100 protein-coding genes, 1 tRNA gene and 3 pseudogenes are annotated in these 106222 nt (G+C 70.7%); 44 read left to right on the top strand and 60 right to left on the bottom strand.

Annotated elements, in window-relative coordinates; translation table 11 throughout:
* The 6 genes from E1267_RS45465 to E1267_RS01810 form a co-directional block, all read right to left on the bottom strand.
* A partial coding sequence (locus tag E1267_RS45465) for a conjugal transfer protein (RefSeq protein WP_246063337.1) occupies nt 1-1085 on the bottom strand: 1085 nt, incomplete at its 3' end.
* A 53-nt stretch (nt 1086-1138) separates the two neighbouring features.
* Nucleotides 1139-1384: a hypothetical protein gene (locus E1267_RS01830; protein WP_132512273.1), complete on the bottom strand. Its 246-nt coding sequence runs from the start codon at nt 1382-1384 to the stop codon at nt 1139-1141.
* Between the two features lie 80 nt (nt 1385-1464).
* Nucleotides 1465-2241: a conjugal transfer protein gene (locus tag E1267_RS01825; RefSeq protein ID WP_246063335.1), complete on the bottom strand. Its 777-nt coding sequence runs from the start codon at nt 2239-2241 to the stop codon at nt 1465-1467.
* A 568-nt stretch (nt 2242-2809) separates the two neighbouring features.
* Entirely contained in the window at nt 2810-3109 is a 300-nt protein-coding gene (locus tag E1267_RS01820; protein WP_132328973.1) for a hypothetical protein, read from the bottom strand.
* Between the two features lie 139 nt (nt 3110-3248).
* Complete coding sequence (gene ychF, locus E1267_RS01815; protein ID WP_132328971.1) at nt 3249-4325, bottom strand: redox-regulated ATPase YchF; 1077 nt, start codon at nt 4323-4325, stop codon at nt 3249-3251.
* Nucleotides 4326-4336: 11 nt separating this feature from the next.
* Nucleotides 4337-5068 carry a hypothetical protein gene (locus E1267_RS01810; protein WP_132328969.1) on the bottom strand — a complete coding sequence of 244 codons (732 nt, stop codon included), beginning with the start codon at nt 5066-5068 and terminating at the stop codon, nt 4337-4339.
* Between the two features lie 96 nt (nt 5069-5164).
* On the opposite strand from E1267_RS01810, the gene E1267_RS01805 reads away from it, so the two are divergent.
* A complete protein-coding gene (locus E1267_RS01805; protein WP_132328967.1) occupies nt 5165-6436 on the top strand; it encodes a DNA recombination protein RmuC in 1272 nt (423 codons plus the stop codon).
* A gap of 14 nt (nt 6437-6450) precedes the next feature.
* Nucleotides 6451-6960, top strand: a complete 510-nt coding sequence (locus E1267_RS01800; protein ID WP_132328965.1) for a DUF6542 domain-containing protein — start codon at nt 6451-6453, stop codon at nt 6958-6960.
* Between the two features lie 95 nt (nt 6961-7055).
* On the opposite strand, the gene E1267_RS01795 is transcribed toward E1267_RS01800, so the two are convergent.
* Nucleotides 7056-8021 carry a 4-hydroxy-3-methylbut-2-enyl diphosphate reductase gene (locus E1267_RS01795; RefSeq protein WP_132328963.1) on the bottom strand — a complete coding sequence of 322 codons (966 nt, stop codon included), beginning with the start codon at nt 8019-8021 and terminating at the stop codon, nt 7056-7058.
* A 101-nt stretch (nt 8022-8122) separates the two neighbouring features.
* Here E1267_RS01795 and E1267_RS01790 point away from each other — a divergent pair, with 101 nt between their 5' ends.
* Nucleotides 8123-9037 (top strand): DUF8129 domain-containing protein, encoded by a 915-nt coding sequence (locus E1267_RS01790; RefSeq protein ID WP_132328961.1) that lies wholly within the window; start codon nt 8123-8125, stop codon nt 9035-9037.
* A gap of 57 nt (nt 9038-9094) precedes the next feature.
* Nucleotides 9095-10318, top strand: coding sequence for an exodeoxyribonuclease VII large subunit (xseA, locus tag E1267_RS01785; RefSeq protein WP_132328959.1), 1224 nt, complete (start codon nt 9095-9097; stop codon nt 10316-10318).
* 18 nt (nt 10319-10336) lie between these two features.
* Here xseA and E1267_RS01780 read toward each other — a convergent pair whose 3' ends face one another.
* Complete coding sequence (locus E1267_RS01780; RefSeq protein WP_220449298.1) at nt 10337-10966, bottom strand: TetR/AcrR family transcriptional regulator; 630 nt, start codon at nt 10964-10966, stop codon at nt 10337-10339.
* Between the two features lie 85 nt (nt 10967-11051).
* Between E1267_RS01780 and E1267_RS01775 the strand changes: the two genes are divergently transcribed.
* On the top strand, nt 11052-11462 hold the full coding sequence (locus E1267_RS01775; RefSeq protein ID WP_132328955.1) for a nitroreductase family deazaflavin-dependent oxidoreductase: 411 nt from the start codon (nt 11052-11054) through the stop codon (nt 11460-11462).
* 86 nt (nt 11463-11548) lie between these two features.
* On the opposite strand, the gene E1267_RS01770 is transcribed toward E1267_RS01775, so the two are convergent.
* From E1267_RS01770 to E1267_RS01755, 4 genes are all read right to left on the bottom strand, one after another.
* The gene (locus tag E1267_RS01770; RefSeq protein ID WP_132328953.1) at nt 11549-11785 is read right to left on the bottom strand and encodes an exodeoxyribonuclease VII small subunit; all 237 of its coding nucleotides are present in this window, start codon (nt 11783-11785) and stop codon (nt 11549-11551) included.
* A gap of 6 nt (nt 11786-11791) precedes the next feature.
* The gene (locus E1267_RS01765) at nt 11792-12766 is read right to left on the bottom strand and encodes a reverse transcriptase domain-containing protein (protein ID WP_132328951.1); all 975 of its coding nucleotides are present in this window, start codon (nt 12764-12766) and stop codon (nt 11792-11794) included.
* Nucleotides 12767-13341: 575 nt separating this feature from the next.
* Complete coding sequence (locus E1267_RS01760) at nt 13342-13872, bottom strand: DUF4245 domain-containing protein (protein WP_132328949.1); 531 nt, start codon at nt 13870-13872, stop codon at nt 13342-13344.
* A gap of 11 nt (nt 13873-13883) precedes the next feature.
* Nucleotides 13884-14492 carry a TetR/AcrR family transcriptional regulator gene (locus tag E1267_RS01755; protein ID WP_132328947.1) on the bottom strand — a complete coding sequence of 203 codons (609 nt, stop codon included), beginning with the start codon at nt 14490-14492 and terminating at the stop codon, nt 13884-13886.
* Between the two features lie 231 nt (nt 14493-14723).
* On the opposite strand from E1267_RS01755, the gene glpX reads away from it, so the two are divergent.
* Entirely contained in the window at nt 14724-15758 is a 1035-nt protein-coding gene (gene glpX, locus E1267_RS01750; protein WP_132328945.1) for a class II fructose-bisphosphatase, read from the top strand.
* Between the two features lie 73 nt (nt 15759-15831).
* Here glpX and E1267_RS01745 read toward each other — a convergent pair whose 3' ends face one another.
* Nucleotides 15832-16482 (bottom strand): DUF1707 SHOCT-like domain-containing protein, encoded by a 651-nt coding sequence (locus E1267_RS01745; RefSeq protein WP_161714976.1) that lies wholly within the window; start codon nt 16480-16482, stop codon nt 15832-15834.
* Nucleotides 16483-16653: 171 nt separating this feature from the next.
* Here E1267_RS01745 and E1267_RS01740 point away from each other — a divergent pair, with 171 nt between their 5' ends.
* The gene (locus E1267_RS01740) at nt 16654-17343 is read left to right on the top strand and encodes a DUF998 domain-containing protein (RefSeq protein WP_165959420.1); all 690 of its coding nucleotides are present in this window, start codon (nt 16654-16656) and stop codon (nt 17341-17343) included.
* A 114-nt stretch (nt 17344-17457) separates the two neighbouring features.
* Here E1267_RS01740 and E1267_RS01735 read toward each other — a convergent pair whose 3' ends face one another.
* Genes E1267_RS01735 through pdxR form a run of 3 tightly spaced genes read right to left on the bottom strand, consistent with a single transcriptional unit; the run spans nt 17458 to nt 20642 of the window.
* The gene (locus E1267_RS01735) at nt 17458-18264 is read right to left on the bottom strand and encodes a TIM barrel protein (protein WP_132328940.1); all 807 of its coding nucleotides are present in this window, start codon (nt 18262-18264) and stop codon (nt 17458-17460) included.
* Nucleotides 18261-19199, bottom strand: a complete 939-nt coding sequence (locus E1267_RS01730) for a Gfo/Idh/MocA family protein (RefSeq protein ID WP_132328938.1) — start codon at nt 19197-19199, stop codon at nt 18261-18263. Before E1267_RS01730 ends, E1267_RS01735 begins: the two co-directional genes overlap by 4 nt.
* 51 nt (nt 19200-19250) lie before the next feature.
* Nucleotides 19251-20642: a MocR-like pyridoxine biosynthesis transcription factor PdxR gene (gene pdxR / locus E1267_RS01725; RefSeq protein WP_132328936.1), complete on the bottom strand. Its 1392-nt coding sequence runs from the start codon at nt 20640-20642 to the stop codon at nt 19251-19253.
* A 68-nt stretch (nt 20643-20710) separates the two neighbouring features.
* On the opposite strand from pdxR, the gene E1267_RS01720 reads away from it, so the two are divergent.
* Complete coding sequence (locus tag E1267_RS01720; RefSeq protein ID WP_132328934.1) at nt 20711-21586, top strand: DMT family transporter; 876 nt, start codon at nt 20711-20713, stop codon at nt 21584-21586.
* A 45-nt stretch (nt 21587-21631) separates the two neighbouring features.
* Nucleotides 21632-23284, top strand: a complete 1653-nt coding sequence (locus E1267_RS01715) for a fumarate hydratase (protein WP_132328932.1) — start codon at nt 21632-21634, stop codon at nt 23282-23284.
* A gap of 141 nt (nt 23285-23425) precedes the next feature.
* Here the strand turns inward: E1267_RS01715 and E1267_RS01710 are convergent, their stop codons facing one another.
* Nucleotides 23426-23614: a DUF5999 family protein gene (locus E1267_RS01710; protein WP_132328930.1), complete on the bottom strand. Its 189-nt coding sequence runs from the start codon at nt 23612-23614 to the stop codon at nt 23426-23428.
* Nucleotides 23615-24194: 580 nt separating this feature from the next.
* Between E1267_RS01710 and E1267_RS01705 the strand changes: the two genes are divergently transcribed.
* The 4 genes from E1267_RS01705 to E1267_RS01690 all read left to right on the top strand — a co-directional run bounded on the left by E1267_RS01705 (nt 24195) and on the right by E1267_RS01690 (nt 29786).
* Nucleotides 24195-24803, top strand: coding sequence for a superoxide dismutase (locus E1267_RS01705; RefSeq protein WP_132328928.1), 609 nt, complete (start codon nt 24195-24197; stop codon nt 24801-24803).
* A 70-nt stretch (nt 24804-24873) separates the two neighbouring features.
* The gene (locus E1267_RS01700; protein WP_132328926.1) at nt 24874-25983 is read left to right on the top strand and encodes a serine/threonine-protein kinase; all 1110 of its coding nucleotides are present in this window, start codon (nt 24874-24876) and stop codon (nt 25981-25983) included.
* 35 nt (nt 25984-26018) lie between these two features.
* Nucleotides 26019-28352, top strand: coding sequence for a serine/threonine-protein kinase (locus E1267_RS47075; protein WP_132328924.1), 2334 nt, complete (start codon nt 26019-26021; stop codon nt 28350-28352).
* A gap of 48 nt (nt 28353-28400) precedes the next feature.
* Nucleotides 28401-29786, top strand: coding sequence for a class II fumarate hydratase (locus E1267_RS01690; protein WP_132328922.1), 1386 nt, complete (start codon nt 28401-28403; stop codon nt 29784-29786).
* On the opposite strand, the pseudogene trpD reads toward E1267_RS01690, so the two are convergent.
* Nucleotides 29783-30836: pseudogene (gene trpD, locus E1267_RS01685) on the bottom strand (anthranilate phosphoribosyltransferase). The gene E1267_RS01690 and the pseudogene trpD sit on opposite strands and share 4 nt — an antisense overlap.
* A 253-nt stretch (nt 30837-31089) precedes the next feature.
* Between trpD and E1267_RS01680 the strand changes: the two are divergent.
* The 3 genes and pseudogenes from E1267_RS01680 to E1267_RS47765 form a co-directional block, all read left to right on the top strand.
* Nucleotides 31090-31842 carry a 3-hydroxybutyrate dehydrogenase gene (locus tag E1267_RS01680; RefSeq protein ID WP_132328920.1) on the top strand — a complete coding sequence of 251 codons (753 nt, stop codon included), beginning with the start codon at nt 31090-31092 and terminating at the stop codon, nt 31840-31842.
* A complete protein-coding gene (locus tag E1267_RS01675; RefSeq protein ID WP_246063333.1) occupies nt 31839-33731 on the top strand; it encodes a helix-turn-helix domain-containing protein in 1893 nt (630 codons plus the stop codon). Before E1267_RS01680 ends, E1267_RS01675 begins: the two co-directional genes overlap by 4 nt.
* A 53-nt stretch (nt 33732-33784) precedes the next feature.
* A pseudogene (locus E1267_RS47765) lies at nt 33785-34176 on the top strand (MFS transporter); the annotation flags it as partial.
* On the opposite strand, the gene E1267_RS01665 reads toward E1267_RS47765, so the two are convergent.
* Together E1267_RS01665 and E1267_RS01660 are read right to left on the bottom strand one after the other, a co-directional pair.
* A complete protein-coding gene (locus E1267_RS01665; RefSeq protein ID WP_132328918.1) occupies nt 34150-36147 on the bottom strand; it encodes a glycosyltransferase family A protein in 1998 nt (665 codons plus the stop codon). The pseudogene E1267_RS47765 and the gene E1267_RS01665 overlap by 27 nt on opposite strands.
* Before the next feature lie 70 nt (nt 36148-36217).
* Nucleotides 36218-36823, bottom strand: a complete 606-nt coding sequence (locus tag E1267_RS01660) for an aggregation-promoting factor C-terminal-like domain-containing protein (protein ID WP_484213935.1) — start codon at nt 36821-36823, stop codon at nt 36218-36220.
* Between the two features lie 389 nt (nt 36824-37212).
* Between E1267_RS01660 and E1267_RS01655 the strand changes: the two genes are divergently transcribed.
* From E1267_RS01655 to E1267_RS01645, 3 genes are read left to right on the top strand one after another with little or no spacing between them, the layout of a single operon-like run.
* Nucleotides 37213-37887, top strand: a complete 675-nt coding sequence (locus E1267_RS01655; protein WP_132328916.1) for a response regulator transcription factor — start codon at nt 37213-37215, stop codon at nt 37885-37887.
* On the top strand, nt 37884-39296 hold the full coding sequence (locus E1267_RS01650) for a sensor histidine kinase (protein ID WP_132328914.1): 1413 nt from the start codon (nt 37884-37886) through the stop codon (nt 39294-39296). Before E1267_RS01655 ends, E1267_RS01650 begins: the two co-directional genes overlap by 4 nt.
* Nucleotides 39293-39796: a hypothetical protein gene (locus tag E1267_RS01645; protein ID WP_132328912.1), complete on the top strand. Its 504-nt coding sequence runs from the start codon at nt 39293-39295 to the stop codon at nt 39794-39796. The genes E1267_RS01650 and E1267_RS01645 overlap by 4 nt, the downstream gene beginning before the upstream one ends.
* Here E1267_RS01645 and phoH2 read toward each other — a convergent pair whose 3' ends face one another.
* From phoH2 to E1267_RS01595, 10 genes are all read right to left on the bottom strand, one after another.
* The gene (gene phoH2 / locus E1267_RS01640) at nt 39797-41116 is read right to left on the bottom strand and encodes an RNA 5'-3' helicase PhoH2 (protein WP_281283577.1); all 1320 of its coding nucleotides are present in this window, start codon (nt 41114-41116) and stop codon (nt 39797-39799) included.
* A gap of 206 nt (nt 41117-41322) precedes the next feature.
* Complete coding sequence (locus E1267_RS01635; RefSeq protein WP_132328910.1) at nt 41323-42084, bottom strand: isoprenyl transferase; 762 nt, start codon at nt 42082-42084, stop codon at nt 41323-41325.
* Nucleotides 42085-42217: 133 nt separating this feature from the next.
* Nucleotides 42218-42643, bottom strand: a complete 426-nt coding sequence (locus tag E1267_RS01630; protein WP_132328908.1) for an SCO6045 C-terminal-like domain-containing protein — start codon at nt 42641-42643, stop codon at nt 42218-42220.
* Complete coding sequence (locus E1267_RS01625) at nt 42640-43455, bottom strand: MbnB/TglH/ChrH family RiPP precursor modification enzyme (protein ID WP_132328906.1); 816 nt, start codon at nt 43453-43455, stop codon at nt 42640-42642. The genes E1267_RS01630 and E1267_RS01625 overlap by 4 nt, the downstream gene beginning before the upstream one ends.
* 1 nt (nt 43456) lies before the next feature.
* Nucleotides 43457-44398: a TIGR04222 domain-containing membrane protein gene (locus tag E1267_RS01620; RefSeq protein ID WP_165959418.1), complete on the bottom strand. Its 942-nt coding sequence runs from the start codon at nt 44396-44398 to the stop codon at nt 43457-43459.
* Between the two features lie 72 nt (nt 44399-44470).
* Nucleotides 44471-46264 (bottom strand): phosphoenolpyruvate carboxykinase (GTP), encoded by a 1794-nt coding sequence (locus E1267_RS01615; RefSeq protein ID WP_132328902.1) that lies wholly within the window; start codon nt 46262-46264, stop codon nt 44471-44473.
* A gap of 248 nt (nt 46265-46512) precedes the next feature.
* Nucleotides 46513-47037 (bottom strand): hypothetical protein, encoded by a 525-nt coding sequence (locus tag E1267_RS01610; protein ID WP_132328900.1) that lies wholly within the window; start codon nt 47035-47037, stop codon nt 46513-46515.
* 71 nt (nt 47038-47108) lie between these two features.
* Nucleotides 47109-48380, bottom strand: a complete 1272-nt coding sequence (locus E1267_RS01605; protein WP_132328898.1) for a C40 family peptidase — start codon at nt 48378-48380, stop codon at nt 47109-47111.
* Between the two features lie 5 nt (nt 48381-48385).
* Complete coding sequence (greA, locus tag E1267_RS01600; protein WP_132328896.1) at nt 48386-48886, bottom strand: transcription elongation factor GreA; 501 nt, start codon at nt 48884-48886, stop codon at nt 48386-48388.
* A 108-nt stretch (nt 48887-48994) separates the two neighbouring features.
* The gene (locus E1267_RS01595) at nt 48995-49414 is read right to left on the bottom strand and encodes a DUF4307 domain-containing protein (RefSeq protein WP_132328894.1); all 420 of its coding nucleotides are present in this window, start codon (nt 49412-49414) and stop codon (nt 48995-48997) included.
* Between the two features lie 130 nt (nt 49415-49544).
* Here E1267_RS01595 and mca point away from each other — a divergent pair, with 130 nt between their 5' ends.
* The 3 genes from mca to E1267_RS01585 are packed head-to-tail and all read left to right on the top strand — an operon-like array spanning nt 49545 to nt 50914.
* The gene (gene mca, locus E1267_RS01590; protein WP_132328892.1) at nt 49545-50429 is read left to right on the top strand and encodes a mycothiol conjugate amidase Mca; all 885 of its coding nucleotides are present in this window, start codon (nt 49545-49547) and stop codon (nt 50427-50429) included.
* A gap of 35 nt (nt 50430-50464) precedes the next feature.
* The gene (locus tag E1267_RS43990) at nt 50465-50629 is read left to right on the top strand and encodes a hypothetical protein (RefSeq protein WP_165959416.1); all 165 of its coding nucleotides are present in this window, start codon (nt 50465-50467) and stop codon (nt 50627-50629) included.
* Entirely contained in the window at nt 50630-50914 is a 285-nt protein-coding gene (locus E1267_RS01585; protein WP_132328891.1) for a GNAT family N-acetyltransferase, read from the top strand.
* Nucleotides 50915-50917: 3 nt separating this feature from the next.
* On the opposite strand, the gene E1267_RS01580 is transcribed toward E1267_RS01585, so the two are convergent.
* Nucleotides 50918-52063: a hypothetical protein gene (locus E1267_RS01580; RefSeq protein WP_132328889.1), complete on the bottom strand. Its 1146-nt coding sequence runs from the start codon at nt 52061-52063 to the stop codon at nt 50918-50920.
* A gap of 116 nt (nt 52064-52179) precedes the next feature.
* Here E1267_RS01580 and E1267_RS01575 point away from each other — a divergent pair, with 116 nt between their 5' ends.
* The gene (locus E1267_RS01575; RefSeq protein ID WP_220449296.1) at nt 52180-54168 is read left to right on the top strand and encodes a thioredoxin domain-containing protein; all 1989 of its coding nucleotides are present in this window, start codon (nt 52180-52182) and stop codon (nt 54166-54168) included.
* A 13-nt stretch (nt 54169-54181) separates the two neighbouring features.
* Here E1267_RS01575 and E1267_RS01570 read toward each other — a convergent pair whose 3' ends face one another.
* A complete protein-coding gene (locus tag E1267_RS01570) occupies nt 54182-56230 on the bottom strand; it encodes a transglycosylase domain-containing protein (protein ID WP_246063331.1) in 2049 nt (682 codons plus the stop codon).
* Between the two features lie 215 nt (nt 56231-56445).
* Entirely contained in the window at nt 56446-56925 is a 480-nt protein-coding gene (locus E1267_RS01565) for an Lrp/AsnC family transcriptional regulator (RefSeq protein WP_132328885.1), read from the bottom strand.
* Nucleotides 56926-57028: 103 nt separating this feature from the next.
* Between E1267_RS01565 and hppD the strand changes: the two genes are divergently transcribed.
* The 3 genes from hppD to E1267_RS01550 are packed head-to-tail and all read left to right on the top strand — an operon-like array spanning nt 57029 to nt 60048.
* The gene (gene hppD, locus E1267_RS01560) at nt 57029-58138 is read left to right on the top strand and encodes a 4-hydroxyphenylpyruvate dioxygenase (protein WP_132328883.1); all 1110 of its coding nucleotides are present in this window, start codon (nt 57029-57031) and stop codon (nt 58136-58138) included.
* Between the two features lie 34 nt (nt 58139-58172).
* Nucleotides 58173-58610 (top strand): RDD family protein, encoded by a 438-nt coding sequence (locus E1267_RS01555; RefSeq protein ID WP_132328881.1) that lies wholly within the window; start codon nt 58173-58175, stop codon nt 58608-58610.
* A gap of 46 nt (nt 58611-58656) precedes the next feature.
* Nucleotides 58657-60048, top strand: a complete 1392-nt coding sequence (locus E1267_RS01550; RefSeq protein WP_132328879.1) for a M1 family metallopeptidase — start codon at nt 58657-58659, stop codon at nt 60046-60048.
* A gap of 66 nt (nt 60049-60114) precedes the next feature.
* On the opposite strand, the gene E1267_RS01545 is transcribed toward E1267_RS01550, so the two are convergent.
* Nucleotides 60115-61215, bottom strand: coding sequence for an ROK family protein (locus E1267_RS01545; RefSeq protein WP_132328877.1), 1101 nt, complete (start codon nt 61213-61215; stop codon nt 60115-60117).
* A 19-nt stretch (nt 61216-61234) separates the two neighbouring features.
* Nucleotides 61235-62410 (bottom strand): FIST signal transduction protein, encoded by a 1176-nt coding sequence (locus tag E1267_RS01540; RefSeq protein ID WP_132328977.1) that lies wholly within the window; start codon nt 62408-62410, stop codon nt 61235-61237.
* 171 nt (nt 62411-62581) lie between these two features.
* Here E1267_RS01540 and E1267_RS01535 point away from each other — a divergent pair, with 171 nt between their 5' ends.
* The 4 genes from E1267_RS01535 to E1267_RS01520 all read left to right on the top strand — a co-directional run bounded on the left by E1267_RS01535 (nt 62582) and on the right by E1267_RS01520 (nt 67303).
* Complete coding sequence (locus tag E1267_RS01535) at nt 62582-63973, top strand: sigma 54-interacting transcriptional regulator (protein ID WP_220449295.1); 1392 nt, start codon at nt 62582-62584, stop codon at nt 63971-63973.
* A 62-nt stretch (nt 63974-64035) separates the two neighbouring features.
* Complete coding sequence (locus tag E1267_RS01530; protein ID WP_132328873.1) at nt 64036-64788, top strand: hypothetical protein; 753 nt, start codon at nt 64036-64038, stop codon at nt 64786-64788.
* 30 nt (nt 64789-64818) lie between these two features.
* On the top strand, nt 64819-66801 hold the full coding sequence (locus E1267_RS01525; protein WP_132328871.1) for a vWA domain-containing protein: 1983 nt from the start codon (nt 64819-64821) through the stop codon (nt 66799-66801).
* Nucleotides 66802-66832: 31 nt separating this feature from the next.
* Nucleotides 66833-67303 (top strand): GNAT family N-acetyltransferase, encoded by a 471-nt coding sequence (locus E1267_RS01520; protein WP_132328869.1) that lies wholly within the window; start codon nt 66833-66835, stop codon nt 67301-67303.
* Between the two features lie 53 nt (nt 67304-67356).
* Here the strand turns inward: E1267_RS01520 and E1267_RS01515 are convergent, their stop codons facing one another.
* On the bottom strand, nt 67357-67779 hold the full coding sequence (locus E1267_RS01515) for a DUF6292 family protein (RefSeq protein ID WP_246063329.1): 423 nt from the start codon (nt 67777-67779) through the stop codon (nt 67357-67359).
* 139 nt (nt 67780-67918) lie between these two features.
* Here E1267_RS01515 and E1267_RS47070 point away from each other — a divergent pair, with 139 nt between their 5' ends.
* Both E1267_RS47070 and E1267_RS01510 read left to right on the top strand, forming a co-directional pair.
* Nucleotides 67919-68044 carry a hypothetical protein gene (locus E1267_RS47070; RefSeq protein ID WP_269128751.1) on the top strand — a complete coding sequence of 42 codons (126 nt, stop codon included), beginning with the start codon at nt 67919-67921 and terminating at the stop codon, nt 68042-68044.
* Between the two features lie 10 nt (nt 68045-68054).
* Nucleotides 68055-68486, top strand: coding sequence for a hypothetical protein (locus tag E1267_RS01510; RefSeq protein WP_132328865.1), 432 nt, complete (start codon nt 68055-68057; stop codon nt 68484-68486).
* Here E1267_RS01510 and E1267_RS01505 read toward each other — a convergent pair.
* Together E1267_RS01505 and E1267_RS01500 are read right to left on the bottom strand one after the other, a co-directional pair.
* Nucleotides 68483-69622, bottom strand: a complete 1140-nt coding sequence (locus E1267_RS01505) for a cystathionine gamma-synthase (protein WP_132328863.1) — start codon at nt 69620-69622, stop codon at nt 68483-68485. The two genes, E1267_RS01510 and E1267_RS01505, sit on opposite strands and share 4 nt — an antisense overlap.
* Before the next feature lie 153 nt (nt 69623-69775).
* Nucleotides 69776-69970, bottom strand: a complete 195-nt coding sequence (locus tag E1267_RS01500; RefSeq protein WP_132328861.1) for a hypothetical protein — start codon at nt 69968-69970, stop codon at nt 69776-69778.
* A 189-nt stretch (nt 69971-70159) separates the two neighbouring features.
* Here E1267_RS01500 and E1267_RS47595 point away from each other — a divergent pair.
* Nucleotides 70160-70822 (top strand): annotated as a pseudogene (locus E1267_RS47595) (histidine kinase dimerization/phosphoacceptor domain-containing protein); the annotation flags it as partial.
* Nucleotides 70823-71104: 282 nt separating this feature from the next.
* Here E1267_RS47595 and E1267_RS01490 read toward each other — a convergent pair.
* The gene (locus tag E1267_RS01490; protein WP_342774760.1) at nt 71105-74311 is read right to left on the bottom strand and encodes an AfsR/SARP family transcriptional regulator; all 3207 of its coding nucleotides are present in this window, start codon (nt 74309-74311) and stop codon (nt 71105-71107) included.
* A 63-nt stretch (nt 74312-74374) separates the two neighbouring features.
* Here E1267_RS01490 and E1267_RS01485 point away from each other — a divergent pair, with 63 nt between their 5' ends.
* A complete protein-coding gene (locus tag E1267_RS01485) occupies nt 74375-75232 on the top strand; it encodes an NAD(P)-dependent oxidoreductase (protein ID WP_132328857.1) in 858 nt (285 codons plus the stop codon).
* A 46-nt stretch (nt 75233-75278) separates the two neighbouring features.
* On the opposite strand, the gene E1267_RS01480 is transcribed toward E1267_RS01485, so the two are convergent.
* The gene (locus E1267_RS01480) at nt 75279-76649 is read right to left on the bottom strand and encodes a cystathionine beta-synthase (RefSeq protein WP_132328855.1); all 1371 of its coding nucleotides are present in this window, start codon (nt 76647-76649) and stop codon (nt 75279-75281) included.
* A gap of 128 nt (nt 76650-76777) precedes the next feature.
* Between E1267_RS01480 and E1267_RS01475 the strand changes: the two genes are divergently transcribed.
* From E1267_RS01475 to E1267_RS01465, 3 genes are all read left to right on the top strand, one after another.
* Nucleotides 76778-77761, top strand: a complete 984-nt coding sequence (locus E1267_RS01475; RefSeq protein WP_246063327.1) for an SGNH/GDSL hydrolase family protein — start codon at nt 76778-76780, stop codon at nt 77759-77761.
* A 60-nt stretch (nt 77762-77821) separates the two neighbouring features.
* The gene (locus E1267_RS01470) at nt 77822-79165 is read left to right on the top strand and encodes a PQQ-binding-like beta-propeller repeat protein (protein ID WP_132328851.1); all 1344 of its coding nucleotides are present in this window, start codon (nt 77822-77824) and stop codon (nt 79163-79165) included.
* A gap of 70 nt (nt 79166-79235) precedes the next feature.
* Nucleotides 79236-80453 carry an acetyl-CoA C-acetyltransferase gene (locus E1267_RS01465; protein ID WP_132328849.1) on the top strand — a complete coding sequence of 406 codons (1218 nt, stop codon included), beginning with the start codon at nt 79236-79238 and terminating at the stop codon, nt 80451-80453.
* Nucleotides 80454-80577: 124 nt separating this feature from the next.
* Here the strand turns inward: E1267_RS01465 and E1267_RS01460 are convergent, their stop codons facing one another.
* The 19 genes from E1267_RS01460 to E1267_RS01365 all read right to left on the bottom strand — a co-directional run bounded on the left by E1267_RS01460 (nt 80578) and on the right by E1267_RS01365 (nt 97488).
* A complete protein-coding gene (locus tag E1267_RS01460) occupies nt 80578-80985 on the bottom strand; it encodes a PPOX class F420-dependent oxidoreductase (RefSeq protein WP_132328847.1) in 408 nt (135 codons plus the stop codon).
* A 53-nt stretch (nt 80986-81038) separates the two neighbouring features.
* Entirely contained in the window at nt 81039-81272 is a 234-nt protein-coding gene (locus E1267_RS01455; RefSeq protein WP_132328845.1) for a DUF4287 domain-containing protein, read from the bottom strand.
* A gap of 166 nt (nt 81273-81438) precedes the next feature.
* On the bottom strand, nt 81439-82230 hold the full coding sequence (locus tag E1267_RS01450; protein WP_132328843.1) for a Bax inhibitor-1/YccA family protein: 792 nt from the start codon (nt 82228-82230) through the stop codon (nt 81439-81441).
* A gap of 553 nt (nt 82231-82783) precedes the next feature.
* A tRNA-Leu gene (locus tag E1267_RS01445) sits at nt 82784-82856 on the bottom strand.
* Nucleotides 82857-82905: 49 nt separating this feature from the next.
* Complete coding sequence (locus E1267_RS01440; protein WP_132328841.1) at nt 82906-83400, bottom strand: peptide deformylase; 495 nt, start codon at nt 83398-83400, stop codon at nt 82906-82908.
* A 29-nt stretch (nt 83401-83429) separates the two neighbouring features.
* Nucleotides 83430-83942, bottom strand: coding sequence for a glycine cleavage system transcriptional repressor (locus E1267_RS01435; protein ID WP_132328839.1), 513 nt, complete (start codon nt 83940-83942; stop codon nt 83430-83432).
* A gap of 81 nt (nt 83943-84023) precedes the next feature.
* On the bottom strand, nt 84024-85340 hold the full coding sequence (locus E1267_RS01430) for an NAD(P)/FAD-dependent oxidoreductase (protein WP_132328837.1): 1317 nt from the start codon (nt 85338-85340) through the stop codon (nt 84024-84026).
* A 93-nt stretch (nt 85341-85433) separates the two neighbouring features.
* Nucleotides 85434-86228: a uracil-DNA glycosylase gene (locus tag E1267_RS01425; protein WP_132328835.1), complete on the bottom strand. Its 795-nt coding sequence runs from the start codon at nt 86226-86228 to the stop codon at nt 85434-85436.
* A gap of 112 nt (nt 86229-86340) precedes the next feature.
* Complete coding sequence (locus tag E1267_RS01415; protein ID WP_132328833.1) at nt 86341-86799, bottom strand: hypothetical protein; 459 nt, start codon at nt 86797-86799, stop codon at nt 86341-86343.
* Nucleotides 86796-87122 carry a PadR family transcriptional regulator gene (locus E1267_RS01410; RefSeq protein WP_132328831.1) on the bottom strand — a complete coding sequence of 109 codons (327 nt, stop codon included), beginning with the start codon at nt 87120-87122 and terminating at the stop codon, nt 86796-86798. Before E1267_RS01410 ends, E1267_RS01415 begins: the two co-directional genes overlap by 4 nt.
* Nucleotides 87123-87218: 96 nt before the next feature.
* A complete protein-coding gene (locus E1267_RS01405; protein ID WP_132328829.1) occupies nt 87219-88397 on the bottom strand; it encodes a hypothetical protein in 1179 nt (392 codons plus the stop codon).
* Nucleotides 88398-88581: 184 nt separating this feature from the next.
* Entirely contained in the window at nt 88582-89526 is a 945-nt protein-coding gene (locus E1267_RS01400; RefSeq protein ID WP_132328828.1) for a Ppx/GppA phosphatase family protein, read from the bottom strand.
* The gene (locus E1267_RS01395) at nt 89517-90005 is read right to left on the bottom strand and encodes a DUF501 domain-containing protein (RefSeq protein ID WP_132328826.1); all 489 of its coding nucleotides are present in this window, start codon (nt 90003-90005) and stop codon (nt 89517-89519) included. The genes E1267_RS01400 and E1267_RS01395 overlap by 10 nt, the downstream gene beginning before the upstream one ends.
* Complete coding sequence (locus E1267_RS01390) at nt 89995-90411, bottom strand: FtsB family cell division protein (RefSeq protein WP_132328824.1); 417 nt, start codon at nt 90409-90411, stop codon at nt 89995-89997. Before E1267_RS01390 ends, E1267_RS01395 begins: the two co-directional genes overlap by 11 nt.
* A gap of 152 nt (nt 90412-90563) precedes the next feature.
* A complete protein-coding gene (eno, locus tag E1267_RS01385) occupies nt 90564-91841 on the bottom strand; it encodes a phosphopyruvate hydratase (RefSeq protein ID WP_132328822.1) in 1278 nt (425 codons plus the stop codon).
* 57 nt (nt 91842-91898) lie between these two features.
* Nucleotides 91899-92828 (bottom strand): nucleoside triphosphate pyrophosphohydrolase, encoded by a 930-nt coding sequence (locus E1267_RS01380; protein ID WP_132328820.1) that lies wholly within the window; start codon nt 92826-92828, stop codon nt 91899-91901.
* 3 nt (nt 92829-92831) lie between these two features.
* Nucleotides 92832-93488: a hypothetical protein gene (locus E1267_RS01375; protein ID WP_132328818.1), complete on the bottom strand. Its 657-nt coding sequence runs from the start codon at nt 93486-93488 to the stop codon at nt 92832-92834.
* A gap of 30 nt (nt 93489-93518) precedes the next feature.
* Nucleotides 93519-97016, bottom strand: a complete 3498-nt coding sequence (gene mfd, locus E1267_RS01370; RefSeq protein WP_132328816.1) for a transcription-repair coupling factor — start codon at nt 97014-97016, stop codon at nt 93519-93521.
* Between the two features lie 94 nt (nt 97017-97110).
* Entirely contained in the window at nt 97111-97488 is a 378-nt protein-coding gene (locus tag E1267_RS01365) for a cupin domain-containing protein (RefSeq protein WP_132328814.1), read from the bottom strand.
* Nucleotides 97489-97550: 62 nt separating this feature from the next.
* On the opposite strand from E1267_RS01365, the gene E1267_RS01360 reads away from it, so the two are divergent.
* The 3 genes from E1267_RS01360 to E1267_RS01350 all read left to right on the top strand — a co-directional run bounded on the left by E1267_RS01360 (nt 97551) and on the right by E1267_RS01350 (nt 100462).
* Nucleotides 97551-98270 (top strand): methyltransferase domain-containing protein, encoded by a 720-nt coding sequence (locus E1267_RS01360; RefSeq protein WP_132328812.1) that lies wholly within the window; start codon nt 97551-97553, stop codon nt 98268-98270.
* A gap of 70 nt (nt 98271-98340) precedes the next feature.
* Nucleotides 98341-99555: an adenylyl-sulfate kinase gene (cysC, locus tag E1267_RS01355; RefSeq protein WP_132328810.1), complete on the top strand. Its 1215-nt coding sequence runs from the start codon at nt 98341-98343 to the stop codon at nt 99553-99555.
* Nucleotides 99556-99586: 31 nt separating this feature from the next.
* Complete coding sequence (locus tag E1267_RS01350) at nt 99587-100462, top strand: sulfite exporter TauE/SafE family protein (protein WP_132328808.1); 876 nt, start codon at nt 99587-99589, stop codon at nt 100460-100462.
* Here the strand turns inward: E1267_RS01350 and E1267_RS01345 are convergent.
* Entirely contained in the window at nt 100459-101517 is a 1059-nt protein-coding gene (locus E1267_RS01345; protein WP_132328806.1) for a glycoside hydrolase family 26 protein, read from the bottom strand. The two genes, E1267_RS01350 and E1267_RS01345, sit on opposite strands and share 4 nt — an antisense overlap.
* Nucleotides 101518-101845: 328 nt before the next feature.
* Between E1267_RS01345 and E1267_RS01340 the strand changes: the two genes are divergently transcribed.
* From E1267_RS01340 to E1267_RS01325, 4 genes are read left to right on the top strand one after another with little or no spacing between them, the layout of a single operon-like run.
* Nucleotides 101846-103201 carry a YveK family protein gene (locus E1267_RS01340; RefSeq protein ID WP_132328804.1) on the top strand — a complete coding sequence of 452 codons (1356 nt, stop codon included), beginning with the start codon at nt 101846-101848 and terminating at the stop codon, nt 103199-103201.
* Nucleotides 103198-104463, top strand: a complete 1266-nt coding sequence (locus E1267_RS01335; RefSeq protein WP_132328802.1) for a hypothetical protein — start codon at nt 103198-103200, stop codon at nt 104461-104463. The genes E1267_RS01340 and E1267_RS01335 overlap by 4 nt, the downstream gene beginning before the upstream one ends.
* Entirely contained in the window at nt 104460-105356 is an 897-nt protein-coding gene (locus E1267_RS01330; protein ID WP_132328800.1) for a hypothetical protein, read from the top strand. Before E1267_RS01335 ends, E1267_RS01330 begins: the two co-directional genes overlap by 4 nt.
* Nucleotides 105353-106207: a sulfotransferase domain-containing protein gene (locus E1267_RS01325; protein ID WP_132328798.1), complete on the top strand. Its 855-nt coding sequence runs from the start codon at nt 105353-105355 to the stop codon at nt 106205-106207. The genes E1267_RS01330 and E1267_RS01325 overlap by 4 nt, the downstream gene beginning before the upstream one ends.
* Nucleotides 106208-106222: the final 15 nt, after the last annotated feature.

The raw sequence follows: 106222 nt of genomic DNA, 5'->3' as shown, positions 1-106222 counted from the left end.
GGTTTGGCGTCGGGGTTGAGCGGGGGCCAGATGCGTTGGGTGCCCGTCAACACCAGGGCAGGCCCGAGCCGGGGCGGCTGGCCCTTCCTGTGCTGGTCGCGGGCGACCTCGTCCTCCCGACGTCCGTCGTCCTCACGCGGCCCCCCGTGGTGGCGCGCGTCGTCGCGGGAGCGCCCGGCCGGGGCGGGCTCCGGCGTGCCGGCGGGCGCGTCGGCGCTCGCCGCGAGTTGTCTCAGCCTGCGCAGCGCCTCGGTGTCGATGGGCTTGCCGGCGGCGGGCTTGCGGCTCTCCGCCGTCTTGATCGGCACGACCGCGTCCCGCGCGGCGCGTACCTCGGCGTCCCTGTCCGCGGATGTGGTGCGCCGGTCACCGGGCTCCGGCGCGGGGCCGTGCGCGGCGTGCGGCACGGGCGAGCGGTCCTGACGGTGTCCGGCGCCGTCTGAGAGGCCCTTCTCGCGCCGGACCACGCCTCCCGGCGTGGCGCGTACCGGGGACGGGGTCGCCTGCTGCGCCTGAGCCTTGAGCGCCGGCGCGGTGCCGCGGCGCGTGCCCCAGCCGGAACGCCCGCCGGGCTGCTCGGCCACCGGGGCCTGCGCTGCGGCGGCAGCGGCGGCGGCCACGGCGGGCCGCACCTGGCGGGGCCCGGTGATCCGCTGGCCCGCGCGCCTGCGCTGCGCCTGGCGGGCCTTGCCGGCCTTCTTCGCCTTGACCCTGGCGGGGGTGGCACGCCAGACCCGGCCGGAGAACGTGATGGTCTCGGGCTCGGCGCCGGGTGCGAGGCGGTACCAGGCCCTGGGCTGGCCGAGGTAGCGGAGATGGGACTCGAGCAACTCGGTGAGCCGCTTGCCCTCGATGACGGGACGGGTGGACAACCACGTGACGATCCCGGGTGGTACGAGGAACAGCACGTGCCACGGCATCTCCACCGGCACGCCCACCAGGACGAGCAGAAGCGACCACGGAACGAACACCCCGACGAAGACGCCGATCCAGACGATCGGCAGCGGCATCGGCAGGCGCAGGTCGTACAGCTTGTACAGCCGCTTCTCTATCCGCCAGATGTTCGTGTACGTGGGCAGGTCCACACGGCCCTCCTCTCGCCCGCTCGTTCATGACCGCCGGGGAGCGGTCTCAACCCTTACGTGATGCCCAGTGCGCCCGCGATCGCCTTCGCCGTCACCTCGATGATGTTGGGAACGTAGAAGATCACTCCGATGGCCACGGCCAGGATGAGGAACTGCACGAACCGCGTGATCTCACGGGTGAAGAGGAAGAACAGCGCGACCACGGAGACGACGACCAGGAACAACGGCGCGAAGAACGCGCGCAGGAAGTCGGCGAGCCCTCCGGTGTCGATGCCGGTCGGCACCGGAGTCGGCGTCATCTCGATCAAGGTGAACAGTACGGTCTTCAAGGTCACTTCTTGTCCTCCCGGGGGGTACCGATCAGCAGCGTGGCCGTGCCCTAATCAGCGACCCGGCCGGCGCCGCGGATGTCGGCGACGAACCACTTGTCGCCCTGCTTCTCGACGGTCAGGCGGTAGGCCTGCTCCAGATGCCCGCCGGCCGTCGCGGGATCGGTGGAGTCGGGAGTGGGCGGGACGTCGCCGTTGGGCACCGTCCACACCACGACCGCCTGGATCTCTCTGGTGGCACCCCCCACAGGCACCACGATTTCCTTGAGCTCTGCGAAGGTGAGGGCGCCGCCGAAGCTCGGCAGGCTCTTGCCCGCGGCGACGTAGCGCTGCAGCCCGGCGGTGTCGCCGTCGGCGTAGTCCTTGAAGAAGCCCTCCAGTTGCGGCTTGAGCTCCGCCGCCGCCGCGTCGTCGGTTTCCGGCTTGGCCACCTGGGGCAGGTCGGCCGGGGCCGGGGCGGGCAGGATGGCCGGACGCCCGGAGACGACGAACCTCTCTCCGGCGTCGTCGCCGGAGTAGTAGATCGGTACGGACAGCAACATCCTGCGCGGGCCGGACTGGAAGGCGACGCTCACCACGGCGTTGTTGGCGTCGCTCGCCTTGAGGTCGTAGGCCTGGACGGCGACGGCCGCCAGCTTGCCGAACCCGTCCCAGCCCATTTGCGGGTCCATGCCCTGGGCCAGGAACGCGGCGAGTTTGCTGGACCTGCTCGTCGCGTCGTCGGGATTGAAATTCAGGTAGACGCCCGCGAACTGGGCGGCGAATGCCATGCCGCGTTCGACGGGGAATCCGTGCTGCTCCTGCACCGCGCCATTGGGCGCGGCCACCTCTTGCCGGGTAAACCTCTCAAATGGGGCACGAATCCCATTCACCACGACAACCACAATAAGTGCCCAGAGAATGATGCGGCCGGTCCATACCAGCCACCGTCCGCCGCCGCCCGACCAGCCACCGCGCCGCGGCCGGCGAGGCGGCGGCGCGTCGAAGTCGGCTGTGTCGAGGCGCGCGGAAAGCTCGGGCTCGCCAGCGATCCGAGGATCGTGCTGGACGGTAGACCTACGCGCCATCACGCCTCCGCTCGCGCCGATCCCCCCGGCTGGCGCGGTGTCGTCCGTTGCCGATCCCCATCATCCGCGGTGAAGTAGTCACCCTATCCGGTCTCCGCGATTGTTCCAGGAAAGCCACGCCCATGCTGCGGCATGACCGTCCTGACGGCAAACCGGGCCCTCATGACAGGCCCCGGACCCGATTCCAGTGAGTTCCCGGGGGAAACGGCTATTGACCAGGCCAAACGCCTGAAATCGCATAGCGCGGCAGCCACGGATTGCTGTCCAAATCGCGCAAGGACTCTCGCGACCTGCGGATTCGGCATAGGTCACGAACGGAGGCTGAGCGTCAGGCAGGCTCAGGCCCCTGGGACGAGCGCGACCGCCGCCTGCTCTCCAGATCGACGACCGCCGGCTGCACGGCCCGCTCCAGGGAGCCCCGGAGCTCCGCCAGCATGCCCGCGGGGTCCTGCTCGCGCATGCGGGTCGCCATCTCGTTGCGCTCGTCCACCTTCCTGCGGAGGTAGGCCTCGCGGTTGACCCGCAGACCGTACATGAGCTCGACCCTGATCAGGGCCAGCTCCTCCTCAAGGCTGATGCCCGTGAGCGCGGGCGCGGGGCGTCGTTTCCGGATGATGCGACGGATCATGAGGGTCTCCCGAGTCAGCGTGAACGCCGTGACGATTCGACGCGCGGGAGCCCGCAGAGGTTGACGCGGCAGTCGTGCCGGGATCAGACGTCCATTCCTTTCCTGTGTCCCTTCCCGGGTCCTTTCCGGGCCCGCCCGGTCAGACGTTGAAGCGGAACTCCACCACGTCGCCGTCGCGCATGACGTAGTCCTTGCCCTCGATGCGGGCCTTGCCCGCGGCCCTGGCGTTGGCGATGGAGCCCGCCTCGACCAGATCGTCGAAGGAGACGACCTCCGCCTTGATGAAGCCGCGCTGGAAGTCGGTGTGGATCACGCCGGCCGCCTCGGGAGCCGTGGCGCCCTTACGGATCGTCCAGGCCCGCGACTCCTTCGGGCCGGCCGTCAGGTAGGTCTGCAGGCCGAGCGTCTGGAAGCCGACCCTGGCCAGCTGGCGCAGCCCCGACTCCTCCTGCCCGACCGACTGCAGCAGCTCCAGCGCCTCCTCCTCGTCGAGCTCGACCAGCTCGGACTCGATCTTGGCGTCGAGGAAGACGGCCTCGGCCGGCGCGACCAGCGTGGACAGCTGCTCCCTGAGCGCGGAGTCGGTCAGCTCGTCGGAGTCGAGGTTGAACACGTAGAGGAAGGGCTTGGCCGTCAGCAGGTGCAGCTCGCGCAGCTCGTCGCGGTCGAGACCGCTCTCGAAGATGGTCTTGCCGGTCTCCAGCGCCCTCAGGGCGCCCTCGGCGGCCTCCAGCGCGACCTTCTTGTCCTTGTTGTTGCGCGCCTCCTTCTGCAGGCGCGGGACGGCCTTCTCGACCGTCTGGAGGTCGGCCATGATCAACTCAGTGTTGATCGTCTCGATGTCGCGCTTGGGAGAGATCTCGCCGTCGACGTGCGTGACGTCGGGGTCGTTGAAGACCCTGATCACCTGGCAGATCGCGTCGGTGTCGCGGATGTTGGCGAGGAACTGGTTGCCCCTGCCCTGCCCCTCGGAAGCGCCCTTGACCAGCCCCGCGATGTCGACGAACTCGACCTTGGCGGGCAGGATGCGGGCCGAGCCGAAGATCTCGGCCAGCTTGGGCAGGCGGTCGTCGGGCACGCCCACGATGCCCACGTTGGGCTCGATGGTGGCGAACGGGTAGTTCGCCGCGAGCGCGTTGCCGGACTTGGTCAGCGCGTTGAACAGCGTGGACTTACCGACGTTGGGCAGGCCGACGATACCGATGGAGAGGCTCACGGACGTCGAGTTTACTGGCTCAGCACGTCCAGACAGGTCACCGGGCGGGGGGCGGAGTCCGAACGCAGATAGCGCTCCGAGCGCGCGGGACACCGCTTCGCGGCCGTCTCGAACGACACCACCCTGGCCCACGCCCGTGCCGAGCCGCAGGGCACGCGGGTGACGCCGGAGCGGTCGACCACCCGGCCCGCCGGCCGCGCCACGCACGCGCCCCGGTCGAGCACCTGACCGCCCCGGCCCAGGCAGATCGTCCGCGCGTCGCCGGGGACGGTGTCCAGGGTGTTCTCGGGGCAGGCGGCGGCGTCCCGCGTGATCGCGACGGCCTTGCCGTACCAGCCGGGCCGGGCGCACGGCTGCTCGCGGCCGTCAAGCGCCACGCAGTCACCCGGCCTGAGCAGGCCTCCGCCACCGCCTGGGGCTCCGGGGTGGGGGTCGAGGAAGTTGCGTACGCACGCCGTACGGCCCGGCCCCACGCGCAGGACGTCGTCGGTGTCCTCAGGGCAGTCGCCGGGGCCCGGCGGGTCGGGAGCGACGGCCACCACCTCGGAGACGCCGCCGTTGCACGGGATCAGCGCGAAGTCGCCGGTGACGCATGCGCCCGGCGACCAGCGCAGCGGGTAGGGCCCCGGCGCGCTCTCGGGCCCGGAGCCCGCGCCCGCGCCGGCGATGACCGCTCCGGCCAGCGCGACCAACGCGACCGCGACCGATACGCCGACCACCGCCTGCTTCCCGAGCGCGTCCATTCCACTACTCTCGGCGATTCCGGATGTGGCGCACAAGCGGAACGCCCAAGCGTGTCGGGAGGAACCGCGCCCCGCGGTCCTGCAATCATCGCTGAAGTGGATGTCATCTCGCTTCTCACAGGTCTCGCGGTCGGGCTGCTCATCGGTTTCCTCGTCGCCAGGACACGAGCGGCGGTGCGGGTGGCGGAGGCCGACGCGCGCGCCAGGTCCGCCGCGGAGAAGCTGGTCTACGTCGAGGAGCAGCTCGCCGAGCGTTTCCAGGCGCTGTCCACGCGGGCGCTCGACGTCAACAACGTACGTTTCCTGGAGCTGGCCGAGACCAGGCTGGCCGCCAGCCGCGCCGAGGCCACCGGTGACCTGGAGCAGCGCAGGCAGGCCGTGGAGCACCTGGTCGAGCCGCTGAAGGACGCCCTGTCACGGGTCGAGTCGCAGCTGCGCGACACCGAGTCGGGCCAGCGCGCCGCCCGTGCGGAGCTGGCCAAGCAGATGGAGTTCGTACGCCAGAGCCACGAGCAGCTGCGCACCCAGACCACCGCCCTGGTCAGGGCCCTGCAGCGGCCCGAGGCGCGCGGCCGGTGGGGGGAGCTCCAACTGCGCAGGGTCGCCGAGATCGCCGGGATGCAGCGCTACTGCGACTTCGACGAACAGGTCGCCGAGGGCTCCATGCGGCCCGACATGGTCGTCAGGCTGGCCGGCGGCAAGAACGTCGTGGTCGACTCCAAGGTGTCGCTGGCGGCCTATCTGGAGGCCGCTGAGGCGTCCGACGAGTCGCTCGCGACGGTCCGGCTCGACGCGCACGCCCGGCACGTACGCGAGCACGTCGACCGGCTGGCCGCCAAGTCCTACTGGCAGGGGTTCAACCCGTCGCCCGAGTTCGTCGTGCTGTTCATCCCCGGCGAGGCGTTCCTGGCGCCCGCGCTCGAACGCGACCCCGGGCTGCTGGAATACGCCATGGCGCGGCGGGTGCACATCGCCACGCCGACGACGCTGATCACGATGCTGCGCACCGCGCACTACGCCTGGCAGCAGGCGGCGCTCAGCCAGAACGCGCGGGCGGTGTTCGAGCTGGGCAAGGAGCTGTACGAACGGCTCTCGACCCTGGGCAGGAACGTGGACTCGCTCGGCAGGGCGCTGACGCGGGCCGTGGAGGCGTACAACAAGTCGGTCGGATCGCTCGAAAGCCGCGTGCTGGTCACGGCGCGCAAGCTGCACGACCTGGGCGTCGTCGACGGCGACCTCGACTCACCTGAGATGCTCGAAGGCCTGCCCAGGCCCCTCGCCTCCCCCGAACTGCTCGAAACCGCTTCTCAGCCAACCTCGTCACTGATTTCGCACCCGAACGGTAAGTTGGCCAACGGGTCGCAGTAGACGGGGGTGGGCCAGTGGCTGGGAAAGGCAGGCGTTCGGCGGTCAGGCTGACCGCGCGCGGCGCCATCGCGCTCTCCCTGGTCGCCACCCTCGCGGGCTATGTGCTGACCGCCCTGCTCGACGTCCCCCACGTGGTGGGCGCCGCGTTCGTGCTGTCCAGCCTGCTGGGCGTGCTGCTGGTCAACCGGCGCGAACTGCTGTCGCTGGTGGTGACGCCCCCGCTGGTGTTCTTCTGCGCCACACTCTTCGTCGAGCTCGGGCGGGCGTTCGGCTCGTTGTCGATCGTGCAGTCGCTGGCGCTCGGGCTCTACACCTCGCTGACGCGGGGAGCGCCGTGGTTGTTCGCCGGCTCGGCCGCCGTGCTCGGCGTCGCGTGGCGGCGCGGGCTGCGCGACAACGTACGCGACCTGCGCGAGGAGCTGAAGGCGGGCGCCGAGGTGCAGCGCCCGCGCCAGCCGTTCGTGCCCGAGCCCGAAGGTTATTTCGAGCCGAAGGTGTACGGCACGCCGCGCGGCGACGACTGAGACAGGTCACCGTGCGCTCCGGGCGGCCGTCATGACGCGTCGGACGTCACGGCACGGCCGCCGGCTCGGGGCGGACGATCACCCGATCGCCCGCGTCAGGAGGCGCGCAGGTCCTTGCGCAGCTCGTGGGGCAGGGCGAAGCGCATGCGCTCGTCGACCGGCTGCACCTCCGTCACGTCGCCGAAGCCGTGCTCGGCCAGCCGCTTCAGCACTCCGTCCACGAGCTCTTCGGGAACGGACGCGCCGCTGGTCACGCCGACCGTGGTGACGCCCTCGAGCCACTCGTCGCGGATGAACGTGGCGTCGTCGACGAGGTAGGAGGCCTCGGCGCCGTAGTCTTTCGCCACCTCGACCAGCCGCTTGGAGTTGGAGGAGTTCTCCGAGCCGACCACGATGACCAGCTGCGAGTCGGCGGCGATCTCCTTGACCGCGACCTGGCGGTTCTGGGTGGCGTAGCAGATGTCGTCGCTCGGCGGGTCGATCAGCGTGGGGAAGCGCTCCTTGAGCCGGGCGACCGTCTCGGTGGTCTCGTCGACCGACAGCGTGGTCTGCGACAACCACACGAGCTTGCTCGGGTCCTTTACCTGCACCTTGTCGACCGCGTCGAGCCCGTCGACCAGCTGGATGTTGTCGGGCGCCTCGCCGGAGGTGCCCTCGACCTCCTCGTGGCCCTCGTGCCCGATCAGCAGGATGTCATATTCCTGCCCGGCGAACCGCTTCGCCTCGTTGTGCACCTTGGTGACCAGCGGGCAGGTCGCGTCGATCGTGCGCAGCCGGCGGCTTCTGGCCTGCTCGTGCACGGCGGGCGCGACGCCGTGGGCGGAGAACACGACGATCTCCCCCTCCGGCACCTCCTCGGTCTCCTCGACGAAGATGGCGCCCCTGGCCTCGAGCGTCTTGACGACGTGGGTGTTGTGGACGATCTGCTTGCGCACGTAGATCGGCGCGCCGTACTGCTCCAAAGCCTTCTCGACCGCTACCACGGCTCGATCGACTCCGGCGCAGTAGCCCCGCGGTTTGGCTACGAGGACTCGGCGGGAAGTGGGGGTCTGGGGCTCCATACTTCTTATGCTACGTGGAGCGGCCGGTTGGCCCGCGCGTGCGTGGCCGTCCGCGGTTTGCCACACTGGCCGTCCAATACTGACCTCCCAGGGAGACGTACATGTCCCTCAGCGACGTGATACGCAACATCGCCAAAACCGTGACCAACAAAGACGAACTCAAGGAGAAGGCCAAAGACCTGCCTCTTCTCGTCGCCCAGACCGCGCTCAGCGCCGCCGGGCAGGCGATGCTGCTCGTCGACCGGGTGAAGAACTCCATCAGGGGCCAGGGCGAGAAGGAGGAGCAGGACTCCCGCCCCGCCGCCGACCAGCTCGCCGCGCCCGCCGAGCAGGACGAGGACAAGCCCGCCCGCAAGGAGCCGGTCATCTTCGCCCCGCGCCCCGGATCCGCCGAGCCCAACGGCACCGGCAAGCCCGACCCGGTCATCTTCGCCCCGGCCGGCAAGACGGAGCCCGCCACGCCCACAGGAGAGACCGCGGAAGCCAAGCCCGCGCAGGCACCGGTCGCGCCCGCGAAGCCGGAGACAGCCGAGCCCGCCACCGCCGGCAAGCCGGACGCCGCGGCAGAGCCGAGCACCGCAGGCGAGAAGGACGTCGTGGAGGAGCCGGCCACCGCCGACGAGCCGGGGCCCGCTGAGAAGCCGGCCGCCGCCGCGAAGCCGAGGGCGACGCGGGTTGAGCCCAAGGCCGACGACAAGCCCGCCGCAAGGAAGCCCGCCACCAGGAAGTCCACCGCCAGGAAGTCCACCGCCAAGGAGCCCGCCGCGTCGACCGAGCCGCCCGCCGCAGCCGCGCCGGCCGCCGCTTCCGAGCCCGGTGCGGCCGCCGCGACGGACCTGCCCGAACCGCTGCCCGGATACGCGGAGCTGACCGTGGCCTCCCTTCGCGCGCGGATGCGCGGCAAGACCGCCGAGCAGATCGGCGACTTCCTGGCCTACGAGCGGGCGACGAAGGGCCGGGCCGAGGTCATCCGCATGTTCGAGAACCGCCTCGCCAAGCTGCAGGCCGGAGAATAGAGGAAGAAACGTTCGACCCGCGGGGAAGCGAGCTTCCCCGCCCCGTAGTCTTCCGCCATGACCTCGAAGACCTCACCCGAGTCGCCCTTGCCGATCCGCACCGTCCTGCAGATGGTGGGCGGCTGGATCGGCAGGCTCGGCACCGTCTGGGTCGAGGGCCAGATCACCGACCTGAGCGCCCGCGGCGGCACGGTGTTCATGACCTTGCGCGATCCGGTCGCCAACGTGTCGGCCAGAGTGACCGCCCCTCGCGGGGTCTATGAGGCGGCCATGCCGCGGCCGGCCGACGGCGCCAGGGTGGTCGTGCACGTCAAGCCCGACTTCTGGGTCAACAGGGGTTCGTTCGCCTTCACCGCGATGGAGATCCGCCCGGTCGGCGTGGGCGAGCTGCTGGCCAGGCTCGAACGCCTCAGGCAGCTGCTGGCCGCCGAGGGGCTGTTCAACGCCGACAGGAAGCGGCGGCTGCCGTTCCTGCCCGGCACGATCGGGCTCATCTGCGGCCGCGACTCGGCGGCCGAGCGCGACGTGCTGGAGAACTCCCGCAGGCGCTGGCCCGCCGTGCGGTTCAAGGTCGAGGAGGTGGCCGTCCAGGGGCCTTACGCGGTGGGCGAGGTGACGGAGGCGCTGGGCAGGCTCGACTCCGACTCGGCGGTCGACGTGATCGTCATCGCGCGGGGCGGCGGCTCGCTGGAGGACCTGCTGCCGTTCTCCGACGAGACGCTCGTGCGCGCGGTGGCCTCCTGCCGCACTCCCGTGGTGAGCGCGATCGGTCACGAGCAGGACAGCCCCCTGCTCGACCTGGTGTCCGACGTACGCGCCTCCACTCCCACCGACGCGGCCAAGAAGGTCGTGCCCGACGTCGGTGAGCAGCTCACGCTGGTGCGCCAGCTGCGCGACCGCGGCCGGCGGGTGCTGAGCGGCTGGCTCGACCGCGAGATGTCCTGGCTGACGTCCGTACGGTCGCGGCCGTCGCTGGCCGATCCCGTACGCGAGCTCGAACGCAGGGCCGAGGCGGTGGACGCGCTGCGCGAGCGCGCCAGGCGGTCGTTGACCGGCTCGCTCGACCGGGCGTCCGACGACCTCACCCACCTGCGCGCCCGGCTGGTCGCGTTGTCGCCGGCGGCCACGCTGGAACGCGGCTACGCCATCGTGCAACATCCGTCGGGCGACGTGGTGCGCCGGGCGAAGGACGTCTCCCCCGGCAGCGTGCTGACCATCCGCCTCACCGACGACCGCCTGACCGTGCGCGCCGAGGAGCCCGGGGACGCGAGCGGCGCGTGACCACCGGAGCATCCACGGCTACCGCCCGTCTTCGGCCGGGACGCTGTAGCCGCGGGTGACGACCGTGGCCAGCCTGGCCAGTCCGGTCTTGATCTGTTCGATCGTCATGCCGCGTTCCTCCTGCTGGAAGGCGATCAGGCGGGCGTTGACGGGCGCGAGGAGCACGTCGGCCAGGAACACCCGGTCGGCCTCCGGGCAGGCCTCGGCGAGCAGCGTCGCCAGGTGGATGTGGTGCACCCGGTACGGCCCGCTGTACCGCATGGTCCTGCCGCATCTCTCCAGCTGGACGAACAGTCCCTGCTGCGCCACCACCCGGTCGACCAGAGCGTCCAGGAACGCGGTGATCCGTTCGCGGGCGCGGACGCCGGGCCCGAGCGGCGGCGGCCCGGCGAGGAACGCCTCCTGGAACCGCCTCTCCTGCTCGTCGATCAGCGCGAGGACGAGCCCCGCGCGGTCGCCGAAGCGCCGGTAGACCGTGCCGACGCCGACACCGGCGACGCGGGCCACCTCGTCGAGCGAGATGTCGTCCGCGCCCTGCTCGGCGATCATCCTGGCGGCCACCTCAATGATCTTCCGCCGGTTGCGGGCGGCGTCGGCCCGTTCGGGCTGGGGCTGCCCGATCACGGGCAACGTTCGGCGTCCGCACACGAACGGCAGCATACCGCTTGTAAACGGAGAATTCTCCGATTAGTCTTCCAACCGGAGATTTCTCCGGATACTGTGAGGGGCCGTGATGAACGATTTCAACAAGCAGGTCATCGAAGAGTTCCGCGCCAACGAGGGGCGGGTCGGGGGCATGTTCGAGAAGGCACACCTGCTGCTGCTCACCACCACCGGCGCCCGGAGCGGCAAGCGGTCGACCTCCCCGCTGATGTACATGCCCGACGGCGACCGCCAGGTCGTCATCGGGTCCGCGGGCGGCAGCGACAAGCACCCCGCGTGGTACCACAACGTGCGTGCCCACCCCAAGGTCACGGTCGAGGTCGGCTCGGATACGTTCGAGGCCGAGGCCGTGGCCATCGAAGGTGCGGAACGCGACCAGCTCTACGCCCGGATGGTGGCGCAGGCGCCCCAGTTCGCCGAGTACGAGGCCAAGACCACCCGGCGCATCCCCGTGGTCGCGCTCGTACGCGCCGGATCCTGACCACGGCGGGCCCGCGGGGAAGAGGGGCATCGCGGGCCCGCCGGAGCGCCACGGCGACCGGCGCAGCGAGCAGGCCGGTCAGGCGGTCAGAAGGGGGCGTCGTCGGCGTCGCCCGAGGTGGGCTCGGAGCGGCGGGCCATGGCCGCGGCCAGCTTGACCCGGGCTCCCTGCAGCCACTCCTCGCAGACGGCGGCCAGCTTCTCGCCCCGTTCCCAGAGCTCGATCGACTGCTCCAAGGTGAGCCCGCCCGTCTCCAGGCGGCGCACCACCTCGGTCAGCTCCTCGCGGGCCTGCTCGTATGAGGGTGCCTTCTCGTCTGCCATTGGTAGTCAGGGGCGCGGTGCCACGAAGGCCCGGTTCCCCATCCCCCTTTCAATTCCGTACGTGCGGTTTTCCCGCATACGGCTTACCGATGATCTTCTTGACATGGTTACGCTGCCTTCGGATAGCGAATCGTGCCTCGCAGGCGGTGCAGAATCCGTTCCCGACCGACGGCGGTCGGTCCGTTCACGGACCTTGGACCGGAGCTTCTTCACCGCCGTCTGACTGGGCCGGCGGTGCAGGTAGTAGCGGATGATCCGCTTTCGTTCCCACAGCCGCCCGGACATGCGGGCTCTGAAGTGGCAGCCGAGGAAGTCGAGTCCTTCCCGGCCCTGTCTGAGGTCAACAATCCTCGTCTTGTCCGGGTGCAGCCTCAACCCCAGCGATACGAGGATGTCCTCAACCGCTTGCAGGGCCGCTCCGACCTGGACAGCGCTGCGGCACAAGACGACTCCGTCGTCGGCGTAGCGCACCAGCTCACCCACACCTCGCTTGGTCAGCTCGGTATCCAGAACGTGCAGGCAGACATTGGACATCAACGGCGAAATCACGCCGCCCTGCGGAGTTCCCGCGACCGTCCGCAGAACCTCCCCCTCCGCCATCACACCTGCTTCAAGCCACTGCCGCAGCAGCTTGAGCACCCGCCGGTCCGACACCCGCCGACCCACCTCGGCGAGCAACCGATCACGATCGATCCCACCGAAGAAGTCGACGATGTCGAACTCCACCACGAACACCCGGCCCTCGATGAAGCCCGTACGCAGCCGCTCCATCGCCTGCGCCGCCGACCGCTTCGGCCGAAACCCGAAAGAGACCGGCAGAAGATCGGCCTCAAAGAGGGGTTCCAGCACCAGCTTGGCGGCCTGCTGAGCCACACGATCGCGGATCCGGGGAATCCCCAGCGGACGCTTGCCACCTTGTGGTTTCTCGACTCCGGCGGCACCCCTGTTGGCCCGGACTCGCTCCCACGCCTCCCACAGCACGTCACCTCTGTGGACACGGTCATACAGGGCACCCTCGTCCCAAGCATGATCAAAGTGGGGGTCCTTCCCTCCCGGCGCGTTATGGTGCACGCCGACCAGCGGTACTGCGACCCCCTCGGACTCCCGCTGCCCTCCCGACGATTTCGCCATCGGCGTATACGCTTGGTCTCTCGCCCGACGAAAGGCGTGGTCAGACGGGTCTCTCCTGTTCCGGCCCGGACCGCGCACACGTGCCATCCTCCGTACCCCGGAAGAACCCGGCAGGCTGACCCCGGAACAGGGCCCACCGGACATGGCCTTCGCCGTGACATGAGCGGCTCGGCTTCTCCGTTGTGACTGTGACGAGGCTGCAAGGTTCGCCTGACGCTACGGCCCGCGTGCTCGCTCCCTCCAAAGAGGCTCTTGACACCCCGCTCAGCCCGCCATGTCTCCACGACGAACCGGGGCCTGCTACCGGGCACTCCGGTGTCTACCCGGACGGGACTTCCACCCGCAGGCCTGGACCAGCTTCCAGGACGCAACACGGCACCACCCTAGACGCGGCGGGGTGTGCCCCGGCGCAGGCGGTCGTGGTGTCAGCCCTGGGGGCGCTGCTGGAGGACGGAGGCGAGCTGGGCCAGCTCGGGCCAGTCGGCGGTGCCGGTGATCAACAGTGTGACGTCGGGCAACATCCGCACCAGGGTGCGCTGGTTCTTGTCCTCGCGGAAGCGTCGCTCCCACGTGGCTCCGCCGATCTGCTGCGTGCCGACGGCCTTGTCGCTGTTGGCCATGCGGCTGGCGAACCCGGCGGCCGGCTTCTCGTCGCTCTGCGCGAACATCGCGTGCTCCCGCTCGGCGGTGGCGTAACCGAGGAAGAGGACTTTGGCGCCGGCGTTGCCGGCGGCGATCCTGTTGCTGTTGGGCACCCATCCGGCCGGGTCGTTGCGCGGGGCCCACACGCGGTAGGGCACCTCGTGGCCGAAGTTGGCGACGGTGATCGAGTATTCGACCCGCGGGATGTGCTCATCGCGGCTCTGCGGGGTGACCAGCAGGAACACCCCGGCTCCGACCAGGCAGACCAGCAGGGCTACCGCGTAGCCGTAGAAACCTTCGGTGAACCGTCGCACACTTGGCGAGATTACCCGCTGGACCGGCCGGTCACCGAAGTGGCCGGGCGGATGCGGCCGATGATGGCGAGGGCGTCCTCGGCCAGGCCGCGATCGCCCGTGCGTACGACCTCGGAGACGGCCGCGGCCAGCGCGCCCGTGATCACCACGACGAGCGCGCCCTCGTCGTCGAACAGGGTCGCGTTGAGCTGGGCCCACCTGCGCAGCCGGTCGCGCATGACGACGTCGAAGCCGGGCGGTCCGTCGCCGCGCAGGAACAGCGCGGCCAGCTCGCGTTCCTCGAGGCAGCCCTCCAGGTAGGCGCGGGCGGCGCTGACGAACACGCGCATCGGGTCGGTCTCGCCTGCGGTGCGGGCCTCGCGCGCGGCCAGTTTGGTGCGCTGCGAGAGCCCGGCCTGGAACTCCTCCCACAACGTGAGGTAGAGGTCGGCCTTGCCGGAGAAGTGGTGGTAGAGGCTGCCCACGCTGGCCTCCGCCTTGGCCACCACGTCGGTCACGCCCGCGTCGGCGAAGCCCTTGGAGACGAAGACCTCCCTGGCTGCGGCGAGCAGTGAGCTGCGTGTGGCCGCGCCCCGCTCGGACGTGCGCGACTGGGCCACCACGTTTTCCACATCGCTCATTCGGATCTCCTCCACGGCGGGGCGCCATCCTGCTTCACGGCGGAGGCGGGATCTCCGGTGAGGGACCCGTTCTCCGATGTGCGGGGCGACCATGTCGAAGCTTACAGAGGTCACCCTCGCCCCGCTTCTGGGCAGAGAAGCAGGGGCGGGCAGGGCAGATTATCCCGTCCTGAGCGGGAATAAGGCGGCAACTACGATCGACGTAGATGTTCCACGAGGAGGCCACGCATCATGTCCGACGACACGTCCGTACCGGCCCGGCTCGCCACGGGCGAGCACGCCCCCGACCGCAACCTGGCGATGGAGCTCGTCCGGGTCACGGAGGCCGCCGCGATGGCGGCGGCCCGCTGGGTCGGCCGGGGAGACAAGAACGGCGCAGACGGCGCGGCGGTCAACGCCATGCGGCAGCTGATCAACACGGTTTCGATGAACGGCGTGGTGGTCATCGGCGAGGGCGAGAAGGACCACGCCCCGATGTTGTTCAACGGCGAGCAGGTCGGCGCGGGCAGCGGGCCCGCCTGTGACGTGGCCGTCGACCCCATCGACGGCACCCGGCTGACGGCGCTGGGCATGCCCGACGCGGTGTCGGTGATCGCCGTGAGCGAGCGCGGTTCGATGTACGACCCGTCCGCGGTGTTCTACATGGAGAAGCTGGTCACGGGCCCGGAGGCGGCCGACGTGGTCGACATCGAGGCCCCCGTGTCCGTGAACATCAGCGCGGTGGCCAAGGCCAAGCACTGCTCGCCGTCCGACGTGACCGTGGTGGTGCTCGACCGGCCCCGGCACGAGCGGCTGGTCAAGGAGATCAGGGAGACGGGTGCCCGGATCAAGTTCATCACCGACGGCGACGTGGCCGGCGCGATCATGGCGGCCCGTGCCGGTACGAACATCGACCTCATGCTGGGCATCGGCGGCACCCCCGAGGGCATCGTGGCGGCGTGCGCGCTGAAGTGCCTGGGCGGCGTGATCCAGGGCCGGCTCTGGCCGCGTGACGACGCCGAGCGCAGCAAGGCCGTCAACGCCGGGCACGATCTCGGCCAGGTGCTCACCACCAACGACCTGGTCAGGTCGGACGACGTGTTCTTCGCGGCGACCGGCATCACGCACGGCGAGCTCATGCGGGGCGTACGGTTCAGGGCCGGCTCGGCGGTGACGGAGTCGCTGGTGATGCGCGGCCGGTCGGGGACGATCCGCAAGATCGAGAGCGAGCACCAGCTCTGGAAGTTGCGGGCGTACAGCGCGATCAACTTCGACACCGCGGGCTGAGCGCAGCCCGGGCGGGACGGACGCGCGGGGCCGGTTGGGCGCCGGCCCCGCCTGGACCGTCCCGGGGCCGGGTTCAGCGGCGGCGTTTGCGGCGGGGCGGCTCCTTGACCTTGACCTCGCCGGCGAAGTTGGTCGTGCGCACCTCGAGGACGGGCCCGCCCGGCTCGGTCGGCTGCTTGGTCAGCCGGACGGTCTTGTCCTTGGCGACCCTGATCACCTCGAGCCCTTCCGGCACGTGGATCTCCAGCCCGCCGAAGACGAGGGTGGCGTTGATGACGATGCGCCGGTTCTGCAGGATCGCGTCGCGGAAGTCGAGCTTCGTCGTGCCGAACATGGCGGTCACGGCGACCTCGGCGGGCACGACCCAGCGCCCGCCGCGCTGCTCCTTCTTGAAAATGGCCGACACCGGCCGGCCGTCGAGGTTGAGCGGTTGTTCCTCGGCGGGCAGCAGGTCGGCGGTGAGCGCGGCCAGCTCGCCGAGCGTGCGCGAGGAGTAGAGCACGCCGAGCCGTTCCTCCAGCTCTTCGAGGGAGAGCCGACCGTCGGCGTGGGCGTCCTGGAGGACCTGGGCGATGCGCTCCCGGTCGGCGTCGGACGCGCGGAGCTCGTGCGGCTGGGGCGCGTCGCTGGGCGCCGGCTGGCGGCGGGCCGTCACCCACTCCTCGGCCAGCCGCTCTCCCACTTCCTGCAGCTTGGGCAACCACGATCCAGCGCGTTCGTTCACACTTCTGACGATATCTGGCGCCCGCAGGAAGCGCTCGTCCCGAACCGGTCAATGTCAGAGGATTCGCACCGGACGCGACCATCCTCTCGGACAGGCGTGTCGGCGTGGCGGGCCGAGCGCGGAATCCGTACGTCTTCCCGTCCGTTGATCAGGCCGAGGAGGTGTGTGCGCATGCATCGACCGGCGCGGTGGGGTCTCGGCGCGGCAGGGGCGGGCATCGCGGTCATCGTCGGCCTGGAGGTGTCCAGCCTCGACGACCTGAACCCGATCAGGCGGACCATCAGTGAGCACGGCATGGGCCCCGGCGGCTGGATCTTCGGCTGCGCGGTGGGTCTGCTGGCGGCGGGGTCGGTGGGCATCGGGGTGTCGCTGGCGCGCAGGAAGCTGGCCGGGGTCCTCGGCACCGTGGCGCTCATGGGGTGGAGCGTCGGCCTGCTCCTGACGGCCTGGTTCGAGAAACACGACTGGTCGGTGGGGCCAAGCGTCAGCGGGAGCATCCACCGGGTGGGCAGTTTCGTGGCCTTCCTGTGCCTGCCGCTGGCGGTCGTGCTCATCACCGGGCCGTGGCGGCGCCGCGAGCGGTCGCGGGCCACGCTGGTGGCGTTCGGGCTCGGGGTGTGCTCGGTGTTGTGGGTGGTGGGCATCGCCACGATGGTGTTCGTCGGCACGCGCAACGGCGTGCCCTGGTATCGGGTCATGCCGCTCGGGCTGGTGGAGCGCGGCCTGGCCGTCACGGAGGTGGCGGCGCTGCTGGCGCTCGGCGTGTGGGCGGCCACACCGGGAAGCCGGTCGCTGGAACCTGGGTTCCGTGCTGGCGGAACGGCCGGATCCGCGGCTAACCTGACTCCGCCTCACGTTTGATCCACCCCCCGATCAGGAGGCCGCCGACATGCGGGTGGGGTCCGCCGCGCCACTGGTGCTGGCCGCCGCGATCGTCGCGCTCGCGCCCGGCTTCGAGCCCAGGAGCCGCGCCGCTCAGCCCGCGCCCAGCACCCCGTCGAGGTAGGCGAGGCTGCGCCGCACGTCCTCGACCGGCCGCTCGCCCGGGCCGGACAGGATGACGTCCTGCTCCATGACGTACCAGCCGTCGTAGCCGCTCCTCGCCAGCCCGGTGACAATGGCGGCGATGTCCACGTCGCCCTCGCCGAGCGGGCGGTAGAGGCCCTCGCGCACCGCCCGCGTGTAGGCCAGCGTCCCGGCGGTGACCCGCGCGGCGAGGTGGGCTTCGACGTCCTTGAGATGCACGTGGGCGATCCGCGTCGCGGCCTGCTCGACCAGCGCGACCGGGTCGGTGCCGCCGACCAGCAGGTGGCCGGTGTCCAGGCAGAGCGGCATCGAGCTGCCCTCCAGCACCCGCTCGACCTCGGCCCGGGTCTCGACCATGGTGCCCACGTGCGGGTGCAGCACCGCCCGGGGGCCGAGCTCGGCGGCGATCCTGTCGAGGTTGCCCAGCAGAGTGGCCCAGCCTGCTGCGTCGAGCTCGGGACGGGAGTCGTAGCCGTCGTCGCCGGTGGCGGCGGCCAGCACGAGCAGCCCGTCTCCCGGCAGGTCCCGCAAGGGGTCGTGGCCGGGGTCGTGGAGCACGACGGGCACGAAGGCGCCCGCGAGGCCCAGGCCGTACCGCTCGATGAGGCCGGGCGTCAGGTAGCCCTGCGGGCCCAGCTCGGTCGCGGTCAGCCCGAGCTCACGCATCTCGGACAACACGCGCTCCGGTGGCAGCTGGTGGCCCCAGCCGGGGACCTCGCACACGCCCCACGAGATGGGGGCTCCCGCGAGCCTCATCGCCGCACCTCCGCCACCTCGACGGTACGGCTCTCGCGCAGCGACAGGTCGGCGGCCTCGGCCACGTACAGCGCCTCCAACGCGTCCTCGATCGAGCAGAGTCCCCGTCCGTCGCGGAGGAAACAGTCGATCTCGTCGCGGTACGCGGTCGAGAACCGGGTCACGAAGTCGGGCCACGGATCGTCCGGTTCCGGCAGGCCCTCGGTCGTGTGGAGCGGGGCGCGCGGGCCGAGCCCGACCGCCTGGGTGCGGCGCGTGCCCGCGAGTTCCATGCGCACGTCGTACCCGCCGCCGTTGTAGCGCGAGCCCTGCAGGGTGGCCAGCGTGCCGTCGTCGAGCGTGAGCAGCGCGGCGCTGGTGTCCACGTCGCCCGCCTCGGCGAAGAACGCGGCGCCGCGGTTGGCGCCCAGCGCGTGGACGGAGACGACCTCGCGGCCGGTCACCCAGCGCAGGACGTCGAAGTCGTGGACGTGGCAGTCGCGGAAGATGCCGCCCGACTGCGGGATGTACGCGGCCGGCGGCGGGGCGGGATCGGCCGTGATCAGGTGGACCCGGTGCAGCTCGCCCAGCTCGCCGTCCCGTACGGCCCGCGCCGCGGCGGCGTACCCGGGGTCGAAGCGGCGCTGGAACCCGACGTGCACCCGGTTGCCCGCGCGGGCCTCCAGCACCTTGACGGTCTCGTCCACGGTGCCCGCGACCGGCTTCTCGCAGAGGGCGGGGATGCCGAGCGCGCAGGCTTTGACGATGAGTTCGGCGTGGGTGGTGGTGGGGGTGGCGATGACCACGGCGTCCGACTCGAACGGGTCTCCAGGCCAGCCGTACGGGGACGTCCGCACGGGGTCGGCCACGATCAGCTCGTCCACCAGCGGATGGGCGGCGATGGTCGCGGCGTGGAAGGCCCCGATCCGGCCCAGGCCCAGCAGTCCCACACGCATGAACGTCTCCCGTCCCCGCCGGGGCCTGCGCCCCTGGCGGATATGAATTCCTTAGTCCATAGCATGTCCTGACATTCTTACTTTTAAGCCTCGGACTGCCTCGGCCGCCTTGTGAACCGGCAACCGTGCGAACCCCACCGCGACCGCGGGCTCGCCCGGCGTCTCGCGCATCGGCCCCACCGGCTCCGCGGCCAGCCCCAGCTCCCGCGCCACCCGTGCCGTCCGCGGCTCGTCCCAGCCGCCCGGCAGCTCCAGGTAGACGTGCAGACCCGCGTCGATGCCCTTGACGCTGATCTCGGGAAGCTCGGCGGCCAGCGCCCTGACGAGGGCGTCCCTGCGGCGGCGATATTCCCTGCGCATGCGGCGCAGGTGCTTGTCGTAGCCGCCGGTGCGCAGGAAGTGCGCCAGCGCGTACTGCTCGATCACCGGCGAGCCCAGGTCGAGCTCACCCCGCGCCCTGCGCACGTCCTCGGCCAGGTCGGGCGGCGCGGCCACCCAGCCCAGGCGCAGGCCCGGCGCGAGCGCCTTGCTGACGCTGCCCGACAGGACCACCCGGTCGGGCGCCAGGCCCTGAAGGCAGCCGACGGGGTCACGGTCGAAACGGAACTCCGCGTCGTAGTCGTCCTCCAGGATCACCCGGTCGCCCACGTGCGCCCACTCCATCAGCGCGGCCCTGCGGGACGGCGAGAGCACCACGCCGGTCGGGAACTGGTGGGCCGGGGTCACCAGCACCGCGTCGCCGCTCAGCCTCCGCACGTCGAGGCCCTCCTCGTCCACGGGCACCGGTACCAGCCGCGCGCCCGCCCTCCTGAGCAGGGGGGCCTGGCGGTGGCTCGTCGGGTCCTCCACGGACAGCCGGATGGGGCGCTGCCGGGACAGCACGTGGAGCACGAGGCTCAGCCCCTGCGCGACGCCGCCCACGATGATGAGGTTCTCCGGGCGCGCGTCCGCCGCCCTGACCCTCCTGAGGTAGCCGGCCAGCTCTTCCCGCAGCTCAGGCACGCCGCCAGGGTCCCCGTAGTCGAGGGCGTCCGAGGGTACGGTGGCCATGACGTGCCTGACGGCCGCGAGCCAGCGTTCACGCGGGAAGTGGCTCAGGTCGGGAGAGGTGGGGCGATGACCGTAGTACGGCGCGGGGGTGTCCGAGGCGGGCCGGGCCGGCGTCGCCGCACGCTGCCTGGGTGCTGCTCCGGCGGCCGGCACCGGGGTGACCTGGGTGCCGACGCCCACCCTGGAGACCAGGAACCCCTCGGCGACGAGCTGCTCGTACGCCTCCACCACCACGCCCCTGGAGACCTGGAGGTCGGCGGCGAGGTCGCGGGTCGCGGGCAGGCGGGTGCCGGCGGCGAGCCGGCCGCTCCGGATGGCGTCGCGCAACTCGGAGGCGATCTGACCGGCGACCGCGCCTTGACCCCGATCGAGCTGGATGTGGAGGTCGGCCATATTGGTCCTGTCATCCGGCGGGACATTGGACTGTTTCCCCGAACCATTCTGCTCCTAGCATCCCGCCCATGAGACACGGAATCGTCCGCGCGGCCTCCGCCATGTTCCTGCTCGGGACGCTGGCGGGCGTCTCGGGGCTCATCGGCGACTACCCCATCTACGGCGGGCAGGCCGTGCGCTACCTCGCGGCCGCCGTCATCCTGCTCGTCATCACGCGGGTGCTCGGCCTGCGCTTCGTCCGGCTGACGCCGCGCGAGTGCCTGTGCCTGGCCGGGCTCACCCTGCTCGGCCTGGTCATCTTCAACGTCTGCGTGATCGAGTCCACCAACGCGTCGGGGCCCGCGCTGGTCGGCACCATCCTCGGCACCGTGCCGCTCTGGCTCGCGCTGGCAGGCGGGCGGCCCGCGCCCCGCGTGCTCATCGGCGCGTGCGTGGTGGTGGCAGGGGCGACGCTGGCCACCGGCCTCGGCAGCGGCAACCTGCCCGGCCTGCTCTGGGCGCTCGGCGCGCTCGTGGGCGAGATCTGCTTCTCCCTGCTGGCCATCCCCCTGCTGCCGAAGCTGGGCGCGATCAGGGTGTCGGCCTACTCGACGGCGCTCGCGGTGCCCATGCTGGCGTTGGTCGGACTGGCCTACGAAGGGCCGGGCATGGTGCGTACGCCGACCGTGGCGGAAGGACTGGGGCTGGCCTACCTGGCGATCGTCGTGACCGTCGGCGCCTTCTTCCTCTGGTACTCCGCCCTGCCCCGGCTCGGCCCCGGGCTGGCCGGGCTGTTCGCCGGTCTCATCCCGGTCGGCGCGATCGTCACGGGGGCGGTGCTCGGGATCGCCATGCCGACGGCGTACGACCTGCTCGGGGCCGGGCTGGTCATCGCCGGCATCACGCTCGGCCTCACCGCGGGCCGGTCCCGTGCGAGAGCGCAGGCGGCCGTCTCCGAGGCGTGAGGCCCGCGTCACCCGTTAACCTCTTGGGTGACCGAAAGGATGGACATGGGCGAGTTCGACTACACCGACCTGCTGCCGCTGGGAGCCGATGAGACCGAATATCGGCTGATCACCACGGAGGGGGTGCGGAAGGTCGAAGCGGCCGGGCGTACGTTCCTCGAGGTCGAGCCGGAGGCGCTGCGGCTGCTGACCGAGACGGCGATCCACGACATCTCCCACTACCTGCGGGCCTCGCACCTCGCCCAGCTCCGCAAGATCGTCGATGATCCCGAGTCGAGCGGCAACGACCGCTTCGTCGCCCTCGACCTGTTGAAGAACGCCTCCATCTCGGCCGGCGGCGTGCTCCCCATGTGCCAGGACACCGGCACCGCGATCGTCATGGGCAAGCGCGGCCGCCACGTGCTGACCGACGGGCGCGACGCCGAGCACGTCTCGCGCGGCGTCTACGACGCCTACACCCGGCTCCACCTGCGTTACTCCCAGATGGCCCCCTTGACCATGTGGGAGGAGAAGAACACGGGCGACAACCTGCCCGCCCAGATCGAGCTGTACGCCGAGGACCCCCACGGCCATCCCGACGAGTACAAACTGCTGTTCATGGCCAAGGGCGGCGGTTCGGCCAACAAGTCGTTCCTCTACCAGGAGACCAAGGCCGTGCTCAACGAGAAGCGCATGCTGGCCTTCCTGGAGGAGAAGATCCGCTCGCTGGGCACGGCGGCCTGCCCTCCGTACCACCTGGCGATCGTCGTCGGCGGCACCTCCGCCGAATACGCGCTCAAGACCGCCAAGTACGCCAGCGCCCGCTACCTCGACTCGATCCCCACGGAGGGTTCGCCGTCCGGGCACGGTTTCCGGGACCTCGAGATGGAGGCCAAGGTCTTCGAGCTCACCCAGAAGCTGGGCATCGGAGCGCAGTTCGGCGGCAAATACTTCTGCCACGACGTACGCGTCATCCGCCTGCCCCGGCACGGCGCCTCCTGCCCCGTGGCCATCGCCGTGTCCTGCTCCGCCGACCGGCAGGCGCTGGCCAAGATCACGCCGGAGGGCGTGTACCTGGAGCAGTTGGAGACCGACCCGGCGCGGTTCCTGCCGGACACCACGGACGAGCACCTCTCGGACGACGTGGTGCAGGTCGATCTCAACCGCCCCATGCCCGAAGTCCTCGCCCAGCTGACGAAATATCCGGTCAAGACGCGACTCTCCCTCACCGGGCCGCTCGTGGTCGCCCGCGACATCGCCCACGCCAAGATCGCCGAACTGCTCGACAACGGCGGCGAGATGCCCGACTACCTCAAGAACCACGCCGTCTACTACGCCGGGCCCGCCAAGACCCCCGACGGTTACGCCTCCGGTTCGTTCGGACCGACGACGGCCGGGCGCATGGACTCGTACGTCGGGCGTTTCCAGGCGGCGGGCGGGTCGATGGTGATGCTGGCCAAGGGCAACCGGTCCAAGCAGGTCACCGAGGCGTGCAAGCAGCACGGCGGCTTCTACCTCGGCTCCATCGGCGGCCCCGCGGCCAGGCTGGCCCAGGACTGCATCAAGAAGGTCGAGTTGCTCGAATATCCCGAGCTCGGGATGGAAGCCGTGTGGAAGATCGAGGTGGAGGACTTCCCCGCGTTCATCGTCGTGGACGACAAGGGCGAGGACTTCTTCACCGACACGACAGGCCCGGTCCTGTCGATCGGCCGCCGCTGACGGCGGGGGTGACGCCGGCGCGGGGGCCATCACCGGGCGGATGCTCACGGTGGCCGCCGCGGCGGGCGGCCGGGGGGTTGAGGAGCCGGGATCAGGCGCCGGCGGGCGCCCGGCGCCTCGGCTCCGGCCGGAGGTGGGCGGTCACGCGGCCACCGGTGACCGGTGCGGCGCCACGACGGTGCCGTCGGGCAGCAGCAGGCCGGTGTCGTCGAACAGCACGACGCCGTTGCAGAGCAGGCTCCACCCCTGGTCAGGGTGGGAAGCGATCACGTGCGACGCCTCACGGTCGGGCGAGTCGGCACTGGGGCAAACGGGGTGGTGACTGCACATCGCGCACCTCTCAGATAGCGCTCCTGGTCGTGGTTCAGTAGGGCAGCAGGCGCCCCGACGGCGTGCGAAGGTCCAGTCCGGCTCTGGCCGGCTTCTTCGGCCGGCGGCGAACCTGGGTCTGGCGCATCTTCATCACGTCCTTCTGCGATCGGACATCGGTGGAGGACTTCGGCCTGTGCCCCCAGTCTGGCGCTCGGCACCGACATTTCCGGTGGCCCAGGACTTGTCCCTCCCTCATGGCTTTACCATGCCCCCAACCGCTTACGGCACCCTTACAACCCGCTGACGAAGCCCCCTAGGCCCCGGTAAGCGCGCTTGTCGAGCGCCGGAAACGGCCTTCCATTCATCATTGACGCGGCACGGCGGTGAAAGTGTGCCGGCGGACACAAAATGCCCCGCGAGCTGCGTGAACGCGCTCCAGAAAGCCGGGCGGAGACGCGGGCGCGGGCGGCTGACCGCCGCCCGCGCCCGCTGGACCAACCTGACCTCGCACACTGCCGAGGACCTAGGTCGCAAGTCTGATGCAACTGCGAATGAGTTGCAATAGTGTCGTGCCCAGAGATCCAGAAGGAGGACACTCATGGGGGACTACACCCTTCCCGACATGCCCTACGACTACGCCGCGCTCGAGCCCGCCATCACCGGCGAGATCCTGGAGCTGCACCACGCCAAGCACCACGCCGCGTACGTCAAGGGCGCCAACGACACCCTCGAACGCCTCGCGGAGGCCCGTGACACGGCCGAGTTCTCCAACCTCGTGGGCCTGGAGAAGACGTTCGCCTTCAACCTGTCCGGGCACGTCCTGCACTCGATCTTCTGGCAGAACCTGTCACCCGACGGCGGCGACCGCCCGGACGGAGCTCTCAGGGACGCCATCGACCAGCACTTCGGCACGTTCGAGGCGTTCCAGAAGCAGCTCACCGCAGCCACCTCGACGGTGCAGGGGTCCGGCTGGGGCGTGCTGGCCTGGGAGCCGACCGGCCGCAGGCTCGTCGTCGAGCAGGTCTACGACCATCACGGCAACGTGGGGATGAACACCACACCGCTGCTCGTGTTCGACGCCTGGGAGCATGCGTACTATCTTCAGTATCGGAACGTGCGACCCGACTACGTCGAGAAACTGTGGGGCCTCATCAACTGGGACGATGTGGCCGCGAGGTTTGCTGACGTGACGAGTCAGGCGAGTTGACTTAACTTCGCAACATTTTATCGGCCACGCCTCTACTGGTCGGTTTACACAAATAGGTAAGCTGCCAGGCATGCGTGCGCCTTCCGGTTACCTACTCGCCGCGCGCTACCGGCTCCTGGAGCCGGTTGGTCGTGGCGGCATGGGCACCGTTTGGCGGGCACATGACGAGCTGCTCGACCGCGACGTGGCGGTCAAGGAAGTACGCCTGCCCACCGTGCTCGACGAGGAGTTGCGCGCCGAGTTGTGCGCCCGCACCGAGCGCGAGGGCAGAGCGACCGCCATGGTCACGCACCCCTCCGTCATCACCGTGTTCGACGTGGTCACCGAGGACGACCGGCCATGGATCGTGATGGAGCTGCTCCGGGCCAGGTCTCTGGAGCAGCTCATCCAGGACCACGGGCCGCTCCCTCCGCGCAGGGCCGCCGAGATCGGCCGGCAGATCCTGGGCGCGCTGCGCGCGGTGCACGCCAAGGGCATCCTGCACCGCGACGTCAAGCCGAGCAACGTGCTCGTGACCGAGGACCGCGCGGTGCTCACCGACTTCGGCCTGGCCGCACTCGAAGGTGACGTTTCCATCACCCAGGCGGGCATCGTGCTGGGGTCCGCCGGTTACATCGCGCCGGAGCGGGTGCTGGGCTCCAAGGCCAGCCCCGCGGGGGATCTGTGGTCCCTCGGAGCCACCCTCTACACCGCCGTCGAAGGCAGGGGCCTGCACGGTCGCCGCACGGCCGCCGCCGCTCTCGCGGCGCTCACGAGCGGCGAGCCCATCCCGATGAGCAAGGCGGGCCCGCTGGCCCCCGTGCTCGACGCGCTGCTGCGGATCGACCCGCAGACCAGGCTCGACTCCGTACGCGCCTCGCTGATGCTGGCCAGGGTGGCCGCGGGAGGCTCGGCGGAGGAGCCGCTGACCCCGCGCAAGCCCAAGTCCGCGCGCCCGATGCCCACCCTCACGCCGCCGTCTTTCACACGCAGGCCCGCGCATCGCGGGCTGCACAGGGCCGAGACCCAGACCGTCACCGTGCCCCCGCCGAGGCAGGAACGTAAAGCCGGTGAGGGGGTGCACAGGAAGCGCGTGGAAGCGCGCCCGTCGCCGTCGGCTTATGCCCGTTTGAAAGCTGCGGTGATAAAGTTGTTCCTTCCTCGGCGGTTCTGGCCAAGAGAACTTCGCAAGCGAGGGTAAAGCACTTCCCAAGCGAGAATCGATATCTTCTTCTCATGCCGGAACAGCAGACACGCCTGCTCGCGGAGCGCTACGAGCTCGTCACCCCGCTCGGCCGGGGCACCATGGGCACCGTGTGGCGCGCACGCGACCGCGCGCTGGGGCGCGAGGTGGCGGTCAAGGAGATCCGCCAGGACCCGGTTCTCACCGAGGAACAACGGACCGAGCTGCGCGAACGCATGGTCCGCGAGGGCCGCATCGCCTCCCGGATCAACCACCCCTCCGTGGCCTCGATCCACGACGTGATCATCCACGACGACAGCCCGTGGATCATCATGGAGCTCATCGAGGCCCGCTCGCTGGAGCAGGTGATCGGCGAGGAGGGTCCGCTGCCGCCCCGGCTCGTGGCGGAGATCGGCGTCGACCTGCTCGGCGCGCTGCGTGCCGCGCACGCCCAGGGCATCACCCACCGAGACGTCAAGCCCGCCAACGTGCTCATCACCGAGAGCGGGCGCGTGGTGCTGACCGACTTCGGCATCGCCAAGGCCGAGGGCGACTCCCGGCTCACGAAAACGGGCATGGTGATCGGCTCCCCCGGCTACACCGCCCCGGAACGTGCCCGGGGCGACTACACCGGTCCCGAATCCGACATCTGGTCGCTCGGGGCCACACTCTACTTCGCGGTCGAGGGGCGGCCGGCCTACGAACGGTCCACCGTCGCCGAGACCCTCGCGGCGCTGCTCACCGAGAGCGCCGACCCGCCCACGCAGGCGGGACAGCTCCGTCCCGTGCTTAACGGGCTGCTGAACAAGGACTACCGGCAGCGTCTCGGCGCTGCCAAGGCGGAGACCCTGCTGCGCATGGTCGCCGACACCCCCACGAGCGAGATGCCGGTGGTCACGGCCGAGGCTCTTATGGCGCAGGAGGCCGCTTTGCCCGATCCGTTCACCGCCCACAAAACCCCCGCCGACCAGGCCTCCGGCCCGGCCGACCAGAATCCCGGCTCCGGCCGGCCCGGACAGGGCGGCGGGGCGCCCGGACGCGCGTCCGGCGGACCGCGAGGGCCGCACGGCCCTGGCGGCCCCGGACAGGGTCCTGGAGGCCCCGGCCAGGGTCCCGGAGGGCAAGGACAGGGTCCCGGGGTGCAGAGGCAGGGGCAGGGCGCTGCGGCGCCGTCCGGGGCGTTCGGCAGCCAGGGGCACGCCGGCCCGGGCGTTCCCGGTCCCAACGCCTTCACCGGATCCGGCGCGGGGCAAGGCGGGCCGCCTCCCCAGGGCGCCTTCGCCGACCCCGCCCAGGGCACACCCCACAACGCCTTCGCCGGCCCCGGCCCTCAGCAAGGGGGACCCGGCCGTGCGCCGGGCGGCACCGGAACGCCAGGGCAGGGCGCGACCAATCCCGTGGGCGGCCGTCCCGGAGCGGGCGGTGGGCCGGGCGGACAGGGGCCCGGAGGACAGGGACCCGGAGGACAGGGACCCGGAGGGCGAGGACCGGGTGCACAGGGGCCCGGCGGTCACGGTGCCAGTGGGCAGGGACCCGGTGGACAAGGAACGCAAGGTCCCGGCGGGCACGGTGCCGGCCAGGGGTCCGGCCCCCACGGGCGCGGCGCACAAGGAACGGGCGCACAAGGGCCTGCAGGCAACGGGCCAGGGCCACAGGGACCCGCTGGACGAGGACCCAGCGGACAGGGGCCCGGTGGACAGGGACCCGGTGGACAGGGGCCCGGTGGACAAGGACCCGGCGGACAGGGACCGGGAGGTGGCGGGCCTGGAGGGCAAGGGCGCGGTGCCGGTGGTCAGGCAACCGGTCCCCACGGGCCCGGCGCACAGGGGCCTGGGCAGGGGCCCGGCGGGCAGGCCGCGGGTGGTCCGGGGGCTGGGCCGCGTACGGCCGGAGGCCCGGTACGGGGATCGAACGCACCCACCGTTCCGCAGAACATCGGCCGCCCGCCCCAGGGTGAGCAGCGGCTCGGCACGCAGGGCACCGCCGGACCACAGGGCGCGTCCGGGACCGCCTCCCCCGAGGCGGGGTTCGACCCGGAGCGGACGATCAGCATCTCGCGCCCCAAAGGCCCCTTCCCCGCGAGTCCCGAGGGGGGCAGACCGCCGCAGGCGCAGGGCGACGAGGGCGCGTTCATGACGACGCGCATCCCGAAGAGCGGGTCACCGGGCCAGCAGGTCTATCCGCCGACGGACCAGGAGCCCGGCTCGCCGCCGCAGCAGCAGCCGGTGCCGCAGAGTGACGGGCTGGGCACCGACCTGTTCGCCATCGCCGGCCAGCCGGAGCAGCGGCCGGATGGCAACCGCAACGGCATGCTGGTGCTCATGGCGGTCGCCGCCGCCGCGGCCGTGGTGATCGCCATCCTGATCGTGGCCCTCATCTCCGGCTGAGCGGGGGCGCTTCCGGGCGAGCCCGGGATCGTGGGTCAGACTGAAGTCATGAGCGAGTTCAGGATCGAACATGACTCGATGGGTGAGGTACGCGTGCCGGCGGGAGCACGGTGGCGCGCGCAGACCCAGCGGGCGGTGGAGAACTTCCCGGTTTCCGGGCGGCCGCTCGAGCCGTCGCACATCGCCGCGCTGGCCCTGGTCAAGGCCGTGGCGGCGGAGGTCAACGGCGAGCTGGGCGTGATCGAGAAGGACATGGCCGAGGCGATCGCGCAGGCCGCCGCCGACGTGGCCGAGAACGAGCACGACGCCCACTTCCCCATCGACGTCTTCCAGACCGGCTCGGGCACCTCGTCCAACATGAACGCCAACGAGGTGATCGCGACGCTGGCCGAGGAGCGGCTGGGCCGGCCCGTGCATCCGAACGACCACGTGAACGCCTCCCAGTCGTCCAATGACGTCTTCCCGACCTCGATCCACGTGGCGGCGGCGACCGAGGTGACCTACCACCTGCTGCCGTCGCTGCGGCACCTGGCGGAGGCGCTGCGGGCGAAGGCGATCGAGTTCGGCGGCGTGGTGAAGTCGGGACGCACGCATCTGATGGACGCGACTCCGGTGACGCTGGGCCAGGAGTTCGGCGGGTACGCCACGCAGATCGAGCACGGCGTCGTACGCGTCATCGCGGCGCTGGAGCACGTGCTCGAACTGCCTCTGGGCGGCACCGCCGTGGGCACCGGCATCAACACACCGTCGGGGTTCGCCCAGGCGGCGATCGAGAAGCTGCGCGAGGCGACCGGCATCCCGTTCGCGGAGGCGCGCGACCATTTCGAGGCCCAGAGCGCGCAGGACTCGATCGTCGAGCTGTCGGGGCAGCTCAAGGTGGTGGCCGTCTCGCTGAACAAGATCGCCAACGATCTCCGCTGGATGGGGTCGGGCCCGCGCGCCGGGCTGGGCGAGGTCAACCTTCCCGATCTGCAGCCGGGCTCGTCCATCATGCCAGGCAAGGTCAACCCGGTGATTCCCGAGGCCACGAACATGGTCGCGGCGCAGGTCATCGGCAACGACGCGGCGATCACGTTCGCGGGCGCGTCGGGGAACTTCGAGCTGAACGTGCAGCTGCCGGTCATCGCCCGCAACGTGCTGGAGTCCGTCAGGCTGCTGGGCAACGTCTCGCGGCTGCTCGCCGACCGCTGCGTGGCCGGCATCACGGCGAACGTGGAGCGCCTGCGCGAGTACGCCGAGTCGTCCCCGTCGATCGTCACCCCGCTGAACCGGTACGTCGGCTACGAGGAGGCCGCCAAGATCGCGAAGCAGGCGCTGGAGGAGCGGAAGACCATCCGCGAGGTCGTCATCGAGCGCGGCCACGTGGCCGACGGCACCCTGACGGAGGAGCAGTTGGACGCCGCGCTCGACGTGCTGTCGATGACCCGTCCCTAGGACGGCCGCGCCTGCTGCGTGGCCTGCGCCCAGCGGGTGAGCAGGGCCGCCGCGGCGCCGGAGTCGACGGCGTCGGCGGCCCGCTTGCGCGCCGCGCCCAGCGCGGCGGTGAGCTCGTGGGCCGGCGGCACCCCCTCCGCGGCCACCACGGCGGCGGCCGCGTTGAGCAGCACGACCTCCCGCACATGGCCCGGCTTCCCCGCGAGCACGGCCCGCGCCACCGCCGCGTTGTGCCGGGCGTCGCCACCGCGCAGGTCGTCGTGGCGAGCCCTGGGGATCGACAGGTCGACGGGGTCGAAGGCGGTCCGCGTCACCCTGCCGCGCCGCACCACCCAGACGGTCGAGGGGCCGCACGTGGTGAGCTCGTCGAGCCCGTCGTCGCCGCGGAAGACGAGGGACGAGCCGCCGCGTTCGGCCAGGACGCCCGCGATGACCGGCGCCATCGACGGGTGGAAGACGCCGACCGCCTGCGCGGCGGGCGGCGCGGGGTTGGTGAGCGGGGCCAGGAAGTTGAAGACCGTCGGCACGCCCAGCTCGCGGCGCGGTCCTGAGGTGCGTTTCAGCGCCGGGTTGAACGCCGGCGCGAAGCAGAACGTGATCCCCACCTCCTCCGCGACGGCGACCGCGGCTCCGGGCGGCAGGTCGACGACGACGCCGAGCTCTTCCAGCACGTCGGCGGCGCCGGACATCGACGAGGCGGCCCTGCCTCCGTGTTTGACCACCTTCGCGCCGGCCGGGGGCGGCCACGACAGCGGCCATGGTGGAAATGTTCACGGTGCCGGCGCCGTCGCCGCCGGTGCCGACGAGGTCGACGGGGTCGCCGGACACCCTGATGGCGGCCGATCGGGCCAGCATGCCGTCGGCCAGCCCCGACACCTCGGCCACGCTCTCGCCCTTGGCCCGCAGCGCGACGGCGAACGCGGCGATCTGCGCGTCCGTGGCCGCGCCCGACATGATCTCGTCCATGGCCCAGGCGGCCTGGCGTGTGGTGAGCGACACACCGTCGAGGAGCAGGGTGAGCAGCTGCGGCCAGCCGGTGCGGGTCGTGATGGTGCTGGTCAAGGTGGGCGTGCCTTTCCGTCAGTGCTCGACGGGGGCGCGTGCCACATGGGGACGGCCGCCTCGTCGAGGCGGCCGTGTGCGTATGCGCTGGAAGGTCCGCCTAGGAGGCGGGCCACCACAGGAACGAATACGCGATCATGCGACCCAAGGTAGCAGACCACGTCATCCACATAAGACGGAACGTTTCTATGTCGCTCCCACATATGCGTCGGCGAGCCACGACCGCCTAGAGTCAGGGGCCATGGCGAAGGAGCTGACGGGGCGGACCGCGCTGGTGACGGGCGCGGGCGGCGGCATCGGAGCGGCCTGCGCGCGGCGACTGGCCGCGGCGGGAGCCAGGGTGCTGGTCGTCGATCTGCGGGCCGAGCCGGCCGCAGAGGTGGCGGACGAGGTCGGCGGCGTGGCCGTCGTGGCCGATCTGAGCGAGCCCGGTTTCGTGGCCGCGCTGCCGGACGAGCCCGTCGACATCGTGGTCAACAACGCGGGCTTCCAGCACGTAGCGCCGGTCGAGGAGTTCCCGCCCGAGGTGTTCTCCTCGATGCTCAGGGTCATGGTGGAGGCGCCGTTCCTCATCGCGCGCAAGGTGCTGCCCGGCATGTACGCCAAGGGCTGGGGCCGGTTCGTGAACATCTCGTCGGTCCACGGGCTGCGCGCCTCCCCGTACAAGTCGGCGTACACCGCGGCCAAGCACGGGCTGGAGGGGTTCTCCAAGGTGGTCGCGCTGGAAGGGGCGCCCCACGGGGTGACCTCGACGTGCGTCTGCCCCGCGTACGTGCGCACCGGGCTGGTCGAGGCGCAGATCGCCGACCAGGCGAGGGTGCACGGCATCGCGCCCGACGAGGTGGTGAGGGGCATCATGCTGGAGCCGGCCGCGATCAAGCGGCTGATCGAGCCCGAGGAGGTGGCCGAGCTGGTCGCCTACCTGTGCGGGCCGGGCGGCGCGTTCGTCACCGGAGTGTCGCTCCCCGTGGACGGCGGCTGGACGGCGCGGTGACCGCCGCCAGGTTCCTCGAACTGCTGGCCAGGGAGGCGTCGGCGGTCGAGTTCGAGGGGCCGATCATCGCGGCGAGGGCCGCCGGCGCCGACCCGGCCGCGATCGAGGAGCTCGAACAGGCCAAGGTCGAGGCGCTCAAGGTGCGCGACCTGCTCAAGCGGCGGGCGAGGCGCGAGGCCGAGCTGTCGGCGCTGTACGACACGGCCGGCGACCTGGCGGCGCTGCGCGACCTCGACGCCGTGCTGGAGGCCATCGTGCACCGGGCCAGGCAGCTGCTGGCCACCGACATCGCGTACATGACGCTGCACGACCCCGAGCGGGGCGACACGTACATGCGGGTCACCGACGGGTCGATCTCGGCGAAGTTCCGGGCGTTGCGGCTGGCCATGGGGGCGGGGCTGGGCGGCCTGGTGGCGCAGACGGCGGTGCCGTACGCGACGGCCGACTATTTCGCCGATGCGAGGTTCCGTCACAAGGACGACATCGACGATGCCGTCACTGAGGAGGGTTTGGTCGCGATCCTGGGCGTGCCGCTGCGGCTGGGCCAGCGGGTGATCGGCGTGCTGATGGCGGCCAACCGCAGCGCGCGGCCGTTCCACCAGGAGGAGGTGTCGCTGCTGGCCAGCCTGGCGGCGCACGCGGCGGTCGCGATCGACAACGCCAGGCTGCTGCAGGAGACGAGGAACGCCCTGGAGGAGCTCTCCCACGCCCACAGAACGGCGAGGGCGCACGGTGACGCCGTGGAGCGGGCCGCGCTGGCGCACGACAGGATGACCTCGCTCGTGTTGCGCGGCGGCGGGATCGAGAACGTCGCGGCGGTGGTGACCGACGTGCTCGGGGGGTCGCTGGCGGTGCTGGACGACCTGGGCAGGGCGCTCACGGGTGACGTCGGGAAGCTGGACCAGGAGGTGTTCGAGGCGGCGCAGGCCTCCAGGGCGCTGGGCCGTACCGTGCGGAGGGGCGACCTGCTGATCGCGTCGGTGGACGTCGGCGGAGAGCAGCTGTGCACGCTGGTCCTGCGCAGCGACGACGCCGACGAGCGCATCCTGGAGCGGGCGGCGCTGGTGTGCGCGCTGCTGCTGCTGTTCCGCAGGAGCGTGGCCGAGGCCGAGGGGCGGGTCAGGGGCGAGCTGCTCGACGACCTGATCGCGCGGCCCGGCTCCCCCGGCCTGGCCGACCGGGCGCGCCGGCTCGGCGTCGATCTGAGCGCGCCGCACGTCGTCGTGGTGGTCAAGCACGCGGGGCAGCGCGAGCGGGCGGCGTTCTGGGCGTCGTCGCAGGCCACGATGTGGCACGGGCTGGCCGCGGGGCGGGGCGAGGAGGTCGTGCTGCTGCTGCCGGGCGACGACGCGGGCGGCAGCGCGCAGCGGGTGGCCGCCGAGCTGAGCGCGTCCCTGCACGGCCCGGCCACGGCGGGCGCGTCCGGGCTGCCCGGCGAGGGAGGGCCTCCGGCCGGGCCGCAGCACGTCGCCAGGGCCTACCTGGAGGCGCGGCGGTGCGCGGAGGCGCTCCTCGCGCTGGGCCGGGCGGGCGAGGGCGCGAGCGCGGCCGAGCTGGGGTTCGTCGGCCTGCTCGTCGGCGACGGCCGCGACGTCCGCGGTTTCGTGCGCGCGACGCTCGGCCCGGTGATCGAGTACGACGCCCGCAGGGGCACCGCGCTCACCGCCACGCTGGCCGCCTACTTCGGCTCGGGCGGGTCGCCGTCGCGTACGGCCGAGGCCATGCACATCCACGTCAACACCGTCACGCAGCGGCTCGACCGGGTCGGCAGGCTGCTCGGCGAGGGCTGGCTGACGCCGGAACGCGCGCTCGAGATCCAGCTCGCGCTGCGTTTGCACCGGCTCGGCCACACATCGGCCCCGCAGACTGTGGACGCCGACGCCATATGAGTGACGCCGGTCACTCCCTGCCGTGACCGGCATGGCCACATCCATCAAGAAGGCCGTCGCCGCGAGCCTTGACCGGCACGCTGCTGGCGTTCCTCACCTACGCCGTCGGGTTCGTCGCCCGCCCGTTCGGCGGCCTCGTCTTCGGCCACTTCGGCGACCGGCTCGGCCGCAAGACCCTGCAGGTCGTCAGCCTGCTGAGGACGGGCACGGCGACCTTCCTGATCGGCTGCCTGCCGACGTACGAGACGCTCGGGCCCGCCGCGGCGCTGCTGCTGACGGGGCTGCCGCTGGTGCAGGGGTTCACGCTCGGCGGTGGGTGGGGCGGCGCGGTGCTGATCGCCTCGGCGATCCACTTCGTCATACGCGGCCCGCGAGACCCGGGGCGGCGACCTGGCCGAGCGCAGGCCGCAGGACAGGCTCACTCCTTGAGGTACCGGTGCCCGCCCGCGCGCGCCAGCCGCACCAGGTGGCGCGCGCCGGGCAGCCGCCGGCCGATCCGGTGCAGCAGGGTGTCGCGGCCCATGGGCGATCTGCGTTCGGGGTCGGCCGCGGCGGCCGGGCGCACCTCGACCCGGCCCCTGCGCATCTCCAGCGCGAACCTGAGCCCGTACTCGCCGTCCGAGGAGCGCAGCGAGGACAGCCAGGTGCCGGGGCCGAAGTGGTCCTCCTCCGGCATGACACGCTTGACCGGCACCTTGGCCACGAGCTGCCCGGCGATCATGCCGGGCACGCCGGCCTCGACCAGCGCGGGTGCGCTCACCTCGCGGGCGCGCCGGCCGCTGCTGCGCAACACCAGCTCCAGCGGTGGCCCTCCGCTCGGCGGCACGTACGGGACCGGCAGCACGACGTACAGGTGGCCGTCGAGGTGCTTGACCGTCACGCCCGGCGACACGAGCGCGATCGACTCGGAGAACGAGCGCGGCTCGACGACCAGGCCCAACTCGCCCTGGTCGGTCCAGCAGGGCACCACGAGCCGCATCCTGGGCCGCTGGGCCAGCACGCCCAGGCAGTTGAGCGGCCCCTTGGCGCAGCCGACGCGGCTCCTGGCCTGGTTGGCGCCGCCGAACATGCGTACGTGCACCTCCCACTGCCCCGGCCTGAGCGGCTCGCCCAGCGCGGCGCTGGTGACGTCGAGCCTGACCTCCCCCTTGATCTGCACGCGGAAGCGGCGGCGGCCGTCCTGGATGCGTTCCACGTGCTGGGTCAGCGGCAGGAAGTGCACGAGCCCCGTGTCGGTGTGGCGGACGTAGACCTCGATGCGTGCCCGCTCGACCGCGTCGGTGACGTCGGTGACGCTCTCCGGCAGGCGCCTGGTGTCGATGGAGCGCGGCGGGATCCAGTGCAGGCGGTCGCCGTCGGTGCGGTACCTGTCGGGTGTGCCGTCGCTGCCGTGGACCTCCACGGTCAGCCCGAGCACGAGGACGTGGGCGTCCCAGCGCACCTCGGTCAGGTCGGAGCGCAGGCCCGCGCGCCTGGTGGAGTTGGCGAGGAGCACGATCTGGTCCAGGCGTCCCGTGCGCACGTACGCGGCCACCACACGCATCTGCACGGGCAGGTGGGCGTCGAGCCGCTCGGGGAACCGCTGGAAGACCAGCTCCTGGACCATCCGGAAGTGCATGCCGCGGTCGACGGACGAGTCGGCGAACCTGCTGGTCAGCAGAGAGCGCAGGACGACGGAGCGCAGCCAGTGGGCGTACATGCGGTCGCGCCGGCGGCCCTCGCCGACGTAGACGTCGATGTCGTCGAGCAGCGCGTTCAGCTCCTTGACGATCGTGCGCGGCTCGTCCTCCGCGACGGGCCGCGGGCCGAGGTGGCAGCAGACGTGCTCGGCCAGCACGGCGATGACCTTGGCGTGCAGGTACGCCCGCATCACGAACGCCTGCTCCCCCATCAGCCCGCCGGGCACGGGGAAACCCAGCTCGTGCTGCTCCAGGAAGGCGCGCCGGTAGAGCTGCTGCGGCACCAGCAGCGTGAGCAGCTTGTCGCGCAGGACGTCGGCACGGGCCGTGCTGCGCCCGAACGCGGTCGTCGGCGGCCCGTAGTCGCGGACGAGCCGGCCGATCAGCACGTCGGCGTCGGTCTCGATCGCCCGGTCGTGCATGCGCTCGATCGCGTCACGTTCGAGGCGGTCGCCCTGGTCGAGGAAGTAGACGTAGTCGCCGGCGGCGGCGGCCAGGCCGACGTTGCGGCCGCGCATCGGCGTGCCCGTGTGCGGCAGGTGCAGCGCGCGCACGTTGGGCCGGGCCGAGGCGATGGTGTCCAGCCGCTCGCCGATGCCGTCGGTCGACCCGTCGTCGACGAAGATCACTTCGTAGTCGTCCGCCGGCATCGTCTGCTCCAGCGCGGAGCGGATGCACGCGTCGGCGGTGTCACCCGGATTGCAGACAACGACGATCACACTGACCTTCACACCCATGCGGCCAGCGTGCGCCGATATACCCGTTCAGGCGCGGCGGCTTGCCGATTGAGGAGGGAAAGTTGACCTGTTAGTACCAGCCCACCGACTGGGAGTGGGCCCACGCGCCGCACGGCGTGCCGTAACGGCCCTTGATGTAGCCGAGGCCCCACTTGATCTGGGTGGCGGCGTTGGTCTGCCAGTCGGCGCCCGCGCTGGCCATCTTGGTGCCGGGCAGCGACTGCGGGATGCCGTACGCGCCGGAGTAGCGGTTCATCGCCCGCTCGTTCCAGCCGCTCTCCTTCTGCCAGAGACGTTCCAGGCAGCCCCACTGGTCGGCGCCCCAGCCCCTGGACGCCAGCATGGACTTGGCCGTGGCCTTGTTGCTGCCTGGGGAGGGGTCGCTGCCGGGCGGGAAGTTCGCCTCGGGGAACCCTTCACCGCCGGGGGCCCGCTCGGGGACGACCCAGTCGAAATCCTTGTCGTTGTCCTTGCCGGAGCGGCCCTTCTTGAGCTGGTCGGCGCGGTAGGCCTGTTCGGCGGCGTTCTTCAGGGCGTCGGTCTCGGGGTCGGGCCCTGACAGGTCGCCGCCGGCCAGCTTGGCGAAGTCGTCGACGGAGAGCGCGGCCTGCTGCGGTCTGTTGGCGTTCTGGACGGCGCGGTAGGCGACGAAGCCGCCGCCGCCGAAGACGATCACCAGGGCGACGGCGGTGATGACGACGCGTTTGGGCGTGACACGCGAACGCCGTCGCGCCGACGAGGGAGGGGATTCCTTCGGAGGGCGCTGTCGGCGACGCTCACTCAACTGCGGACCGGGGCTCACGGTCCCTGAGCTTGCCCTGTCTTGGGGGGTGGTCCGCAACCGAAACGCGGGAATCGCTTGGCGTAAGTTTGGCTGACTGTCGGGTTAGCGTGGCGTTTCCCGATCATTGTGAGTTTCATCACACAGGCGGGAAACCATGTGGCGTCCGTTCGCGACGCCAGGCCTCTCAGGACCGGCCGTCGGCGTTCCAGGACCGGGACGACGGAATGTCACAGTTTGGTGACGGAACTCGGATATTTCAGACATGCAACAATAATGTGCGCGTGGCTGGCATCCTCCTTGTTGAAGACGACCTCTCCGTCCGTACGGCCCTCGAACTGGCGCTGACCCGGCAGGGGCACTCCGTCACGTCCTACGCGACGGGCGAGGAGGCGCTCGACCACATCAGGTCCCGCCGCCCGGAGATCGCGATCCTCGACGTCATGCTCCCCGGGATCGACGGCATCGAAGTGTGCCGCCGCGTACGCAAGCTCGACCAGCTCCCCGTCATCCTGCTCACCGCCCGCGGCGACGACCTCGACGTGGTCGTCGGGCTGGAGGCGGGAGCCGACGACTACGTGGTCAAGCCGGTCGAGCCCAGGGTCCTGGACGCCCGCATCCGCGCCATCCTGCGCCGGGCGGAGTCGGCCGCCTCCGACCGCATCTCCTTCGGCGACCTCGTGATCGACCGGGGCGCGCTCAAGGTCACGCTCGCCGGCAAGGAGATCCACCTGACGCCGACCGAGCTGCGGCTGCTCCTGGAGCTCATCCGGCACCCCGGGCAGGTGCTCAACCGCCGCTATCTGCTGCGCGAGGTGTGGGACCACACGCACATCGCCGACTCGCGACTGGTCGACGCCTGCGTGCAGCGGGTACGCGCGAAGATCGAGCCCAAGCCGGGCGAGCCCGTGTTCATCCACACCGTGCGCGGATTCGGCTACCGGTTCAGTCCTCCGTGATCCCCCTGCCCACCGGCCTGCGCGCCCGCCTGGTCATCACGTTCACGCTCGTGGCCGTGGCCGCCTCACTGCTGGTGGCCACGATCGGCTTCGAGCTGGCCAAGACCGCGCTCGTCACCCGGGCCGAGACCACCGCGCTCGACCAGGTCACCCGGGAGCTCGGCAGCATCACCTTCCCCATCGGCCGGCTCAGGCCGGGCGAGGCCGCCCCCACGGCCAGGGACCTCGGCCGCGTCGCTCACGCGCTCAACGGCCCCGGCCGCAGCGTACTCATCGAGTACGGCGCCCAGATCGCCTCCGAGGGCCCGATGTCCATGAGCGACGTGCCCAACGAGCTCCACGGCCGGGCCAAGCAGAGCGTCGTCACCCAGCGAAAGATCATCCGCGGCGAGCTCTGGCTCATCGTCGGCGCCGAGGTCTACCGGGAGGCCGGCAACAGGATCGAGGCGACGGGCCTGCGGGCGTTCGTCTTCTTCCCGCTGCAGGACGACGAACGCCAGCTCGCCAGGCTCAGAATCACCTTCACCCAGATCGGCGTGGTCGTCGTGCTGATCGCGCTGGTCGTGGCGCTGCTGTCGGCCCGGCAGGTGCTGCTTCCGGTACGGCGGCTGAGCGCGGCCGCGCAGGCGCTCGGCGAAGGACGGCTGGACACGCGGCTGCCCGTGCACGGGCAGGACGAGCTGGCCGAGCTCACCAGCAGATTCAACGACGCGGCCGCGGCGCTGGAGCTGAGCGTGTCGGAGCTGCGCTCGCTCGAGGCCATGTCACGCCGGTTCGTCGCGGACGTCTCCCACGAGCTGCGCACGCCGCTGACCTCGATGACGGCCGTCGCCGACATGCTCTCCGAGGAGGCAGGACGGCTGCCCGAGGCGCCGGCCGAGGCCGTGCGTCTGGTGCTCAGGGAGATCGAGCGCCTGCGCGAGCTGGTCGAGCACCTGATCGAGGTCAGCCGCTTCGACGCGGGCACCGCCACGCTCAACCTCGAACCGGTCAACGTGGCCGAGGCCATCGACGGCTGCCTGGACGTACGCGGGTGGAGCGACCAGGTGATCGTGAAGGCGCCCCAGGGGCTGGCCGTCAACCTGGACCCGGCACGGTTCGACGTGATCGTGGCCAACCTCGTCGGCAACGCGCTCAAGCACGGGGCGCCACCGGTGCTGGTGAGCGCCAGAGCCACGCCGAGCGGCCTGGAGGTGAAGGTGCGCGACCACGGCCAGGGCATCCCCCGGGAGGCGCTGCCGCACGTGTTCGACCGTTTCTTCAAGGCCGGCGGAGGCCGCTCGCGCAGTCAGGGCAGCGGGCTCGGCCTCGCCATCGCCAGGGCCAACGTGCACCTGCACGGCGGCACGATCTCCGTACGCGCCCAGAACCCCGGCACCCTCTTCACCGTCTGGTTGCCCCACGCATGAAAGCCCACCGTCTCCTCACCGTCGCCGTGCTCGTCGCCGCCACGGCCTGCGGCATCTCGCCCACCGACGTCCAGGACCGCGGCAACGCCCCCACCACCAGGATTCCCCCGCCGTCCAAGACGATCTACCTGCTCAAGGACGGCCGGCTCGTCCTGGAGCCCGCCGACGTCGACAACGACACCGTCGGCAGCCTGCTGGGGGCGCTCTTCGACGCGTCGACCAAGCCGCTCGGCGAGCGTGACACGGCGCTGCGCGGCTTCACGTACATCGGGATCAAGGACTCGCTCAACCCGATCCAGCGGGACGAGGTGCAGTTGCCGCGTACCTCGACGCTGACCGTCTACATCAGGGGCGAGGGCACGCTGACCGATCTCGGCAAGGCCCAGATCGTCTGCACCGCCCAACAGGACGCGGCGTTCGAGCAGGTCAGGATCGTCCGCGAGAACGAGGACCGCCCCTCCAGGACGGAGGGGCGGTACACCTGCGGCGAGCTCAAATGATCACAGCGTGATGTCCTCCAGCATCTCCGTGACCAGGGCGGCGATCGGGGAACGCTCGGAACGCGTCAGCGTGACGTGGGCGAACAGCGGGTGGCCCTTGAGCTTCTCCACCACCGCCACCACGCCGTCGTGCCGGCCGACCCGCAGGTTGTCGCGCTGGGCGATGTCGTGGGTGAGCACGACCCGCGAGTTGGCGCCGATGCGGCTCAGCACCGTGAGCAGCACGCCGCGTTCGAGCGACTGGGCCTCGTCCACGATCACGAACGCGTCGTGCAGCGAGCGGCCGCGGATGTGCGTCAGCGGGAGCACCTCCAGCATGCCCCGGTCGAGCACCTCCTCGATCACCTCAGGCGATGTGATCGCGCCCATCGTGTCGTAGACGGCCTGCGCCCACGGGCCCATCTTCTCGCCCTCGGTGCCGGGCAGGTATCCGAGCTCCTGGCCGCCGACGGCGTAGAGGGGGCGGAAAACGACCACCTTGCGGTGCTGGCGGCGCTCCAGGACCGCCTCCAGGCCCGCGCAGAGCGCCAGCGCCGACTTGCCGGTGCCGGCCCGGCCGCCGAGCGAGACGATGCCGATCTCCGGGTCCATCAGGAGTTCGAGCGCGATGCGCTGCTCGGCCGAGCGGCCGTGCAGGCCGAACACCTCGCGGTCGCCGCGGACGAGCTTGACCGACTTGTCCGGCAGCACCCTGCCGAGCGCCGAGCCCTTGGCCGACAGCAGCCGCAGGCCGGTGTGCGTGGGCAGGTCCCTGCTCTCCTCGAAGTCGGCGGTGCCCTGGTCGAAGAGCGTCTCGACGTCTTCGGCCGTCACCTGGAGCTCGGCCATCCCCGTCCAGCCGGACTCGTGGACCAGCTCCGCGCGGTATTCCTCGGCCGACAGGCCGATCGAGGCGGCCTTGACCCGCAGCGGCAGGTCCTTGGACACCAGGACGACGTCGCAGCCCTCGGCGGCCAGCGAGCGGGCCACCGTCAGGATGCGGGTGTCGTTGTCTCCCAGGCGGAAGCCCACGGGCAGGATGGACGGATCGCTGTGATTGAGCTCAACCCTGATCGTGCCATCCCCGGTCGGCATCGGCTCGTCGAGCCTGCCGTACTGGATGCGCAGCTCGTCGAGGTAGCGCAGGGCCTTCCTCGCGAAGTAGCCGAGCTCGGGATGGTGCCGCTTTCCTTCCAGCTCCGTGATGACCACGATCGGAAGGACGACGTCGTGCTCGGCGAAGCGGGTCATCGCCGCAGGATCGGCCAGCAGGACCGAGGTGTCGAGCACGTACGTGCGCTTGGCCGGCTTGGTCGTAGGGTTGCTCGAGGACACTGCCACACGTTCTCCCCCGGGCGCCCATAGGTGCGGGCACCCTGCAGACGAGGCGGGAATCGGACCGGACCCGCGTCCCGACCGTTACGTGCCGTCGGCGCCGGGGTCCGGCCCCCCTCGGCAGTTCACGATGCAAAGGCGGGCCCTCTCCGAAATGTCCGTCCTGTGGCCGGACATTTCCAACGTTACGTCCTGAATACCCAGATGTCGCGTCAGGAACCGTAACGCCGGTGTCTCGCAGCGTAATCGCGCAGCGCTCGAAGGAAGTCGACCCTGCGGAAGTCCGGCCAGTAGGCCTCGTGGAAGTAGAACTCCGAATGGGCGCTCTGCCAGAGCATGAAGCCCGACAAGCGCTGCTCGCCCGAGGTCCGGATGAGGAGGTCCGGGTCGGGCTGGCCGCGAGTGTAAAGATGCTCCGCGATGTGCTCCACATCGAGCACCTCGACGAGGTCCTCGATGCTCGCCCCCTTGCTCGCGTGCTCCTGGAGGAGTGAGCGCACCGCATCGGCAATCTCACGCCTTCCTCCATACCCAACTGCAACGTTCACAATCAGGCCGGGACGGTGCGATGAGACTTCTTTTGCCTCTTTGAGGACATTCGCCGTGTGGTCCGGCAGCAGGTCGAGCGCTCCGACCGGGCTGATCCGCCACCCCTCGCTCACAAGTTCCCGCGTCACGTCCTCGATGATGCGCAGCAGGGGCTCCAGCTCGTCCCTCGGCCGGTTGAGGTTGTCGTTGGACAACATCCAGACGGTGACGACCTCGACCCCGAGCTCCCGGCACCAGCCGAGCAGCTCCGAGATCTTGTCCGCCCCCCTGCGGTGACCGCTGGCCACGTCGCGCATGCCCATGGCCCGCGCCCAGCGGCGGTTACCGTCGATGATGACCCCGACATGCCGGGGGACGCTGTCCTTGGACAGCTTGGCCTCCAGCCGGTGCTCATAGAGCCGGTAGACCAGATTGCGCAGGCCCACGGACGTGCCTCCCAGCGGTGCAATGACCTAACAGGCAATTATCACCGTGATTCGCCCGTGCCCGCCCCCTGGACCGGATTTCTGGTCGTCGGGGAACCTATCGTCGGCTCGGCCTATCGGACGATGTCCCCGGTCACTCCGGCCATCCGTCCGCTCGTGACCGACCCGGATCCCGGGACAGGAGACGCGACCACCAGCGGACCTTCCCGCGCGGGGCGGGCATGCGGCCACGGGCGCGCAACCAGTCGGCGAAGTCGTCGGCGTCCGCGCGGTAGCCGGGCGGCGGCGTGGTGCGGGAACGGGCGTAGGCGGCGTACTCGGAGGCCAGGTCGGGGCCCGCGGCGGCGGCAGCGTCGGGACGGAGCCTCGCCACGATGCCGCGCCGCTTGGCCAGCAGGCTCACCGCCTGCACCCGCATGCGCTCGGGGTCGAAGCCCTCAGGCGGCTCCGCACCCATGACGAGCGCCGCCACGACCCTCCCCTGCGCCTCCGCCAGCCGCCGCCGCACCTCCGCGTCCGGCACCGCTGCCTCGCCGCCAGGGAGGGTCGTGCCGCTCACCGCGGCTCCCCCGCCAAGGACATGGCCGCCCTGATCCTGGACAGCTCGGTCACGAGGACGTCGTCACTCGGGTAGTCCTCGTCCCACTCCAGCAGCACGCCGGGCGGCGTGGCACGGGCGCACAACTCGGTCAGCAGGTCGAGCACCGGCTGCGGCGCGACCTGGGTGTGCGTGTCGTGCCAGATCCCGTCGCGCTCGTAGCCGCCGGCCACGTGGACGTACGCGAGGTGCTCCAGCGGGAGCGCGTCGAGCGCCGCCACGGCCGACAGGCCCAGGTTGACCTGGTTGTTGTAGAGGTTGGCGACGTCGATGAGCAGCCCGACGCCGGTCGCCGCGACCAGCTCCGCGAGGAACTCCGCCTCGGTCAGCTCGTCGTCCGGCCAGCCGAAGATGGCGGCGACGTTCTCCAGGGCCAGCGGCACGGGCAGGGCGTCCTGGGCCCGCCGCACGTTCTCGGTGACCACCCGCAGCGACTCGCGGGTGCGCGGCACGGGCAGCAGGTGCCCGGCCTCGACGCCGCCCCCGCGTACGAACGCCAGATGCTCGCTGACCAGCGGCGCGTCGAGAGCCTGCGCGCAGGCCGCCAGATGGGCGAGCCGGGCGGGCGATGGCGGCTGCGCGTCGCCTACCCCGAGCGACACCCCGTGCGGGATCACCGGCAGGCCGCGTCCGCGCAGCACCCGTAACGACTCGGGCAGCTGGGCCGGCCTGATGTTCTCGGCGACCACTTCGAGGAAGTCGACGCCGTCCATCCGCTCGATGGTCAGGTCGAGCTCGCTCCGCCAGCCGATGCCCACTCCCAGCCCGGCCATGTCAACCTCCTCCTCCGCCACCACCGCCGCAGCCCGATCCGCCGCCGCAGCTCGACGACCCACCACCGGGGTCCATGCCGCCGAAGGAATCGCTGCCGAAGGTGGTGCCGGAGCCGCTGAAGCTGCCGCAGGCGCCGGCGCAGTCACCCCCGGGTACGCCGACGGACAGCTCGTCGCAGAGCAGCCGGTCCCCCGACTCCGTCAGCCCGTACAGCGCGACGGGGATCGCCACGGCCGCGGAGAGCGAGCGCGGATCACGTACGCCCCTCGGATGGTACGCGTGGGCCGACCGCAGCACCTCGCGGCCCTCGCGGGTGACGACGTTGCGCAGCCTGCGCCGCTGCCGGTAGAGCGCGATGAGGCTGGTGACGAGGGCGAACAACGCGAAGAACACCGCCCCCACGTACACCGTCTCCTCACCGGCCACGCCCATGACGGCCAGCACGATCAGCAGCACCAGGTAGCCCGCCGCGCCGGCCACCACGAACCGCAGCCGGTCACAGAGCCGCCGGGCCTTCTCGAACGCCGACTGCGGCACGATCAGCCCCTTGCGCTCCAGCTCGGCGGCGAGCTCGGCGAGCGCGGGATGCGACTCCAGCTCGCGGCGCAGCTCGCTCGCCTGGTAGCCGCCCGGCCGCGCCGCCGTCGCGTCGAGCACCGCCTGCTCAAGCGGCACCGGCGAGGGCGAGGCGCCGTGCACGGCGGTGACCCGCGAGCCCCGCGAGACACGGATGGCCCCGGCCGAGGCGAGCACGGCCAGCGCCGTGTTGAGCGCCCGGCGCGGCCCGCCCGACAGGTAGGCCAGCTCGTAAGGGCCCAACTGGTGGCCGGCTCTGGCGGGTTTGGCCCCGCTGACCCTCACGCGCTCGCGTTCGGCGCGCTGCTCCACCACGCCGACCAGGGCCACGATGGCGATCGAGGCAATGATCAGTACGAAGTCCACGTGCTGCCTCCCCCGCGGTACGGCAAGCCGCCAAGTTAGACGGCGCAGCCGTACCGCACAAGGGGGCGGCGCTCAGCTGAGGCGGTCGAGCAGGGCGTTGTACTCGTCCCACAGCTCCTTCGGCAGGTGGGAGCCGAACGTCTCGAAGTGGGCCGGGATCAGCGCGGCCTCCTCGCGCCACACCTCGCGGTCGACGCTCAGCAGCGTCTGCAGGTCCTCCTCGGACAGGTCGAGGCCCTCGGTGTCGAGGTCGGCGGGCAGCAGGCCGATCGGTGTCGGCACCGCCTTGGCCTCGCCGTTGAGCCGGTCGACGATCCACTTGAGCACGCGGCTGTTCTCGCCGAAGCCGGGCCAGATGAATCTGCCGCCGGCGTTCTTGCGGAACCAGTTGACGTAGTAGATCCGGGGCAGCACGGCACCCTCGCGGCGCCCGATGTCCAGCCAGTGGCCGAAGTAGTCTCCCATGTTGTAGCCGCAGAACGGCAGCATGGCGAACGGGTCGTGGCGCAGCTCGCCGACCTTGCCCTCGGCGGCGGCGGTCTTCTCGGAGGCGACGTTGGCTCCGAGAAAGACGCCGTGCTCCCAGCTCAGCGACTCCGTCACCAGAGGAACGGCGGTGGCGCGGCGGCCACCGAACAAGATCGCCGAGATGGGCACGCCCTTGGGGTCCTGCCACTCGGGCGCGATGATCGGGCACTGGGACGCGGGGGTGGTGAAGCGCGCGTTCGGGTGGGCGGCGGGCTCGTCGCTGGCAGGCGTCCACGAGCGGCCCTTCCAGTCGGTCAGGTGAGCGGGGGGCTCCTCGGTAAGCCCCTCCCACCACACGTCGCCGTCGTCGGTGAGCGCGACGTTGGTGAAGATGCTGTTGCCCCAGAGAGTCCTGACCGCGTTGGCGTTGGTCACCTCGCCGGTGCCGGGCGCGACGCCGAAGAAGCCGGCCTCCGGGTTGATGGCGTAGAGGCGGCCGTCCTCGCCGAAGCGCATCCAGGCGATGTCGTCGCCGATGGTCTCGACCTTCCAGCCGGGGATCGTGGGCTGGAGCATGGCGAGGTTGGTCTTGCCGCAGGCGCTCGGGAAGGCGGCGGCGATGTAGCGCGCCTCACCCGAGGGTGGCGTCAGTTTGAGAATGAGCATGTGCTCGGCCAGCCAGCCCTCGTCGCGGGCCATGGCGCTGGCGATGCGCAACGCGTAACACTTCTTGCCGAGCAGGGCGTTGCCGCCGTAGCCGGAGCCGTAGGACCAGATCTCGCGGGTCTCGGGGAAGTGGCTGATGTACTTGGTGGAGCTGCACGGCCACGGCACGTCCTCCTGGCCGGGCTCCAGCGGCGCGCCCACGGAGTGCACGGCCCTGACGAACGAGCCCCGTTCCTCGATGAGCCGCAGCGCCCTGTCGCCCATGCGGGTCATGACGCGCATGGACACGGCGACGTACGCGGAGTCGGTGATCTCGACACCGAGCTGGGAGATCTCCCCGCCCAGCGGGCCCATGCAGAAGGGCACCACGTACATCGTGCGGCCGCGCATGCAGCCCTTGAACAGCTCGCCGAACGTCTCGCGCATCTCGCCGGGCGCAATCCAGTTGTTGGTGGGCCCGGCGTCCTCCTCGCGCTCCGAGCAGATGAACGTGCGGTCCTCGACTCTCGCCACGTCACTCGGGTCGGACTTGGCGTAGAAACTGTTGGGCCTGGCGGCCAGGCGCGTGAACGTCCCCTGCTCGACGAGAAGGTTCGTGAGGCGCGTCCACTCCTCCTCTGACCCGTCGCACCACTCGATCCGGTCGGGCTGGGTCAGAGCAGCGATCTCCTTTACCCACTCGGCCAATTCCCTATTGCTGGTCGGTGCGGGCACTTCCACGGAAACGGACACGACGTCGACTCCTCCACTCTCTCAGGGCCCAGTCATCATTAACGACGAAGCGGTCGGAAAGCCAATTGGCATAGACCTGTCGGCGCGGCCGTCGTCGCAGGCAGCGCCCCTGGCGATTGGGGGAGCCTACCCAACGGGAACGGATTCAAAAGAAGCAATTCCCGGCAGTGGTCCAGTCCAATTCGGCTGGTCTAAACCAATTCCCGCAGTGGTTTAGTCCATTGCTCCGGCCGTTTCCGCTGGGTGGTCTAGGAATTTACGTCGGGCCCTTCGGAGCGAACTCGGTCGACGTGCTGGAGCGCCTCCCTCAGATCGCCGAGCCACGTGTCGGCGTTCTTGCCGACCAGGCGTACGCACCAGGCGAGCGCGTCGCTGCGACTCCTGGCCACGCCCGCGGCCACCAGCGTGTCGAGCACGCGGCGCTCCGACTGGCGCAGCCGGGTCATCACGGGCACGGAGAGTGTGGTGAACATCACAGTATCGCCGCCGCAGACAACGCCCCAGGAGACCTTCTGGCGGAACTTGCGCTCGGCCTCCTTGGCGATCTCGATCCGGCGCTCGCGCGTCTCCTCCCTGAAGCGGCGGGCCAGCCCGTCGATCAAGGCGGACCGCTCGGCCTCGGGAACGTCGGCCGGCGGCTCGGGCAGCCGGCCGAGCACCGCGATCTCCTCGCGGTCCCTGACGATCTCGGGCGCGCCGGTGAACCAGTCACCGGGCAGCCGCCCCGCGAACCAGCCGTGGATCTGTGCCGTCACATCATCATCGCTAGCCATGTAATCATCATTACACCGTTGTTCGGAAGATCGCACCCATGGGTACGGAGCACTGCGCGCGAAGGAAAGGCCTAGCGGACCTTGGATGCGGCCACGGGGCTGACCCGGACCACCCCGGCGAGGTTACGCCTGTTCACCGGGACGATCTTGACCACGTCGCCCGTGCGGGGCGCGTGCAGCATCTTGCCGTCGCCCCAATAGATCGCCACGTGGGAGATGTAGGCGGGGTTGGTCGGGTCGTTGCGCCAGAAGAGCAGGTCGCCGGGGTGCGCCTGCGACAACGGCACCTGCGGCCCTGTCACCCACTGCTGGTGGGTCACCCGGGGCATCCGCACGCCCGCCTGGGCGAAGGCCCACTGGACCAGGCCGGAGCAGTCGAAGGTGTCAGGACCTTCGGCACCCCACACGTAGGGCCTGCCGATCTTGGACACCGCCGCCTTCAGCGCCGCCGTGAGCTGCTCACCCGTCATGAACGAGCCGGCCGGCCAGTTCTGCCTGACCTTCTGCGGCGGCGGCAGGACCGGGTTCACCATGACCGCCTGCGCGCCCTTGGGCAGGCTGGCGAGGATCTTGTCTCGCAGCTTGGCCGAGTTGGTCTTGGGGGCACTGACGATGAGCGCGTTGTCGCGCGGCAGCCCGAGCGTACGGCCGACGTCCTTGGACACGACCGCGTCGACGGCGCCGAAGCCGGTGGTGGCGTAGGCGCCGATGCGCAGCGGCCCCGCCGGACCCGCCACCCGCCGGTGCAGGGAGAGCCCGCCGTCGTTGCCCAGCACGAACGACACCGCCACGTCACCGGCCGCGACGTTCTGCCACAGCGGGTCGGAGGCGGCGGTCACCTTGGGGGTGAAGGAACGGAAAGTGGACGGGTCGACCGCGAGCGTCTGCACCCGCTTGCCGTCGAGCGTGATGGAGGCCGCGTCGGCCAGCTCCAGCGCCCGCACGCCGCGTACCTTCGCCACCTTCTCTAACTGCTTCTGCGTGAACGGCTTGCGAGAGAGCACGAATAGGTTGGGCTTGTGCAGCTTGCTCAGCGGCGTCACCGGCCGGACCGTGTCGGTCGGCTGCTGCCGCTGCGGCTCGCTGCGCTGGGGCCGCTGCTGGGCCATGAGCGACTGCTCCGGCTCGGCCGCCCGCACGCCGCCGGGATCGTTCTGCGGCGGCTGCACGAGCAGCAGCACGTCGGCGGTCAGCACCGCGACCAGCGTCACCACGATGAACGGCACCAGTTTGTACGTGTCACGCCGCTTGCGCGACCTGACGAGAAAGCTCAGGTCCTGCCGAATTCCGGTGGAAGGCGAAAACGCCGCCGGGCCAACGGGGGCCCGGCGGTTGTCGTCCATGGGAGTCAGTTGCCGATGTACGGCACAGCCTCGAGGATCTCGACGGTGTTCTGGCGCCCGTTGGGCAGGGCGTAGGTCGCCTTCTCACCGATCTTCTTGCCGTTGATCGCCGCCCCGAGCGGGGACTTCGGCGAGTAGACGTCGATCGGCGCTCCGCTCTCCTCGCGGGAGGCGAGCAGGAAGGTCACCTCGTCGTCGTCACCCACGAACCTGATGGTGACGGTCATGCCGGGGCCCACCACGCCCTCGGCCTTGGGAGCCTCTCCGACCTGGGCGTTGTCGAGGATCTGACGGAGATGGAAGATGCGGGCCTCCATCTTGCCCTGCTCGTCCTTGGCGGCGTGGTAGCCGCCGTTCTCGCGCAGGTCACCCTCTTCCCGGGCGGCCTCGATCTTCTTGGCGATGTCGACGCGCCCGGGGCCCGAGAGATACTCGTACTCCGCCTTCAGGCGGTCGTACGCCTCCTGCGTCAGCCATGTGACGTTCTCATCGCGAGAGTCGGCCACGGGTTCTCCTTGCTTGCCTAGGGGGCCCTGAGGTCACTTGAGGTTACGTACGGTTGAATTGCGAAAGGCTAACAAGTCAGTCGCTCCAACGCTTCCCCAAATGTCTCACTATACGAGATTGCAGTACTGGATGTGGACGGAAGTGGCCCGACCACTGGTGCCGAGGCTCTCCTTGAGCTGCTTACTACCCTCACCAGCCGGGATTCTTACTTCCTTGCTGCCGACTTCCCCGTGATTGACATCCAGCGCCCGCAGGCGGCAGACAGCCACTCTATCGTCTGGCTTGTACACCTCAAAGGTGATCTCCGCGCGGGTCGGGCTCTCCACGTTGAACGTCACGACCTGCGACGGCGCGTCCGAGCCGCCCGCCGTCATCGACCACATCACGTAGCCCCAGCCACCGGCGATGATGGCCACCAGCACGCCGATCACGAGGTGCACGACGAGTCTGCCCCTTCGCCGTGGACGATCGGGGAAGTCGTCGGGTGTGCCGAGAACGGGCCCGTTCTCGACATCTCTGGTGGCCATGGCGGAATCTCCCTGCACTCCCTCGGCGTTATCCGAGACAATTGTCGCCCGCGAGGGGAGTGCCCTCGCGACCGCCCAGCTGAAACTAACCTCTCTGGGCGACTGACCGGTCCTTGAGGAGATCTCGCCCGTGAGTGCACCGTTGAGGTTGATGGCCGTCCACGCCCACCCAGATGACGAGTCGAGCAAGGGCGCCGCCACGATGGCGCGCTATGTGCGCGAAGGCGCTGACGTGCTGGTCTGCACGCTGACCGGGGGTGAACGCGGATCCGTGCTCAACCCCAAGATGGACCGCCCCGAGATCGTGGCCAACATCGGGGAGGTGCGCAGGGCCGAGATGGCGCGGGCGCGCGAGATCCTCGGCGTGGAGCAGCGTTTCATGGGCTTCGTCGACTCCGGCCTGCCGGAGAGCGAGGAGGAGGAGCTGCCCGAGGGCTGCTTCGCCGTGCAGAAACTTGAGGACGCCGCCGCGCCGCTCGTGGCGGCGGTGCGCGACTTCAGGCCGCACGTGATCATCACGTACGACGACGACGGCGGCTACCCCCACCCCGACCACGTCATGACCAACAGGGTCTCCGTCGAGGCGTTCGAGGCGGCCGGCGATCCCGACCGCTATCCCGGGACCGGCGACCCGTGGCAGCCGCTGAAGCTCTACTACCAGATGGGGTTCACCAAGGAACGTTTCGAGGCGCTGCACGAGGCGATGAACGAACGCGGCCTCGGCTCCCCCTACGCCGACTGGATCTCCCGCTGGGAGGACCGCCCCGCCAAGTGGCCGGTGACCACGCGCGTCCCGTGCGGCGACTACTTCCAGGTCCGCGACGAGGCCCTGCTGGCGCACGCCACCCAGGTCGACCCCGACGGCTTCTGGTTCGTCTGCCCGCGCGAGCTGCAGCAGGAGGTCTGGCCGACCGAGGACTACCACCTGGCGCGCTCGCTGGTCGACACCGGGCTTCCGGAGGACGACCTGTTCGCGGGCATCCACGCCGACGACGTCTCCCCCGCCTGCCACTGACCCGAGCATGGGGCGCCGGTGGCAGACTGGGATGCGTGACCGTACTAGCAGCGGGTGATGTGAGCCCGGGTGTGCTCGGCTTCGTCGTCGTGGCCGCCATCGGGCTGGCGCTCTATTTCCTCGTCAAGTCGATGAACAAGCAGATGACGAAGATCGAAGTGCCGCGCGAGGCCGAGCTGACCGACAAGAAGGCCGAATAGATGCCGGCGGACGTGGTCGACAACTCGGCGAAGAGCCGCTTCGAGATCCTCGTGGACGGGCAGGTCGCCGGGTTCGCCGACTACCGCCTGCTGCCCACGAAGATCGTGTTCACGCACACCGAGGTGGCACCGGAGTTCGAGGGGCAGGGGCTGGCCGGCGAGCTGGTCGGTCACGCGCTGCAGATGAGCGCCGACACCGGCCTGCGTGTCGTGCCCCTCTGCTCCTACGTGGCGAGATACATCGAGCGCCACCCCGAGTTCCAGGACATCACCGACGCCCGCTGAGCCTCACTCGGCGGGCGACCAGGCGCGTTCGAGCGCCTTCGGCAGCCCCCACCAGCCCAGCGGGGTGAGCACGTCGTCCTTGTCGACGATGCCGAGATAGCCCCACAGGCTCACCACGGGAGCGAACAGTCCCTCGGTGGCGCCGAGGTCGTCGCCGTCCTGCTCGTCGACGTCGATGTCCTCGGACTCGGCGATGAGCCGCGCCATCCGCTCGGGCGAGGCCAGCACCCCCGGCCCGAGCCTGGCCAGCGCCGCCACCCCGGCCAGCCAGTCGGCGCACTGGATGGCGTGCAGATGGGCCAGCGTCGCGTCCTCCATGCCGATCTCCCTGTCGAGATCGGCGAACTCCTCCAGCAGGTCGCCGTTCTCCAGCAGGTCGGAGACAGGGCTCACGACGCCCGCCGCCACGGTCAGCCACAGGTCCAGGTCGTCGTCGGGCATCGGCCGGTCCTCGAACCCGGCACAGGCCCGCAGCACGTTGGCGGGATAGCCCGGCAGGGCGAGCAGCGCGCGCAGGCGTACGGCGGCCGTGTCCAGCTCGTCGGCGGGCAGGTCGGGCTGCTTGGGCAGGCCCGCGACGATGCGCCGCAGCTCCGACAGCGCGAAGGCCTCCTCCTCGTCCCAGGCCGAGAACAGCTCCTCGTCCTGCTCGTCGCTGACGGCGAAGCCGGGCACCCGGCCGTCGGGCAGTGGCGTGCTCAGCCAGTGTTCCTGCAGCTCCTCATAGGCCCTGCGGGCCCCCGGGTCGCCCGCGGCCAGCGCGTCGGGGTCGATCTCCCCCGCCGCGACCCGCTCCTCCAGGAACGCCACCAGGCGGGCGAACATCTCGGTCGCCACGGGCCCGCGCTCGTTCTCCTCCGGCCAGACGAAATAGCTGGGCGTCATGAGGATCGGCTCGGTGCCGGTCGACTCGATCCAGCGTTGGACGTCGCCCACGGTCGCCACGCCGGACTCGATCGATCGCAGGGTCTCCTTGGCCGACTCCCAGAACGGGCGGGAGAGGGGGTTTCCCGCCGACATCATCGCGCGCCGCAGGTCGGGCAGCGCCACCAGCGCCACCCCGGAAGGCACGGCGAGCAGCGCCCGCGCCACGTCTCTGCGTGTGAGCGCGGTCACCGGGCGGCCCGCTTGCGTGCAGACGAAGTCCATGTCCACCATCCGTAACCTACGCCGTCACCGCCGCGCCAGTCAGCCAGGGGCGGCCGAGGGGCCCTGTCATGATCCTTTTTCTCCGCGGCGTCTAGGGTGGGGAGTTGGAGGTCGTGATGAACCGCTTGAAAGACGCGACGAGCCCCTACCTGCTGCAGCACGCGGACAACCCCGTCGACTGGCATCCGTGGGGCGAGGAGGCGTTCGCGGAGGCCAGGCGGCGCGACGTGCCGCTGCTCATCAGCGTGGGCTATTCGGCGTGCCACTGGTGTCACGTCATGGCCCACGAAAGCTTCGAGGACACCGCCACCGCGCAACTGATGAACGAGCACTTCGTCAACATCAAGGTGGACCGCGAGGAGCGGCCCGACGTCGACGCCGTCTACATGGGCGCCACGCAGGCCATGACGCACCAGGGCGGCTGGCCGATGACGGTGTTCGCGACGCCGGACGGGCACCCGTTCTACTGCGGCACCTACTTCCCGCGCCACCAGTTCCAGCGCCTGCTCACTGAGGTGCACAAGGTGTGGACCGGCGACAAGGAGACCGTGCTGCGGCAGGGCGCGAAGGTGGTCGAGGCGCTCAACTCGCAGACCACGCTGCCCAGCGGGCCGCTGCCGGGCGCCGACACGCTCGACCGCGCGATCGCCAACCTGCGGGAGAGCTTCGACGCCGCCAACGGCGGGTTCGGCGGGGCGCCCAAGTTCCCGCCGTCCATGGTGCTGGAGTTCCTGCTGCGCTCGGGCGAGCGCGAGATGAGCGGGAAGACCCTGGAGGCCATGGCCCGCGGCGGCATGTACGACCAGCTCGGCGGCGGCTTCGCCCGCTACAGCGTCGACCCTGAATGGGTCGTCCCCCACTTCGAGAAGATGCTCTACGACAACGCCCTGCTGCTGCGCGTCTACACCCACTGGTGGAAGGCGGGCGGCGGCGAACTGGCCAGACGGGTCGCGCTGGAGACCGCCGGCTGGCTGCTGCGCGAGATGCGCACGCCCGAAGGCGGGTTCGCCTCGGCGCTCGACGCCGACAGCGAGGGCGTGGAGGGCAAGTTCTACGTCTGGACCCCCGAGGAGCTGGGCGCCGTGCTCGGCGACGACGACGGCCGGTGGGCCGCCGGGCTGTTCGAGGTGACCGGCACGTTCGAGCACGGCACATCCGTGCTGCAGCTGCCGCGCGACCCCGACGACCCCGGCCGCTACGCGAGCGTGCGCGGACGGCTGCTGGCCGCCAGGGAGCAGCGCGTGCGCCCCGGCCGCGACGACAAGGTCGTGGCCTCGTGGAACGGCCTGGCCATCGCCGCGCTGGCGGAGACGGGCGTGGTGTTCGAGCGGCCCGAGCTGGTCGCGGCCGCCACCGACGCGGCCGAGCTGCTCGCCGGCGTCCACCTGACGGACGGCAGGCTGCTGCGCACATCCCGCGACGGCCGCGCCGGCGCCAACGACGGGGTGCTCGAGGACTACGCCGACCTGGCGGAAGGACTGATCACGCTGTACGGCGTCACCGGCGAGGCCAGGTGGCTGCGGCTCGCGGGCACGCTGCTCGACACCGTGCTCGACGGCTTCGCCGACGGCTCCGGCGGCTTCTACGACACGGCCGACGACGCCGAGCGCCTGTTCCAGCGCCCCCAGGACCCGACCGACAACGCCACCCCCTCAGGCCAGTACGCCGCCGCCGGCGCGCTGCTCTCCTACGGCGCGCTGACCGGCTCCACCCGCCACCGGGAGGCCGCGCACGCCGCGCTCGGCACCGTGTCGGTGCTGGCGGGCCAGCACGCCCGGTTCGCCGGCTGGGGGCTGGCCGTGGCGCGCGCGGCGCTCGACGGGCCCGTCGAGGTGGCCGTCGTCGGGCCGCCCGACGACCCGCGCACGGCCGCGCTGCACCGCGCGGCGCTGCTCGCCGACGTGCCCGGCGTGGTGGTGGCGCTCGGGTCCGGCGACGGCGATCGCGGCACCGGCGACCCGCTCGTGCCGCGGCGGGCGTACCCGGCGCTGCTGGAGGGGCGCGAGCCGGTCGGTGAGGCGCCCGCGGCCTACGTGTGCCGGGGCTTCACCTGCCGGATGCCCGTCACCACGGTCGACGCCCTGGAGGCCGAGCTCACCGCCTGACGCCGTCGCGAGGTCAGTCGGCGGGTGCGCGGCCGGTGCGGTCGTCGCCGCGGGCGCCCCGGTCGGCGGGGGCGTCGTCCTGCCGTGACGACGGCTGCTCGGGGAGCAGCGCCGGCAGGTCGGACGGCTCGTCCTGCCGGCGTTCCTGACGTTCGTCGTCGGACTCCCCCGTGGCGGACGGGTCGTCGGTGAGCGGCGGCGCGGTGATCTCCGGCTCGGGCGTGCCCCCGTCGTCGGGGCTGACCGGAGGCGTCGCCTCCTGCTCGGGCACACCGTCCTCGGTGGGCGCGGAATACTCGTAGTCGTAGCCGAGGTCGGACGGCTCCGGGAACTCCTCGACCGGCTTGCCCTCCATCGCCTCGGTCATGAACGCCCGCCAGATCTGCGCCGGCAGCTGGCCGCCGAACTGTGTGCCGTAGCCGGGGATGGTGACGGTGGCGTTGTCGTCGCGGAACATGTTGACGGCCACCGCGAGCTGCGGGGTGAAGCCGTTGAACCAGACCGACTTCGACTTGTCCGTGGTGCCCGTCTTGCCGGCCACCGGACGGTCGTAGAGCCTGGCCGCCGCGCCGGTGCCGTATTTCACGACCTGCTGCATCGCGTACGTGGTGTCGGCGGCGGCCTGCTCGCCGACCACCCGCGTGGACGCCGGCTCGACGGCCTCCACGCGGCCCTCGGCGTCGGTGACGGACCTGACCACGTGGGCCTCCATGTGCACGCCCTCGTTGGCGAACGTGGCGAACCCGGAGGCGTTCTGGACGGCGCTGACGGAGGCCACGCCGAGCGGGAACGACGCGGCGCTCTTGTGCCGGTCGAGCTGGGAGGCGGGGATGCCGGCCGCCTCGGCGACCTTGGCGACCTTGTCCAGGCCCACCTTCTGGCCGAGGTCGACGAACGCCGTGTTGACGGAGTTCTGGGTGGCGCTGATCAGGTTGATCTGCCCGTACGAGCGCCCGCTGTCGTTGGGGATGGGCTTGGACGCCGACGCGACCTGCAGGGGCGAGTTGCCGTCGACCCGGGTGGACAGGTCGAAGCCGTTGTCGAGGGCGGCGGCCAGGGTGTAGGGCTTGAACGTCGAGCCGGCCATGACCTTGGCCGAGAACGCGCTGTCGTAGTAGGCCGACTGGGAGGGCCTGCCGCCGTAGAAGGCGACGACTTCGCCCGTCCCGGGGTCGACGGCCGCCAGCCCGGTGCGCACCTTCTTCGGCGTGGCGTCGGGCAGCGTGTCGGTGACGGCCCGCTTGGCCGCCTGCATGAGCTTCTTGTCGAACGTAGAGACGATCTTGAGCCCGCCGGAGTTGATGTCCTCGTCGCTGTAGCCGCGCCGGTTGAGCTCGGCGGTGACCTGTTCGAGCATGTACTGGGCCTGGCCCTTGAGCTCGAACGGCTTCTTCGGGGTGCGGAGGTCGGGGTAGCGTTCGGCGGCGGCCTGCTGGGGGGTGAGCGCGCCGGTCTGTCCCATGGCGTCGATCACCGACTTCCAGCGGGCCCTGGCGGCGACGAGGTCGGAGCCCTTGGGGTCGGCGAAGCGGCTGGGCTGCTGGATGACGGAGGCGAGGTAGGCGCCCTCGGCCACGCTCAGCTCGCTGACGTCCTTGCCGAAGTAGGCCTGGGCGGCCGACTGGACGCCGTTGGCGCCCCTGCCGAAGTAGATCGTGTTGAGGTACTGCTCCAGCACCCAGTCCTTCGGCTTGGACTGGTCGACCTTCATCGCGATGAGGATCTCCTTGAACTTGCGGGTGAAGGAACGTTCCTGGCTGAGCCCGCTGTAGTAGTTGCGCACGAGCTGCTGGGTGATCGTCGAGCCGCCCTGGAGCTGCTGCCCGGTGAGGGTCGACCAGACGGCCCTGGCGGTGCCCTTGGCCGAGACGCCGGCGTCTTCGTAGAACGAGCGGTTCTCGGCGGCGATGACCGCGTCGCGCACGTGTTTGGGCACCTGCGCCAGCTCGACCTTCTTGCGGTCGACACCCTGACGGGCGAGCACGGTCCTGCCGTCGCGGTAATAGATCACCGAGCCCTGTGCGGTGGCCTGTTTCTGGGCGCTGTCGGGAATTGGCGTCATCGCCCACGCAATCGCGAAAAGCCCGACAAATACGAGGATCGCTGCGCCGAAAGAAATGGCTACCAGTCGGAGAATCCGCCGTTTTCGCATCCTGTTTCCACCACCGCTCCGCACCCTCGACCCCCTCGATCATGCGCCGCCCGACCCCCGTAAGCAGGGCGAATGCCAAGGTTAAACGATCGATGACGATGCCTCGTCCCTCAGCGATAGTACGGCTAGCGCACCCCATGCCGCGGAACATCGGCGACCAATGGCAACACTCGGTAGGGAACCGGGGTGTCAAGGGCGATGATCGAATTAGTTCTCAGCACACCGTGCACATCGACGATTTGATCGATGACGCGCTGCAGATCGGCATTGGTCCGCGCGACCACGCGGCAGAGCAGATCGCTGTCGCCCGTGATCGTGTGCACCTCCAGAACCTCCGGGATGCGGGCCAGCCGGTCGGCCACGGGGTCGTGCCCGGCGATCTGCCTGATCTCCATGGTGACGAACGCCGTCACGTCATATCCCAGCGCCGCCGGGGAGACGTCGGGCCCGAACCCGGTCACCACGCCGCGGGCGACGAGCCGGTCCAGCCGGGCCTGGACCGTGCCACGGGCCACGCCGAGCCGTCGCGAGCATTCGAGCACGCCCAGCCTTGGCTCGGCCGTCAGGAGGGCGATCAGCCGGGCGTCCAGATCATCGATCGTCATACTGTACAGATTTACCGGATTTTGCCAGGGGAAGCTAGACAGATTGTTCACTTGATAAGGCAACCCTTGCGCAACTCGTCCAGGAATATCGAGAGTTGGAGCTATGAATGATGTCTTTCCGGTCAACGGCATGGACGCCGTGGTGTTCGCCGTCGGCAACGCCAAGCAGGCGGCCCACTACTACTCGACCGCGTTCGGCATGAAGCTGGTGGCCTACCGGGGGCCGGAGAACGGCAGCCCCGACGTGGCCGCGTACGTGCTGACCTCGGGCAGCGCCACGTTCGAGTTCCGCGCCTCCATCAGGCCGGGCACCGACATGGCGCGGCACGTCGCCGAACACGGCGACGGGGTGATCGACCTGGCCATCCAGGTGCCCGACGTGGAGGCGGCCTACGCCCACGCGGTCGCCAACGGTGCCAAGGGGCTGGCGGAGCCGTACACGTTGGAGGACGAGCGCGGCAAGGTGCAGCTCGCCGCCGTCGCCACTTACGGCGAGACGCGGCACACGCTGGTCGACAGGGTCAACTACGCAGGTTCCTACCTGCCCGGATACGCCCCGGCCGAGGCGCTGGTGGCGCCGCCCGCGACCAAGGGCGGACGGTTGTTCCAGGCCGTCGACCACTGCGTCGGCAACGTCGAGCTGGGCAAGATGGACGAGTGGGTGGAGTTCTACCGCAAGGTCATGGGCTTCACGAACATGGCGGAGTTCATCGGCGACGACATCGCCACCGAGTACTCGGCGCTCATGTCCAAGGTCGTCGCCGACGGCACGCGGAAGGTCAAGTTCCCGCTGAACGAGCCGGCCGTCAGTCGCAGGAAGTCGCAGATCGACGAATATCTGGAGTTCTACCGCGGCCCCGGCGTGCAGCACATCGCGCTGGCCACCAACGACATCCTCACGACGGTCGACCACATGCGGGCCGGCGGCGTGCAGTTCCTCGACACGCCCGCCTCCTACTACGAAGACCCCGAGCTGCGGGCGCGCATCGGCGAGGTGCGGGCGCCGGTCGAGGAGCTGAAGAAGCGCGGCATCCTCGTCGACCGCGACGAGGACGGCTACCTGCTGCAGATCTTCACCAAGCCCGTGCAGGACCGGCCCACGGTCTTCTTCGAGCTCATCGAGCGGCACGGCTCGCTCGGATTCGGCAAGGGCAACTTCAAGGCGCTCTTCGAGGCCATCGAGCGCGAACAGGAACGCAGGGGCAACCTTTAGTTTGTCCCGACCCGGTGGTGGCCATCAGCACTGCATGGGATCGCCACCACCGGGGCTGGCGGGACGGTGGCGGCGGTTGTTCGCCGGCCTGCTCGACTGGCTCATCGTCAACGTCGTCACCGCCCCCTTCACCTGGACGAGCTGGGAATATGCCTGGAACGGCGCAGGCTGGGACCGCTATCCGGTGGAGCACACCTTCGCGGCCGGACTCGTCGCGTTTCTCTACTTCTGGCTCCTGCACGCCTTCTGGAATGGTCAGACCCTGGGCAAGAAGGCGTTCGGCATCCGGGTCGTCCAGGAGAACGGGGCCAGGATAGGCGTGGGACAGGCCGCTGTCAGGCAGGCCGTGATGAGCGCGCTCGCCTGGGTCTGCTGCGTCGGCCTCCTCATCGACCTCGCTTGGATCCTCTTCGACCCCCGGAAGCAGGCCGTCCACGACAAGGTCGCGAGGACGGTCGTCGTCATGGCCTGACTCACCGTAGGATTCTGGTCACAATGCGAAGGGGGCTCGTTCGCCCATGCGACACAACAGGCGCGCGATCGCGCTGCTGGCGGCGTTCGCCAGCCTCCTGGCCTGCTCGCCCTCGGACGCGCCGGCCGCGGCCGCGCACCGGCCGGGCGCGGCCGGCATCGGCGACACCGACTTCCCCCACGACGGCAACGGCGGCTACGACGTCAGCCACTACGACCTCGCCGTCGACTACACCCCGGCGACCAGGCGGCTGGACGGCGTGGCCACCATCAAGGCCGGCGCCACCCAGGGGTTGTCCAGCTTCAACCTCGACCTGGTCGGGCTCCACGTGCGCCAGGTCTCGGTCAACGGCTCCCCCGCCACGTTCACCCACCAGGGCGGCGAGCTGACCGTGCGGCCGGCCGAGCCGATCGACGAGCGCGCCGCGTTCACCGTCCGGGTCCACTACTCCGGCCGGCCCCAACCGGCCACGAGCACCACCAACCTCGGCACGTTCGGCTTCATCCCGACCGCCGACGGCGCGTTCGTCGCCTCCGAGCCCAACGGCTCCAAGACCTGGTTCCCCAGCAACGACCACCCCTCCGACAAGGCCACGTTCGCCTTCACGATCACCGTGCCCGCCGGGGTTACCGCGCTGGCCAACGGCGAGCTCACCGGCGAGCCCACGACCTCTGACGGCCGGACCACCTACCGCTGGAGCGAGCGCCATCCGATGGCGACCTACCTCGCGACCGCCACGATGGGCAAGTTCGAGCTGCGCAAGGGCAGCACGGCCGGGGGCGTGCCCAACCTCGCCGCCGCCGACCCCCGGTTCGCCTCCTCGCTCGACAAGCTCTACAGGACCTCCGGCAAGATCACCGACTACTGGGCGACCGTCTTCGGCCCCTACCCGTTCGGCTCGACCGGCGGCGTGGTCGACGACTACGCCGCCGGCTACGCTCTGGAGAACCAGACCAAGCCGCTCTACGGCGGCTTCGAGCCCGACGAGGGCATCATCGCGCACGAGCTGGCGCACCAGTGGTTCGGCAACAGCCTGACGATCCGCCGCTGGAAGGACCTCTGGCTCAACGAGGGTTTCGCCACCTACGCCGAGTGGCTGTGGTCCGAGCACAAAGGCGCGAAGACCGCCGACGCGATCTTCAAGGGCCATCACAGCCGCCCCGCCGACGACCCGATGTGGACATACCCGCCGGGGCGTGCCAAGCCCGACGACCTGTTCAACCAGTCCGTCTACACCCGTGGCGGCATGACGCTGCACGCCCTGCGCCGGGCCGTCGGCGACGACACGTTCTTCAAGCTGCTCAAGTCGTGGGCCGCCGACAACCGCTACGGGCACGTCACGACGGAGCAGTTCATCGAGCTGGCCGAGCGGATGTCGGGCAAGGACCTCAAGCCCCTCTTCGCCGCCTGGCTCTACCAGCCCCGGCGCCCCGCCTGATCCGGGCCCGTGGACGTCCAAGTACGAAGGCAACCGCCCAGCGGGGCAGAGGGGCCGGCGGGCCTTTCACGTGCTCCAGTAGCTGTCCGTCGCGAGGATCAGCGCGGCGGCGCCCACCAGCCCGGCCTCCTGGCCGAGGGCGGCGGGCACGACCTTGACCCGGCGGGCGAACTCCACCCTGGCGTGCTCGCGCAGTGCCTCCTCCAAGGGGCCGAACAGCAGCTCGCCGGCCTGGGACAACCCGCCACCGATGGTGACCAGGTCCAGGTCGCACAGGTGGGTAGCGGAGGCGATGGCGATGCCGATGGCACGTCCGGCCCGGCTCATCGCCCGCAGCGCCACCGGGTCCCCGGCCAGCGCGTCGGCCGCCAGCGCCCTCCCGGTAACGGCCCGATCCTCCCGATAAGCCGTCTGGACGTCCCACGCCACCGCGCCCTCCGTACGGCCTTCACCAGGACGCGGCACCTCCCCACCACGCGGCACGCCTGCAGCGGGGTGCGGCGCGGGCGCGCGGCCGGGACCGTCCTCAGGCGCGGCTGTGGCGTGGGCTCCTTGGGGTGGGCCGGGAGTCGTGGCGGCTCCCGGGGTCCAGCCCTGGGACAGGGCCCACTCGGTCAGGGCGGGGCCGCGGGCGACGGCCTCCAGGCAACCGTGGCCGCCGCAACCGCAGCGCGGCCCGCCCACCGGCTCGACCACCACGTGCCCGATGTGTCCGGCGTTGCCCGTCCTGCCGTTGACCAGCCGCCCGTTGAGGATCAGCCCGCCTCCCACGCCGGTCGAGACGACCATGCCGAGCATGTCGGCGACGCCCCTCCCGGCCCCTTTCCAGTGTTCCGCCACGGCCAGGCAGATCGCGTCGTTGTGGAGGCGTACCGGCAAATCGGGGAAGCGGGCGGCCAGCCGGGCGCGCAACGGGAAGCCGCGCCAGGCGGGGATGTTGAGCGGCGAAACTTCGCCCTGCGGCCAGCGCATCGGCCCGCCGCATCCCACCCCGACTCCTTCGGCCCGCCCGGACAGCGGCTCGACGAGGTCCGTCAGGGTCTCCCACAGGACGCCGGCGTCCGCGTGCTGCGGGGTGGCGGTACGCCGGGCCTCGACCACCGTCCCGTCGTGGGCGACCAGGCCCGCGGCCATCTTCGTGCCGCCCACGTCGACAGCGAGGATCACGGGCGACCCGCCGTACGGGTCATGGCCCGCCCGCGGTGTGGGAGAACACCAGGACGGAGGCGGTGAAGCCGTGTACGTGGTTGTGGCCGCCGACGGGGCCGACCTCGCCGGCGGCGAAGAAGCCCGCCACGCCGATGGGTCCGAGCGTGTCGCGCAGCGCGACCGGGTCGTGGTCGGCGGTGCCGAACATGGCCGAGCCGCGCCCGTTGCAGGAGAACAGCAGCGCCCCGTCGACCTTGCCGATCTCCTCGCGGTGGGCGTCGAGCAGGTCGTACAGGTCCTCGTCGGCGGTGGCCGCGTCGCGTACCTGGAAGCGTACGGTCCTGCCGATCTCCACGATGTCGCCGATGGCCACGGCCTCGCGTTCCGGGTCGATGCCGATGACCCCTCTGATGAGGAAGTCGCCGCGTTCGTGGCGTTCGGCGTACTCGTCCATCGCGACGCCGATCTGCAACCCGGAGGCGACGAGTTCGCGGTCGTCCTCGTCCAGGTCGCTGACGATGTCCTCGAGCCGGGCCAGCGCGGGCTGGCCGGCGAGTTCCAGCAGCAGGTTCTCCTCGGCGGCCGTGACCACCATGCTGGGGCCGATCGGGCGGCAGCCCTGGCTCACCACGGTGCTGATCTTGACCTGGCCGCTGATCAGCACGCCGATCGCGCCCTCGGAGTAGATCTCCCCGTCGGCGAACAACCGTACGGATCCCCGGCCCTGCAGCCCGTTGGCGAGCCCGCCGATCAGCGGCAGGTCGCCCAGCACGTCGGCCGAGCGCTCGACGAAGGCGTCGGTCGGGAACGTGTACGGATCGGCCAGCAGGATCGCCACATGGTCGTCCCCTTTCCGCTCCGGCAGCCCGACCACCACGAACCTGTCCTCGGCGGACAGCGTCTCCAGCGCGAACGTCGTCAGTCTGGCCCCGTCCAGGGTCGCGGCCCAGGCGCTCACGGACGGCGTCAGCTCCACCCCCTGCCCGTCGCCGATCACTCCCGTGGCGCTGCATCCGATCACGTGTGCCTCGGGTGCGAGCTTCATCGCGGCCTCGCCGGCGCGTGCGACGTCGTCAGGATCGTCGCCGCAGATGAAGAAACAGACCAGGTCGGCTTGGCCGCTGAGCCTCGACAGCGCCCGGCCGACGGCACTCTCCGCGGCCTCGACCAGGTCGGAACCCACGGCGAGGCCGTCGGCGAAGCGGCTTGTCATCAAGGCCACGCGTCTCGCCTCCCCTCGACATGTCCAAGTCCCTAGGCCCGATTCTCCCCACTAAAGGGACAAGCACGCGCACGAACCGTCACGCAATAGTCAAGATCCGAAATCTCCGCCAGATGCGAAAGACTCTGCCGCATTCCTCGCAGGGGACGTAGTCTCGATCCCGTGCATCAGCCACGTATTCTCCGCACGTTGCGAGAGAGCGGCCACGTTCATCGCACCGTCAAAGCCGAGGTCCGGGAAAATCTGCTGGCCAAGCTGCGAGCGGGTGAGCCCCGCTTCCCCGGCATCGTGGGCTTCGGCGACTCCGTGCTCCCCCATCTCGAGCGGGCCCTGCTGGCCGGCCACGATCTTGTCCTGCTCGGCGAGCGCGGCCAGGGCAAGACCCGGCTCATCCGCACCGTCACCGGCCTGCTCGACGAGTGGACGCCGGTCGTCGATGGCTGCGAGATCAACGACCACCCGTACGCACCGGCCTGCACCCGCTGCCAGGCGCTGGCGCGCGAGCTGGGCGACGAGCTGCCGGTCGCGTGGAAACACCGGGACGAGCGCTACGGCGAGAAGCTCGCCACGCCCGACACGTCGGTGGGCGACCTGATCGGCGACGTCGACCCGATCAAGATCGCCGAGGGGCGCACGCTCGGCGACCCGGAGACGGTCCACTACGGCCTGGTCCCGCGCACCAACCGGGGTGTGTTCTCCGTCAACGAGCTGCCCGACCTGGCCGAGCGCATCCAGGTGTCGCTGCTCAACGTGCTGGAGGAGCGCGACATCCAGGTGCGCGGCTACAACCTGCGGCTTCCGCTCGACATCCTGCTCATCGCCAGCGCCAACCCTGAGGACTACACCAACAGGGGCCGGATCATCACGCCGCTGAAGGACCGGTTCGGAGCCGAGATCCGCACCCACTACCCGCTGACGGTCGAGGACGAGCTGACGCTGATCCGCCAGGAGTCCATGCCCGACATCGGGGCCGACATCCCCGAGCACCTGGTCGAGGTGATCGCCCGGTTCACCCGGCTGGTCCGCGAGTCGACCTCGGTCGACGCCAGGTCCGGCGTGTCCGCGCGGTTCTCGATCGCGGCCGCCGAGACCGCCGCGGCGTCGGCGGTGCGCAGGGCGGCACTCGCGGGAGAGGAGCAGGCCGTGGCGCGTGTGGTCGACCTGGCCTGCGTGGTGCACAGCCTGCGGGGCAAGGTCGAGTTCGAGGTCAGCGAGGAGGGCAGGGAGACCGAGATCCTGGCCCACCTGCTGCGCAGGGCGACGGCGGAGACGTTCAGGAGCCGGCTGGGCGGCATGGATCTGTCGCCGGTGACCGACAAGTTCGCGGAGGGCAACCAGGTCGAGTCGGGCGAGCTGGTTCCCGCCGGAGAGCTGCTGCACCGGATCGGCCCGGTCACCGGGCTGGCGAAGGTCATGTCGAGGCTGGGCATGGGCGCGGGCGAGGAGTCGCCTGGCCATGCGGCGGCGGCCCTGGAGTTCGCGCTCGAAGGCCTCTACCTCATGCGCCGCCTGTCCAAGGAGGACGTCGACGGAGTGACCGTCTACCGCACGTGAACATTCGGACGGTCTCCCGCGTCTTAGGTGATAGCAGCTCACGACGTCGGGGGAGACCGTCCATGCGCCCTCTTGCCTGTGCCACCACGGCCGCCGCACTCGCTCTGTGCGGCATCGCCGCGCCCGCGGAAGCCACCACCGGGGTCGGCGCCGTCTACGGCTACGCCTGGTCCGACGGCCAGGGCCGCCTGCGCATCGCGCCCAAGTCCGCATCGTTCGTGAAGCGGAAGGGTTTCCTGGGCTACCGGCTCAAGGCGGCCGCGGGCGCCAAGGAGCTCAGGCTCGACTACTCCAGGGCCGCCTACGGCCGGATCACGGTCGCCTGCGACCTGAAGGAGACCGAGGGCCGGGTCGCCCTCGACCGCAAGGGGCTCGGGCGCACCCGGTGCTCGCCCCGCGACCTGGCCACCGAGCTGGGCCGTGGCCCCGTTCCGGTGCGCGTCGAGCACCATGGGGGCAGGGCCGTCAGGGTCAACGAGTTCGTCGTCGCCGACCGGCCGGGCCAGCGCTCCGCGCGCGGCACGATCAGGCGGATCGACGACACAACCGTCGAGTTCGCCTCCGGCGACAAGAAGATCAAGCTGCGTCCCACGTACGCCACGGGCTTCTACCGCACCACCGCCCGGTGCACGAGCGGGTGGCTGGCGGGCCGGCCGGTCAACGCCGACAAGGACGGCCTCGGCACGAAGCCGTGCACCCCGTCCCACCTGACGAAGGCGCTCAAGACGGTCCGCCACCCCGTTCTCGGGGAGATCGAGTACACACCGGGGGCCGGCTCCCTCGACCAGGTATGGGAGGTTTTCGGGGACGCGTGACCGCGCTTCTGGGGTTAGCGTGGTTTCGTGATGGCCTTTCGCTATGGCGAGTACCACGACGGCCCCGATCCCCTGGCCCCGCCCTACGACGTGCGGGCGGCGCTCGACGAGATGGGCGACGCGATCCTGTCGGGCTCGACGCCCGTCCACGCGCTGCGCGACCTGCTCAAGCGCGGTCTGCCCGGCACGCAGGACCGCCGCGGCCTCGACGACATGCTCAAGCAGGTCCGAAGGCGCCGCCGTGACCTGCGCGAGCGGGGGCGGCTCGACGGCACGCTGGAGAAGGCTCGGGCGCTGCTGGACAAGGCCGTCGGACAGGAGCGGGCCGAGTTGTTCCCCGACCCGTCCGACGAGGCGCGGCTGCGGGAGGCGGGGCTCGACGCCCTGCCCGAGGACACCGCCGCCGCCATCCAGGAGCTGAGCACGTACGAGTGGCGTTCGGCCGCCGCGCGCCGGACCTTCGAGGAACTGCGCGACCTGCTGCGACGGGAGGTGCTCGACAGCCAGTTCAGGGGCATGCGTGACGCGCTCGCGAACCCGGACCCCGAGGCGATGGAACGTGTCCGCCAGATGATGTCGGACCTGAACGACATGCTGGACAGGGACGCCCGCGGCGAGCACACCCAGGCCGACTTCGACGCCTTCATGGCCCAATATGGTGATCTGTTTCCCGAGAAGCCGCGCAACCTCGAAGAACTCGTCGACATCCTGGCCCGCCGCGCCGCCGCCACGCAGCGCATGCTGGCCTCGATGACGCCACGCCAGCGCGAGGAGCTCGCCGGTCTCATCAACCAGACCCTCGACCGGGCCGGGCTCTCCGAGCAGATGCGCCGGCTCGGAGAGGCCCTCCACGCCCGCCGCCCCGACCTCGCCTGGAACGCCCCCGAACGCCTCACCGGCGAGGAGCCTCTGGGCATGGGCGACGCCGTCACCGCCCTGGAGGAGCTGGCCGACCTCACCCAGCTGGAGACCGCCCTGCGCCAGGACTACCCGGGCGCGCGGCTCGACGACATCGACGAGGCCGCCGTACGCCGTGCGCTGGGCCGCTCCGCGGTCGACGACCTGGAGGCGCTCAAGCGCATCGAACGCGAGCTGGAGGAGCAGGGCTACCTCCTGCGCCGGCGCGGCAAGCTGGAGCTCACCCCGAAGGCGGTGCGGCGGCTCGGCGAGACGGCGCTGCGCCGCGTCTTCTCCTCACTCGACGCGGGCCGTCGCGGCGACCACGACCAGCACGACGCGGGCTCGGCCGGCGAGCTCACCGGCTCGTCGCGACCGTGGCGCTTCGGCGACGAGCAGCCCATCGACGTGGTCCGCACCCTGGTCAACGGCGTACGCAGCGGCGGCGTGGCCGTCCGTGCCGGCCAGGAGAGGCAACAGACCGGGCGGGCGGGTGTGCGGTTGTCGGTGGACGACTTCGAGGTGGCCGAGACCGAGCGGCGCAGCGCGGCGGCCGTGTGCCTGCTCGTCGACCTGTCCTACTCGATGGCCCTGCGCGGCACCTGGGCCGCCGCCAAGCAGACGGCGCTGGCGCTCCAGGCGCTGGTGGCCTCGAAGTTCCCGCAGGACGCCGTACAGATCATCGGTTTCTCCAACTACGCCAGGGTGCTGCAGCCCGACGAGCTGGCGGGGCTCGACTGGGACATGGTGCAGGGCACCAACCTGCACCACGCCCTCCTGATCGCCGGCCGCCACCTCGACCGCCATCCCGACTTCGAGCCCGTCGTGCTGGTGGTCACCGACGGCGAGCCCACCGCGCACCTGCTGCGCAACGGCAAGTCGGCGTTCGAGTGGCCGCCGTCGAGCGAGACGGTGGAGCTCACGCTGTCCGAGGTCGACAAGATGACGCGGCGGCGGGCCACGCTCAACGTCTTCATGCTGGCGGCCGACGACCGGTTGAAGGAGTTCGTGGACGAGGTGGCCCGCAGGAACGGCGGCCGCGTCTTCTCCCCCAGTGCCGAGCGGCTGGGCGAATACGTGGTCAGCGACTTCCTCCGGCTGCGCAGGGCCCGCTGAACTGTCGGTGAGCCCTGCCACACTCGCGGCCATGAGCGAAGAAGTGCGCCTGCGCGACGTGGAGACGGCCGACCTCGAGGTGTTCCTGGCCCACGAGCACGATCCCGAGGCCGCGCGGCGCTCCAGGTTCCGGCCCAGGGAGCGGGAGGCGTTCATGCGTCACTGGACCACGCGCATCCTCGGCGACCCCTCCGTGTTCGTGCAGGCGGTCACCGTCGACGGCGACCTGGCGGGCAATCTCGTGGCCTGGTGGGAGGATGAGCGGCGCTTCATCGGCTACTGGTTCGGCCGGGAGTTCTGGGGGCGCGGCATCGGCAGCCGGGCCATGGAGCTGTTCCTGCGCCAGGAGCGCATCCGCCCGCTGCACGCCGACCCCTTCCACGCCAACATCGGCTCGGTCCGGCTCCTGGAGAAACACGGTTTCGAGCGTGAGGGCACGGTCAGGCACGGCGACGACGAGCACGTCCTGCTGGTCCTCCACACCCCGCCCGCGCCCCTCTGAGGGGCCTGTGGCGCCTTATGCGAGGCATCCCGCCGGGGGAAGGGAGACGGAGGTCAGGCGTCGACGAGGCGGCAGTAGAAGTCGAGGGCGACGTCGAACCCGTCGCGGCAGTTGCGGTGCGAGCGGTAGCACGGCCGCCAGGCCGAGCTGGCCCCCACTCCTGCCCTGGCGTCGCCCAGCGCCGACGGCACCCGCTCGGGCCTCGGCAGCAGCCCGTGGCCCAGATAGCGCACCCCGGCCAGCTCGCTGCGCAGGCCCGGCCCGCCGGAGACCAACGTGCCGAGGCGCCAGCCGCTCTCCTCGTCCCAGACCAGCGCGCTCCCGTCGGCGAGCTTCAGCGTGGCGTCACGCGGGTCGCACGGGCCCTCCCACCAGCCGGCCACCTCTGACCCCAGCACGTCGATGACCCGCTGCACGTAGCTGATCGGCTGCTGCAGCCACTCGTCGCTATACGGCTCGACATGCCTGATGGCCACGGACGGCACCCCCTTGTGCCCTTGCGGTAAGAGAAAGCGAACGGTGACCAACCATACCCGCACCGAACTTGTTCCGTTGCGAGCTCGTCTAGTCATTACGGACGGTATTTACGGCACAGACGGGGAAGGAGGAGGCCGCATGATTGCCATGGTTCTCCTCATCGTGCTCATGGTCGTCGCCGTGGTGATGACCGAGCTGATCATGCGCTGCGCGGAAGACGGCAAAGAGAGTGTCGACTCCCCGGCCGAGATCGCCGGGGACTAGTCTCTCCGGCATGTCGTCCCTGCTTCTCTGGCTGCACGTCGGATTCTCGATCTTCACGATCGGCCCGCTCACCGCCGCGACGATGGCCGCCCCGCGCGTCATCCGCACCAAGAACGTGCCCGTGCTGCAGAACATCCAGCGTATGACGAGGGTCTACAGCCTCGGCAGCCTGGGCGTCTTCGCGTTCGGGCTGATCCTCGGCATCGTCCTCGGTGGCGGGGTGCTCGGCCGGTGGTACATGACGGCGTCGATGACGTTGTTCATCGTGGCCGCCGTGCTGCTCGTCATCATCGACCGCGACCTGCGCGCCGCCGTCCGCGCCCTCTCCAACGAGGACACGTACGACGACGCGAAGGTGCAGAACGGCCGGATCGCCGCGATCAGCGGGCTCCTGTCGGTGATCTGGCTGGTCATCCTGTTCCTGATGGTGGTGCCTGGTTAGCCGAGCGCCTGGGTGAGGTCGGCCAGCAGGTCGTCGACGGTCTCGATGCCGACCGACAGCCGCACCAGGTCGGCGGGCACCTCGAGTGGAGACCCGGCCGCGGAGGCGTGGGTCATCCGGCCGGGGTGCTCGATGAGCGACTCGACGCCGCCGAGCGACTCCCCCAGCGTGAACAGCTTGGCCCTGTCGCACACCGCCACGGCCTCCGCCTCGCCGCCGGCGACGCGGAACGACACCATGCCCCCGAACCTCTTCATCTGCTTGACCGCGACCTCGTGCCCGGCGTGCTCGGAAAGGCCCGGATAGAGCACGCTGGTGACGCGCGGGTGGGCGAGCAGCAGGTGGACGATGCGTTCGGCGTTGTCGCAGTGGCGGTCCATGCGCACGCCGAGGGTCTTGAGCCCGCGCAGCGTCAGCCAGGCGTCGAACGGCCCGGCCACGGCGCCGATCGCATTCTGGTGGTAGGCGAGCTCCTCGCCGAGCCCTCCGTCGGCGGCGATCAGCGCTCCGCCGACCACGTCGGAGTGCCCGCCGACGTATTTCGTGGTCGAGTGCACGACGACGTCGGCGCCGAGCGACAGCGGCTGCTGCAGGTAGGGCGAGGCGAACGTGTTGTCGACCACCAGCAGCGACCCGTTGTCGTGGGCCAGTTGCGCCAGCGCCGCGATGTCGGCGATGCCGAGCAGCGGGTTGGTGGGCGTCTCGACCCACACGATCTTCGTCTTCTGCGTCATCGCGGCGGCCACGGCGTCGAGGTCGTGCAGCGGGACCGGGTCGTAGTGGAGGTCCCAGCGTTCGTTCACCTTGGCGAACAGGCGGTAGGTGCCCCCATAGGCGTCGTTAGGGATGATCACGTGGTCCTGCGGCTTGCACACCGTGCGCAGGAGGGTGTCCTCGGCGGCAAGACCCGAGGCGAACGCGAGCCCGCGAGCCCCGCCCTCCACCGCCGCCAGCGCCTCTTCGAGCGCGGTCCTCGTGGGGTTGGCGGAACGGCTGTACTCATATCCGGAACGCAGGCCGCCCACGCCGTCCTGCTTGTAAGTGGACGTGGCGTAGATCGGCGGCACGACCGCGCCGGTCAGCGGGTCGGGCTCCTGACCTGCGTGGATGGCCAGGGTCTCAAAACCGTTGCTCATACAGGCCACGTTAACGGAAATCGGCCCGCGATCCGTTCCCCTCCGGATCGCGGGCCGATGGCGCGACGCCCTCCCCAAGGGACGCCCGCCGGGGCCCGCGCACCATGCCCGCGCACCATGCCCGCGCACCATGCCCGCGCGGGCCACGGATGGTCAGGCGGCCCTGGGCTCCTGACGGTCCTCACCCCTCCGGGTCGGGAGCCGTACGACGTCCGCTTTGATGAACCGGCCGCTGCTTCCCTCCGCGTGCTCCCCGTTGATGCGGGAGAGCAGCACGGGGTCGGCCAGTGCGAGGAGCGCCCCGACGGCCAGCCCGATACCCAGCAGTGTGAACCCGATGGCCACCATTTCCTGTCCCCTTCCGACGTCTCCAGCATCGGCGACGGGCCCGGCTCGCGCCTCGACCCAAGGTCTGGTCTCTTGGGCGGCCGCTCGGCCGAATGGCTGATACGGCCCTCCGACTGGCGGCTTAGGCTCTGGGACGTGGGGGATTCCAAACGCGTCGTGTACTGGGTCCGCCGGCTGAGCGAGTGGGCGATGCTCGGCTGGCTCGGCATGATGTGGCTGATCGACCTGGTGATCGCCCATTCCATCGGCGGGTTCCAGTGGCTGGTCCCCGTCTGCGGCGCGGCCGGCGTCGCGGCCGTGGTGTTGCGGCGCCGCCACCGCCTGCGGGGCTTCGGCGCCGTGCTGGCCACGTCGTTCGGCGCCTCCCTGACGATCGGCGGCACCGGGCTCGCGGGCGTGCCCGGCATGGCGGAGACCGGGTCGATGCTCATCCTGCTCATCGGCGTGCTGCGGCACGTGGAGCCGGTACGACGGGCGGCGGGTCTGGCGTGCGTGTCGCTGGTCGTCCTGATGTCGGAGTCCATCGGGCGCGACTACAACAGCTCAGGGCTGATCTTCTCGTTCCTGCTGTTCGCGGGCTGGTCGATGACGGCCGGCATCGGCGGCTACCTCCGATTCCAGCTTGAGCGCCGCAGGGAGGCGGTCCACTCGGTGCGCAGGGCGGAACGCCTGGAACTGGCCAGGGAGCTGCACGACCTGGTCGCCCATTACATCACCGGCATCGTGGTCCAGGCCCAGGCCGCGAGAACGGTCGCCCAGACCAGCCCCGACGCGGTGGCGCCCGCGCTGGACGCGATCGCCACGGCCGGTTCCGACGCCCTGACCTCGATGCGCCGCATGGTGACGGTGTTGCGCACGGAGGACGACCCGTCCCGCAGGCCGGGCGTCACGCTGGCCGACCTGCGGATGCTGACCGAGAAGTTCTCCTCCGACGGGCCGAAGGTGGCGTTCGAGATCGGCCAGGGGATCGACGATCGCACGCTGCCTCCCGAGGTGATGACCACCCTGCACCGAGTGCTGCAGGAGTCGCTCACGAACGTGCGCAAACACGCCTCCCACGCCGCCTGGGTGGAGGCCGGCTTACGGCGTCACGGGCAGGTGGTGACGCTGCGGGTGCGGAATTTCGGGGCCGCCTCAGACCCGCGGGTCGCCCGCCTCGGCGGCGGGTTCGGGCTGGTCGGGATGGCCGAGCGGGTCGAGGCGCTGGGCGGCAGGCTCTACGCCGGACCGTCCTCCGAGGGCGCGTGGGAAGTGGTCGCCGAGTTCCCGCTGCCCTGACCGCAGGGCCCGCCCGTACGCCTCGTCGCCCAGTGCGGCTCGCAGGCGCCGGGTGACCCGGTCGACGTCCCACCGCTCGCCGGACGGCAGCGGCGTCCCCACGGCCTCCCTGAGGGCGCTCGCCGCCCCGATCAGCCTGGCGGCCGCGTGGTCGTTCCCGCCGGGTTGCCCGCCGGGACGGATCGACAGGGCGCCGGCCAGCCCTTCGAGGGAGAGGGCGATCGCGCGTGGATCACCGGTCGCCCGCGCCGCTTCGTACCCTTCGCACTGCCTGGTCAGCGCGAGCTCCGCGTCGCCGCGCTGCTCCGCGGCGAACCCCAGCTCGGCCATGACGAACGCGATTCCGGGGGTCCCCCGCACGTGCCTCAGCCAGCCGAGCACGGGCTCCAGGTAGGACTCCGCCTGCTCGTAGCGGCCCCGCCGCCTGGCGCTCATGGCCAGGCCGAGCACGGCATTCTCCTCTGCGGGTTTGTACGACTGCTCGACCGCCAGCCGCCTGGCGCGCTCGTGGTAGTCGTCGGCCCGCTCGTGGTCGCCCGCCAGCAGCGCCATCCGCCCGAGCCCCGCCAGCTTGAACGACACCTCGAACCCCAGCTCCTCCGCCAGCCGCAGCGCCCGCTCGCGCAGGCCGGCGGCCCTCGCGTAGTCGCCGCGGATCTCGGCCGCCCGGTCGAGCGCGTCCATGGCCTCCATCTGCCCCCACGCGTCGCCCAGCTCCCCGAACAGCGTCAGCCCACGCTCAGCGTCGCGTTCCATCGCCGCCAGGTCGCCGCGGCCGACGGCGAGCTTGGCGCGCAGGCACAGCGCCGCCGCCGCACCCCACCGATCGCCCAGCTCCTCGTACGCCGCCAGCGCCCGGTCCGCCGCCGCCTCGTGCGCCTCCCGGTCGCCGTAGGCCCAGTGGACATGGCTGAGGAACCAGTCGGCCAGCGCCGTGCCCGCCCGGTCGAGCCCGGCATACCGTACGGGCGAGGCCGGCACCCCGATCAGCCGTTCGATGCCCGCCAGCCAGACCGACGCCCGCGCCACCTCGCCGGCCGCTCCCCCACCCGCGATCGCGGCGGCCAGGCAGCGCCGGGCCTCGCGCAGGCGGTCGCGCAGGACCCAGTACCAGGCCAGGGCGTTCACCAGGCGCAGCGCGTACGGCCCCTCGGTGGCCAGCCGCAGATTGGCGTGGTCGGCGTCGAGCCTGGCCAGCCACTCCCGCTGCCCGGGGCCTCGCAGGTCGGCGCGCTCGGCCATGGCGGTGTAGTGCCGGGCGTGGCGCTCCCTGATCAGCTCGTGCTCGCCCGCCTCCCGCAGCCGCTCCACGCAGTAGGCCGCCACGGACTCCAGCAGCCGGTAGCGAGGACCGGGCGCCCTCACCACCAGCGACCGGTCCACCAGCCTGGCCAGCGTGTCGAGCACGTCGACCCCGGGCTCGGCGCACACCTGCTCGGCGGCTTCCAGCGTGCACCCGTCGGTGTGCACGGCGAGCCGGCGCAGCACCACCCGCTCCTGGCAGGTCAGCAGCTCCCAGCTCCAGTCGATCATCGCCCTGAGCGTGCGCTGCCGGGCGGGCGCGCCCCGCACGCCGACGTTGAGCAGCCTGAACCGGTCGTCCAGGCGGTCCGCGAGCTCCCGCACCCCGAAGGCGCGTACGCGGGTGGCGGCCAGCTCCAGGGCCAGCGGGATGCCGTCGAGCCGCCGGCAGATCGTGTCGACGGCCTCGCCCGGGTCCACGCCCGCCCTGGAGGTGAACAGCCGCGCCGCCTCGGCGAGGGGCAGCGGCGGCACAACGTGGACACGTTCGCCGCTCACTCCCAGCGGCTCCTGGCTGGTGGCCAGCACGCGCAACCCGGGGGCGGACCGCAGCAGGGCCGACGTCAGCTCGGCCGCCCGTTCCACCAGGTGCTCGCAGTTGTCGAGCACCAGCAGCGCGCGTTTGCCCGCCAGCGCGCCGGCCAGCCGGCGCGCCGGCGGCACGGCGTCGTCGTCGCGGAGGCCGAGCACGGCGGCAACCGCCTCGGCGACGTCCACCGCCCCCGCCAGCTCCACCCACCGCACTCCGTCGGGGGCGGTGGCGGACAGGGCGTGGGCGGCGGACAATGCGTGGGCGGCGGACAGGGCGAGCCTCGTCTTGCCGACGCCGCCCGTGCCCGTGAGCGTCACCAGGCGGTGCTCGGCGAGCAGGCCGCGTACCTCCGCCAGCTCCTCCTCCCGCCCGACCAGCTCCGTGAGCGGCGCGGGCAGGCCCCCGTTCGAGGCCGCCGCGTCCGGGGGCGGCTCGGCGGACGGACGCCCGCCCGCATGGGAGGCCGCGCCAGCAGCCGGGCGAGCGGTCTGAGCGGCCGGGTGAGGGGTGGGAGCGGCGAGGTCCGGGTCGTGGCGCAGGATCGCCTGGTGCAGCGCGGCGACGTCCGGCGACGGGTCCAGGCCCAGCTCGTCCGCCAGCCGCTCACGCAGCTCCCCGTACGCCGCCAGCGCCTCGCCCTGCCGCCCGCCCCGGTAGAGGGCCTTCATGTGCGCGGCCACCAGCCGCTCGCGCAGCGGGTGACGGGCGACCAGGGTGGCGAGGTCCACGGGCCGGCCGAGGGCGAGGTGCAGCTCCGCCTGTTCCTCCAGCGCGGCCAGTCGTGCCTCCTCCAGGCTCGCCGCCTCGGCCCTGGCGAAGCCCGCGTCGGCGAAGTCGGCGTAAGCGGGCCCGCGCCACAGTGCCAGGGCCTCGTCGAGCTCCGCCGCACGCGCGTGCGGGCGGGTGGAGCGTCGGGCGAGCAGCGCGCGGAACCGGGCGGCGTCGCAGTCGTGACCGGCCAGCGCGTAACCGCCGGGCCCGAGCGTGACGTGGGAGGGATCGCCGAGCGAGCGGCGCAGCTGGGAGACGCGGGCCTGCAGGGTGCCCGCCGGGTTGCGGGGAGGCCGCGCACCCCAGAGGTCGTCGATGAGCCGGTCGGGCGTGAGCGGCCCGCCGCCGTGGGCGATCAGGTCGGCGAGGAGCGCGCGCACCTTGAACTCGGCCACCCGTACGGGCGACCCGTCCTCCGCCCGGACCTCCAGAGGGCCGAGCACCGCGAAACGCACCACGTAAGGACCAACCCGTAGCGTGCCCGAAGGAATTCCGAAGCGCCGTGCCGCAGGGTGGCGGGCATGAGTGATGTGACAGTCGTGGGACTGGGCCCGATGGGCTCGAAGATGGCGGAGACGTTCCTCGCCGCGGGCCACGGGGTGGCCGTGTGGAACCGTACGGCGAGCAAGGCCGGGCCACTGGTCGCCAAGGGCGCCAGGCGGGCGGCGACGGCGGCCGACGGCGGGTTGCTGGTGGTCAGCCAGACCCACTACCAGGCGATGTACGACAGCCTCGGGGACGCCCGGCTCGACGGCAAGGTGGTGGTCAACCTCAGTTCCGGCACGCCGGAGGAGCTGCGCGCGGCGGCGCGCTGGGTGGAGGGGCGCGGCGGCGTCCTGATCACGGGCGGCATCATGGTGCCGCCGCCCGTGATCGGCCGGCAGGGGGCGTACACGTTCTACAGCGGCCCCAAGGACGTTCTCGACCGGCACGCGGCCACGCTGGCGGCGCTGAGCGAGGTCACGTACGTGGGCGCCGATCAGGGCCTGGCGATGACGTACTACCAGGCCCAGCTGCTGATCTTCTTCACGGGCCTGACGACCTTCATGCACGCCCTGGCCCTGATGCGCGCGGCGGGGGTCTCGCCGGAGGAGTTCCTGCCGTTCGCGCAGGAGACGTTCACGCAGCTGGGCGGCGACGGCCCGATGGGCTTCGCCAAGATCATCGCGGCCGAGATCGCGGCCGGGGTGCATCCGGGAACGGACAACACCATGCACATGCAGGCGATCGGCATGGGCCACGTCGTGGAGACCCTGGAGGAGGCCGGGCTGGAGATCACGGTGCCGAAGGCGGTGCACGCGTTGTTCGACCGGGCCGTCGCCGAAGGGCGCGGCGACGAGGGCATCAGCACCGTGATCGAGTCGATCAGGAAGCCCTGACCGCCCGTCCCAGGCCGCCGCCGGGCGGCGGCCTGAGGAGCGGGGCTCAGTGGTTGGCGAGGAAGGCCAGCAGATCGTGCCTCGTGATCAGGCCGGCCGGCTTGCCGTCTTCCAGCACAACGGCCGCATCGGCCTTCTCCAGCGCCTCGACCGCACGCGCCACGGGTTCACCGCTGCCGATCGTGGGTAGCGGCGCTGACATGTGATCGGCAATGGTGTCGTCGGAGGAGATCCTGCCGTGATAGAGGGCTTCGAGGAGATCGCGCTCGACGATGGACCCGACCACCTCGGCCGCCATGACGGGCGGCTCCTCCTTCATCACGGGAAGCTGCGACACCGAGTATTCGCGCATGATCGCGATGACCGTGCTGACCGACTCGTACGGATGCGCGTGCACGAACTCGGGCAGCCCCGCCCCCTTGCGCGCCAGCACGTCGCCGACCACCGCCTCCTCGGACGGGGCCCGCAGGAAGCCGTAGTCGGCCATCCAGTCGTCGTTGAAGATCTTGGACAGGTAGCCCCGGCCGCCGTCGGGCAGCAGCACGACGATCATGTCGTCGGGCCCGGCCGTGGCCGCCACCCGCAGCGCCGCCACCACGGCCATCCCGCAGGAACCGCCGACCAGCAGCCCCTCCTCGCGGGCGAGCCTGCGGGTCATGGTGAACGACTCCTTGTCGGTGACCGCGATGACCTCGTCGCAGATCTTGGTGTCGTACGTGGCCGGCCAGATGTCCTCCCCGACGCCCTCCACGAGGTAGGGCCGCCCGGAGCCACCCGAGTAGACCGAACCCTCCGGGTCGGCCCCGATGATCTTCACCCGGCCGTCGGAGACCTCCTTGAGGTAGCGGCCCGTGCCGCTGATCGTGCCCCCGGTGCCGATGCCGGCCACGAAGTGGGTGATGCGGCCGTCGGTCTGCTCCCAGATCTCGGGACCCGTCGAGTGGTAGTGGGAGTCGGGGTTGTTGACGTTGGTGTACTGGTTCGGCTTCCAGGCGTTGGGCACCTCGCGGGCCAGCCGGTCGGAGACCGAGTAGTAGGAGTCGGGGTGGTCGGGCGAGACGGCGGTCGGGCAGACGACGACCTCGGCGCCGTAGGCGCGCAGCACGGAGATCTTGTCCTGGGCCACCTTGTCGGGCACCACGAACAGGCAGCGGTAGCCCTTCTGCTGCGCCACGATGGCCAGGCCCACGCCGGTGTTGCCGGACGTCGGCTCGACGATCACGCCTCCCGGACGCAGCTCGCCGGACGCTTCGGCGGCCTCGATCATGCGTGCCGCGATGCGGTCCTTGACCGAACCGCCGGGGTTGAAGTATTCGACCTTCGCGACCACCTGGGCGGGCACTCCCGCGGTGACTTTGTGCAGCCGGACGAGCGGAGTGTTCCCCATCAGGTCGACCAGGGAATCGTAAACGCGCACCGAGGTGTTCACCTTCTTTGCCGAAGCTTGATCAGCTTGCCTGTGGCCGAGGTCCCCAGGGGGTGGCGGGGCCTCGGTTAGTTTTCATGCAAACGCTACCGCCGAGTTCGACCGAGGAGGTCACGTACGTGGTGTGGGCAGCTGGCGTGGCGCGGGCGGCGCGGAGGATCGCGACGGCGGCGGCGCTCGGGGGCGGCGGGCTGACCGCCCTGGGCGCCACGGCGTACGGACTGCTGATCGCCGAAGGAATGCTCGCGCGCAGGGTCATCGGGCAGCCGCACGGCCTGGACGGACCGGTCTGCGACGGCACGTACGGCGACTACTCCGGCGTGCCGCTCAGGCTGGCCATGCTGGGCGACTCCACGTCCGTGGGGCTCGGTGTGAGCGAGCCCGGCCACACCCCCGGCGTCCTGCTGGCCAACGGCCTGGCAGCGGTGGCGGAGCGGCCGGTGCGCCTCCTCGTGGTCGGCAAGTCGGGCACCCCGTCGGCCGAGCTGGGAGAGCAGGTCGACGCCGTCCTGCCCATGGGACCCGACGTGGCGGTGATCTTCGTCGGGGCGAACGACATCATCACGCAGACACCGCCCGCGACGGCCGTACGCCATCTGACCAAGGCCGTGCGGCGCCTGCGGGACGCGGGGGCGGAGGTGGTCGTGGGCACGTGCCCCGACCTCGGCACGGTGCGGCCGATCGCGCAGCCGCTGCGCTGGGTGACGCGGCGCTGGAGCCGCCAGCTCGCGGCGGCGCAGACGGTGGCGGTGGTGGACGCGGGCGGCCGCACGGTGGCGTTCGCGGACGTCCTGGGGCCGGAGTTCGCGACAAATCCGACAGAAATGTTCGGACCGGATCGATTCCATCCATCTGACCGAGGTTACGCACAGGCCGCTTACGCGGTGCTACCGTCGGTGTGCGCTGCGTTGGGGTTGTGGCCTGAGCCCACACCCGCACGTGGCGAAGCACTGCAACCGATTTACCTTGCGGCGGCTACGGCCGCGGAGGAGCCCGGCGCCGAGGTCACCGCGACCCGGGTCGACGGGCGGGCGACGGGCCTGCACGGCAAGTGGGTGACGTTGTTCCGCCGTCGGCTCGGCGAGCCGCTCAACGACGCCTGACCGCGGTCACCCTCCGAGCCCGAGCCGTCACTCCTCGTCCCTCTTTGGAGTGAATTGCCTGTGCTCCGGCCCCTGTGGAAATCGTCTATCGCCCTCGCGGGAATCCTCGCCGCGACCGCCTGCTCCGGCAGCGACGCGGCCACGACGAGCTTCCCGACCTGGCACAACGCCGACGTCAACGCCGTCAGCCGGATGGCGGTGGCCGGCGGGGTGGTCGCCACCACGTCCCTGAAGCCCGGCGGCACACTCGAGACCGTCGCCATCGGCCTGCGCGACGGCAAGCGCCTGTGGGCCTACCCGGCCACGATGGCCGGCCGGCTGCCCGGCATGGGCGTCTCCACCCCCGCGGCCGTGGAGACCTCCGAGGGCCAGAGCGTGGTCGTCGCGCTCGACCCCGCCAAGAAGGGCGCCTGGAACGCCACCCTCGTCGCCCGCGACGCCTACTCCGGGGTGCGCAAGTGGACCAGGCCGGTGCACTCGACGTTCGGGCCGCAACGCTGCGGCCCCTACGTCTGCCTGTCCGAGCACACCGCCCTGGCCAAGGCCCGCATGGTGGTGCTCGACCCGGCCACGGGCAAACAACTGTGGAAGCTGCCCGGCATCGCCGAGGTGGAGTGGTCCGACGCGCGGCGGGTCCTGCTGCTGCGGCTCTCCGCCAACCCCATGATCGAGTCGTACGAGCTGAAGACCGGCAAGCTCCAGTGGCAGCAGCCGATCGAGCAGGCGCTCGGCCCCGGCATCGACATGTCGGGCGGGTGGGCGTTCGGCTCGACGGGCGGCAAACTCGTCGGCTACGTCGCCCCCTACACCAACCCGCGGACCAAGAAGATCTCGACGTTCGGGCTGTTCTCCCTCGAGATCGCCGACGGGACGATCAACTGGATGCGGCCCTCGGTCGTACGCGTCTATCCCAGCGGCAACCCCGGCTACGCGCCGGTCGTCCGCCCGGTCGACCGGCAGGGCGCCTACGGCGGCTTCGCCCGGCTCGACTCGGAGACCGGGCGGGTGGTCGGCCAGGTCACGGCCTCCGACGTGCCCGGCTCCGGCTGGTGGCTGGCCTTCCCCGACCGGATGGACAAACTGGGCTTCCTCCAGCACAACGCCAAGGGTTCGGCCTTCGACCTCGTCACCGGCAAGCAGGTGCCCGTGGAGGAGCAGCGTGGGTGGTCGTTCTGCGTCACCGACCCCAAGCCGCTGACGCTGCGCGGGCAGGCGCCGGGCTTCTACTCGACGGCCGCGGTCTGCGAATACGACCTCGGCACCGGCAAGCGCGTCTCGCCCGCTTCCGCGCCGCCGGCCTGGTTCACCGGCAGCCAGGACGGCTGGCGGTTGTGGCGTGACGAGAAGGGGGCGATCCACGCCGTGAACGACCACACCGCCACGGCGCCGGGAATGTACGGATAGCGTGGCCGGTCGGGGCTTGCGCGTAGAACTGGAATATAGTTCTACTATTAGCGCCGACAAAGGAGGGGCCATGCCCGAGGCAGTCATCGTCGCAACCGCGCGTTCACCCATCGGACGAGCCTTCAAGGGGTCGCTCAAGGAGATCCGGCCCGACGACCTGACCGTGCAGATGATCCAGGCGGCGCTGGCCAAGGTGCCCCAGCTCGATCCCGCGTCCATCGACGACATCATGCTCGGGTGCGGCCTGCCCGGCGGCGAGCAGGGCTTCAACATGGCCCGCGTGGTGGCGGTGCTGCTCGGGCTCGACGACGTGCCCGGCACCACCGTGACGCGCTACTGCTCCTCTTCCCTGCAGACCACCAGGATGGCCTTTCACGCGATCAAGGCGGGCGAGGGCGACGTGTTCGTCTCCGCCGGCGTGGAGACCGTCTCGCGCTTCACCAAGGGCAACTCCGACTCGCTGCCCGACACCCAGAATCCGGTCTTCGCCGACGCCCTGGCCCGCACGCAGGCGTTCACCGAGGGCGGACGCCAGTGGCACGACCCGCGCGAGGACGGCGACGTGCCCGACATCTACATCGCGATGGGGCAGACGGCCGAGAACCTCGCCCAGCTCAAGGGCGTCACTCGCCAGGAGCAGGACGAGTTCGGCGTACGCTCCCAGAACCTCGCGGAGAAGGCGCTGGCCGACGGGTTCTGGCAGAAGGACATCACGCCCGTGACCCTGCCGGACGGCACTGTGGTGAGCAAGGACGACGGCCCGCGCGCCGGCACCACCTACGAGAAGGTCTCGACCCTGGCGCCGGTGTTCCGCCCCGACGGCACCGTCACGGCGGGCAACTGCTGCCCGCTGAACGACGGGGCCGCCGCGGTCGTCGTGATGAGCGACGTCAAGGCGGCGGAGCTCGGCATCACGCCGCTGGCCAGGATCGTGTCCACAGGGGTCACCGGGCTGTCGCCGGAGATCATGGGGCTCGGGCCGGTGGAGGCCTCGAAGCAGGCGCTGACCAGGGCCGGGATGGCGATCGATGACATCGATCTGGTGGAGATCAACGAGGCGTTCGCCGCCCAGGTGATCCCGTCGTACCGCGACCTCGGGATCGACCTCGACCGGCTCAACGTCAACGGCGGGGCGATCGCCGTCGGGCATCCGTTCGGGATGACGGGCGCCCGGATCACGTCCACGCTGGTCAACAGCCTCCAGCACCACGACAAGAGCATCGGTCTCGAGACCATGTGCGTGGGCGGCGGGCAGGGCATGGCGATGGTGCTGGAGCGCCTGTCCTGATCTCGTCCGATCGCCGCGCGTGGCCGGCCCCCTCCAAGGGAACGACCGCTGACCGGATGAAGGGGGCCCGCGTGGCGCGAGCCCCCCGTCGCCCGGTCGCCGTGGTGAACCGCCGGCCCGCGGACTAGCCGTGGCGGTCGGGGCCGGCGCGGGTCGGGGTGATGCGCAGGACGACGCGGCGCTCACGCGTCATGGCGGCGCGGTAGTCGTCCCAGTCAGGGTGCTCGCCCGAGATGTCGCGGTAGTAGGCGACCAGATGGTCCATGGCCTCGGGCAGCGAGATGATCTCGGCCGTGCCGTCCACCTGGATCCAGTCACCGTAGAAGCGGTCGGTGAAGGCGCACAGGGAGACGGCGGGATCGCGGCGGGCGTTGCGCGTCTTGACCGCCGTCTCCCTGGTGCTGATGACGATGTTGGCGTCCTGGACGCCGGCGACGACCGGCGACATCTGCGGTCGCCCGTCGGGGTGCCTGGTGAGGAGGATGGCGTGATGGTGGGTGCGGAGGAAGGCGAGTGCCTTGTCGACGTCCATCCCCTCATGATGTCGCGCCCGTGTGCGGCACACGGGCGCGAGGATGGTAGGGCTTAGACAAAGCCCATGCGGTTACGGCGGTGCCGCTCGTGCTCGTGAACGATCGCGGCGGCGTAGCCGTGGGTGAGCCCGTGCTCGTCGGCGAGCCAATTGGCCCGCTCGGCGCATCTGAGGAAGCTCGGGCCGTTGTCGATGGCTTGGAACCACTCTGGGAGTTCGCGTCCCGTTATGGCCGGGACCCTTGCGATGAGCTTCGTCTGCGTCTCCGGTGAGTGGTTCAAGGACATGGGCACCTCCGCGGATAAGGGTCCTTTCGTTGACACTGCAACACCAGCGTGCGAATGGCAAGCCCTGAGTCAGGCATCATTTTGTGACGGCGGGTAGATTTTCGGTCGCACACAGAGAGGGCCCCGCCTGACTGGCGGAGCCCTCCGGATGACGCGGGGTGAACGATCAGTCGCTACTGCTGAAGTAGCTGACGAAGCGCAGCACCTCGAGGTAGATCCACACGAGGCTGAGCGTCAGCCCGAACACGCACTGCCAGGCGAACTTCTCCGGGGCGCCCTGCTTGACGCCCTGCTCGATCGCGTCGAAGTCGAGGAGCAGGAAGAAGCAGCCGATCAGGATCATGACGATGCTGAAGGCCCAGCCGATCGGGCTGTCGGTGCGCAGGCCGAGCCCGCCGTCGTTGAACAGGCCGACGACCAGGTTGACGAGCAGCAGGCCGATGGCCGCGATGGCGGCGGCGATGCCGAACTTCACCAGCTTGGGCGTGACGCGGATGATGCGCAACGAGTAGACGGTCAGCACCGCGCCGAACGCGAATGCCGTGCCCAGCACCGCTTGGAGCACGATGCCGCTGATGGCGCCCTCGAACACGGCGCTGATCTTGCCGAGGAAGATGCCCTCGAACACCGCGTAGCCCAGGATGAGCGCCGGGTTGGTGCTCATCGTGAACGACGCGATCAGACCGATGATCAGTGCGATGATGGCCGCGCCGATGGCGACCATGGGCGGCACGTTGAGGACCCAGGCCGCGGCGGCGGCCAGGACGAGCACCCCGAGCGTGAGGAACCCGCGCACCACGACGTCATCGAGGGTCATGGTCCGGTGAGCGGGCCTGGCCGGCGGTGCGTACGACGGCGCGTCGTACATGTTCTGCAACTGGTCGGGGGACGGGGTGGGCCCGCCCCAGCCCGCGGCCTGCTGCCGCGACCTGCTGAATACGGGGTTCTTGCTCTCCATCGCTGCCTCCTGTGACGCCGAGCCTACGGGGCCTGGCGGCACCTTGGTCAACTGACGCGTCAGATCGATGTTGGTTCGGGACTTCGGCAGCGTTGACAACGAACGTGTCCGGCTTCGAGTTCCCAAGGTCAGCGACGACCTCGCAAGGTCATCCGGGCCCGGTCGCCCGGAGCCCGTGCGCGGGGTCCGTGACGGAGCCCTTCCGGTGCGTGATGATGGCGTGCGGTGCCTTTTCCTAGAGAAAAGGGCCGACCGGTTGTATTCCGTAGTCAACCATTCACACTAAGAAACTCCGGCGAGCACAGAAAGCAGAAGCCGGACGGTTTGTCAATATGACCGCGCTCTCAAGAAGATTCCCATGGAGAGCAATCGGCCGTACCGGTGCGCGAACGAGATCCGCGGCCTCCGGACGAGGCCTCCACCAGCGACGAAGCGCCGGGGACGCGACAACTCCGTAACAAATCGATATCGAGGGGGAAACGACAGAAGAGGTCCGTCCCGTGATCGCGGCGAACCTCCAGGTCAGAGCCCTAAAGGCGGCGAAGATGGCAGGTGCCCCCGGCGGGATTCGAACCCGCACGTCAACCCTTTTAAGGGGTTTGCCTCTGCCATTGGGCTACGGGGGCGCCGCAATCATACGAAACGGACCATGCTTCCGAGGAGCACAACTTCGCATCAGCCGTCACAACTGTGATGACTGCGGTGAAGTGATAGTGCTCCCACCACTCTGTCCAAGAAGAGTAGACCGTCCAGATGGTCCAGTTGGTGCTGAATGCAACGAGCTTCCACGGCATCCGCCTCGATGGTGACCGGCTCGCCCGTGCCTGGCAAATGCCCATGTACGGTGATGCGCGTCGCACGACGTACGTCGGCGGTGAGCCCGGGGACGGACACGCACCCCTCGCGCAGGTGGTCCCAGCGGGCGGCCGTCGCGAGCCGTGGATTGGCCACCACGAGCTCTCCGGTCCGCGACCGGCTCCTGGGGTGGCGCCCGGCGTCAAAGGCGATCAGGCGCCAGCTCAGGCCGATCTGGGGGGCTGCCAGGCCGGTCGTGGAGGGCTCGTGGCGCAGGGTGGCGAGCAGATCGGCGGCGGCGGCCACGACATCGGGGGCGGTCGGGTCCACCGGGTCGGCGGAGGTGGACAGCAGCGGGTGCGGGGCGTCGATCACCGCGCGGGGCCTTCCGTCCGCCGGCCGGGTCACAACAGGTCCGGTTCGACGGGGCGGAAGGTGATCTCGGAGTCCAGGCCGGCGCCGACGGCGGCGAGCCTGCGCATGAGCGCCGCCACGTCCACCTCCTTCGGCAGCTCGACGTCGGCGATCAACACGTACAGCCGGCCGGTGAGCCTGGTGCTCATGCCGGTGATGTTGCCACCGTCGGCCGCGAGCACGGCGCTGATGGCGGAGATGATGCCGGGCCTGTCGGGGCCGTGGACGGTCAGCACGTAGCCGAGACCGCCGCCGTCGTCGCAGAAGTGGCGGCGCGCCTCGATCGCCGAGGCCGTCACCACGAGGTCGGGTGCGCACAGGCGCTTGGTGAGCTCGGCCGCGTCCACCTCGCCCGACACGAGCAACATCATCGCCACGTGGCCGCCGAGCAGCGTCATGGTCGAGTCCTGGATGTTCGCCCCGCAGTCGGCGAGCGAACCGGTGACTGCGGCGATCACGCCGGGTCGGTCCACGCCGAGCACGGTCACCGCTGAGAGCCCCACCCGTGGTTCCCCTTCCGCTCATGCGACCAGGGGCGCCGCCCACGCCCCGGCGAGACTCACCGGGGCGCTGCCGTTCCCGGGCTAACGGCGAGTCGTCGCCACCGCGGCCCTGAAGCCGTCCCGCGGGTGCTCCATCTCACCCAGCGAGATCGTCTCCCGCTTGAAGAACAGGGCCAGGGTCCAGTCGACGACGACCCGGACCTTGCGGTTCAGCGTCGGCACCCGCGACAGATGGTAAGTGCGGTGCATGAACCATGCAGGGAATCCGCGAAGCTTGACGCCATAGACGTTCGCGACGCCTTGGTGCAGACCCAACCCCGCAACCGATCCGACATACTTGTGGCGGTATTGCACTAGTTCCTGCCCGCGAAGGTGCCGTACGACGTTGTCCGCCAGCACCTTCGCCTGGCGCACGGCGTGCTGGGCGTTGGGCGCGCAGTATTGGCCGGGGTCGGTCACGTCGGGCACCCCGGCCGCGTCGCCGGCCGCGAACGCGCCCTGCGTGCCCGCCACGGTCAGCACGGCCGTGGCCTTGATCCGGCCACGCTCGTCGAGCGGCAGGTCGCTGTCGTTGACCACCGTGCTGGGCTTGACGCCCGCCGTCCACACGAGGGTCTCCGCGTCGAACTCCGAGCCGTCGGAGAGCACCACGTGGCCGCCCTCGCACGACTCCAGGCGGGTCTCCAGCCGGACGTCGATGCCGCGCTCGCGCAGCTGCTCCAGGGTCCACCTGCCCATCTCGGGACCGACCTCGGGCAGCACCCTGCCGGTGGCCTCGACCAGCACCCAGCGCAGGTCGGACGGCCCGATGTTGCGGTAGTAGCGCGTCGAGTGCTTGGCCATGTCCTCCAGCTCGGCGAGCACCTCCACGCCCGCGAAGCCGGCGCCGACGACGACGAACGTGAGCGCCCTGCGCCGCACCTCGGGGTCGTCGGCCGACTCGGCCACGTCGAGCAGGTGCAGCACGCGGTTGCGCAGGGCGATGGCCTCGCCCACCGTCTTGAAACCGATGCCGATGTCGGTCAGCCCGGGGATGGGCAGCGTACGCGAGATCGACCCGGCGGCCATGACGATCACGTCGTAGGCCACCTGCCGCGGCTCCCCCTCGGCGGGCTGGAAGGTCACGGTGCGCTCGGCGTGGTCGACCCTGGTCACCGTGCCGTTGAGGATGTGCACCTTCGGCAGCACGCGCCGCAGCGGCGCGACCATGTGCCGGGGGGAGAGGTTGCCGGCCGCCGCCTCGGGGAGGAACGGCTGGTAGGTCATGTAGGACTGGGGATCGATGATCGTGACGCGCACCTCGCCGCTGCGCAGCTCACGGTGGAGTTTGCGCTGCAGCCTGAGCGCTGTGTAGAGGCCGACGTATCCTCCGCCGACGATGAGAATGTGCTGGTTCATCCTGCCCACATCCCTTGGGGATTGCTTGTGAAAGCATTCACAAGCCTACGGCAAGGGTGTCCGATGAATCCATTCCTGGCATGGTGCGACGCGTCACACAGCCAATGACCTGGCACGGGAGAACAGATCGTCCAGCATCTGGGCGGTGACCCGGCCGGTGAACGTGTTCTGCTGGCTCGGGTGGTAGCAGCCGAGCAGCGTGACGGGCAGGCCGTCGTACGCGATCTCGACCTCGGCCCCGTGCCCGAACGGGGGCCTGCTGCGCGGCAGCGCGTAGCCCGCGTCCTTGAGCGCCGGCCACACCGCCTGCCAGGCGTAGCCGCCGAGCGCCACCACCACCCGCACGTCCGTCGCGACCAGCCTCAGCTCCCGCGCCATCCACGGGAAGCAGGTGCTCTTCTCCTCCGGCGTCGGCTTGTTCGCCGGAGGAGCGCAGCGCACCGGCGCCACCACCCGCGCGCCGATGAGCCGCTGCCCGTCTCCCGCGTGCGTGCTCGTCTCCTGCGCGGCCAGGCCGGTGCGGTACAGCGAGGCGAACAGCCAGTCGCCGCTGCGGTCGCCGGTGAAGATGCGGCCGGTCCTGTTGCCGCCGTGCGCGGCCGGCGCGAGCCCTGTGATCAGGATCCGCGGGTGCTCGTCGCCCCAGCCGGGGACGGGACGGCCCCAGTACGTCTCGTCCGCGAACGCGCGCCGCCGCACCCTGGCCACCTCCTCCCGCCACTCCACCAGGCGGGGACAGGCCCGGCAGACCGACTGCCTGGCCGTGAGCTCCGCGAGGGTGTCGCTGGAGGCGGCCAGGCGGCGCACGTCCGCGGGGTCGAGCGCGACGGGGGTGTCAGGGGTCGCCGGGTCGCCTGGCCATCCGGTGCCGGGAGGTACGAAGCTCATGACACCGATGGTGCCCGATCAGCGCGTCTTCTCAGGACTCGGCGTCGGCGCGGGCGTCGTGGTCTCAGGCGTGGCCCCGGACGTGGCCGCCGGCGTGGTCTCGGGCGTGACCTCATCGGTGGCCGACGGGCCTGCCGACGGGTCGGCGCAGCCGGGCGACGGCCACGGCCCAGTCGGCGGCGGTCGCGGGGGCGATCCTGCCGTCGCCGGCCATCGACACCAGGATCATGGCCAGCACGTAACCGCGCAGCACCCACCACCCCGGCCGCAGCTCCGGCAGGAAGCCCGCAAGGCCCCTGTAGGGCGTGTAACGCATGAGGAGGGCGTGCGCGCTCCGCGCCCGCTCCCGCGGCCCGGGACGGACCCTTCGCCGGCGCTCAGGGCGCTCTCCATAGGCGGCGGCCAGCTCCTCGGCGTAGGCGCCGGGCGGCCCCAGCCGCTCCTCCAGCGGCAGGCCGGACTCCGCCGCGATCTCGGCCAGGTGGTCGTCGAGATCGTCGAGCAGTTCCTCCCGCTCCGGATGATCGGCCAGGGCATCGCGTACGGCCTGCGCGTATTCTTCTGGAGTCATTCTCGGCCCTCCTTGAGCAGGGATGCCATGGTCTCCGAGAAGGAGGACCAGGTCTTCGCCGAGGCGGCGTACATCCTCATGCCGACCTCGTTGAGCCCGTAGTACTTGCGGTGCGGGCCCTCGTCGGAGGCCATCACGTATGAGGTCAGCGCACCTGCCTTGAACAGGCGGCGCAGTGTCCCGTAGACCGAGGCGTCGCCCACCTCGTGGAGGCCGGCCTCCCTGAGCCTGCGCACGATGTCGTAGCCGTAGCCGTCGCGCTCCTTGAGCACGGCCAGCACGGCCAGGTCGAGCACGCCTTTGAGCAGCTGGCTGCTATCCACGCATGAACACTACTGTGCATAGCGTTATAGTGGCAACAAGAAACCGGGTGGCGCCAGGAGGCGCCACCCGGTTCTTGGTTCAGCCGATCACTCGGACTACTTGTCACCAAGCCGGGGCGAAGGCACCGGCGACGGCGAGTCGGTCGGAGTGGCCTTGGGCAACGGAGCCGGAGCACTGCAGGGCGCGTAGCCACTCGTGGAGGAGTCGCTGTTGTTCGGGCCCGTGACCGACAGCGTCACATTGCCGCCGTGGGCGTGCCGGCCCGTCAGCTTGTCCTTCGAGAGGGAGACGCGCTCGGAACCGCCGTGACGGCCGAACTCGGCCACACCACTGGACACGGTCGCACCGTTGAGCGTCCAGCTCCACTTCACCCGGGCGGCGCCGGTCGAGCGGATGGTGCCGGAGGCGCTCAGCGAGCACGCGTTCGTGGTCGACGCCGAGCTGGACGCGCTCACCTTGGCGCGGGAGTCAGGCGCGGGGAAGGAAGGCTTGTCGTCCTTGCACCAGACCTTGTAGTACGCGCGGTTGGAGTACGCGGTGTCCGGACGGAGCACCTGCAGCTGCGCCCAGCCACGCTGGCTGTGACGCGGCGCGAAGCTGAAGCCGACCTTGCGCGCGTCGCGGACCTTGACCTTGCCGTAGTCGACCACGTCACCGTTGAGGACCCAGCGGTAGCGCACCCACGACGGGCGGTCGGTCTTGATGACGCCGGCGACGCCGATCCTGTCACCGGGGTTGCAGGAGCCGACGTACCTGCTGGGGTGGACCCAGGCACGCGCCGACACGTTCCGGTCGAGGTGCGTACGCACTTCCTTCAGCTTCTTCTCCGCCTCGCAGGAGACCGAGAAGTAGCCCTTCTTGGAGGTGACCTTCTTCGGGCCGAGGACCTGGACGGCCTCCCAGCCCTTCTTGATGTCGTCCTTGAAGGTGATGGACTGCTTGACGGTGACCGTCTTGGTGCCCTTGCCCTTGAGCTTGATCGTCTTGACCTTGCTCTTGGAGCCGTCACCGTGCAGCCAGCGGTAGGCCAGCTGCGTCTTGCCCTTGACAGGCACCTTGACCTTGGCCGAGAAATTCACCTTGACCGGGCAGGAACCTTCGTAACTACGAGTGGAGGCCTTCGGCCGCGCGACCGTGACCTTCGAGCTCGCCTTCGCCTTGGCGGAGGCGGCCGTGGCCATGGTCGCCGCCTGGGCGGGGCTGGAGGCCAGACCCGCGGCCAAGGCGGCCAGCACCGCGGTCGACGCACCGATCGCCGCCGCTCTACGTGCCAACCCAACAGACATCATGTGAGTGTGCTCCATTCCTTGAGGGAAGAGGCGCTCGGGAACGGTCGCCACGCCGGCACCTTCCGTGCACAGCGATATGGCAAAGCCCCCGTATGCACCTTTACTCAAGCACAATACTGATCGCGCCCTCAACATGATGCATAGACCGGAAATGTCCGGATTTCTTCAGCTATCGAGCTATGGACCAAGCAATACCGTCAAGGATGTCATGTTCGCTAACAACGACCTGCGGAAATGCGAATCGGCGTACGATCCGGTCGAGAATGAGCGCCCCCGCACCAATTACATCCACCCGTCCCGGATGCATGACCGGAACCGCGGCGCGCTCACCGTGCGTCATCGCGAGCAGCCGCCGCGTCACGTCGTGCACCTGTTCGGCGGACAGGCGCGAATGGTGGATGCGGACCGGGTCGTAGGCGGGCAGATCGAGCGCCATCCCCGCCACCGTCGTCACCGAGCCCGCCAGGCCCACGAGCGTGTGCGCCCGCCGCACCGGCACCGCCGACTCGACGCGGTCGAGCGCCGCCTCGATGTCGGCGACCACGGCCTCCAGAGCGGGCGCCGCCGGCGGGTCGCCGTCACGCAGATGCCGCTCGGTGAGGCGTACGCAGCCGATGTCCACCGACAGCGCCGCCTCGGCGTGCTCCGAGCCGACCACGAACTCCGTGGAACCGCCGCCGATGTCGACCACCAGATAGGGGGGCAGCGGCCCCTGCGGCACCTCGGTCTCGGGCGACAACCTGACCAGGCCCTTGGTCGCGCCCGTGAACGACAGCTCCGCCTCCTCGTCGCCCGTCACGACCTCCGGCTCCACCCCGAAGATCTCGCGCACGCCGGTCACGAACTCCTGCCGGTTGGCCGCGTCCCGGGTGGCGCTCGTGGCCACCACCCGGGTCGCGGTCGCGCCGTGCCTGTCGATCAGCTCGCGGTAGGCGCGCATCGCCTTGAACGTACGGTCGAGCGCGTCGGGGGCCAGCCTGCCGGTGCGGTCGACCCCCTGCCCCAGGCGGACGATCTCCATCCGCCGCTCGACGTCGTCCAGCACGTCATCGCCGACGTCGGCGATGAGCAAACGTACGGAGTTGGTGCCGCAGTCGATCGCGGCTACACGCATGGTCCGTCACTCCACCATTCGGGGAGGGCGTCGAGCGTCTCCCTGCCGATCGGGTTGACGCCGGGCGCCGCCAGCTCGTGGGCGACGAGCGCGTGCAGGCACTTGACCCGCCGCGGCATGCCGCCCGTGCTCTGCATGTCGCGCGGCAGCGGCTCAAGCCCCTGCTCCCGCGCTGCCTGGTCGCGCCTGGCGACGTAGTCGTCGTGGGCGGCCTCGTAGGCCCGCGCCAGCTCCGGCTCGGTGGCCAGCCTCGCCTGCATCTCACGCATCAGGCCGGAGCCCTCCAGCGTCCCGATGGCCGAGGCCGCCTTCGGGCAGGTCAGGTAGTAGAGGGTCGGGAACGGCGAGCCGTCGGGCAGGCGCGGCGCGGTCTCCACGACGTCAGGGTTGCCGCACGGGCAGCGGTGCGCCACCCCGCGCAGCCCTCTGGGAGGCCGGCCCAGCTGCCGCCGCACGACCTCGGCGTCTTCAGCGTCCACCACGTTCCTTCCCGGTGACCGCCCGGCGTCCGGTGTCCTTGTCCGCGGCCTCGACGGACTCCCAGAGCGTTTGGTACCACGGCGGCACCGTCGCGGGCCGCTTCACTTCCGCCTGCTCCTTGCCCCGGCCGGGGGCCATCACGACATAGCACTTCTCGCCCGGGCCGCAGTAGTGCAGCCGCTCCTTGGCGGTCTTCTTGATCCAGTTGGGATCGTCGCTCTGCCGGTCGCGGGCCAGCAGGGCCTGCCGCTCCGCCTCCACCATGGCCTTCTCCTCGAGCGCCTCCGCGATGCTGCGGCGCAGACTGATGTATTCGCGGACAGGGTAGGCCAGGCTCATCGCGATCGCGCACACCACGACGGCCAGGATGGCGGCCCGTCCGGTCAACTGTGGTCTCTTCGCCATGTGCCGCACTCCCTGCTCGTTGCCTCGTCTCCGGAGACGGCCCCGTCGCCGTGAGGAGCCGCCGGCAGAAGCCACCGTAAGGAGCCGCCGGTCACCGCGCCCGCGCTCCCGCCGTCGCATCGGCTAGGGCGTCGGCGCCTCCTCGCTCGAAACTAGCGCCGGAAGCGCGGGAAAGCCGCGCGACCCGCGTAACGGGCGGCGTCGTCCAGAAGCTCCTCGATGCGCAGCAGCTGGTTGTACTTCGCCACCCGGTCGGAACGGGCAGGGGCGCCGGTCTTGATCTGGCCGCAGTTGACCGCCACCGCGAGGTCGGCGATCGTCGTGTCCTCCGTCTCACCGGAACGGTGGCTCATCATGCACCGGTAGCCGCTGCGGTGGGCCAGGTCGACCGCGTCGAGCGTCTCCGACAGCGTGCCGATCTGGTTGACCTTGACCAGCAGGGCGTTGGCCGTTCCCTCCTGGATGCCGCGCTCCAGGCGCTCCGGGTTGGTGACGAACAGGTCGTCGCCGACGAGCTGCACCTTGTCGCCGAGCGCCTCGGTGATGGCCTTCCAGCCGGCCCAGTCCTCCTCGTCGAGCGGGTCCTCGATCGAGACGAGCGGATAGCTCGCGACCAGGTCGGCGTAGAACTCGATGAGCTCCTGCGCCGACAGGCCCTTGCCGTCGATCGTGTAGACGCCGTCCTTGTGGAACTCGGAGGCGGCCACGTCGAGCGCCAGCGCGACGTCCTCGCCCGGCACGTAACCGGCCCGCTCGATCGCCACCAGGATCAGGTCGAGCGCGTCGCGGTTGGACGGCAGGCTGGGCGCGAAGCCGCCCTCGTCGCCCAGCCCCGTGGCGTAGCCCTTCTCCTTGAGCACGCGCTTGAGCGCGTGGTAGACCTCGGTGCCGACGCGCACGGCCTCGCGGAACGTCTCCGCGCCGATCGGTGCGATCATGAACTCCTGGATGTCGACGTTGGTGTCGGCGTGGGCGCCGCCGTTCAGAATGTTCATCATCGGGACGGGCAGCACGTGGGCGTTGGGGCCGCCGACGTAGCGGAAGAGCGGCAGGTCTGCGCTGTCGGCGGCCGCCTTGGCCACGGCCAGCGAGACGCCCAGGATGGAGTTGGCGCCGAGCTTGGCCTTGTTGGGCGTGCGGTCCAGGTCGATCATGATCTGGTCGACGATGCGCTGGTCCTCGGCCTCGACCCCGTGGATCTCATCGAAGATCTCGTCGGTCACGGCGAGCACGGCCTTCTCCACGCCCTTGCCGCCGTAACGGTTGCCACCGTCGCGCAGCTCGACCGCCTCGAACTGGCCGGTGGACGCCCCGCTCGGCACTGCGGCACGGCCAGTGCTGCCGTCGTCGAGCACGACCTCGACCTCGACCGTCGGGTTGCCCCGCGAGTCGAGGATCTCGCGGGCGTATACGACCTCGATGGTAGCCACGGGATGCGCTCCTAAATCGAAAGGCAATATGCCGTCAGAGCCTATCGGTACGTCCGCTCAGCGCGACGACTCCCACGTGCGTACCCTGTCTCGATAGGTGCGGGCGGCGGCCCGCAGCTCGGCCTCGGCGTCGAGCCCGGCCTCCGAGGCCCTGCGCACCAGGTCGAACAGCTCCCTGGCCACTCCCTGGCCGACGGCGGCCGACAGCGCCTCCGGCGCCCCCGCGCGTTCGGCCCTGCGCACGAGCTGGGCGGCGAGCGAGAGCGCCGGCTGCCCCATGGGCACGCCGTCGAGCGCCGACTCCCTGCCCTTGGCCGCCCGCTCCGCCGCCTTGATCGTCTCCCAGTTGTCGTTGACCTCGTCGGCGCTCTCCGCCCGCACCGAGCCGAACACGTGGGGGTGGCGGCGTACGAGCTTGCCGACGATGCCCTCGGCGACGTCGTCCATGTCGAAGCCCTCGGCCACCCGCGCGTGGAAGACCACCTGCAGCAGCAGGTCGCCGAGCTCCTCGCGGAGCGCGGGATAGTCGCCCTGCTCGATCGTCTCCAGCACTTCGTACGCCTCCTCGAGGAGGTACGGCACCAGCGACTCGTGCGTCTGCCTGCGATCCCACGGGCACTCGCTGCGCAGCCGGTCCATCACCGCGACCAGGTCGAGCACCCGCGCCCCCGGCAGGTCGTAGGACCCCGGCATCACCTCGATCAGCGGCGGCTCGTCGAGCCCGATCGCGGCGTTGCCCACCGCCCGCATGAAGGCCTCGTCGTCCTCGGCCAGCCACACGACCGTCCCGGCGACCGCCCTTCGCGCCAGCTCACGCGCGTCGGGCTCGACGACCTCCACCTCGACGCCGGCCTCGGCCAGGTAGGGGAGCTGGGGGTGCGCCGCGTCACCGGTCAGCACCGGCCCTGAGCGCAACGCCTGCCAGGCCTGGTGGCTCAGCAGGCCAGGAGCGACCCTGGGCGAGGTGGTGACGACGATCAGCGGCACGGGCTAACCCTGCTGCTGCGGCTGCTGCGGCTCGGAGGCCTTGCCGAACCTGCCGTTGTCGACGAACATCGCCGGGTTCTGCTGCGAGCGCTGCGGGTTGAGCGCGCCGTAGCGGGGGCTGTAGACGACCTTCACCGAGCTCAGCTCCTTGGTGAGCCGGTCGGCGCCGTCCTGGCCGCTGCCGAACCGCTGGCGCAGCTTCTCCAGGCCGGCGAACGCCATGCCGTAGTCCTGCGCTTCCTGGGGTGCGCTGGCGGCGGGACCGAGCAACAGGTTGAGCTCGGCGGACGGATATTGGCCCGGGTCCTTGAGCACGTTGTCGATCTCGGTCTGGCTCACCTGCACGTTGTGCCGCTCCAGGACCTGCTTGATCATCAGCACGTCGGCCATGCGTCGCAGCACACGCTGGCTGGCCGGTGTGCCCTGCTCCTGCTCCACCGCCTCCTCGAGGCTCCTGCCCGAGAGCGCGGCCTCCAGCTCCGGAGGCAGCTTGACGTTGCGCATGGCGGCGACGTAGGCCTTCGTCTCCTCGTTCAGCTCGCTCGCGGAAATGCGCTCGTTCCCCACCACGGCGGCGGCGCCGGCCTGCATGGGCGAGGAGCAGGCGGTCAGCGCGATGCCCGCCGCCGCGGAGGCCGCAGCCACTCGTATCGACTTCAACGTACGTCCCTTTCCGACCGTAAACCGCCGCTAGCTTACCCGTGCGGGCTCGAGGAACATCGCCTCGACCAGATCGCCACACCATTTGAGCAGGTCGAGGTCGCGCAGCGGCTGCCCGCCCAGCGGCTTGGTCTTGGGAACCGGGACCAGCAGAGTCTCCGCCGCCTGCTTGTATATCGCTTTCTTGTAAAGCCGGTCGAGCCGGACCTGCTGCGACTCCTGCAACCGCACCGGGCCGAACTTGATGTTCTGGCCCTGCAGCGTGACGTCGGACAGCCCGGCCGTGCGCGCCTTGATGCGGAACCTGGCGACCTCCAGCAGGTTCTCCACCTCCCTCGGCGGCCTGCCGTAACGGTCGGTCAGCTCGTCGCGCACCTCGTCGATGTCGGTGGGCGAGGCGATGGCCGCGATCCGTTTGTACGCCTCCAGGCGCAGCCGCTCCGAGGTGACGTAGTCGTGCGGGATGTGGGCGTTGATCGGCAGCTCGACCTTGACGTCGAGCTGTTCCTCCGGCGCCGCGACGCCCGACAGCTTGGCCTTCTGTTCCTGCACGGCCTCGGCCATCAGGCGTACGTAGAGGTCGAACCCGACTCCCGCGATGAACCCTGACTGCTCGGCGCCGAGCACGTTGCCCGCGCCGCGGATCTCGAGGTCCTTCATCGCGACGTACATGCCGGCGCCCATCTCGGTGTGCTGCGAGATCGTGGCCAGCCGCTCGTGCGCGGTCTCGGTCAGCGGCTTCTCCGGCGGGTAGAGGAAGTAGGCGTAGCCGCGTTCCCTGCCTCGCCCGACCCGCCCTCTGAGCTGGTGGAGCTGCGACAGGCCGTAGTTGTCGGCCCGGTCGACGATCAGCGTGTTGGCGTTGGGCACGTCGAGCCCGGACTCGACGATCGTGGTGGAGACGAGCAGGTCGTACTCGCGCTCCCAGAAGCCGATCATGATCTTCTCGAGCTGGTGCTCGTTCATCTGCCCGTGGGCCACGGCGATGCGCGCCTCGGGCACCAGCTCGCGCAGCCGCGCGGCGACCCGGTTGATCGAGGCGACCCGGTTGTGCACGAAGAAGATCTGGCCGTCGCGCATCAGCTCGCGCCTGATCGCCGCCGCGATCTGCTTCTCGTCGTACGGCCCCACGAACGTGAGGATCGGGTGCCGTTCCTCGGGCGGCGTGAGGATCGTGGACATCTCGCGGATGCCGGTCAGCCCCATCTCCAGCGTGCGCGGGATCGGCGTGGCCGACATGGCCAGCACGTCGACCTGCGTGCGGAGATGTTTCATCGCCTCTTTGTGCTCGACGCCGAACCGCTGCTCCTCGTCGATGATGATCAGCCCGAGTTCCTTGAACCTGACCTCGGGGCTGAGCAGCCGGTGCGTGCCGATCACGACGTCGACGGCCCCGGCCCTGAGGCCTTCGAGGGTGGCCTTGACCTCGCCGTCGGTCTGGAAGCGCGAGACGGCCCTGATCTCGACGGGGAAGCTGGAGAACCGCTCGGCGAACGTCGACATGTGCTGCTGCACCAGCAGCGTCGTGGGCACCAGCACGGCGACCTGCTTGCCGTCCTGCACCGCCTTGAACACCGCCCGCACCGCGATCTCGGTCTTGCCGTAGCCGACGTCGCCGCAGATCAGCCGGTCCATCGGGACGCCGCGCTCCATGTCGCGCTTGACCTCGTCGATGGCCTCCAGCTGGTCGCCGGTCTCGGCGTAGGGGAAGGCGTCCTCCATCTCCCGCTGCCACGGGGTGTCGGCCCCGAAGGCGTGCCCTGGCGAGGCCATGCGGGCGGAGTAAAGTCTGATCAGCTCTCCGGCGATCTCCTTGACCGCCTTCTTCGCCCGCGACTTGGCCTTGGCCCAGTCGGCGCCGCCCATGCGGTTGAGCGTGGGCGCCTCGCCGCCGACATAGCGGGTGACCTCGTCGAGCTGGTCGGTGGGCACGTAGAGGCGGTCGCCCTTGGCATATTCGATGACGAGATATTCGCGGGTGGCGCCCTGGACCGTGCGCTGCACCATCTCGACGTAGCGGCCCACGCCGTGCTGCTCGTGCACCACGTGGTCGCCGACCTTGAGCTGCAGCGGGTCGACCATGTTGCGGCGGCGCGAGGGCAGCCGCCGCATGTCCTTGGTCGACGCCTTCTGCCCGACCAGGTCGAGATGGGTGAGCACGGCCAGGCCCGGCGTGATGAAGCCGTGCTCGATCAGGCCGGTCGTGACGTGCACGACCCGGGGCTCGGGCGGCTGGTCGAGGAACTCCCGCAGCCTCGCGGGCACGTCGACGCCCTTGAGCAGCTCCACCATGCGCTCCGCGGGCCCGTGGCCCTCGCTGAGCAGCACGACCGCCTTGCCCTCGGCCAGCCAGCCCTTGATGTCGGCCAGCGCCCTGGCGGTGTCGCCGCGGTAGGCCTCGGAGTCGTGCGCGTCCAGCTCGACGCCCGCGCCGAACGGGGCCATGGTCCACCAGGGCTGGCCCAGCGCGTCCGCGTGCGTACGGATCTCCTCGAGCGAGCGGAACGCCGCCGCCCCCAGGTCGATGGGCGCCTCGCCGCCGGCCGCCGCGTTGATCCACGAGGCCTCCAGGAACTCCTGCGAGGTGTGGACGAGCTCCTCCGCCCGGCTCCTGATGCGCTCGGGGTCGCACACGAACACCGCCGACCTGGCCGGCAGGTGGTCGAGCAGCAGATCCATATCCCCTGCCAGCACGGGCGCGAACGCCTCCATGCCCTCCACCGGCGTGCCGTCGGCGAGCTGGTCGAGCACCTCGGCCAGCGCCGGGTGCCGCTCGGCCAGCTCGCGGGCCCTGGCCCTGACCTCGTCGGTCAGCAGCAGCTCGCGGCACGGCGGCGCGAACAACCCGTCCTCGGCCGCCTCCAGCGAGCGCTGGTCGGCCACCTTGAACCAGCGGATCTCCTCGACCGTGTCACCCCAGAACTCCAGCCGCAGCGGGTGCTCCTCGGTCGGAGGGAAGACGTCGAGCAGCCCGCCGCGCACGGCCACCTCGCCGCGCTTCTCCACCATGTCGACCCGGTGGTAGCCGTTGTCGACGAGGTTGGTGACCACCTCGTCGAGGTCGGCGTCGTCGCCCGCGCGCAGCCTGATCGGCTCCAGGTCGCCGAGCCCTTTCACGATCGGCTGCAGCAGCGCCCTGAGCGGCGTCACGATCACGCTGAGCGGCCCGGCGGCGGTGTCGTCCTTGATCGGGTGGGCCAGCCGCCTGAGGACCGCGAGCCGCTGGCCGACGGTGTCGCTGCGCGGTGAGAGCCGCTCGTGCGGCAGCGTCTCCCACGCGGGGAACACCGCCACCGAGCCCTGCTCCGCGGGGTCGATCAGGCTGGTCAGCGCCGCGGCCAGGTCTTCGGCCTCGCGCCCCGTCGCGGTGACGGCGAGCACGGTGCGCTGGTCGTGACCCGCGAGGGCGGCCACGCCGAACGGCCGCAGCGCGGACGGCGCGACCAGCGCGACATCGCCGCCCTCGTCGAGGGCGGCGGCCAGTTTCGGGTCAGCGCGAACAAGGTCAAGCAGTCCGGAAAGACTCATCAGATACGCCCACAGCCCCACTTGCGGCAACACGACTACCCCCGGCCGGGACAGGTCGCGGGGGTTCCTTACCCAGGGTACTCGCCGCTCCGGCTCACCCGAGCTTGTAGCCGGGCACCGAGGGCCAGCGCACGGTGAGCACGGTGGAGGCCGCCTCCGCGCGCCACGAATGGTCGACGCCCTTGCCCCAGACCACGTAGTCGCCCTGCTCGGCCAGCAGCACGTCGCGGCCGCGGAACTCGACCACGAAACGCCCGCTGATCAGGACGAGCAGGGCGGTACGCGTCTCGCCGACGGCCCACGCCGCCCGGCGGTCGCCCGGCGGGTGCACACCCCACTTGATCTCGACGTCCTCGCTGTGGCGCGGATCTCCGGGGGGCTTGAAATGGCCGAGGAGCCAGCCGGCGTCACCCGCGCCGTCGACGCCCGCGTTGCCCACGTAGATCCGCGACTCGGGCACCTCATCGCTCACAGGCCAGGACGCTAGCAGGGAAATGCATTACTCATCACGATTGATTGATTACTGTGGGTGACATGTCTGAGGTGCGATCTGTCGCCCAGCGGGGCGACCTCTTCGGTCAGCGGGTCCGCGAGCACTGCGCGATGCAGCCGCACAGGCGGCTCGACGTGCTGGTCGCCGGCTGCGCGCAGGACGGGCCGCTCGTCCTCGAGCACGTCGAGACCAGAGCCACGGGAGCCGACGAGGATCACCCCGTCATCCGGCGGATTCTCGAGGAGCGGGCAGACCTCGCGTCGTGGTCGCTCGGCGACCTGCGCTGCGTGCCCATGCCGCCCAGGTCCTACGACGTGGTGCAGGTGTCGTTCCTGCTGGAGCGGGTCAGGCACGCCGAGCTGGTCTTCGACCGCCTGCTGCAGTCGCTGCGCCCGGGCGGCCTGGTGCTGCTGCGTATGCGCGACCGCGGGTCCGCCTACGGCCTGCTCGACCGGGTGACGCCGTCGTGGCTGCGCGGCCTGCTGTGGCGCTCGCTCGTGCCGCCGGGCTGGCCGGGCCCGCTGCCTGCCGTCTACGAGCCGCTGTCGTCGAGCGACGGCCTGCACGCGTTCTGTCTCAGCCGCGGCCTCATGATCACCGACGAGCTGCGCAACACCAGCGGTCCCGCACGCTCGCGCCGCATCGGCGCCGCCGCCATCGCGGCGATCTCCAAGCTGACCAACGACCGCTATCCCGCCTCCCACGACGAGATCACCATGGTGATCAGGAAGCCCCAGCACCACTTCGCCCGGCTCATCTAGTGCCACACTGTTTCCACCCGCTAGGATTCTTTCCTACCAATTCAATCGGATTAGTTGGGATGAGGGATACGTGGAGTGGACCCCCGACCCGCGCGAGCTGGCCGATCTCGAGCTGCTGGTCTGCGGCGCGTTCGAGCCGCTGACCGGGTTCCTCGGGCACGACGACCTGCGCACCGTGCGCGAGCGCGGCACGCTCGCCGACGGCACTCCGTGGCCGGCTCCCGTCACCCTCCATCTGCCCGCCGACGTCACTCCGGGCGACGAGGTCACGCTGCTCGACCCCGAAGGGTTGCCGCTGGCCGCGCTCACGGTGACCGCCCACGAGCCCGACGGGCTGACCTCCGGTCCCGTCCGCGGCCTCGGCACGCCCGAGCACGGGCCGTTCGCGCGCCTGCGGCGCACGCCGGCCGACGTGCGGGCCGAGCTCGGCGGCCGGCCCGCGCTCGCCGTCACGATGCGTGGGCCACTCGACGACCTCTCCGAGATCGTCGCCACCGCGAAAGAGCTCGACGCGGTGATCCTGCTGCTCCCCCTGGCCTACGGCGAGGCCGGCCCCGCCGTCGTACGCGCCGCGCTGCGCGCACGTGACCAACTGCCCGGGGACACGCTCGTCGTCTCCGTCCCCCTGGCGCCGCGCGACGAGCCGGAGATCGATGTGGAGCTGCGCGAGCACGTCGCCACCTCCTACGGCGCGACCGAGCACCTGCCGGGGCCCGACCCCGTGCACATCCCGGGCCCGCCGCACCGGCGCGGCCTCGTGGTCTTCTTCACCGGGCTGTCCGGCTCCGGCAAGTCCACCATCGCCCGCGGCGTGCGCGACGCGCTGCTGGAGCTCGGCACCCGCACGGTGACCTACCTCGACGGCGACGTGGTGCGCCACCTGCTGTCCAAGGGCCTGACCTTCTCCAAGGCCGACCGCGACCTGAACATCCGCCGCATCGGCTTCGTCGCCGCCGAGGCCGCCAGGCACGGCGGCCTGGCGATCTGCGCGCCCATCGCCCCCTACGCGGCCACCCGCGCGGAGGTGCGCGAGACGGTCGAGTCCGTCGGCGCGGACTTCCTGCTCGTGCACGTCGCCACGCCGCTGGAGGAGTGCGAGCGGCGCGACCGCAAGGGCCTGTACGCCAAGGCCCGCGCCGGCCTCATACCCGAGTTCACCGGCGTCTCCGACCCCTACGAGGAGCCGGACGACGCCGATCTGACCATCGACACCACGCACATCACGATCGAGGCGGCCGTCTCCCGGGTCCTGGAGACGCTGAGATCAGGAGGGTGGGTCCGGTGACGGAGCCGTGGAGGGCAGTGGTGAGTGACCGATGAGCGCGGATCCGGCGCTGATCGGCGGGTCGTTCCTGGTGGCGATCGTGGTGGGCCTGACCGGCATGGGCGGCGGAGCCCTCATGACGCCCATGATGATGTTGTTCTTCAACGTCCCGCCGCTGGCCGCCGTCTCGAGCGACCTGGTCGCCTCGGCCGTGATGAAGCCGGTCGGCGGCGTGGTGCACCTGCGCACCGGCACGGTCAACCTGCGCCTGGTGGCCTGGTTGTGCGCGGGTTCGGTGCCGGCCGCGTTCTGCGGGGTGTTCCTGGCCAGGGCGTTCGCGGTCACCGACGCGGTCAAGTACGCCCTCGGTGTGGCCCTGCTGCTGGCCGTGGCCGGCATGGCGGTCAAGACCTGGCTCGGCGGGAGGGGCGGCACGTCGAGCGCGCATGAGATCGTCGTGCGCCCAATTCCGACCCTACTGGTCGGTACGGTAGGCGGGCTGGTCGTCGGCGTCTCGTCCGTCGGGTCGGGATCGCTGATCATCGTGGCCCTGCTCGCCCTCTATCCGGCGCTCAAGGCCAACCAGCTCGTCGGCACGGATCTCGTGCAGGCCGTGCCGCTGGTCGTCTCCGCGGCGCTCGGGCATCTGCTGTTCGGCGACTTCCAGGCGGACCTCACGCTGTCGCTGCTCATCGGCTCGATCCCGGGCGTCTATCTCGGCGCCAGGATCTCCTCGCGCGCACCGGGCGGCCTCATCAGGGCGATGCTGGCGATCGTCCTGCTCGCCTCCGCACTCAAGCTGCTCGACGTGGACAACACGGTCACGGTCTGCGCCCTGGCCGCCGCCACCGTGGTCACCGTCGTGGGGTGGCGTCTGCGCGACAGGGCCGAGACACCCCGGCCTCGGGAGACGGTCGGCACCCGCTAGGGCCGCGGCACGGGGGTCGCGCGGAAGTAGGGGTCGCGGGCGAGCGCGGTGAACGCGCGGCCGGCCGCCTCGTCGGAGTCGAAGCTGGTGTCGCCGCGCGGCGCCTGCGGCGAATCGAAGTAGATCAGCGCCTTGATCTGGGGATAACGCTTGATCTGGCGGCGTACGGACTCGAAGAAGGCCCGCTTGAACGAGCGGTCGAGCGGCCGCGAGAAGGCTCCCCACTCGGCGACCATGACCGGCTTGCCGGGGAAGCGGGCCTGCATCCACCGGTAGAAGCCGGGCCAGTCGGGATATTCCTTGCGGGTCTTGTTCACGAGGCTTTCGAAGTCGTCGACCCGGTGGTCGGCGTAGGGGTCCATGGCCACCCAGTCGACCACGTCGTCGCCCGGGTAGAGGTCCTCGAACCAGGGTTTGGCCGCCCAGTTGGGCGCCCCCATGTACGTCATCACCGTGACGGCGTTCTTCACGCCCTGCTCGCGCAGCCTGAGCACGATGTGCCGGAACATCGCCGCGTAGTCGGTGGCCTGCATGCCCGAGCCCGACGAGGAGTCCACGTCGTTCTCCGGCTCGTGGTGCAGGGTGAGGAAGAAGCGTTCGGGGAAGGTGCGCCGGAGGTAGCCGGCCAGGCGGTCGATCCTCGCGTCGAGCGCGCCGTCGGCGATCTCGGCCCACTTGTGGTCGAACGACGGCTTCCAGTTGATCAGGAGCAGCCTCGGCCTGGCCGGGTCGCGGGCCAGCCTGACCTCGGCGTCGGTCGGGAACAACTCGCTGCCCCGGTGATAGACGTGCAGCACGTCGGCGCCGGCGTGCATGCGCGACTCGGCGCCGCGCAACGCCTCCTCCACCGGGGCGCCGGTGAAGATCTCCGGCGCGATGCCCCACCAAGCGCCGCACGACGGGATGAGCTTGCTGGTGGCCGTGCACGCGGGCGGGCCCGCGACGTCACGTGCCGGCTCCTCGACCACGACCGGCGCCCCGGCGGTGGTGTCGGCCACGGTGGAGCAGGCGGCCAGCGTCGCGGCCACGGCCAGGATCAGGCCGGCGAATGCCACGTGTGTCGTGTTCTGAGAAATTCCCCGTTGCCGCAAAGCCTTCCAACCCCCCTTGTCGAACGACCCTGCCTGTCAAACCTGAACCTTGCCATGTCATTCCGCGAACTTCAGCCAGTGTGGAAGTCTCCCCACGTCACCAGGGCCGCCAGTCCGCCCGAATTTTCTGCATATTTCGATTTATGGAGGGGCTTCTTTGTGGCCGTACCGGAGAAAATCTTGTGTATTCAGCCGAGGTGAAGGCGGGCGGCCCTATAGTGGGCGCACATCCAGGCCGGTGACGCAGAGTCGCTGATCCATGACGACGTGCACATGACCCAGGAGAGCCCTCATGAGCCTGCCGCCGGACCCCCAGGTCCCCCGCTCCGGCGCCCGCCTGGACGAGCATCTCGGGCCTCTGCGCCGGCGGTGGGCGATCCTCACCGGATGCGTCCTGACCGGCGGGGCCACCGGGCTCGGGCTGCTGTGGCTCACACCGGCCGCCTACACCGCGACCACGCAGGTGCTCGTCATGCCCGTCGGCACGCAGGAGCCGGGCAACCAGGTGACCAACCGCCAGCGCGAGGCGCTCAACCTCGACACCGAGGCCCAGGTCGCCCAGTCGGCCGTGGTCGCCGAGCGGGCCGCCATGGCGCTGCGGGCCGCCGGCCCCGCTGAGCCCGCTGAGCCCGCGGAGCTCGCGGAGCTCGATGAGCTTGAGGTCTCGGTGCCGCCCAACTCCTCCGTGTTGCAGATCGCGGTGACCGCCGCCGAGCCGGCCGCCGCAGCCGCCCGGTCGCACGCCTACGCCGAGGCCTACCTCGCCCACCGACGCCACAACGCGCTGACCGCGATGGCCGAGCAGCAGCGGACGGTCCTCGGCAAGTACAGGCACGTCAGCTCCGCGATCGAGGCGACGATCAAACGACTGCACACGCTGCCCAGGGGCAGCGCCGAGCACGCCATCGCCGCCCAGCGCCAGACCGTGCTCAACCGGCAGGCCGCCAACCTCGCGCTGAAGTACGACGAACTGCGCACCGTCGCGGTGACCCCCGGCGCGATCATCAGCAAGGCCGAGCCGCCGACCGAGCCGAGCCGTCCCGCCCTGCCGCTCCACCTCGGCACCGGGATCATGGCCGGGCTGCTCGCCGGCGTCGCCGCCGCCCAGGCCCGCGACCGGCTCGACACCCGGCTGCGCACGGCCGCCGACATCGAGCGGCTCACCGGCCTGCCCGTCCTCGCCGACCTGTCGGATCCGCACGAGCACGACCTGCCCCACGATCTCGCCAGCGCCGTGGTCGCCGCATGCCCCGGCACCCGGTTGCTGGTCAAGGCGCTGCCCGCGCACCTCTACCTCTCGTCACCCGCCGAGCCGCTCACGGTCGGCGCCCCGCTGACGGTGCTCGACGGCTCCGACGTGCGCGACCTGTCCAGGGCCGACGCGGCCCTGCTGCTCGTCGGGCTCGGCCTGGTCACCTCCACCGAGGTCACGGCCGCGCTACGCCGCCTGGCCCGGCACGACGTGCCCGTCATCGGCGCGGTGGCGGCCACCGACGCGGTGCCGGCGTTCGTCCCCTTCATCGAGGCACGCCCGCACGCCTCGCTCGGCAAGCTCGTCGCGACCGGCGAGCTGGAAGTGAGCGTGCCCGCGGAGGGCACGCGCATGGAGGCGCTGCACCGGCCCAGGCGGCGGGGCAACCCGGCGTGAAAGGCCCCGCGTGGCCCATCGCCGCACTGCTGGTCGGCTATCCGATCTGGTGGGCGCTCGGGTTCGGTGGCCTGTCGGTGATCGTCGTGGCGGCGCCCATGGCGGTGATCCTCTGGCGGCGCAGGCCGATCAGGGTACCGCGCGGGTTCGGGTGGTGGCTGCTGCTGCTGGCCGGCTATCTGGTGAGCGGGCTGATGCTGGCGGAGATGCCGCCCGGCACCTACGGCGAGCTCGGGCCGGGCCGGATCATCGGCTACGGCATGCGGCTCACGCTCTACGTGGCGATCCTCGTCGTGGTGCTCTACCTCGGCAACCTGACCGAGCGCGAGCTGCCGCAGCTGCGCCTGGTGCGGATGATGGGCGCGCTCTTCGTCACCACGGTCGCGGGCGGGCTGCTCGGCGTGCTGTTCCCGTCGTTCTCCTTCACCTCACCGGTCGAGCTGCTGCTGCCCGGCTGGATCGGCGAGAACCCGTTCGTCCAGAACCTCATCCATCCCACCGCCGGCCAGACGCAGAAGGTGCTCGGCTACGCCATGCCGAGGCCGGAGGCGCCGTACGAGTGGGCCAATGCGTGGGGCAGCAACGTGTCGGTGCTGCTGGTCTGGTTCGTGGTCGGCTGGTGGGTCTACGGCGGCCGGCTGCGTAGGGTGCTCGCCGTCGTGCTGATCGCCCTGGCCGCCGTCCCCATCGTGTACTCGCTCAACCGCGGCCTGTGGATCGGGCTCGGCCTGGCCGTGCTCTACCTGATCGTCCGGGTGGGAGGGCGTACGCGGGTCGCGCTCTGCGGGGGCGTGGCCGTGGCGGCGCTGGCGTTCGCGCTCAGCCCGCTCGCCCCTCTGTTCGCGCAGCGGCTGGACAAGCCGCACTCCAACGACATCAGGGCCTTCACCGTGAGCGCGACGCTCGCCGCCGCCACGCACTCCCCGGTCATCGGCTACGGCAACACGCGCAACGCGACGGGCAACCACCGCACGATCACCACGGGCAAGACCCAGTGGTGCACGGGCTGCGGGCATCCGCCGCTGGGCGGCGACGGGCAGCTCTGGCTGCTCATCATGACGCAGGGCTTCACCGGGGCGGCGCTCTACGTGGCGTTCTTCGCGGGGGCCATCCGGCGTCACTGGCGTGACCGCAGCCCCGTCGGGCTGGCCGGGGTGCTCGTGATGGGGCTCGTGCTGCTCTACATGTTCGTCTACGACGGCCTGGTCACGCCGCTCAGCCTGTACCTCATCTCGTTCGCCATCCTGTGGAGGAATGCATGACCGACGCCGCGGTCCGCCTCGGATATCTCGCGGAGACCGTGCGGCTGCTGTATCCGGGGCCGGGCTCGCCCCGCCCGTACACCGTGCTGCCGCACACGGCCCTGCCGCGCCGGCTCGCGCCGCGCCGCTGGTGGCACGTGGGGGCGCCGGTCGTGGTGCCGGTCGAGGGCTCGATCGCCGCGTACCTCAGCGAGGTCTTCGCTCGGCCGGTCGAGACGGTCCTGCACGTACGCCCGGCGCGACGGGCGAACCGCAAGCCCGTGCTGGAGGCGCGTTCGGAGGGGCGGCGGCTCGCGTTCGTGAAGATCGGCGACAGCCCGCGCGCCCGTGAGCTGGTCGCCGCCGAGGCGGCCGCTCTGCGCAGGCTGGCCGGGTGGCCGCTGGACACGGTGGTCGCGCCCAGGGTGTTGCACCACGGCTGCTGGAAAGGGCTCGCGGTGCTGGCGCTCGCGCCGCTGCCGGTCCGGCGTGGCCGGGTGCGCGAGCCGCTGCGGCTGGCCGCGATCAAGGAGATCGCGGCGACCGGCGGGCCGTCGCCGGCCTGGCACGGCGACCTCGCGCCCTGGAACATGTGCCCCTCCCCAGACGGCCGCCTGCTTGTGTGGGACTGGGAACGGTACGAGATCGGCGTGCCCTACGGGCTCGACGCCCTGCACCACTTCTTCCAGCGGGCCCTGCGCAGGATGAGCCCTCAGGTAGCGGCGCGCGCCTGCCTGGCCCAGTCCGTACGCGTGCTCGCGCCCCTGGGCGTGTCGGCGTCGGAGGCCAGGCAAACCGCCCTGCGGTACCTGATCGCGCTGGCCGGCAGGCACGCCGACGACGGCCACGCTCCGCTCGGTCCTCCCGAGACCTGGCTCTGCCCGGTGGTCGACCACGAGGAGCTGCTGACATGAAGGCGCTGAAGGCGCCGGTGTTGTCGTTGTCCAGGATCACGGGCAGGTTCACGTCGGGCGCTCGCATGGTGCCGTCGTTCCTGATCGTGGGGGCGCAGCGGTGCGGCACCACCTCGCTCTACCGCGCCCTGGAACGCCATCCGCTGCTGCTCAAGCCGGTGCTGCACAAGGGCGTGCACTATTTCGACGTCGGCTACGAGCGGGGGATGTCCTGGTATCAGGGCCACTTCCCGCTGCGGGCCGGCGCGGCGCTGCTCGGCCGCCGGTACGCCGCGCGGGCGCTGGCGTTCGAGTCGTCCCCCTACTACCTGTTCCATCCGCTGGCCGGGGAGCGCATCGCGGCCGACCTGCCGGGCGTGAAGCTGATCGTGCTGGTGCGCGACCCGGTCGAGCGGGCCTGTTCCGCGCACGCCCACGAGCTGGCCAGGGGTTTCGAGACGGAGTCGCACTTCGAGCGCGCGGTGGAGCTGGAGGAGCAGCGCCTGGCGGGGGCGGAGGAGCTGCTGCGCGACGATCCCTTCGCGCTCCACCACGCGCATCGCCACCAGGCCTACCTCGCCCGCGGCCGCTACGCCGACCAGCTCGACCGGCTGGAGCCGCTGTTCGGGCGCGAGCGCATCCTGGTGCTCGACAGCCACCTGTTCTTCGCCCGGCCGAAGGCGGTCTACGACCGGGTGCTGGACTTTCTTGAGGTGCCCCGGCTGGGCTATCCGGAGTTCGAGCGGCACAACGGCCGGGCGTTGCCGCGCCGGGTGTCACCCGATCTGGCGGGGTCGCTGCGGGAGCACTTCGCTCCGTACGACGCCCGGCTGGCGCGGTGGCTGGGCGGTGAGCCGTCGTGGCGTCAGTGATCGCCTCGGTGGGGC

It is taken from the genome of Nonomuraea longispora (assembly GCF_004348345.1).
Taxonomy (GTDB): Bacteria; Actinomycetota; Actinomycetes; order Streptosporangiales; family Streptosporangiaceae; genus Nonomuraea; species Nonomuraea longispora.
Note: the sequence above shows the minus strand (reverse complement) of the source record. Positions and strands in the feature narration are given on the sequence as shown.

Bases quoted from the DNA above. Each gene is read 5' to 3' on its own strand.
- E1267_RS01690 (WP_132328922.1), top strand. From the start codon at position 28,401: ATGAGCGAGTTCAGGATCGAACATGACTCGATGGGTGAGGTACGCGTG.
- pdxR (WP_132328936.1), bottom strand. From the start codon at position 20,642: ATGGCCGACCTCCACATCCAGCTCGATCGGGGTCAAGGCGCGGTCGCC.
- E1267_RS01715 (WP_132328932.1), top strand. From the start codon at position 21,632: ATGGGCGAGTTCGACTACACCGACCTGCTGCCGCTGGGAGCCGATGAG.
- E1267_RS01585 (WP_132328891.1), top strand. From the start codon at position 50,630: ATGCCGGCGGACGTGGTCGACAACTCGGCGAAGAGCCGCTTCGAGATC.
- glpX (WP_132328945.1), top strand. From the start codon at position 14,724: ATGTCCGACGACACGTCCGTACCGGCCCGGCTCGCCACGGGCGAGCAC.
- E1267_RS01830 (WP_132512273.1), bottom strand. From the start codon at position 1,384: ATGACGCCGACTCCGGTGCCGACCGGCATCGACACCGGAGGGCTCGCC.
- xseA (WP_132328959.1), top strand. From the start codon at position 9,095: ATGACCTCGAAGACCTCACCCGAGTCGCCCTTGCCGATCCGCACCGTC.
- E1267_RS01575 (WP_220449296.1), top strand. From the start codon at position 52,180: ATGAACCGCTTGAAAGACGCGACGAGCCCCTACCTGCTGCAGCACGCG.
- E1267_RS01485 (WP_132328857.1), top strand. From the start codon at position 74,375: ATGAGTGATGTGACAGTCGTGGGACTGGGCCCGATGGGCTCGAAGATG.
- E1267_RS01550 (WP_132328879.1), top strand. From the start codon at position 58,657: ATGCGACACAACAGGCGCGCGATCGCGCTGCTGGCGGCGTTCGCCAGC.
- E1267_RS01360 (WP_132328812.1), top strand. From the start codon at position 97,551: ATGTCTGAGGTGCGATCTGTCGCCCAGCGGGGCGACCTCTTCGGTCAG.
- E1267_RS01775 (WP_132328955.1), top strand. From the start codon at position 11,052: ATGAACGATTTCAACAAGCAGGTCATCGAAGAGTTCCGCGCCAACGAG.
- E1267_RS01570 (WP_246063331.1), bottom strand. From the start codon at position 56,230: ATGACGCCAATTCCCGACAGCGCCCAGAAACAGGCCACCGCACAGGGC.
- E1267_RS01460 (WP_132328847.1), bottom strand. From the start codon at position 80,985: ATGGACGTCGACAAGGCACTCGCCTTCCTCCGCACCCACCATCACGCC.
- E1267_RS01415 (WP_132328833.1), bottom strand. From the start codon at position 86,799: ATGACTCCAGAAGAATACGCGCAGGCCGTACGCGATGCCCTGGCCGAT.
- E1267_RS01465 (WP_132328849.1), top strand. From the start codon at position 79,236: ATGCCCGAGGCAGTCATCGTCGCAACCGCGCGTTCACCCATCGGACGA.
- E1267_RS01450 (WP_132328843.1), bottom strand. From the start codon at position 82,230: ATGGAGAGCAAGAACCCCGTATTCAGCAGGTCGCGGCAGCAGGCCGCG.
- E1267_RS01400 (WP_132328828.1), bottom strand. From the start codon at position 89,526: ATGCGTGTAGCCGCGATCGACTGCGGCACCAACTCCGTACGTTTGCTC.
- E1267_RS01720 (WP_132328934.1), top strand. From the start codon at position 20,711: ATGAGACACGGAATCGTCCGCGCGGCCTCCGCCATGTTCCTGCTCGGG.
- E1267_RS01455 (WP_132328845.1), bottom strand. From the start codon at position 81,272: ATGTCCTTGAACCACTCACCGGAGACGCAGACGAAGCTCATCGCAAGG.
- E1267_RS01755 (WP_132328947.1), bottom strand. From the start codon at position 14,492: ATGAGCGATGTGGAAAACGTGGTGGCCCAGTCGCGCACGTCCGAGCGG.
- E1267_RS01555 (WP_132328881.1), top strand. From the start codon at position 58,173: ATGGGATCGCCACCACCGGGGCTGGCGGGACGGTGGCGGCGGTTGTTC.
- E1267_RS01625 (WP_132328906.1), bottom strand. From the start codon at position 43,455: ATGGCCGGGCTGGGAGTGGGCATCGGCTGGCGGAGCGAGCTCGACCTG.
- E1267_RS01680 (WP_132328920.1), top strand. From the start codon at position 31,090: ATGGCGAAGGAGCTGACGGGGCGGACCGCGCTGGTGACGGGCGCGGGC.
- E1267_RS01330 (WP_132328800.1), top strand. From the start codon at position 104,460: ATGACCGACGCCGCGGTCCGCCTCGGATATCTCGCGGAGACCGTGCGG.
- E1267_RS01605 (WP_132328898.1), bottom strand. From the start codon at position 48,380: ATGGACGACAACCGCCGGGCCCCCGTTGGCCCGGCGGCGTTTTCGCCT.
- E1267_RS01730 (WP_132328938.1), bottom strand. From the start codon at position 19,199: ATGCGTGTGGGACTGCTGGGCCTGGGCCGGATCGGGGCCTTCCACGCC.
- E1267_RS01500 (WP_132328861.1), bottom strand. From the start codon at position 69,970: ATGGTGGCCATCGGGTTCACACTGCTGGGTATCGGGCTGGCCGTCGGG.
- E1267_RS01740 (WP_165959420.1), top strand. From the start codon at position 16,654: ATGCATCGACCGGCGCGGTGGGGTCTCGGCGCGGCAGGGGCGGGCATC.
- E1267_RS01520 (WP_132328869.1), top strand. From the start codon at position 66,833: ATGAGCGAAGAAGTGCGCCTGCGCGACGTGGAGACGGCCGACCTCGAG.
- E1267_RS01425 (WP_132328835.1), bottom strand. From the start codon at position 86,228: ATGAGCTTCGTACCTCCCGGCACCGGATGGCCAGGCGACCCGGCGACC.
- E1267_RS01810 (WP_132328969.1), bottom strand. From the start codon at position 5,068: ATGGACGCGCTCGGGAAGCAGGCGGTGGTCGGCGTATCGGTCGCGGTC.
- E1267_RS01610 (WP_132328900.1), bottom strand. From the start codon at position 47,037: ATGGCTAGCGATGATGATGTGACGGCACAGATCCACGGCTGGTTCGCG.
- E1267_RS01525 (WP_132328871.1), top strand. From the start codon at position 64,819: ATGGCCTTTCGCTATGGCGAGTACCACGACGGCCCCGATCCCCTGGCC.
- E1267_RS01790 (WP_132328961.1), top strand. From the start codon at position 8,123: ATGTCCCTCAGCGACGTGATACGCAACATCGCCAAAACCGTGACCAAC.
- E1267_RS01735 (WP_132328940.1), bottom strand. From the start codon at position 18,264: ATGAGGCTCGCGGGAGCCCCCATCTCGTGGGGCGTGTGCGAGGTCCCC.
- E1267_RS01770 (WP_132328953.1), bottom strand. From the start codon at position 11,785: ATGGCAGACGAGAAGGCACCCTCATACGAGCAGGCCCGCGAGGAGCTG.
- E1267_RS01505 (WP_132328863.1), bottom strand. From the start codon at position 69,622: ATGAGCAACGGTTTTGAGACCCTGGCCATCCACGCAGGTCAGGAGCCC.
- E1267_RS01350 (WP_132328808.1), top strand. From the start codon at position 99,587: ATGAGCGCGGATCCGGCGCTGATCGGCGGGTCGTTCCTGGTGGCGATC.
- E1267_RS01710 (WP_132328930.1), bottom strand. From the start codon at position 23,614: ATGTGCAGTCACCACCCCGTTTGCCCCAGTGCCGACTCGCCCGACCGT.
- E1267_RS01665 (WP_132328918.1), bottom strand. From the start codon at position 36,147: ATGGGTGTGAAGGTCAGTGTGATCGTCGTTGTCTGCAATCCGGGTGAC.
- E1267_RS01795 (WP_132328963.1), bottom strand. From the start codon at position 8,021: ATGGAGCCCCAGACCCCCACTTCCCGCCGAGTCCTCGTAGCCAAACCG.
- E1267_RS01565 (WP_132328885.1), bottom strand. From the start codon at position 56,925: ATGACGATCGATGATCTGGACGCCCGGCTGATCGCCCTCCTGACGGCC.
- E1267_RS01540 (WP_132328977.1), bottom strand. From the start codon at position 62,410: ATGACAAGCCGCTTCGCCGACGGCCTCGCCGTGGGTTCCGACCTGGTC.
- E1267_RS01510 (WP_132328865.1), top strand. From the start codon at position 68,055: ATGTCGTCCCTGCTTCTCTGGCTGCACGTCGGATTCTCGATCTTCACG.
- E1267_RS01325 (WP_132328798.1), top strand. From the start codon at position 105,353: ATGAAGGCGCTGAAGGCGCCGGTGTTGTCGTTGTCCAGGATCACGGGC.
- E1267_RS47070 (WP_269128751.1), top strand. From the start codon at position 67,919: ATGATTGCCATGGTTCTCCTCATCGTGCTCATGGTCGTCGCCGTGGTG.
- E1267_RS01645 (WP_132328912.1), top strand. From the start codon at position 39,293: ATGAAAGCCCACCGTCTCCTCACCGTCGCCGTGCTCGTCGCCGCCACG.
- E1267_RS01530 (WP_132328873.1), top strand. From the start codon at position 64,036: ATGCGCCCTCTTGCCTGTGCCACCACGGCCGCCGCACTCGCTCTGTGC.
- E1267_RS47075 (WP_132328924.1), top strand. From the start codon at position 26,019: ATGCCGGAACAGCAGACACGCCTGCTCGCGGAGCGCTACGAGCTCGTC.
- hppD (WP_132328883.1), top strand. From the start codon at position 57,029: ATGAATGATGTCTTTCCGGTCAACGGCATGGACGCCGTGGTGTTCGCC.
- E1267_RS01340 (WP_132328804.1), top strand. From the start codon at position 101,846: ATGAGCCTGCCGCCGGACCCCCAGGTCCCCCGCTCCGGCGCCCGCCTG.
- E1267_RS01820 (WP_132328973.1), bottom strand. From the start codon at position 3,109: ATGATCCGTCGCATCATCCGGAAACGACGCCCCGCGCCCGCGCTCACG.
- E1267_RS01580 (WP_132328889.1), bottom strand. From the start codon at position 52,063: ATGGACTTCGTCTGCACGCAAGCGGGCCGCCCGGTGACCGCGCTCACA.
- E1267_RS01705 (WP_132328928.1), top strand. From the start codon at position 24,195: ATGGGGGACTACACCCTTCCCGACATGCCCTACGACTACGCCGCGCTC.
- E1267_RS01595 (WP_132328894.1), bottom strand. From the start codon at position 49,414: ATGGCCACCAGAGATGTCGAGAACGGGCCCGTTCTCGGCACACCCGAC.
- mfd (WP_132328816.1), bottom strand. From the start codon at position 97,016: ATGAGTCTTTCCGGACTGCTTGACCTTGTTCGCGCTGACCCGAAACTG.
- E1267_RS01700 (WP_132328926.1), top strand. From the start codon at position 24,874: ATGCGTGCGCCTTCCGGTTACCTACTCGCCGCGCGCTACCGGCTCCTG.
- E1267_RS01390 (WP_132328824.1), bottom strand. From the start codon at position 90,411: ATGGCGAAGAGACCACAGTTGACCGGACGGGCCGCCATCCTGGCCGTC.
- E1267_RS01430 (WP_132328837.1), bottom strand. From the start codon at position 85,340: ATGAACCAGCACATTCTCATCGTCGGCGGAGGATACGTCGGCCTCTAC.